The organism is Chitinolyticbacter meiyuanensis (assembly GCF_008033135.1).
In the GTDB taxonomy this organism is placed as follows: domain Bacteria; phylum Pseudomonadota; class Gammaproteobacteria; order Burkholderiales; family Chitinibacteraceae; genus Chitinolyticbacter; species Chitinolyticbacter meiyuanensis.
Window position 1 is genome coordinate 3,445,470 of the sequence record NZ_CP041335.1, and the last position, 109,248, is coordinate 3,554,717.

A 109,248-nucleotide genomic window follows, 5' to 3' on the forward strand; every position below is an offset into this window, starting at 1 on the left:
ATGGCGATCGGCGCCACCAGCATCAGCGCAAACCACACCAGCGCCGGCAGCACCGGCGCGAGGATGGGCACCGCACCTGCCACCATGCCGGCATACACCAGCGCGATCAGGTAACGGACGACCTCGGGCGAATCGAACATGAAATACATGCCGCCGCAGCCCCACCAGAGGCCGGCGAACACCGTGCCGACCAGGTAGTGCCGGCGCCACATCGGCGCGGTCTCGACGGTGACGCGCTCGCGCTCGAAGCGCTTGGCAACGATGTAGCGGTACGACGAGATCACGAAGACCGTGCTCCACCACACCAGCACCGAGAGATGCGGCTCGACCCACCACAGCGCATAACCCAGCAGCGATGCATTGGCGATCGACGCCGCCTGGCCGAGCGCGGCGTTGCGGTACAGCAGCTTGGTGGTGTGCAGGATGACCTGCGGATCGTTCTTCAGACGCTTCATTGATTTGTCATGGCGGCGTAGCTCAGCGCCAAGTATAGCGAGCCCATCGCCTTGCCAGCGTACGCGCGTAGCGGTTATGGTTGCCGTGTCGCCAAACCGCGGCATCGGCGAACTTTCCCGCCGGATCGCACTCTGTGTTCACCATGCCTGTCCTGCGCCGCTACCTGCTGTTGTTGCTGATGGCCCTACTCCCGTTGCAGGGTTGGGCAGCGGCTGCGCGCATGGCGAACATGCCGGCCTCGCCGGTGGTGAGCAGCGCCGAAGCCGGCGAGCATTGCGACAGCGCGCAAGCCGGCAAGGCCAAGCGCACCGCGCATGCCGATTGCCTGGAATGCGGCCAGTGCTCGATCTGCCACCCACCGCTGCTGGGGGTAGCCTTCATCGGCGTGCCGCACCGCTCCACGCCGCCTGCGGCAAACCCGGTCCAGGCCAACTCCCACCCGCCGCAACCCTTGTTCCGCCCTCCCATCTCCGCCTGAGCGTGCCCCGTCGCCCCGCGCGACGTCCTACACACTCGATCCGGAGATCACCATGCATACGTCTTCCCGGATGCGGCCCGTACTGGCCGCATCGGCGGCGTGCATCGCGCTTGTTGCGCCGGTGCATGCCGCACCCTTCCCGACCGGTTACGCGCGGGCCGTGGCCGCCGATTCAGCGCGGCTCGCCGCCACACCGCTGACGCTCGACGCCGCCATCCGCCGCGCCCTGGTCGCCCATCCCACGCTGCACCTGTTGTACATCGCCCGGGGCATCGCGCCCGACGCGCTGGCCGATACGCTCACCAAGCAGCCCAGCACACTCGATGTTGTCCGCGATGTGCTCGGCCCGCTCCCGGCCGGCGACACTTTGATTCCGGCGGTGCTCGCTGCGGTCACCGATGCACAGACCGCCTGGTATACGCTGGCCGCCGCGCAGGGCGGGCACGATGCCGCACAGCAACTGCAACAAGCGGCGCTGGCCAGCGCCGAGCTCGCCGAAGGCCAGTCCGATGCCGGCAACCTCGCCGAGCCCGAACTGCTCGCCGCGCAGCTGGCAGCCAACCATGCCGACGCCGAGCTGGGGGAACGCCTGCTGCAGCTGCAGCAGGCGCGCCGCATGCTCGCCACCGCGCTCGATTTGCCGGTGACGGCAGCACTGGAAACCACCCCAATGCCTGCGTTGCCAGGCAAACCCGCCTGGCTGGGCGACGGCGCCGCGCTGCTGGCACTGGCCCATGCCGGCGCTCCCGCCTTCCGGCTGGCCCGGCAAGCGGAATCGACCGCCGAGGCGCGGCTGAGCCCGCGCATCACCAGCCGTGCCATCACCTTGCCGCTAGCCCGTAGCAACGTATTCACCGCCGACGACGGCGAGCGCGAACGCTGGCCGACCGAGCAAGTCGCGGCCCATGCCGACCTGCGCGCGCTGGAGGATGCGCTGATCGGTGCGCAACAGCAGGCTGCGCAGGACTGGCGACAGGCTGAACTCGCCGCAGCGCGACAACCGCTGCTGGCCGCACGCACACGCGCCACACTCCAGCGCTACAACGGCATGCTGGCCGGGGTCGACGCCCTGCTGCAGGCCAAGCAGGCGCAACTGGCGGGCAAGCAGGATGAACTGCAAGCCCGCCGCGACACCTGGATCGCGCTGGCGCACCTGCAGGCATTGCTCGGCGGACAACTTCCCTCCTCGCAGCCAGACCAAACGGGGGCTCAGCCATGAATCGTCGCAACTTTCTCGGCAGTGCTGGCGCGCTGGCCAGCCTTGCCCTGCCGCTGAGCCAGGCAGCCACCGTCTCGACCACCACAATGCCTGCCACCGCGCCTCGTGCCCGTTCCGGGGCCGGCCGCACGCCGGTCACCACGCTGAACGGCCGCACGCTGGGTTACCGGATGAACGATGGCGTGAAGGAGTTCCACCTGATCGCCGAGGAGATCGAGCAGGAAGTCGCGCCCGGCATGGTCGCCCGCTTCTGGGGCTACAACGGCGGCAGCCCCGGTCCCACCATCGAGGCGATCGAGGGCGACCGAGTGCGGATCTTCGTAACCAACCGCCTGCCCGAGCACACCACCATCCATTGGCACGGCATCCTGCTGCCCGCCGGCATGGACGGTGTCGGTGGTCTGTCGCAACCGCAGATCCGGGCCGGTGAAACCTATGTCTACGAGTTCACGCTGACCAAGTCCGGCACCTTCATGTATCACCCGCACGCCGACGAGATGCTGCAGCTGGCGCAAGGCATGATGGGCATGTTCATCGTGCATCCCAAGCGGCCGGGCGAACGCGCGGTCGAGCGCGATTACGCGCTGATGCTGGCCAGCTACAAGATCGAACCCGGCACCCGGCGGCCCGACTCCTCCGAGATGACCGATTTCAATCTCTGGACCTTCAACAGCCGCACCTTCCCGGCCATCCAGACCCTGGTGGCGCGCACTGGCGAGCGGGTACGCATCCGCGTCGCCAACCTGACGATGACCAACCACCCCATCCACCTGCATGGCGTCGATTTCCGTGTCACCGGCACCGACGGCGGCTGGATACCGGAGGCGGCACAATGGCCGGAGGTGACCACCGATGTGGCAGTCGGCCAGATCCGGGTGATCGAGTTCATTGCCGATGCGCCGGGCGACTGGGCTTTCCATTGCCACAAGTCGCACCACACCATGGGGCCGATGGGGCACGGCCTGCCCAACCTGCTGAGCGTGGACCAGCAGCGCGCCACCGCCCGTATCCAGCAGTTGTTCCCCGACGAACACTACATGGCGATGGGCTCCGACGGCATGGCCGAGATGCAGGACATGGCCGCGATGGGCGACATGATGCCGTTGCCGCCGAACACCTTGCCGATGATGACGGGCGAAGGCCCGTTCGGCCCGATCGAAATGGGTGGCATGTTCACCACGCTCAAGGTGCGCAACGACCTAGCTCCCGGCGATTACCGCGATCCAGGCTGGTACGAGCACCCGCCCGGCACCGTTGCCGCGCGCGTCGACACCGGTCGCGCCGCCGGCCTGCCCCGCTGAATCCCCTTGCACTTTCAAATCAGACAGGAACAACCACGATGAAACGACTGATCCTCAGCGCCGCCCTGCTCTTCACCGCCGCCTATGCCTCGGCCGACGCCGGCCACCATGGCAGCCACGGCAAGGGCTACAGCTTCGGCCAGCCCGGCAAGCCCGGCGATGTGACCCGCACCATCGACGTCACCGCGGGCGACGACATGCGCTTCACCTTCAAGCCGCCGCTCAAGGACATCCGGCGCGGCGAAACCATCCGCTTTCGCATCCACAACACCGGCAAGCTGGCGCACGAGTTCTCGATCGGCGATGCGGCCAGCCAGCGCGCCCATGCCACGATGATGAAGAAGATGCCGGACATGAAGCACGAGGCCGATCCCAGCGCGCTGTCGCTGGAAGGTGGCCAGCAGGGTGAATTGATCTGGACCTTCGCCGGCAACGCCGACCTGGTGTTCGCCTGCCAGATCCCGGGCCATTTCGATGCCGGGATGAAGCAGACCGTGAAGCTCGCCAAGTAAGCCCCCCAACCAGCACGGAGCCGGCCGCATCCGGTCGGCTCCCGGGAGATTCCCATGCAACATCGCCTACGCCTCATCGCCGCCGCCAGCCTCGCCTTCTTCACCGCGCTCGCTCAGGCTGCGCCCGCCAAGCTCTACAAGAGTGCCAGCTGCGGCTGCTGCGGCGAGTACGTCAACTATCTCAACGCCAATGGCATCCGCCCCGCCGTGGAAAACCGCGAGGACATGGATGCGATCAAGCGCCAGCACGGCAGCGATGTCGCCGCCAGCTGCCATACGCTGCTGATCGGCGGCTATACCGTCGAAGGCCACGTGCCGGTGACGGCGATCCGCAAATTGTTGAAGGAAAAGCCAGCGATCCGCGGTATCTCGGCGCCGGGCATGCCGCTCGATTCGCCCGGCATGGGCGAGCACAAGTCCGGCACGCTACCGGTGGTTGCGATCGGCCGTGACGGCAAAGTCAGCGATTGGGGCAAGTACTGAGCGTGCTTACTGCGCGCCAGCGCCGCCCTCGGCCGGCAGTACCGCAACGTCGTCGCGGTTGTCGGCGAGGATATTGAGCGTGACGCGCCGGTTGCGGGTGCGCTGGTCCGGGCTGTCGTTGGGCTCGACCGGGCGGTACTCGCCGTAGCCGATCGCCACCATGCGCTGCGGCGCAACGCCCTCGCCAGCGAACAGGCGCACCACCGACGCGGCACGCGCCGCGGAAAGCTCCCAGTTGGACGGAAACTGTGGCGAAGCGATCGGCTGGTTGTCGGTATGCCCCTCGACCTGCACCAGGTTGTCGGTATCGCGAATCAGCTTGGCCACTGCCGACAGCGCATTGATCGAGTTGGGCTGCAGCTCGGCCTTGGCGGTCTGGAACAGCACCGAATCGCTGATTTCCACCGCGATGCCGCGCTTTGACTGGGTGACCCGCACCTTGCCGTCCTCGATCATCGGCCCCAGCGTGGCGCGCAGGTTGCCGGCCATGCCACGCATCCGCTTCGCTTCCTCTTCCAGGGCCGGGCTGGCTGGCGCCGGCGTCACCCTCAGCGTGGCGATCGGCTTCTTCGGCGAGTTGTCGGCGTGGTCGTATTTGATGGTGGCGATGTCGGCCGCTGGATCGTTGCGGAAGGCATTGACCAGCGAATCGGACAGCACGCGGTACTTGCCCTCGTTGATCGACGAGATCGCGTACATCACCACGAAAAACGCAAACAACAGCGTGATGAAGTCGGCGTAGGACACCAGCCAACGCTCGTGATTCTCGTGCTCTTCCTCGCGCCTGCGCCGTGCCATCGCCGTTGCTCCTAGCGCAGCTGGGCTTCCAGCCGCGCGCCCAGCGAGGAAGCGGCCGCCACACCGACGCGCTTGGCCAGGCGATCGAGGTAATCGGGTTGCGGCGTGAAATCGACCACGTCCTCGGCCTTGATCACGTCGCGCGCCACGCTGTCCACCGAGCCCAGGCCATCGATGAGGCCCAGCTTCACGCTGCGCTCGCCGCTCCAGACAAGGCCGGAGAACAGGTCCGGATCATTGGCCAGCCGCTTGCCGCGACCGGTCTTGACCACGTTGATGAACTGCTGATGGATCTCGCCCAGCATTTCCTGCGCCTTGGCCCGCTGCGCCTCGTTCATCGGCGAGAACGGATCGAGGAAGCCCTTGTTCTCGCCCGCGGTGAGCAACCGGCGCTCGACGCCGAGCTTCTCCATGGCGCCGGTGAAGCCAAAGCTGTCCATCAATACGCCGATCGAGCCGACGATGGACGCCTTGTCGGCATAGATCTTGTCGGCAGCAACAGCGGTGTAATAGCAGCCGGATGCGCAGATGTCCTCGACCACCACGTAGAGCGGGATCTTGGGATTTTCCTTGCGCAGCCGCAGGATCTCGTCATGCAGCTGGCCCGATTGCACCGGGCTGCCGCCGGGGCTGTTCACCCGCAGGATCACGCCACGGGTGCGGCTATCCTCGAAGGCATCGCGCAGGCCCTGCGCAATCACGCCGATGTCGGCCTCGCCGCCAACGGCGATCACGCCATCCATGTTGACGAGCGCGGTATGCGGACCGCGATTCACGTCCTCGCTGGTGCGCTGGCCGATCCAGCCCATCACCAGCGCCAGCACCACGAACAGGTAGCCGAAACCCAGCAGCTTGAAGAAGATGCCCCAGCGGCGGGAGCGGCGTTGCTCCTTGATGCCAGCCTGCAGCAGTTGATTGAGGGCTTCGCGTTCCCAGTTGTCTTGCATGGAATGTCCTGGCAGATGAATCGAATGGGTCAATCGAATGGCATGGGGTCGTCGGCAAGGCAGACCAAGCCGTCACGCTCGGTCAGTTGTACTGCCGACAGGCTGCGCCCCGGGCAGGGCCCGCCCAGGCACAGCCCGCTATCCGGGGCATAGTAGGCGCCGTGTGTGGCACAGACAAGATAGTTGCCGGAAAGATCGAAAAAGTCGCCCGGGCGGTAGTCGAGCTCGATGGGAATGTGCGCGCAACGATTGAGGAAGGCCCGCGGCCGCCCCTGGAACTGCACCACGAAGGCCGGCGCTACTTCGCCTGCCAGTTCCAGCGAAAAACGCACGCCAAGGCCATGCTCGGCCAGCGTCTCCGCCGGACAGATCGAAGCGCCTGGCGCGACGAGGCCGACGTCGTCCCCCGCCTTGATCATGCGCGCGCCTCCAGCAGCCAACGCGCCAGCAAGCCGAAATGATCGAAATGCGCCAGCGGTGACAGCGGCAGCAGGTCGTCGAGCGGGTGGGCGCCATAGCTCATCGCCGCGCTGTGGGTGCCGGCATTGATCGCCATCTGCAGATCGTGCGTGGTATCGCCGATCATCAGCGTGGCCGCCGCATCGGCAGCGGCAAAATCGACGATGTATTCCAGCATGGCCGGATGCGGCTTGGAGAAGGCCTCGTCGGCAGTGCGCGTGACCAGGAATTCGCCACCCAGGCCGGTGCTGGCCAGCGCGCGATCGAGCCCGACCCGGGACTTGCCGGTCGCCACCGCCAGCGTGTAGCCGGCATCGCGCAGCTGCGGCAGGTAATCGCGCACGCCATCGAACAGCACCAGCGCCTGATCCTGCGCCAGGTAGTGGACGCGGTAGGCATCAACGATGCGGGTGATGCTGGCCTCATCGGCCCCCGGCGCAAGGTAGGCCATCGCTTCCTTCAGCCCGTAGCCAATGACGAAGCGCGCATCACGCTCGCTTGGCACCGGCAAGCCGACATCGTCGAACGCGCGCTGGATGGCGTAGGCGATGGTGCCGGTCGAATCCATCAGCGTGCCGTCCCAGTCGAAGACCAAGAGTGAGAGTGGCGGCATCACGGCACCTCCTGTTGTTTGAGTTGCTCGACGTAAGCCGCCAGTTCGGGCGGCAGCGCAGCCTCCAGCTGCAGCGGCGCCTGGGTGAGCGGATGGCGGAAAGCCAGCTTCCAGGCATGCAGGAACATGCGCTTGAGCCCCTGGCGCACCAATGCCTTGTTCAGCGCGAAATCACCGTACTTCTCGTCACCGAGGATGGGATAGCCGGCAGTGGCAAGGTGCACGCGGATCTGGTGCGTGCGGCCGGTCTTGAGCTCGCACTCGACCAGCGCGGCATCCGCCCAGCGTTCGCGCCGGTAGATCACCGTGTGTGCATCCTGACCGTCCGGCGCAACCCGCACGCGGCGCTCGCCGTCCGGCGTGGTGTACTTGAACAGCTTGTATTTGAGATTGCGCTTCTCGTCGGGCCAGGCGCCTTTCACCAGCGCCAGGTAACGCTTGTCGATATCGTGGCCATCGCGCAGCAAATCGTGCATCGCCGTCAGCGCACTGCGCTTCTTGGCGACGATCAACAGGCCGGAGGTCTCGCGATCGAGCCGGTGTACCAATTCGAGGAAACGCGCCTGCGGGCGCTGCGCGCGCAACAGCTCGATCACGCCGAAGCTTACGCCCGAGCCGCCATGCACGGCGATGCCGGCCGGCTTGTCGATCACCAGCAATGCCTCATCCTCGAACACCACGGGCAGCACAATGCGCTCGCTTGCTGCGGCGGCCGGCGCCACATCGGGCTTGTCGGCCACGCGCACCGGCGGGATGCGCACCACATCACCAGCCTCCAGCCGCTGCATTGCATCGGCGCGGCCCTTGTTCACCCGCACCTCGCCGCCGCGGATCAGCTTGTAGACGCGGCTCTTGGGCACGCCCTTGAGCTCACGCAGCAGGAAATTATCGAGCCGCTGCCCGGCGCCTTCGCTATCGATGGTGACGAAGGTGACCGACGCTTTGCTAGTCTGTGACATTGACTTATACTCTGTGGCAGGTTGCAACATGACCGGAACGGGTTCGCCAATTCGAACTACGCCGCAGCTTTCGATGTTGCAATGCTTTTCCTGTTCTTTGGCCCTTCCGGCCGTTCACACCTGCGATTACTTTCCCGCCGTACCACAGTGTGCCTCTCCCCCGCCGATCCGGCGTCTTTATCTTTCGGGGATTGCTAGCGCGGGTACCGCAGGTAGACCGGCCGGTCAGCTCAAGCCCAGGAGGCGGTTAACCTTGCTCACCGCAAAAAAGTAGCGATGGTAATTGATTTGTACATGTAACGCACTCACACGGTTTTGGTCCGCGCGATGGTTTCCCGAGGGAAATCGCCGGGTGGACACAGACGTGGATGCCAGCGCTGAAGCACCCGCCGCACACTGCGTGCCGCAGCCAGCCCTGGACACCCCGGCCCCAGTCTGCGCTTGTTGCGCAACCACAGAGGAAAGCCCCACCCGATCCCGCGACCGCCTGATTTGATGTCATGGAAACGGCCTGCCCCGCCTGCGTTTGCGCAATCGGAGTGCGCCTGTCTCCCCGGGTTCCGGTGCCGCCAGCCGGGGCTCCCGCCGTAGCGAGTGCGTGCAGGAGCCTTGAATGAAACGCATGCTGTTCAATGCGACGCAAGCCGAAGAGCTGCGCGTTGCCATTGTCGACGGTCAGAAGCTGATCGACCTCGACATCGAGACCGTTGGCAAGGAACAACGGAAATCGAATATCTACAAGGGTGTCATCACCCGCATCGAGCCCTCGCTCGAGGCCTGCTTCGTCGACTACGGTTGCGAACGCCACGGCTTTCTCCCCTTCAAGGAAATCTCCCGCGCCTACCTCACCGAGGGTGATGGCGGCCGCGGCCGCGTTGCCGACCAGCTGCGCGAAGGCCAGGAAGTCATTGTTCAGGTCGAGAAGGACGAGCGTGGCAACAAGGGCGCGGCGCTGACCACCTACATCAGCCTGGCCGGCCGCTATCTGGTGCTGATGCCGAACAACCCGCGTGGCGGTGGCGTTTCGCGCCGCATCGAGGGTGAGGAGCGCAACGAGCTGCGCGCGGTGATGGACCAGCTGGTCACGCCGCCCGGCATGAGCCTGATCGCCCGTACCGCCGCCATCGGCCGCACGGTGGAAGAGCTGCAGTGGGATCTGAACAACTACCTGCTGGAGTTGTGGAACGCCATCGACGGCGCAGCCCGCGCGCAGAAGGGTGCCTTCCTGATCTACCAGGAATCGAGCCTCGTCATCCGCGCGATCCGCGATTACTTCCAGCCGGACATCGGCGAAATCCTGATCGACAAGGCGGACATCTTCGAACAGGCTCGGCAGTTCATGAGCCACGTGATGCCGGCCAACACCGCGCGCGTGAAGTTCTACCAGGACGACGTGCCGCTGTTCTCGCGTTTCCAGATCGAACACCAGATCGAATCGGCCTATGCCCGCGAAGTGACACTGCCGTCCGGTGGCGCCATCGTCATCGACAAGACCGAAGCGCTCTATTCCGTCGACGTCAACTCGGCACGCGCCACCAAGGGCAGCGATATTGAGGAAACCGCGCTCAAGACCAACCTGGAAGCGGCTGATGAAATTGCCCGCCAGATGCGTCTGCGCGATATCGGCGGCCTGATCGTCGTCGACTTCATCGACATGGAAAACCCGAAGAACCAGCGCGAGGTGGAAAACCGCCTGCGCGAAGCGCTGCACCATGATCGCGCCCGGGTCCAGACTGGCAAGATCTCGCGCTTCGGCCTGATGGAGCTTTCCCGCCAGCGCCTGCAGCCGTCGCTCGAGGAAACCAGCCACATCACCTGCCCGCGCTGCCATGGCAATGGCGTGATCCGCGGCATCGAATCGTCGGCACTGCACATCCTGCGCATCATGCAGGAGGAGGCGATGAAGGAGAACACCGGCGCCGTGCACGCACAGGTCCCGGTCGACGTCGCCACTTTCCTGCTGAACGAGAAGCGCGCCGAGATCCACGCGATCGAAGCCCGCCTCAAGGTTGCGGTGGTGCTGATCCCCAACATCCACCTCGAAACGCCGAACTACACCATCCAGCGCCTGCGTCACGACGAACTGAACCAGGTCGAAGAAATCCTGCCGTCGTACAAGATGATGGAAACGCCGGCCGAGGAAGGCTACCAGCCGGGCCGCGCCAAGGAAGAACAAGCCAAGCGCCCCGAAGCCGCGGTCAAGGGCATCACGCCGATCCAGCCGGCCCCTGTGTCGGCCCGTGATATCCAGATCGAGCAGCCGAGCATCGCACCGGCAGGCCCGTCGCTGTGGGCCCGTCTCACCGGCTGGTTCCGCAGCCTGACCGAAGCGCCGCCCGCGCCGGTCGCCGAGCAACCGAAGCGCCAGCAAGGCCAGGGCAACCGCAATGGTCGCCGTGACCGTAACGAGCGCGGTGGTGAGCGTGGTGAGCGCAATGACCGTGGTCAGCGCAATAATCGTGGCGAACGTACCGAGCGCGGCGAGCGTTCCGGTGAGGAGCGTCAGAACGAGCGTCGCGCCGGCGGCAAGCCGCGGATCGAGGAAGATCAGCGCAACAACCGCCGCAACGAGCGTCCGGCCCAGCCGGAACGCGCCGAGCGCAACGATGCCCGCGGTGAGCGCCAGGAGCAGCGCAACGAGCAACGCAACGAAGCGCGCAGCGAGCAGCCCCGTGCCGAGCAGGGCGAACGCCGCCAGCGCGCACCGCGCAACGAGCGCACGCCCAAGCCTGAGCAGGTCGTCGCCCCGGCAGCGGCCGACGAAGTGATCACCAACGCGGCCACCGCCGAAGTGATTGCCCCGGCCGACGGCCAGGCACCTGCCGCCCAGGAAGGTCAGGGCGAAGGCCGCAGCCGTCGCCGTCGCGGTCGTCGCGGTGGCGAGCGCCGCGAGCGCGATGCCGAGGGCGTAGCAAATGCAGAAGCCGAAGGTAGCGATGCCGCCGTGGATGCAGCAGACGACGTCGCTTCGACCAGCACTGCGCTGGCCGTGGTCGAACCCGCCGTACCGGTACCCCCGGTTGCAACCGAGACCGCCGCAGCACCAGTAGTCGAAGCCGTCGAGCCGGCACCGGTCGTGGTTGAAGCGCCAGCGAGCGAAGCCGTCGTTGAAGCTGCCCCTGCCGTTGTCGAGGCACAACCGGTGGTGACCGCGGTCGTGGCAGCGGAACCTGCACCGGTTACCGCACCGGCCGTCGAGGAAGCCATTGTGGAGGAACCAGCCGCAGAAGAAGCGGCAGCCACAGCACCGACGCAGACCGCACTGGCATTCGAAGCGCCTGCCGCCCCCAAGATCGAGGTTGCCGCGCCGGAAGACGTCGGCCTCGTGATGGTGGCGACGCGCAACGACGCCGCGCCGGCCCCGGCCGTAGAGGCCACCTCCGCACCATCCCGCCGTCGCCGCAGCGATGTGAAGCGTGGCGCAGGTGCCGATACCGCGGCAGCCGAGCTGCAACTGGTGGAAACCCGCAACGATGCGACACCGGAAGCGCAAATCGAAGTGCCGAGCGCGGCACCCGCACCACGCCGCCGCCGCAGTGCCGCCGCCCCGGCACCGCAGGCCAGCGAGCCACTGACCCAGGTCGAGACCAAGGATCAGTAAGCCCACCTCGATGAAAAAGCCGCCGACCCACGGCGGCTTTTTCATGGGCGACGGCTGGCTGCATGCGCCCGGCATGAATTAGCATGCGAAAGCAAAAGGACAAGGAGAGCAAATGCGTATCGACGAGGTGTTCGAGCAGACCCACAAGCTGCCGACTGTGCCCCGCGTGGTTCAGGAGCTGATCAGCAGCTTCGGCCAGGAGGACATCAACGTCAGCGAGATCGCCGATCGCATCGCGCTCGACCAGGTGATCACCGCCAAGCTGTTGCGGCTCGCCAACTCGGCCCATTTCGGCGCCAGCCGCAAGATCGGCTCGGCCCATGAAGCCATCATCGTGCTCGGCTTCAACACCGTACGCACGCTGGTGGTTGCCTCCGGCGTGACTGGCGCGTTCGTCGCCACGCCGGGTTTCGATCGCCAGCAGTTCTGGCGCAAGGGCCTGCATGTGGCGCTGGCTGCCCGCGGCATTGCCCAACGCTCGCGCGACAATCGCGAGATCGCCTTCACCTGCGGCTTGCTGCACAGCATCGGCGAGCTATTGATCCATGTGGTGGAGCCGGAACTCGCGGCCAAGATCGACCGATCGGTCGCCACCGGCAGTGATCGCATCAAGCTGGAATCGAGCAACCTCGGTTTCACCTATCTGGAGCTGGGCGCCGAACTGGCCCGGCGCTGGAATTTCCCGGAAACCATCCAGCAGGCCATCGCCGAACAACAGGACGCAGCACCGAGCTCGCGGCTGTCGGCACTGCTGCAGCTGGCTCTTGCCGCCACTGCCGCGGAAGGCGGAGATGCCCCGGTCTGGCCCACGGCGGCGCTCGAGCTGCTGCAGCTGCCGGCCGCCGAGCTCGACGCCCTGCTGCCCACGCTCGAGCTGCACGATCCAGAGCTCGAAGAGATGTTGCTGTAATCCCGGCGCGCCGGCCGGCGGCGCTAGGGTTATGCCTAATTGTTGCACCGCACGGTGCTGCCTAGTCTGCGACCATACTTACAACGGCGGCCCTTGCCGCCCACTTCCATCAGGAGACAGCGCCATGCGCAAGATGAATCGCCTTCTCGCCGGCATCGCCGGCCTGGTACTGGTTGCCGGTACCGCCGCTGCCGCTGGCAAGACCTACCAGGTGGCGTCCGATGCGGCCTATGCGCCGTTCGAGTCGCTGAACAGCAAGCAGGAAGTGGTCGGTTTCGACGTTGACGTGCTGACCGCCGTCGCGGCCAAGGGCGGCTTCGCGGTGAAGTTCCACAACACCCCGTGGGAAGGCATCTTCGCCACGCTCGGCACCGGTGATCGCGACATCGTCTCCTCGGCCGTCACCATCACCGAAGAGCGCAAGCAGACCATGGATTTCTCCGACCCCTACTTCGAGGCCAAGCAGCTGATCGCTGTGCCGGCCGCCAGCAAGATCGCCAAGTTCGCCGATCTGAAGGGCAAGAAGGTCGGCGTGCAGACCGGCACCACCGGCGACGAAGTGGTGCAGAAGCTGCTGGGCAAGACCAATCCCAACATCAAGCGCTTCGAATCGACCCCGCTCGCACTGCAGGAACTGCTGTCCGGCGGCGTCGACGCCGTGGTCGCCGACAATGGCGTGGTGGTGAACTTCATCGCCAACAACAAGGGCGCCAAGATGAAGACGCTGGACGACGCCAGCTTCGCCAAGGAGTACTACGGCTTCGCGGTGAAGAAGGGCAACAAGGATCTGCTGACCAAGATCAACAAGGGCCTCGCCACCATCAAGGCCGACGGCACCTACGACAAGATCTACAAGAAGTACTTCGGCAACTGATGTAACGCGGTCATCGCCGCCCGGAAGCGCAACCTATAACGAGGTTGCGCTTCTTGTTTTTGCACTGGCTTACTTACAAAAAAAGACATGGATTTCATTCAATTCTGGCAGGGTGTCCAACAGAACGTGCCGCTGTTCGAGCATTTCCAGCTGCAGATGATCTGGGAATACCGCGAGCTGTTCTGGCAGGGCATCAAAATGACCTTGCTGATCACCGTGGTCGCGGTGGTACTGGGCACGCTGATCGGCCTGGTGATGGGCATGGCGCGGCTCGCCGACGTGCGCCACGGCCCGTGGAAATATCCGCTGATCGTGCTGGTGCGCTGGCCGGCCACCGCCTACGTCACCTTTTTTCGCGGCACGCCGCTGTTCGTGCAAATCCTGCTGATCCATTTCGCGCTGATGCCGCTGCTGGTGCATCCCACCGATGGCCTGCTGATCAGTGGGGAACTCGCCGGCACGCTGCGCCAGGAATACGGTGCGTTCATGTCCGGCCTGATGGCGCTGACGCTGAACGCTGGCGCCTACATCACCGAGATCTTCCGCGCCGGCATCCAGTCCATCGCCAAGGGCCAGTTCGAGGCCAGCCGCTCGCTGGGCATGAACTACTGGCAGACGATGCGCTTCATCATCGTGCCGCAGGCCTTCCGCCGCATGCTGCCGCCGCTCGGCAACGAGGCCATCATGCTGCTGAAGGACAGCTCGCTGGTCTCCGCCATCGGCCTGACCGAGCTCGCTTACGCGGCACGTACCGTGGCTGGCGCCTATTCGCGCTACTGGGAGCCCTACCTCACCATCTCCTTCCTCTACCTGGGGCTGACGCTGTTGATGGCCTGGGGCGTGCACGCGATGGAGAAACACTTTAAGGCCAGTGGCGGTATCCATTGAGCGATTGAATACTCGCGAGTTGAACAAAAACGGGTAGGCAACGCCTTCCCGTTTTTGTTTGTTGCGCCGCTGTCAGCGCCTGCGGATGTACTGGTTCACCGCGCGGTTGTGCTCACCAAGCGTCTCGGAGAAGTGCGAACTGCCGTCGCCACGGGCCACAAAATACAGCGCCTTCGATGGCGCCGGCTGCGCGGCCGCCATCAACGCGGCGTTGCCCGGCATGGCGATGGGGGTGGGTGGCAGGCCAGCGCGGGTATAAGTGTTGTACGGCGTATCGGTCTGCAGATCCTTCTTGCGCAGGTTGCCATCGAACTGCTCGCCCAGGCCGTAGATCACGGTGGGGTCGGTCTGCAACCGCATGCCGATGCGCAACCGGTTCTCGAATACGCTGGCGACCATGGGTCGGTCCGCCTCGGCACCGGTTTCCTTCTCGACGATGGAGGCCATGATCAGCAACTCGTACGGCGTTTTCAGCGGCGTATCCTCGCGTCGCAGCTTCCAGGCGAGCGCCAGCTGATCATTGAGCCGTGTGTGCGCGCGCCGCAGCAGCTCCAGGTCCGAGCCACCGACGGCGATGAAATAGGTGTCCGGGAAGAACTGCCCCTCCAGGCCCGGCGCGGCGATATCCAGCGCTACGCGCAGCTCGTCGTCGCTCATCAGCGCGGCATCGGCCCTGAGCTTGGCCTGCGCGGCCAGCGCCGCCCGCAGCTGCCGCCAGTTCCAGCCCTCGATCACCGTGAATGCGATCTGGCTGGCCTCGCCACGGGCGATCTTGCCCAGGAGCTCCAACAGCGAGGTCGGTTGCTTCAGCTCGTAGATGCCGGCCTTCAGGCGGGTGTCCTCACCGGTAGCCCGCGCCAGCAGGCGGAACACCGCCGGATATTCGATCACGCTTTGTTGCGCCAGCTGCGCCGCGGTGGCGCGCACCGAGCCCGGGCCCACGGTCAAGGTGACCGGGTAGCTCAATGGCAGCGGTCGGTTGACATACCACCAGGCCGCGGCCGCAGCGGCCATGAGGCCGAGCAGCACCAGCAACAACAGGTTGCGCAGGGTGCGCAGCAAGCCGCCCTTACTCGGCTTCGTCGCCCGACGTGACGGGCGGGAGGGGGTCTTGGTCTTCACCGGAGTCTTGCGGGCGGCCACGTTTTACCTCGAAAAAGCGTTTGACGGTGTCGAGTTCGCGCGAGCGGAACATCGGTGGCAGGCTCTTCCACAAGAGCTTGCCATAGGGTTTGTCGACCAGACGGGTGTCGGCAATCATCAGGATGCCGGTATCGTGCTCGTCGCGGATCAGCCGGCCGGCACCCTGCTTCAGCGTGATCGCGGCATGCGGCAGCTGGAAATCGACAAAGGCGTTACGCCCGCTCTTGCTCATTTGCTCGATGCGGGCGGCCAGCACCGGATCATCCGGTGGCGAGAACGGCAGCTTGTCGATCACCACCAGCGACAGCTGCTCGCCCTTCACATCGATGCCTTCCCAGAAGGTCTGGCTCGCAACGAGGATGGCATTGGGCGAGCGGCGGAATTTGTCCAGGAGTTCGGTGCGGCTACCCTGCCCCTGCAGCAACACCGGCCAGTCGAGCTTGGCATCCTTCAACCGTTGGGTGACAAGCTCGTGTGCTTCGCGCATCGCACGCAAGGACGTGAACAGCAGGAAGGCATGGCCGTGGGTCAGCTGCAGCAGCGGCCAGGCGCGCTCGACTACCTTACCCGTAAAGCCGGGCGAATTCGCCTCCGGCATGTCGCGCGGCACATAAAGCACCGCCTGTTGCTTGTAGTCGAACGGGCTGTCCCAGGTGGCGGTCTCCGCCTCCCACAGCCCCAGTTCATGCTGGAAATGTTTGAACTGACCGTTGACGGCCAGCGTGGCCGAGGCAAATACCCAGGCGCGCTGGCCGCTGTTGAGCTGCTTGCGAAACAGCTCCGCGATATTGAGCGGTGTGGCATGCAGCATGAAGCCATGCGGCGTGATGTCGATCCAGTGTACCGCCTCGTCGCTGTCGCCCTCCTGCCAGTGCTGCACGATCTGCCGTAACGCCGTGGCACGTTCGCCGCATTTCTGCAGCTCCTCGGCCCGCTCGGCCTGGGCGATCAGCTGGCCTTCCAGCTCGCCGAGCTTGGTTACCAGTTCAGCGAGCCGCGCTTCGAATTCGGCAAAGCGTCCGGCGAGCTCGTGCTGCGGCAGCCGTGCCGGCTCCGGGCGGAAGGCGAGGCGGAAGTCGCGCACGGCCTTTTCCAGCGCCTCGGCCGCCTGCGGCAGGTGCACGTAGTCCTTGGCGATGACCAGCGCTTCGGAGCGGGCATCGCGCGCGAGTTCGACCAACTGGCCCGACGTCACCGTCTCGCCGAAAAACAGGCTGGCGACCTCGGGCAGCTGGTGCGCCTCGTCGAAGATCACGGTGTTGCAGGCCGGCAGCAGCTCGCCTGCGCCTTCGTCGCGCAGCCAGACATCGGCAAAGAACAAGTGGTGATTGACCACGACCACATCAGCTTCCTGCGCGTCCTTGCGCGCCTTCAGCACGAAGCAGTCCTTGTAGTTCGGGCAGTCGGCACCCAGGCAGTTGTCGCGGGTGCTGGTGACGTGCGCCCAGATTGGTGCATCCTCGGGCACGCCGGTACAGCCAGCCTTGTCGCCGGACTGGGTGAGCTTGGCGTAGCGCTCGACCTTCTGCAGATCGGCGATGTCCTCGCGCCGCAGGAAGCGGCCCTCGTGCCGCGCCCGCTCCAGGTGATAGTGGCAAACGTAATTCGCCCGCCCCTTCAACAAGGCGATCGTTACCGGCACGCCAAGAAGCTCGCGCACCATCGGCAGATCACGCGCGTAGAGCTGGTCCTGCAGCGTCTTGGTGCCGGTCGAAACGATGACCTTGCCGCCGCACAGCAGCGCCGGCATCAGGTAGGCGAAGGTCTTGCCGGTGCCGGTGCCGGCCTCGGCGATCAGCTTGCCACGCTCGCGGATGGCCTTTTCCACCGCCTGCGCCATTTCCACCTGCTGGCTGCGAACCTTGTATCCGGGAAAGGCGCGGGCCAGCGGGCCGTCTGCGGCAAAGAGTTCGGTCAGCGTCATGGTCGCGGGAAATCGGATGAGACGGCCATTGTACCAGTACGATCGTTCGGCCAAAAAAGAGCCCCGCACGCAGCGGGGCCAGCAACAGGGAGATGGAGACACTACGAAGGTTGGCGTGCTCTGGTCACGCTACCTACCCCAGTGGGAGTCTCCCCTTGCTGTTTTGGTTTCCGGTGAATTTAACCGGGAACCTGCGCGTTGTAGATCACCGTCTCGCCGCTGCGACCATGGCTGGCCGCGCCCATCCAGTACATCAGTGCCGGCACGATGCTGTCGGTGGCAGGCAAGCTGTCCTTGGGTTCGGCCGGATGGGTTTTGGTGCGGAACGGCGACTGGATCGGGCCCGGTACCAGCAGGTTGACGCGCAGATGCGGCCAGCGATCCCATTCGCTCGCAGCGATCTCCACCCAGGTCTTCTGCGCCGATTTGGCCGAGCTGTAGCCGCCCCAGAACGCCTTGGGCGCCAGCGCATGGCTCTCGCCCAGCACCAGCACCGAGGCATCCGGCGCCTTTTCCAGCAGCGGCAACAGCGCGCGGGTCATCGCGAAGGGTGCGGCGACATTCACGCGATACTGCTCGACCCACTCGTCGAGCTTCTGGTTGGTCAGGGGTGACAGGTGGGCAAAGCCGTTGGCCGCGTGCAGGACGCCATCGAGTCGGCCGAACTCGCGCTGGATCAGCACGCCCATCTGGCCAAGCTCGGCCTCGTTCACCTTCGCAAGATCCATCGGGATGGCTGCGGGCTTGGGGCCACCTACCGCTTCGATCGCGTCATAGACGCGGGCAAGCTTTTTCTCGTTGCGCCCGAGCAGGATCACCGTGGCACCATGGCGCGCATAGGCCAGTGCCGCCGCCTCGCCCAGCCCCTGCCCGGCGCCGGTCACCAGGATCACGCGGTCTTTCAGTTCATCGGCCGAAGCCTGGTAGGTTTTCCAGTCACTCATCGCTGCACCGTGGAAGGTTGAATGCGGCCATTATCCCACGCGCAGCCTTCAATCCGCTCTGCACTGCACCTTCCAGCGTAGCCGGGTAATCGCCGGCGGTGTAGTCGCCGGCCAGCCACAGCGTGGCATAGGGCGTCGCATTGTCCGGGCGCGCAAGCCCGGGCACACAGGCGAAGGTGGCCCGTTTCTCGGCAATGCTGCGCAGCCAGCTCGGCAGCCCCCAGCCGAACGCAGCATCGAGCTCGGCGACGATGGACGTTTCCATCTCGGCGCGCGGCAGCTGTGAATGCGCGCCTTCGGCCGACAGCACCACGGCGATGCGATTCGGTTGACCGTGGGTGTGGGCATGGTCGAACACCCACTGCACCAATCCGCCAGAGAGCCCGACCATGGCTTGCGGCAGCGATGCCCGCGGGTATTCGAGGTAAAGCGTGACGATGGGCTGAAAATCCCAAGCCTCAACCGCCATGGCCAGTTCGGGCGCCACACTCGCCAGCGCCATGGACAGCCGGTGTGGTGGCAGTGCGCAGATCACGCCGTCGAAGCGACGCGCCTCGTCATTCACCTGCCAGCCCGCCACATCGCTTCGCAGGGTCTTCACCGTTACGCCAAGCTCAACCGCGCCCCCTTGTCGGGCCAACCAGTCCGCTGCCGCATCAGGCAGCAACGCGGAGAAATCGATACGCGGGAACAGGAAATCGGAATCGGCACTGGTGCCCCCCAGGCTGTCGCGCAGCACGTTGAACAGCACCTGCGTTGACGCCTGCTCCAGTGGCGTATTGAGCGCGGCCACCGTCAGCGGCTGCCAGAACCGCGCGATCAGCGCCGCAGACTGACCGCTCTTGGTCAGCCAGTCGGCCACCGGCAGGTCGGGATCGCAACGCCAGTTGTGACGCTGCGCGGACAGTACGACTCGCGTCAGCGCCCAGCGCTCGGCCAACGACAAACCGCGTGCAGTGACCAGGGCAGCAGCGAGATGCAGCGGCGCCGGCCAAGCTGGGCAACGCATCCGGAAGCCAGGATGGACTGCAAGATCGAGCGGGGTGCGCAGGAATGCCGACTCGGGCGCAACGCCCACCTTGTGCATCAACCCCAACAGCTCGCGATATGCGCCGATCAGCAGATGCTGGCCATTGTCGAGCACGCGCCCGTCGAGCTCCACCCGCCGCGCTCTGCCGCCAAGCACCTTGCCCGCCTCGAGTACGGTGACACTTGCCCCAAGGCTGGCCGCCTCCACCGCTGCCGCCATGCCGGCATAGCCACCGCCAAGCACGGCCAGGTGAGGCATCGCGCCATACGGCTTCATGATTGCAGCTCCGGGCGCAGTTCGTAACGCGTAGACATCTCGCCATCGAGCAGCCGGCTACGCGTTGCGCCAAAGCCCAGGCTTTGCAGCAACCGCACACTGCGCCGGTTGTGATCAAAGGTATAAGCAGTCATCAAGCTCAGGCCGGCACGCAGAAAGGCATGCGCCAGCAAGGCCTCGCACGCTTCGCGCATATAGCCGCGCCCCCAGTGATCCGGGTGCTGCAGCCAGCCGATCTGGAATTCATCGAGCGTGTTGTAGATCAGCTCGATCTGGCCGATCAGCGTGTCGCCCCGCCACAGGCCGACACTGCCCACACCCCAGCGTTGCCAGCCGGCGCGACCGAGCGCCAGCGCATCACGCGGCGCAGGGTAGCCGGAGCTGCGCACCACGACAGAATCGGACGCGATGGCAAACGCCGCATCGAAATCCTCATCGCGCAATGGTTGCAGCAGCAAACGCGCGGTTGCGAGCATCGTCACCGGCTCAGCCAAACCACCAGGTGCGCCAGGCCAGCCACAGCTTGCGGATCGGCGTGAGCGACAGCCGCTGATTCAGCACTTTTTCGGGGCCATCACGCTTGATTTCATCGAGCGTGGCGCGATAAATCGCCGCCATCACGAGGCCGGTGCGCTGGCGCTTACGGTCAACGCGCGGCAGCTGGGCGATGGCCTTGTCGTAATACTGCTCAGCGCGTTCGATCTGGAACAGCATCAGCGCCTTGAACTCGGGCGTTTCGCGGTAGTTGAGCAGATCGGCCGCCGGCACGTTGAAGCGCTGCAATTCCTCGACCGGCAGATAGATGCGGCCGCGGCGCGCATCCTCGCCCACATCGCGGATGATGTTGGTCAGCTGAAACGCGATGCCAAGGTCGTGCGCATACTTCTGCGTGTCCTTGTCTTCATAACCGAAGATGCGCGCGGCCATCAACCCGACCACGGAGGCGACGCGGTAGCAATAGAGCTGCAGATCCTTGAAGCTGTTGTAGCGCGCCTGCTCCAGATCCATCTGCATGCCATCGATGATCTCGAGGAAATGCTCGCGCTGCAGCTCGAACGTTTGCACCGGCCCCACCAGTGCGCGGGTCACCGGATGTTCAGGCGCACCGGCATACAGTTTGTCGATCTCGGCCCGCCACCAAGCGAGCTTGGTGCGGGCAACGTTCTCGTCGTGGCACTCGTCGACCACGTCGTCGACCTCGCGGCAGAAGGCGTAGAGCGCGGTGATCGCCAGTCGTTGCGCTTGCGGCAGGAAACGGAAGCTGTAGTAGAAGCTGGAGCCGCTCTGGGCAGCCTTGTCTTCACAGTATTGGTCTGGCGTCACGATGTGATCCGGCGATGTGCTGGGGGCGCATTGTACCAGTGCCGGCTAATCTGGCATTCAGCGCTGCGGCAGATCGAAGCGCACTTCGCGGGTCGTCCCGGAAAAGCCAGGAAAGAATTGGAACAGCGCCTGAGTGAGCCACGGCAGGGCCGGATCGAACTGCGGGTTATCGGCCTGGTTACGCGCCCTGCCCTCATAGCGCTTGGCAAAGCCACCATCCTGCAAGCGCAAACGATCAAGGATGTCCACCGCGAGGTGGCGGGTGTAAACGGTGTCGGTCACTGGCACGCTGCCGACGATCCCGGTTTCCGGGAAGTAGCTCGGCACCAGTACCACGCCATTGCCAGTACTAATGCGCTGGTAGTAGATGCTGTAGCCCACCGTGCCCCACACCGGCTGCTGCGTGACCACGGTCTTGCCGTCGTCGACGCCATAATCCAGTGCCACCAGCCAGTCCGCATCCGTATCTCGCTCGACCTGAATCAGGCCTTGTGCCGCAAGCGCATCACCGACTCGCACTTCTACTTCACGTTGCAACAGGCTCTGCGATTGGCCCGCTCCACGCTGGAAAGCAAAACGCTTGCCGGCAAAGGGCTCGTTCAGGTCGTGCCGCACGTTGACCTCGGCAACGAACTGCGGCGTGGCACAAGCGGTGAGCAGCACGGCAAGCAACACAACCAGACCACGCAACATGCCGGACTCCTAGCGGGCGAGCTTCCCCGGAATGCGCGGGGTATCGACCACCACGTCGCCACATTGTGCGCGATGGCGCAGCGCGTGGTCGATCAGTGTCAGGGCGAGCATGGCCTCGGCAATCGGCGTCGCCCGGATACCGACGCACGGGTCGTGGCGGCCGGTAGTTGCCATCAGCACCGGATTGCCCTGCTTGTCGATCGAGCGCCGCTCCTGGGCGATGCTGGATGTGGGTTTAACGGCGATATTGACGACGATATCCTGGCCGGTAGAAATCCCACCAAGAATGCCGCCGGCCTCATTGGCCGCGAAGCCATCCGGCGTCAGCTCATCGCAGTGCTGCGAGCCGCGCTGTGCCACTGACTTGAAGCCGGCGCCGATTTCCACGCCTTTCACCGCGTTGATGTTCATCATGTTGAAGGCGATCTCGGCATCAAGCCGATCATAGACCGGTTCACCCCAGCCCACTGGCACGTGCTCTGCCACCACCGTGATCTTGGCACCGACCGAGTCACGCTCTTTGCGGATCGCATCCATGTAGTCTTCCAACTGCTGGATGATGCCTGCGTTCGGCGAGAAGAACGGATTGTTGCCCACTTCTTCCCAGCTCTGGAATGGAATCTCGATCTCGCCCAACTGGCTCATGTAGCCGCGGATCACGATGCCATATTTTTCCAGCAGCCACTTCTTGGCAATGGCACCGGCGGCAACCCGCACTGCGGTTTCGCGCGCCGAGGAGCGGCCACCACCGCGATAGTCGCGGATGCCGTACTTGTGCCAGTAGGTGTAGTCGGCGTGACCGGGGCGGAAGGTCTCGGCGATCTTGCCGTAGTCCTGACTACGCTGGTCGGTATTGCGAATCAGCAGCGCGATGGGGTGCCCGGTGGTCTTGCCTTCGAATACACCGGAGAGAATTTCGACGGCATCCGCTTCCTTGCGCTGTGTCACGTGGCGGCTGGTACCAGGCTTGCGACGATCCAGCTCCAGCTGGATGTCCTCAACCGACAATGTCATGCCGGGAGGGCAACCATCGACCACGCAACCAATGCCGGGGCCGTGGCTTTCGCCGAACGAGGTGACGGTAAACAACAGGCCTAGCGTACTGCCGGACATCGCGATTCCCCTGCGGCGCAACCGCGCCCTATCGATTCGAATCCGGATATTTTAACACGCCAGGTCAAGCAGTCTGGCGAGCCGCCATAACGTCCCAGTTCGGCCTATATGCGCTTCTTCACCTCTGCTGGCTTCAGCAAGCAACCCCAGTTGCGGCACGGCAGTGAACATCGCAGTCCCTATTGCGGAACGCCTCCAAGACCTCCCCCATAAGACCAAACAAAAACCCCCTGATGCGCGGCATCAGGGGGTTCGATGGGGAGTCTGGCGATGACCTACTTTCACACGGGAATCCGCACTATCATCGGCGCTAAGTCGTTTCACGGTCCTGTTCGGGATGGGAAGGCGTGGGGCCAACTCGCTATGGTCGCCAGACGTAACTGGTTGCGTTACGACTGTTATCGTTTCGCTGAATTCGATAGAAGAAGCACTACTTCATGGCCTGGCTTGTGTCCGCATTCGCGTCCCTCACCACACCACACTCAAATTTGTTCAGGGTTTGTATCGAGTCTCGTCACAACACCCGAACCATCGCGGCTCAGGTTATAGGATCAAGCCTCACGGGCAATTAGTATCAGTTAGCTTAACGCATTACTGCGCTTCCACACCTGACCTATCAACGTCCTGGTCTCGAACGACCCTTCAGGGGAATCAAGTTCCCAGGGAAGTCTCATCTTGGGGCAAGTTTCGCGCTTAGATGCTTTCAGCGCTTATCTCTTCCGCACTTAGCTACCCGGCGATACCACTGGCGTGATAACCGGTACACCAGAGGTGCGTCCACTCCGGTCCTCTCGTACTAGGAGCAGCCCCCCTCAAACTTCCAACGCCCACTGCAGATAGGGACCAAACTGTCTCACGACGTTTTGAACCCAGCTCACGTACCACTTTAAATGGCGAACAGCCATACCCTTGGGACCGGCTACAGCCCCAGGATGTGATGAGCCGACATCGAGGTGCCAAACTCCGCCGTCGATGTGAACTCTTGGGCGGAATCAGCCTGTTATCCCCGGAGTACCTTTTATCCGTTGAGCGATGGCCCTTCCATACAGAACCACCGGATCACTATGTCCTGCTTTCGCACCTGCTCGACTTGTCGGTCTCGCAGTCAAGCCACCTTGTGCCATTACACTATCAGTACGATGTCCGACCGTACCTAGGTGACCTTCGAGCTCCTCCGTTACACTTTGGGAGGAGACCGCCCCAGTCAAACTGCCTACCATGCACGGTCCCCGATCCAGATGATGGACCTAGGTTAGAACCTCAAACGCACCAGGGTGGTATTTCAAGGACGGCTCCATGGCAACTAGCGTCACCACTTCAAAGCCTCCCACCTATCCTACACAAGTCCGTTCAAAGTCCAATGCAAAGCTACAGTAAAGGTTCACGGGGTCTTTCCGTCTAGCAGCGGGGAGATTGCATCTTCACAAACATTTCAACTTCGCTGAGTCTCAGGAGGAGACAGTGTGGCCATCGTTACGCCATTCGTGCGGGTCGGAACTTACCCGACAAGGAATTTCGCTACCTTAGGACCGTTATAGTTACGGCCGCCGTTTACCGGGGCTTCGATCAAGAGCTTGCACCCCATCACTTAACCTTCCGGCACCGGGCAGGCGTCACACCCTATACGTCCACTTTCGTGTTAGCAGAGTGCTGTGTTTTTGATAAACAGTCGCAGCCACCTTTTCACTGCAACCACTTCGAGCTCCACGAGCAAGTCGCTTCACCCTACAGTGGCACACCTTCTCCCGAAGTTACGGTGTCAATTTGCCGAGTTCCTTCTCCTGAGTTCTCTCAAGCGCCTTAGAATTCTCATCCTGCCCACCAGTGTCGGTTTGCGGTACGGTCAATTCTGAGCTGAAGCTTAGTGGCTTTTCCTGGAAGCATAGGATCAATCACTTCGGTCTCAATGAGACCTCGTCATCACGCCTCAGTGTTAACAGGGATCCGGATTTGCCTAAATCCCCCACCTACACGCTTAAACCGGGACATCCAACACCCGGCTGACCTACCTTTCTCCGTCCCCACATCGCACTCAGAATCGGTACAGGAATATTAACCTGTTTCCCATCGACTACGCTTTTCAGCCTCGCCTTAGGGGCCGACTCACCCTACGCCGATTAACGTTGCGTAGGAAACCTTGGGCTTTCGGCGAACGGGCTTTTCACCCGTTTTAACGCTACTCATGTCAGCATTCGCACTTCCGATACCTCCAGCAGCCTTTACAAGCCACCTTCACAGGCCTACGGAACGCTCCCCTACCATGTATCAAAGATACATCCGCGTCTTCGGTTCTAGATTTGAGCCCCGTTACATCTTCCGCGCAGGACGACTCGACCAGTGAGCTATTACGCTTTCTTTAAATGATGGCTGCTTCTAAGCCAACATCCTGGCTGTCTATGCCTTCCCACCTCGTTTTCCACTTAATCTAGCATTTGGGACCTTAGACGGCGGTCTGGGTTGTTTCCCTCTTGACACCGGACGTTAGCACCCGATGTCTGTCTCCCAAGCTCGCACTTAACGGTATTCAGAGTTTGCCATGGTTTGGTAAGTCGCGATGACCCCCTAGCCATAACAGTGCTTTACCCCCGTTAGTGATACTTGAGGCACTACCTAAATAGTTTTCGGGGAGAACCAGCTATTTCCAGGTTTGTTTAGCCTTTCACCCCTATCCACAGCTCATCCCCTAGTTTTGCAACACTAGTGGGTTCGGACCTCCAGTGCGTGTTACCGCACCTTCATCCTGGCCATGGATAGATCACCTGGTTTCGGGTCTACGCCCAGCAACTAAACGCCCTATTCGGACTCGGTTTCCCTACGCCTCCCCTATTCGGTTAAGCTCGCTACTGAACGTAAGTCGCTGACCCATTATACAAAAGGTACGCAGTCACCCCACGAGGGGGCTCCCACTGTTTGTATGCATCCGGTTTCAGGTTCTATTTCACTCCCCTCCCGGGGTTCTTTTCGCCTTTCCCTCACGGTACTGGTTCACTATCGGTCGATCACGAGTATTTAGCCTTGGAGGATGGTCCCCCCATCTTCGGACAGGATTTCGCGTGTCCCGCCTTACTTGTCGTATGCTCAGTACCACCATTGTCTTTTCGTGTACGGGGCTATCACCCACTATCGCTGGCCTTTCCATACCATTCCACTAAAACAATGACTATCACATACAGGCTCTTCCCATTTCGCTCGCCACTACTTTGGGAATCTCGGTTGATTTCTTTTCCTCAGGGTACTTAGATGTTTCAGTTCCCCTGGTTCGCTTCACATGACCTATGTATTCAGTCATGGATACCTCAAAAGAGGTGGGTTTCCCCATTCGGACATCTGCGGATCAAAGCTCGTTTGCCAGCTCCCCGCAGCTTTTCGCAGGCTGCCGCGTCCTTCATCGCCTGTGATCGCCAAGGCATCCACCAGATGCACTTATTCGCTTGATCCTATAACCTCAAACACGATGTGTTCTTGATTACAGTGTTTGCGACGTCTGAATCCTTCGACTTGTCGAATTCAGAACTCGATACAATCAAACCCAATTAAAACAAATTTGAGTCTTGCTTCTTCTATCTTGTTAAAGATCAGATACAGAGTTTAATACTCGTCCAACTGAAGCAGTCAGAAGCAAACCCACTGCATCTTGCAATGACTTTGCTTCTGAATCCTTCCAGACATTCGGTGTTGGTGGAGGCAGACGGGATCGAACCGACGACCCCCTGCTTGCAAAGCAGGTGCTCTCCCAACTGAGCTATGCCCCCATCGGATCAAACTGTCTTCCCATCCACCAAGCGGTAAATGGTGGGTCAGATAGGAATCGAACCTATGACCCCCGCCTTATCAAGACGGTGCTCTAACCGACTGAGCTACTGACCCAGTTTTCTTCCACCAGACCATTCACGCCACCCGCGCCATCATCATTTAGATAATCTACGCCGGCTGAGCGACTGACCCAGTTTCTTCCCCGGGTCATCTACATGACCCAGTTCTCCGTATCTTCAACTTACAGCCGATGAGTGTGAGTACTTGGCAAGAGAACCTTGCTCTTGAAAGGAGGTGATCCAGCCGCAGGTTCCCCTACGGCTACCTTGTTACGACTTCACCCCAGTCATGAATCCTACCGTGGTAACCGGCCTCCTTGCGGTTAGCCTAGCTACTTCTGGTAGAACCCACTCCCATGGTGTGACGGGCGGTGTGTACAAGGCCCGGGAACGTATTCACCGCGACATGCTGATCCGCGATTACTAGCGATTCCGACTTCATGCACTCGAGTTGCAGAGTGCAATCCGGACTACGATCGGTTTTATGAGATTGGCTCCCCCTCGCGGGTTGGCGACCCTCTGTACCGACCATTGTATGACGTGTGAAGCCCTGGTCATAAGGGCCATGAGGACTTGACGTCATCCCCACCTTCCTCCGGTTTGTCACCGGCAGTCTCCTTAAAGTGCTCAACTGAATGGTAGCAACTAAGGACAAGGGTTGCGCTCGTTGCGGGACTTAACCCAACATCTCACGACACGAGCTGACGACAGCCATGCAGCACCTGTGTTACGGCTCCCGAAGGCACCCCTCTATCTCTAAAGGGTTCCGTACATGTCAAGACCAGGTAAGGTTTTTCGCGTTGCATCGAATTAATCCACATCATCCACCGCTTGTGCGGGCCCCCGTCAATTCCTTTGAGTTTTAATCTTGCGACCGTACTCCCCAGGCGGTCTACTTCACGCGTTAGCTGCGTTACTAAGGATCGAAATCCCCAACAACTAGTAGACATCGTTTAGGGCGTGGACTACCAGGGTATCTAATCCTGTTTGCTCCCCACGCTTTCGTGCATGAGTGTCAGTGTCAGCCCAGGGGGTTGCCTTCGCCATCGGTGTTCCTCCACATCTCTACGCATTTCACTGCTACACGTGGAATTCCACCCCCCTCTGCCGCACTCTAGCGAGCCAGTCAGCAATGCAGTTCCCAGGTTGAGCCCGGGGATTTCACATCGCTCTTAACAAGCCACCTGCGCACGCTTTACGCCCAGTAATTCCGATTAACGCTTGGACCCTACGTATTACCGCGGCTGCTGGCACGTAGTTAGCCGGTCCTTATTCTTCAGGTACTCTCATCCCCGGGAGATATTAGCTCCAAGGATTTGCTCCCTGACAAAAGGGCTTTACAACCCGAAGGCCTTCTTCACCCACGCGGCATTGCTGGATCAGGCTTGCGCCCATTGTCCAAGATTCCCCACTGCTGCCTCCCGTAGGAGTCTGGGCCGTGTCTCAGTCCCAGTGTGGCGGGTCGTCCTCTCAGACCCGCTACTGATCGTCGCCTTGGTAGGCCTTTACCCTACCAACTAGCTAATCAGCCATCGGCCGCTCTAATAGCGTGAGGTCTTGCGATCCCCCACTTTCCCCCTCAGGGCGTATGCGGTATTAATCCGGCTTTCGCCGGGCTATCCCCCACTAATAGGCACGTTCCGATGTATTACTCACCCGTTCGCCACTCGTCAGCGGACCGAAGTCCCTGTTACCGTTCGACTTGCATGTGTAAAGCATGCCGCCAGCGTTCAATCTGAGCCAGGATCAAACTCTTTTGTTTAATCACTTAGCTTTAGTACTTTGGCTCGTACTTAACTCAAGGAATCATCCGAAGATGATTTTCTTTCGTCTCGTGCGAGCACTTGTTGGTTTCCCACCAAGCACTCACACGCATCGGCTGTATTTTGTTAAAGATCAGAACCGCTGCACCGCCGAAACCTGCTAAACTCTTCGTTTCGCTTGTTTCGTTGCTGTGTCAGCAGCGAAGAAGCCGAACTATACGGCCCTCCCACACACCCGTCAACACCTCCCCGCAAAATTCTTCCGCCCAATCCGCTAAACCCCTGAACCGCAACGGAACATGGCAATAGCATCGGCGTGGAAGCAGTGGGGGGCTCGATCAGACGACCTAAAAGAGATGGGCTTGAGCTCGCCACATCGCGCTTTAAGCCAGCATCCCCCCTCAAAGACAACAATGACAAAGCCGCCCCGAAGGGCGGCTTTGTTCATCACTAGGCCGCGCAACGCGGCCTGGTCCTGCGTCAGTGACTCGATCAGACCCCGAGCACGCCGCCGTCTTCCTTCCAGATCACCACGGTAGCCGAACGTGGGCGACCGGCGTTGCCGGTGATGCCCGGCTCGCCCTGCGGCCAATGGCTGAATACCGTGGCGTCGGCGTTGATCAGGTCCTGCATGGTCTGGCCCACCGGAACGGTCGGCGCATTCGGGCCGCTGACTTCGCCCGGATGCTGGACGTTGATGAAGACCGTCTTCACGTCCGGCGTAAAGGTTAGGCCGGTGATTTCGCAACCGTCCGGACCGACCAGGAAGCGGCGGATCTCTTTGGTCACCGGATCGGCCACCAGCAGCTGGTTGTTGCCTTGGCCAGCGTAGTCACCAGTGTTGGCGTTGCTGCCGTCGGTTTCGATCCACAGCAGGCCGTTCGGTGCGAAGGCAAGGCCGTCCGGGCTGTTGAAGGTGTTGTTGGTGGTGACATTGGCCGAGCCGGACTTGAGATTGGTGCGATCCGGATAGGCGTTGGGGTTGCCTGCCAGCACGAACAGATCCCATTCGAAGGTCAGTGCAGCGGCGTCGCTGCCGGATTCGCGCCAGCGGATGATCTGGCCGTAGCGGTTCTGCGCGCGCGGGTTGGCTTCGTCGGTGACGGCACGGCCACTGTTGTTGGTCAACGTCAGATAAGCCTCGCCAGTGGTCGGGTGCACGGTGACCCACTCCGGACGGTCCATCTTGGTGGCGCCGACGGCATCGGCGGCCCAACGCGTCTTGATCAACACCTCGGCCTGATCAGCGAAGCGGGCGTCCGCGGCCAGCGTTGCATTGGCGGTCTTGTCGAGCAGCACCCACTCGCCATCACCCATCATGTCCCCGGCGACCGTGCCGGCCTTGAATTTGGCAACGTATAGCTTGCCAGTCTCGAGCAGGTTGCGATTGGCTTGCGGGTTACTGGCATTGTAGACGCCACTCGAGACGAACTTGTAGACATAGTCGTCGGCCTGGTCATCGCCCATGTAGACCACCACGTGGCCATCCTTGGATAACGTCATCGCGCAGTTTTCGTGCTTGATGCGACCAAGGGCGGTGCGCTTCTTCGGGATCGAGTTCACATCCCACGGATCGATTTCGACGATCCAGCCGAAGCGGTTGGATTCGTTCGGCTCTTTTACATAGTCGAAGCGGTTGTCGAGTTCTTCCCAGCGATAGCTGGTGCCACGGGCGGTCACGCCATAGCGCTTCATCAGGTCGGAGCGGGTATCGGCGCCGGCTGTGGTGCCGAAGTAGTTGTTGAAGTTTTCTTCACAGGTGAGGTAGGTGCCCCACAGCGTCCAGCCGTTGCCGCAGTTGTTGATGGTGCCGAGCGCCACGGTACCGGACGGATCGCCGCTGGTCTGCATCAGTGCATGGCCGGCGGCCGGGCCGGTGAGCTGCATCGGGGTATTGGCGGTGATGCGACGGTTGTAGGACGAGCCTACCTGCACCTTCCACACGCCGCTTTCGCGCTTGATGTGGATGACCGAAACGCCGTGGGCATTCTGCGCCTTGCGCACCTTGTCGATATTCCAGACGTTCGGGTAGGTCTGGCCGGCTTCCGGCTTATAGAAGTATTCACCGTTGATGTACTCGTGGTTCATCACCAGCAGGCCTTCATCGCTCTTTTCCTTGCCGGCAGCATCGGTGAACGGGAAGAAGTGCATGCCGTCGTGGTTGTCCCCCACCTGCAGCAGCTGGTCGGCCGCGGTTTCCGAGCCGTCGCCCTTCCAGGCCGGCGAATTGTTGAATAGCGGCGACCCCCACGGTGCCAGCACTTGATACTTGTAGCCGGTCGGCACCACGATATTACTGCCGCTACCTGCCGGCACGGCGGTGAAGCCCAGGCTGGCGCGCGGTACGGGCGTCGGTACCGGGGTGGGCGTGCCGGGCACCGGCGTCGGGGTGGGCGACGGCGAGCTGCCGCCATCGCCGCCACAGGCCGCCAGCGAGCCACCGAGGAACATGGCCGCCGACAGGCCCAGGCCGCTCTTGAGGATGTTGCGACGCGAGACGACGCGGTCCACCACCTCGTTGAAGTGTTCGTTGTTGCTGAGGTTGGACGGGATATCGTCCTGGTCGTAAGCACTCATGGTATCGCTCCTGGGTTGGTCGGCCCGGCGTACAAGCCGGTTCGAAAATCCGGGCGATTATCTGGAGCGCTGTTTACAGCGACGTGTCTTGGAGGTGACTTCTTGAAGTCGTTTTCATGACGCAACGACGAACCACTGTGGATAGAGCTCACGCAGCCGCGCCAGATACTGGCGCCGCACCGGGATGGCCTGCTTGCCGATCAGTAGCTCGTATTGCCCCTTGCCAACATGCTGCGCACGCGTCACCCGGCGTGGATTGACCAGATAGGAGCGGTGTACCTGAAGCAACACCTCTTCGGGGAAGTAGAGGCGGATCGCGCGCAGGCGCAACGTCACGTACAACGGCATGCCGCCGTCGGCGGTATGGATGCCGCTATAACCCTTGTCGGCGCGGATGAACAGCAGCTTGTCGCGCCGCGAAGCGATCTCGTAGAGCTCCGACAATACATGCGGCTGGCGCGTAAGCTCCGTCAGATGCTGACGCACCAGCCGGATCTGCTGCGCCAAATGCAAGAGCAGCGCCTCGTCCTCGCCATCGGCGGGCGCAATAAACGCCAGTGCCAGCTGGAAATCCGAGCCGTCATCGGCATTGAGCCAGGCCCGAGTGCGATCGGCATTGAAATGCACGCCGGGCGGCAGTACCGGATCGCCGGCGAGCTGACCATCCCCGAGCTGCTGCACCGGCTCACCATCCTGCAGCAGTGCCACCGCCGCCACCGCATCCTGATTGGCGAGGAACTGCATCACCACTTCCAGCATGCGCTCTGCGCTGCGCTGCTCGCCCAGCTCGGCCAGCAGTGCGTTGAGCGCTGCCAACCTGCCCAGGCTCTCGGCCGGGGCATCCGTATATTCATTGGCAACGACGATATCCGACACCGCGTATTCGGGGACGATGGCCGCGCTGGCCTGGGTCAGGATCGGTCGCGGCGGAGCCAGCACACGTAGATGTGTTTCCACCCGCAACGCCTGCTGCTGCCAGCGCAACCAGTCCGGCGAAGCGTTTGCATCGATCCGGCGCAACCAGGCCTGCTCACGCAATGCTCGCAGCAGTGGCAACAAGGCCCACAACTGCGCCCGCTGATCGCGTACCGCCAGTACCTGTCGACGCTCGGTGCGCCACTCGCGCAACCAATGCCCCCCCAGCAGCATCAACAGCGCGGTCACGACACCACCGGCAAATGGATCGAACCAGGCGGGGCGCTCCCGCCAGGCGTCGAGCACGCTTTGCCAATGCCCGGCCCATGGCGTGTAGTGGGTATGAATCTGCCGCAGCAGGCTGCCGTCGCCATTGAATTCGCCGGAAAGCTCCCACAGCGCCGCTCCCGCATAGCCACGCCGATCGGCCTCGGCGAGCTTGGCCGACAGCGCACGCGGACTCTCGAAACTGACGAACACGCTCTGGGCCGGCACGTACAGCGTCTCCGCTTGGGCAGCGTCGTCCCAGTGGCTTTGCGTACCCGGTGCCGCCTGCAGCGCCAGCACTTCATCAAGATCCATACGCCCGCTAGGCCCGCTGTCCTCGTCATCCCAACTGCCGAGCAGCGCGCCCTGCGCCTGCTGGCCCAGGCCGTGCACCGAATTCGGCACACCAGTCCAGCCATCGCCCTGATTGTCTATGCCCAGTACCAGCCGCGAACCGGGCACGCCGCGCAGCGCCAGCGTGCGCATCGCGGCCGAGACACTGTCGCCATCGCCGGATAGCGGCGCGTTGTGCCCGGTACGGCGATCCCAGGCACCGTGGTAATCGAAAGCGAGCACGATGGCGAAATCGGCGGCAAGCACCAGTTGCGGCAAGGCAAGCGCGCTCAACTGATCCTGCTTGCCACCGACAGTCACCGCCAGCAACGGACGCGGCTGTTGCTCGGCAAATTCGGCGCGTACCGCCTCGACCAGCGCCAGCTGGTTTGCCCCATCGACAGTACTTGCGGCCATACCTGCGATGCCACCGGTGCCGGGGTAGCGCCAGTCGATGACCGCACCGTCGAAACCATGCTGTGCAATAAAGGCCCGCAGTTGCCTGGCGAAGCGTTGTCGCTTGGCTGGATCGGCCGCCACAGTCGGCCAATGGCGCGAGCCCTCCCAGCCGCCAACGGAAATCAGCAGCTTCAGCGCCGGGTAGTGCGCGCCGATCTGCCGCAGCCGTGCGAAGTTGCCACGCGCCGCGGGCCAGCCACGTTCAGCCGGATAGGCGTGATTGAAATCGGCGACGAAATCGGTCGACACCACATCGCCATCGGCGGTGGGGGCTGCCTGGGCATAGATCAGGTGGGAGAGCCGGGCAAACGGGATGCGCTCGAAGGGTGCGGGCCGGTGGTAGGTGGCCCAGGAGGCGAAATAGCCGGCCACGATGGGTTCGGCCCATGCACCCACCGTGGCGAGTACGAACGCCAGCAGCGCGATGCCCTTCAGGATGTATGCCCCAGACCTCATTGGTTCTCATGCCGCCGCGCGGCTGTTCTGCAACAGCGGCAAAAATCGCATGAAACACCGCTGCAATCACCCGTCAGCGACACGCGGTTGCGGGAATGGCACAGCAGCAGCGTGCACCGGGGCAAATCCGACGTTGCCCATGAAACGGCGCGCCGAACAAACAACAATCAACCTGTTGATTTTATTAATCATAACAAGGGACCCCGTGAAAACACTCTTGGGGCGGGCTAGGCATGAGCAACGGAAACCGCGATGCTGCCGCAGGCGGTGCGACGTAAGAAAACGGATGGAATTCGGTCCTAAGCAGCGGAGAGCTGTCGCACCCGCCCCCTTCCCCAGGGCCCATCCTGCTTAGATGGGCTGCACCGGCAGCGCGACATAGCGCCCGACGAATTCGCCGACCACCGCGCCATCCACCCCCTGTACCCGCACCCGAACCTCGAGCCGTGCAGGGCGCTGGCGCGCTACCGCCCGGGTGAATTGCGATGCAGCCTGGGTCGGCACCGGCAGGGCAGTCGCGACCAGATCCCCGGTGAGTGGGGCGGTGTAGTCATGATGCGCGGACTGGATCACCACTTCGCAATCCGGGTCGGCGAGCAGCGACGCCGCCATCCAGCCGGTAATGATGGCGAGCGTGGCCAGGCTGCCACCAAAGGCAGTGCCGTGATTGTTGCGATTAGGGGAGAACGGCGCCCGTAGCTGCCAATGCCCGGCATCGCCGACCACCTGCAGCTGCATCGCCGCCAGCAATGGAAAGCCGTCGTGCAGACGATCTTGCCAACGGGCAGCGAAGGTGGCGGTCATTGATTACTGGGGATCGAGCCGTGGCCTGGGAGGCAGGAACAGCGCCGCAACCTGGTTCAGCGGCTTCTCGCGCAGCTTGGGCATGGTGGGGATGTTGGGTTCGAGCGCCGCGTGGGTGGCGCGCGCCGTGCTGCGTTCGCGCCCGCGGTACGTTTCCTGGCGTGGCTCTTCACGCCGTGGCGACTCGGGCCGCGTAGTGCCCGGCGAATAGCCCGGCACCGGCGTGAGCGGCAGTTCCTTCTTGATCAGCTTCTGGATCAAGGCATAGGCCTTGTCCTCGCCCGGATCGACCAGCGAGATCGCCACGCCCTTGGCGCCGGCACGGCCGGTGCGGCCAATGCGGTGCACATAGTCTTCCGGATTGTTCGGCAATTCGAAGTTCACGACGAAGGGCAGCTCGGAAATATCGAGACCACGCGCGGCGACATCGGTCGCCACCAGCACCTGCAGCGTGCCTTCCTTGAAGCGTGCCAGCGTTTCCAGACGCGCCTTCTGGTCGCGATCACCGTGGATGGCCTCGCAGTTGAAGCCGTCGCGCTTGAGGTCACGCGCCACCTGATCGGCACCCTGCTTGGTGCGGTTGAACACGATGACCTGGCTCATCTGGTGGGTACGGATCAGGTGCGCCAGCAGGGCACGCTTGCGGTACGTCTCGCACGGGTGCAGCAACTGCTCGACGTTGTCGTTGGTCGCATTCTGCCGCGCCACTTCGATGACGACCGGATCCTTGAGGAACTCGCCGGCCAGTTTCTTGATCTCGGGCGAGAACGTCGCCGAGAACAGCAGGGTCTGCTTGCGGTTGGTCAGCAAGCCGACGATCTTCTTGATGTCGAGGATGAAGCCCATGTCCAGCATGCGGTCGGCTTCATCCAGCACCAGGATCTCGACCTGCGACAGGTTCACCGATTTCTGCTGCACGTGATCGAGCAACCGGCCTGGCGTGGCAACCAGCACCTCGACGCCGGCGCGCAGCTGCGGCGTCTGGCCGTTGATGTCGACGCCGCCGAATACCACGTGGCTGCGCAACGGCAGATGCTTGCCGTAGGTCTTGGCGCTTTCGTATACCTGGTCGGCCAGTTCCCGCGTCGGGGTGAGGATCAGTGCACGGGTCGGGTGGCGGGCGGGTGAGACGCTGGTGTTGGCGTGCGGGGCGAGCCGGGTGAGGATGGGCAGCGTGAACGCCGCCGTCTTGCCGGTACCCGTCTGCGCCGCGCCCAGCATGTCGCGCCCGGCCAGCACCGAGGGAATCGCCTGCGCCTGGATCGGGGTGGGGTTCTCGTAGCCCTGCTCTTCGACTGCCTTGAGCACTTCGGGCGCCAGCCCCAATGATGCAAACGTCATGCCTGATTTACCCTTCCGCTTCCCGCGTCGCGGCGCCAAACTGCGCCAAGTGTTTGAAGAAAAGCGGGAAATGGTACACCAAGCCTCACGCGCTGCATACTGCGCTTACAGGCCACCCGCTGCGCCGGTGGCAGATCGTCACGCTGCGGTGCGACACGATGGGCTACACTGCGGCAGATTTGAACGCGTCCCGCCCTGCGTTCCACGGAGCCCGCCATGTACGACCTCGCCCGCGACCAGTTCCAGACCCTGCGCGACTGCCTGCGCTTTGCCGTCTCGCGCTTCGCCGAGGCCGAGCTCGTGTTCGGCCACGGCACCGACAACGCCTACGACGAGGCCGCCTACCTGCTGCTGGCAACGCTCAAGCTGCCGCTCGACACGTTGGAGCCGTTCCTCGACGCCCGCCTGCTGCCGCAGGAGGTCGATGCCGCCATCACCGCGATCGAGCGGCGTGCGGTCGAACGCATTCCGGCGGCCTACATCACGCGCGAAGCCTTTCTCGGCGACCACCGGTTCTACGTGGACGAGCGCGTGATCGTGCCGCGCTCCTTCATTGCCGAGCTGCTGCGCGACGACGCGTTCTCGCCGTGGATCGAGCACCCGGAGCTGGTACACCGTGCCGTCGACCTCTGCACCGGTTCGGGCTGCCTCGCCATCCTGCTGGCCCACGCCTACCCGGATGCATTGATCGACGCGGTCGATCTCTCGCCGGACGCGCTCGACGTCGCCGAGATCAATGTTGCCAACTACAACCTGGGTGAGCAGATCGATCTCATCGATGGCGATCTGTTCGAGCCGCTGGAGGGCGAGGTCTACGATCTGATCGTCTCCAACCCACCGTATGTCGACGCCGAATCGGTAGCCGAACTGCCGGCCGAATACCTGCATGAGCCGGAGCTGGCGCTGGGTAGCGGCGACGACGGCCTCGACGTGACCCGCCGGCTGATCCAGACCGCCAGCGGCCATCTCAATCCGCAGGGCGTGCTCGTGGTCGAGATTGGCCACAACCGCGAAGCGCTGGAAGCCGCCTATCCGCAGCTGCCCTTCGTCTGGCTCGATACCTCGGGCGGTGATGGTTTTGTGTTCCTCCTCACCCGCGAGATGCTGGTCGAAGCCGGCTTCTGAGCGTCGGCGCTGATCGCCCCGGCGTGGTGCGCGATGCACCACGCCCCTTGCTCCAACCCCTCTCGTTTCCGCAAATCCCGCAACGAACTCCGTTCGTGCCGGATGTGATTGACATCACAAAATGAAAGCCCTTTCATATCGGCGTTGCCCACACAAGGCAGCGCCCGATGGTTCGCCTCGGGTCCACACCGCCAGGAGCGATAAAAATGATACAGAGATGGAGAGTGTGGCTGACCCTGCTGGTCGGCCTGTTGTGCTTTGCGCGTGCGGCACTTGCCGCCGACTACACCCAGGGCGTGAGCGTCAGCGGCTCCGTTGCCACCGTCTGGTTCAAATCCAGCGTCAACACCAGCTGGGCGGACATCCACTACAAGGTCAACAACGGGGCGCAGCAGAACGTGCGCATGGCCTTCAGCAGTGCCAACGCCCGCTATGAACAGAAGGTCGACGTTGCCAGTGGCAACGTGATCAATTATTCATTCACCTACAACAACGGCACGCCGGCCTTCGACACCGGCAGCTTCAGCTACACCGTCGGCAGCGGCACCTCGCAGCCGACCGCCACGCCGGTGCCGCCCACCGCCGCCCCGACCACGCCGCCGGCCTCCGGCAGCTGCGCCGTCTGGGCCGAAGGCAACACCTACGCCGCAGGCAGCGTGGTCAGCTACAACGGCGCGAGCTACACCGCCCTTGTCACGCATACCGCCTATGTCGGTGCCAATTGGAATCCCGCCGCCACGCCGACCCTGTGGAAAACCGGTGGCAGCTGCGGCGGCACCGCCACGCCGACCCCGCGCCCCACAGCCACCCCGACCCCCAAGCCAGCGGTCACCCCCACTCCACAACCGACCGCCACGCCAGTGCCGCAACCGGGTGCAGCCGTGCCAGGAAAGCTCGAGGCCGAAGCCTGGACTGCGATGAGCGGTGTGCAGACCGAAGCCACCACCGATACCGGAGCCGGCCTCAACGTGGGCTGGGTGGAAACCGGTGACTGGCTCGATTACCGCGTCAACGTCGCCACCGCCCGCAGCTACACCGTGCAGTTCCGCGTTGCCGCCACCGCGGCCGGCGGCAGCATCCAGCTGCGTAACGCATCCGGCACCGTGCTAGGCAGCGTAGCCGTGCCGAATACCGGCAACTGGCAGGGCTGGACCACCGTATCGACCAGTGTCACGCTGCCGGCCGGCAACCAGGTACTGCGCGTGCATGCGGCCAGCGGCGGCTGGAACCTGAACTGGATCAACTTCAGCACCGGCACCACGCCGACCCCGACGCCCGTTCCCGGCGTAACCCCGACCCCGATCCCCGGCGACATCCCAGTCGGCCCGAACGTGATGACGCTGAAGCTGCAGAACGAGACCAACGGCGCCTATCGCGATGACCAGGTGTATTGGTCGGTGATCGGCTACAACCCGGCCACCAAGATGCTGTCGTGGGTGGACAAGAACGGCAACCTGATCCCGGCCTCGGTCTCCGACAACGACGCACCGAACCGCCTGGTGAAGAACGGTCAGAACTACTCCAACTACTTCTACAAGCTGTCGGAAGCCAATTGGGTATCGCTGCCGCGGATCGATTCCGGCCGCATGTTCGTCAGCGTCGGCTCGCCGCTTTACATCAAGATCAATACCGCAGGTGATGGCCGTACCGGCTTCGCCGGGCCTGATCTGGGCAACCCGACCGATCCGAACCAGGACGTGTACTTCGAGTGGGTGGAATTCACCGTCGACCAGTACGGCTATCACGGCAACTCGACCCGCGTCGACCAGTTCGGCTTCCCGATCCGTACCCGCCTGATCGGCAAGGATGGCTTCGATCGCACGCTGGGCGAGACCCAGTCCCGCGCCGCGATCTTCGCCGCCTTCAAGGCCGAGATGCCGGCCGAGTTCCAGAAGCTGGTGAAAGAGCCGTACCGCATCGTTGCACCAGGCAAGGCCGGCTTCGGCCACGGCGGCGCGTCGAGCAACTACTTCGACAACTACGTGAACCAGGTGTGGGACTACTACCGCACACGTGATCTGGTGTTCACGGCCGAGGCCGGTACCTTCCGCGGCCGCGTGATCGGCAACGACTTCGTGTTCAGCAAGGATGGTGGCCCGCAAAACCTGTACATCAAGGGCAAGCCGATCACCCAGGACATCCTGGAAGGCTCCGGCAATCTGGCCACGCCGACCTCCAGCGATGGTGTCACCGCCTCGCAGGAACTGGTGGTGCAGGCGCAGATCACCGCCGCCTTCAACCGCCACCTCTTGATCACGGTCGACCCGGCCAACTGGAGCAACGCCAGCTACTACTACCTGCAAGGACCGGCGAACTTCTTCGCCAAGTTCTGGCACGACCACAGCATCGACGGTCTGGCCTACGGCTTCTGCTATGACGATGTCCGCGGTCACAGCAGCCTGCTGGAGCATGGCTCGCCCAAGGCCCTGGTGGTGAGCGTGGGCTGGTAATCCGCTTCACCGCAAACGACAAGCCCGCCATCCGGCGGGCTTGCTTTTGTAGGCAACGGCTGACACGACTAGCGGCAGCACGCGGATATCTGGCTGTCACATCGTTCCGGCACACTGCGCCCCTGTATGTTGAGGTCCGCATGAACCACGATTTTGCCCCCTTCGCCGCTCCCCACTTGGCTCCAGGCACCTGCGCCTGGCTGCAGCACCGGCTCAACCGCATCCGCGAACTCGCCCCGCCCCCTGCATCCGCACGCCTCTACGACGAGGCCGAAGAGCTGTTCGATCTCGATGACGAGCGCTGATTCAGCTTGCAGCTAACACGGGCAATACTGCGTCTTCTAATAGCGGTGCCAACGGCAGCTCAGGCGCCTGCAGATCCAGCCAATCGACGGCCTCGATTTCCGCTGCCGCGGCAATTTCCCCGACCAGCTCGCCGGTAAAGATATCCGCCAGCACCCTGTGGGCCGCTTCGTTGGCGGCGGGTGCGGCGAAGCGGCCGAGTGGATCGAGCCCGGTGACGCCACAACCCAGCTCCTCTTCAATCTCCCGCGCCAGCGCAACCAACGAGGTTTCGCCGGGTTCCGGCTTACCACCGGGCAGCATGAAACGGCTGGTGCCACGCTTGCGCACCACCAGCAGGCGGCCGTTGCGCACGCAAGCAAGCGCCACCACTACGATCCAGGGCTGATCACTCGCGACCAAGCCCAGCACCGGATAAGGCCGGCCAGCGTCGTCATGCTCGCGCCGGCTGACCACGCTGTAGCCCATGCGCTCATAGAACGCCCGCGCACCAAGGTTCTGCTCGTTCACGTCGACCAGCAACCCACCACCTGTTTGACGCACGCTGCGCAGCAAGCGGCTGCCAATGCCTTGGCCATGCGCGACGGGATCGACGAACAAGGCATCGATCTGGCTGCCGGTGCAACCGATGAAACCCAACGGCACATCCGCGGCATCCACCGCCACGGTGAGGTGGGCCTGTGGCAGGTACACGTCACGAACCAGGCTCTCGTAGAAGGCGAAGTCGTCGGCGGACAGGAACTGGTGGGTCGCCAGCACGGCATTGCGCCATACAGCAAACAGCGCGGGCAGATCGTCGGGACGCGCAGGGCGCAGCGTTGCGGTCATTCGGTCAATCGCGGGTGAGGAAGGCGCCCCAGTGTTGCGCAATTGCACGGGGTGCGACAATCCGGAATGACCACGATCCGGATACAGCATGGTTGTGCCAGTGCCAGGGCAAGAAGCAGCTGCGGGTATGCGGATATCTCAAACCGAACACCGAAGCCGCCGAACCTGGCTCTTCTGTTGCCGCACACTCGCGCACCGCGAGCACGGGCAGAAGCCGGAAAACAACAAGCCCGCCTGGGCGGCGGGCTTGTGCTGGCAGCAGCGGCGGAGGCCGCACGGGCTCAGTGATGGTGGCCGTGGGCGCCGTGCACATGGCCGTGGGCAATTTCCTCGGCGGTGGCGGCACGCACTTCCTGCACCTTGCCAACGAAGCGGATCTTCATGCCAGCGAACGGATGGTTGGCGTCGACGGTGACCTGGGTGCCTTCGATCTCGGTGACGCGGAACAGCAGCACGTCGCCGGTTTCCGGATCATCGGCCTCGAACATCATGCCGACCTCGACCTCCATTGGGAACACGCTCTTTTCCTCAGTGCGCACGAGCTCGGGCTCGAACTCGCCGAAGGCGTCGTCGGCTTCCATGGTGACGTCGATGCTGTCGCCCACGCCCTTACCGTGCAGCGCTTCCTCAACCAGCGGCAGGATGTTGTCGTAACCGCCATGCAGATAGGCGATCGGCTCCTCGGTCTTGTCGATCAGCTTGCCTTCGGCATCGTACATCTCGTATTCGATGGTGACGGCGGTGTCTTTGGCGATTTGCATCAAGGTCATCCTAGGGTTTGAACAAGTGAGAGGATTTGTGCCGCGTGGCCCTTGGGCGACACATGATAGAAAGCATGGCGGATCAGCCCACCCTGCTCGATCACGAAGGTCGAGCGCTCGATGCCGTATCTTATCACGCCGTTCGCGGACCACTCCCGCAGCGCATGGTAGCTGCGGCTGACCTCCCCCTCGGCGTCGGAGAGCAGGTCGAACTCGATGCCCTGCTCCTCGCGGAAGACCTCATGCTCCAGGCAATCGTCCATGCTCACACCCAGGATGCGGGCATTGTGGCCGGCGAAGGCGGACACCCGGTCGCTGAATTCCACCGCTTCGGCGATGCCGCCAGGCGTGTGATCCTTGTTGAAGAAGTAGAGCACCACATGGTGCTCGCGCAGCAGCTCGGACAGCTGAAGCAGCTCCATGCTGGCCGTCGGCAGCGCAAAATCGGGGGCGTGTTCTCCAGGGTTCAGCATGCGGCCTCGTGGTATTGGATGCCCGCGGCGAGCGCGGATGAGATAATTGCCGTCATCTGTCACCGTTATAGCCACCACTGCCATGAGCACAACACTGCTGGGCGGCATCACCCCGCAACAATTCCTCACCGAGTACTGGCAAAAGAAGCCGCTGCTGGTCCGTGGCGCCGTCACCGACTTTCCGGAGCTGATGGATTTCCCCCGGCTCAAGGCGCTGGCGCAGCGCGACGACGTGGAATCGCGGCTGATCGAATTCAAGCGCGACCGCTGGCACATGGAGCACGGCCCGTTCGAGGCGCGGCGCTTCGCCAAGCTCGGTGAAACCGACTGGACCATCCTGGTGCAGAACGTGAACCAGCATGTGCCGCACATCGCCGAGCTGCTCTACCGCTTCAACTTCCTGCCCTACTACCGGCTGGACGACCTGATGATTTCCTACGCACCGCCCGGCGGCTCGGTCGGCCCGCACTACGATTCCTACGATGTCTTTCTGCTGCAGGTGGGCGGCAGGAAGCGCTGGCAGATCTCCAGCGATGATGCGGCCAACTTCATCGAGGATGCGCCGATCCGCGTGCTCAAGGATTTCTCGCCGCAACAGGAATGGGTGCTGGAGCACGGCGACATGCTGTACCTGCCGCCCAAGTACGCCCATCACGGCGTGGCGCTCGATCCAGGCATGACCTACAGCATCGGCTTTCGCGCGCCCACCCAGCAGGAGATCGCCAACCGCTTTCTCGAATTCCTGCAGGATGAGTTGCAGGCCGATGGCATGTATGCCGATCCACAACGCCAGCCGACCGCCACACCAGGCCTGATCGATACCGGCTTCACCGCCGACATCGGCGGCATGCTCGGCGCCATCCGCTGGGATGACGAGATGGTGGCCCGCTTCACTGGCCGCTATTTCACCGAGCCCAAGGCCCATGTGTTCTTCGAGCCGCCCGAAGCCGCGCTCGACTTTGACGAATTCGCCGAGCAAGTGGCCGAACACGGCGTGGCGCTCGATCTGAAATCGCAGATGCTCTACGACGCCGATCACATCTACTTGAATGGCGACGAACTGGACGCCGAGCCCGCCGCCCGGCCGGACCTGCTCCGCCTAGCCGACGCGCGCGGATTGCCACCCGGCGACTATGATGAAGCCACTCTGGAAGCACTCTATACCTGCTATGACTACGGCTACCTTTACCCCGCACACGTTTGATCGCAACGCCGAATACGAGGCTGCGCTGCTAGCGCTGATTGCCAGCGCCCGGCGTGAGCTGAGGCTGTTCGAAAAGAACTTCGCCGAAACCGGCCTTTCCAGCCGCGCGTTCGCCGAAGCACTAGCACGCGGCTTTGCCGAGCACGATGAACTGAAGGTGACGCTGCTCGCGCTGGAGCCCGATCATATCGCCGCACATTGCCCGCGCATCCTCGACCTGCGCGAAACCTGGTCGCACCGCTTCACCATGCTGCGTATCACTCAGGCGCCTGAGTTGTGGCACGCCGGCTTCGCCATCGCGGACAACACCCGCTATGTAAAGCGCCATCACTTCGACTGGCCGCGCGGCGAAACCAGCGACGACGGCCGGGTCATCGCCGGCCTCAACGAGGTTTGGGACAACCTGCTGCAGTACGCCGAAGTCGAGATCGCCTGGCAGCGACTGCGGCTGTGATCAACGCATCGATGCCCTCAACCACAAACAGCGACGCCTCGGCGTCGCTGTTTGTTTTACTGCTATCCGGCCTCACTACGCCGCAAGCTCGTCATCTCAGCCGCAGACTGCGGCACCACTGCCGGCGCCGGTTGCGCCGGCTTCAGCCGCGATACCCCAAACATCACCAACGCCAGCCCGGCAATCTGGTAAAGCGACAACACTTCACCCAGCAGCAGCCAGGACGCGAGCAGGGTGAGCACCGGGCCGAGGCTGCCGATCGCGGCGGCCTGCGACGCGCCCATGCGCTGGATCGCCAGCGCCATCCAGTACACCGGCAAGGCAGTGGACAGCAACGCCATCAAGCCAGCGTTCCACCAGACTGCCGGCGGCAGCACCGTGAGCTGCGCCGGGGAACCGGCTACCGCGTAGTGCCCCAGCACCAACACCGACGACACCGCGCCGGCCAGCCCGGCCAGCCGCATCGAGCCCAAGCGCTTCAGCATGGCGCCGGTGCCGAGGTAGTAAAGTGCATAGGTCACCGCACTGACAAACACCCAGGCCGCGCCGGTCAACACCTGAGCGCCATGGCCCGCCAGGCTGATGTCGTGCACGAACGCCACGCCCAGGCCCAGGTAGCAGATCGCCATCGCCTGCACCACGCGCCTGCCCGGCCGCTGCCGGGTGAGCGCGGCATGGAGCAGCAGCACCAGCGTGGGATAGACATAGAGGATCAGGCGTTCCAACCCGGCGCTGATGTACTCCAGGCCGTAGAAATCGAACAGGCTGGAGAGGTAGTAGCCAAAGGTGCCCAAGAGCACCACACGCAACCAGTCGAGGCGTGACAGCGGTTCGGCGTGACCTTCGCGGCGACTGAGCCAGATCAGCCAGCCGAACAGCGGCAAGGCCAACGCCATGCGCATGGCAAGCAGAGTGAGCGCATCGACTGGCCCGGCGGCATAGCCCAGCTTCACGAACACCGCCTTCAGGCTGAAGCCGGCCGCTGAGAGCACCGCGTACAGGCGACCATCTGTGTGCCAGCGCCGGAGCGCCTGGTGCCAAGGGTTCATCGCATCCAATCCGGGAGGTGAGGAACCCTTATTCTGAAGTGAAGCTAACTTTGCTTAGAATTAGTATTTCGCAAAGCCAGCGTTCACTATTGGATAAACCATGCACTTCGATCTGATCGACCTGCGCTTGCTGCTCGCCATCGAGGACAGCGGCAGCCTGAGCAAGGCGGCAGCCACCTTCCCCATTGCCGTCTCCGCCGCCAGCAACCGCCTGCGCAACTTCGAGGCCCGTAGTGGACTGACACTGTTCGCCCGCAGCAGCGATGGCATGAGCGCCACCCCGGCAGGCCGCCTGGTGCTCGATCGCGCACGACAGGTGCTCGCCGAAACCGCCAAACTGAACGATACGCTGCGCGATCTTGCCGGCCAGCGTCGCATCACGCTGCGGCTGGCCGCCACCACGGTGGCCAACAGCACCTTCCTGCCTGCGGCGCTCGGCCCCTTTCTTGCCGATTACCCGGAGGTGGACCTGCAGTTGGTGGAGCGCAACAGCGTGGATGTGCTGAGCGCAGTGCAGGCCGGCGAGATGGAGCTAGGCGTGTTCGACGGCAATCTGCCTACCCAAGGCATGCTGTCGCTGCCATTCCGCCAGGACAAGCTGGTGCTGCTGGTGCCACGCGGTCATGCGCTAGCCAACGCCACCGCGGTGCGGCTGCAGGCCGCGCTCGACCTCCCCTTCGTCTGCCTGCCTCCGGAACGCGCCATGCAGCGCTTCATCGAAGACATGGCCGCCCGCAACGCCCGCCCGCTGAAGATCCGCGTGCGTGCGCCGAGCTTCGGCGCCATTGCGCAGCTGGTGGCGCAGCAGGTCGGCATCGCCATGCTCCCCGAAGCCGCCGCGGCGCGCTACGCGCTGGAACAGCCGGTGCAGATCATCCCGCTCGACGACGCCTGGGCCACGCGGGAGCTGCGCATCTGCCTGCAGAGCTGGGAAGGTCTGTCGGTACACGCGCGGCAGTTGGTAACGTATCTGGCGCCGGAGGGATAGGCAGGCCATAGCGGACCGCACATTGCTCGACGTTTTACCCGGCACCGCTTGAAGCATCGGGGTTGCATATCTGTGCGCCAGTCTGGAAGCAATTGCCTCTTACGCCGATGAGCACGCAGATGCAGAAGAGCCAGGCTGCTGAAGCCCTTCGCTCTGCGAGAGGCGGCGTGACGTTGCCGGCGAATCACAGCGCCAACTCAAGCCCCATGCGCTATGCAGTCGCTACCGTGACCATATGCTTTGGAATGTATGTGCAGGGAAGGCTGTCAATTCAAACCATACCGCCAGTCGGCAGCACGCAATATGCTTGCGTACGGACTAACACTGCTGTCGATTTCGGAAACGACTCACCCGGAAAGGAAAAACAAATGAACGCGGATATGGTCCTGAACATGGCAGCAGCAACGCTCGCAGGCGAGATGCCCTTCCCTGAAATCGTTGGCAATCTCGTCCACGAAGGCGTGGAGTACTATCACGTGGACTACCTGACACTCTCTTTCTCCTTCTACAGCACAACTGGCGGCGTCGTGGTTGCGCCCCTGCTGTTCGAAGGCTTGCCGAAGGTGGCCAGTGACTTCAATGTCGCCGAGCTTCGCGCTGCGATTCTGGACAGTCAGCAAAATGGGCAGAAATTTCGGCAGTTCTGCACCCGGGCGATGAATGCAGGAGTGCAATCGTACTTCGCTTTCCTGCGAGGCCAACGCGTTCTATATCTTGGCCGCCAAGGTGATCAACATGTTGAATGGTTTCCGGGCGCGCAGCGTGAAGACGTGTGACCCGGCAGCCCCGCGCGTGCACCAACGTTGAGCCGCCGATGTGCCAACCATACTCCGTGCTATTCAATCCGACATAACAACGCTTCAGGTGGACGCAATCGTCAACGCGGCAAATTCGTCTTTGCTTGGTGGTGGCGGCGTTGATGGTGCAATCCATCGGGCAGCAGGCCCGGACCTGTTGCATGAATGTCGGCTCCTCGGAGGTTGCAAGACGGGTGATGCAAAAGTCACCAAGGGCTATCGCCTGCATGCGAAATACGTCATTCACACCGTTGGCCCGGTTTGGCGCGGCGGCGGCCACGGCGAGCCGAAGGCGCTTGCCCGTTGCTATCGCCGCGCCATGGCACTGGCAATTGAAAAAGGCCTCTCTTCGATTGCCTTTCCGAGTATCAGCACCGGGATCTACGGGTATCCCATCGGCTTGGCAGCGCGGGTTGCGATTGAAGCAGTGAAAGAGAGCTTGTCGAACAGCTCACCCATTCAAGAAGTGATCTTCTGCTGCTTTTCGCCAGAAGATCTGGCGCATTACGAAGGCCTCCTCAGCGGAACAGCGGCGTAGATCTTCCACCGGCAAGCGGCAGCCCGATGCGGATGGCAAGCGCCATCCCAAACGCGGAGGTCCATATGCCCCCGCTCCATGAAATGGCTTGCTTCGCGCAGCACCCAGCAGCGGGCTGCATGCATCTACGCCAAGAAAGGCATCAGGGCATTTCCTGTAGCGGCCAGACTTCGACGACACCTTGGGCAACCGCGCATGGCGTCTTTGAAACCAACGCGATGGCTTCCTGCAGGTCCTTCGCCTCGATGACCGCAAATCCTGCAATTGGCAGGCCGCTTTGCAAGAAGGAACCTGGGATCGTTTGAACACCCGCACCATCGTGGTTTCTCACCTGCACCGGCTTGCCCGCGATGCCGATCAACGCCCCGTCGGCAAGCAATTGCGCGTCGTGCGCGTGCGCGGCTTCGCGCACCGATGCATCCGTATGTTCGTAGCCCCTCTCGTCGCCATACCCAATCGTGATGAACTTTGCCATGCCGTCTCTCCTCGCCAGCGAACCATGGTTCGTTGGTAGCAAATGGCGCTCCCGCTGCTTGGCAACCTGGGGTGAGCACAAGCTTCCAGCACAACTTTTGACGCTTGGCAGCGCGAGGGTTTTCTACGGCCGAAGCCCGTTTTCCAATGCCCACTGCGCAAATCAACCCCATCCATGGCAAATCGCATGCAACTGGCTTGACTGCGTAGGTCAGCCGTCCTAATAATATGTAGGACAGCCGACCTACACATCGCCATGAGCACCACCCAGACCACACGCGACCAAATCGTTGAAGCCGCCGATGCACTGTTCTACCAACGCGGCTACGAGAAGACCTCATTCGCCGATATCGCCAGCCTGGTGAGCATTTCGCGCGGCAATTTCTATTACCACTTCAAAACCAAGGACGACATCCTGGCCGCAGTGATTGCGCTGCGTGCGGCGAAGACGCAGGCGATGCTGCAGTCATGGTTCGACCAGGAGGCAACACCGCTCGCGCGACTGGGCCGTTTCGCTGAGATGCTCATTCAAAACCGCCAAGCCATTCAGCGCTTCGGCTGCCCGGTGGGCACACTCTGCACCGAGCTGGCCAAGGTAGATCATCCATCGCGGGGCGATGCCAACATGATCTTCGGCCAATTCCGCGATTGGTTGCGGGAACAGTTCAAGGCGCTGGGCCGGGCGGACAACGCGGACCATTTGGCGATGCATTTGTTGGCCCGCAGTCAGGGCGTTGCGGCACTTGCCAACGCCTTCAACGATGAAGCATTCATCCGCTACGAAGTCGGCCTGATCGAAGACTGGCTGCAAGCCCTCGTCCCCAAGCGATCGCAGTAGTAGGCCCCCAACCGCCCAGCTGTGCTGACGCCGCTTTTCAGTTCTCAACCGCCACCGGGAGCAACCGTGTACGTCATCTTTCTCAAGTTCGGCCCGAACCGTGCGCAAGTAGCTCAATGGTCCACAGCGCACAAGCAGTGGATTCAGGCAGGTATCGACGACGGCATTTTCCTCGCCGCAGGATCGCTGGAAGACGCGCAAGGCGGCGCCATCATCGCCACTGGCGTGGACAAGCGCGCGCTGGTCGCCCGTGTAACACAGGATCCCTTCGTGGCGCACGGCGTTGTGACTGCCGAGGTGCATGCCATTGCCCCTTCGGTGATGTCCAGTGGCTTCGCCGAACTGTTGTCGAGCAACAAGCCATGAGCGCGCCAACGACCATTCCAGGTACCGACGGCCTGCCCCGCTGCCGTTGGTGCGGCATCGCGCCGGAGTTCGAGGCCTATCACGACCATGAATGGGGATTTCCCGTCGCGGACGATATCCGCCTGTTCGAAAAGCTCTGCCTGGAAGGCTTTCAATCGGGGCTGAGCTGGCGAACGATCCTGGCCAAGCGAGAGAACTTCAGGCGGGCCTTCAACAATTTCGATTTCCATCAGCTGGCACAGTTTGGAGAAGCGCAGGTGGCCCAGCTGCTGCTCGACCAAGGCATCGTGCGCCACCGCGGCAAGATCGAAGCGGTGATCAACAACGCACAATGCGCAGTACGCCTTCAAGCGGAATACGGCAGCCTCGCCGCCTACTTCTGGCGGTACGAAGCCCGCATCGCTAGCCAACCGCAAACGATTTCCACCTCGCCGGAATCCACTGCCCTATCCAAGGATCTGAAGCAACGTGGCTGGAAGTTCGTGGGCCCAACGACCGTGTACGCCTTTATGCAGGCAATGGGCTTGGTGAACGATCACGTGGCGGAGTGCGTGATTGCCAAGCAAGTGGATCGCGCGCGCGAAGCATTTACGGCTCCCCGAGCACTTGCAGCGCTCGCCGAACCGAATGCCTGAAGCCGGATAAGAAGCCCTTGGGCAGCGCTGCCAGCGGTGGCCTTGGGGTTTGCATCCACGCGCCGTAGCCCATCGCTGCCCGCTATAAAACGAGTACCGCTGAAACACCGGCCAGCAACACGGCAGCTAAACTGCCCAAAAAGAAGTTGCTGGCATACTTGGTCTTCCGATAGTTGAGCAGGCAAACAATCGGCACCAGCACCGGAACCAGAATACAGACCATCCCCAGCTTTTCGTTGATGGTGGGCACCGCCATCAAGCCAAACACCAAACCAACCACGCTCAGCGTCAACGCCACCAAACCGAACACCAGCGGAATCCAAACCCAATACGCCATACGCTTCACCCCATGTGGAAAACGTGCTCACGACTTCGGTTCAATATTTTGCGGCGGCCCGCACCTTGCAAACGAGTACCCACGAAGAATGGCATCCGCAATGGACTGCACAACCAGTTCAAGATCGTCCTGATTGCACCCAAAGGTGCGGTACTGAGAGACATTGAATCCATCCTCAATATCGTTCAACCACACCACCAGACTACCGATCAGTCCAACTACCCAGAAGCCACCACCCGCATCCCCATACGGGTGTTGCTGCCATTTCATCGGCATCACCTTCAATAATTCCCACAGCCGGGATTGCTCTGCATCCATGCGTGTTTCCGCCTGGATGATCTTGTCCCATAGTTCTGTTTCTGTTGTTGGCTCCCAGTTCATGAAACCGCTCCATATTAGGGTTGCAGGACAACTGCCGGCTCGGGAAGCCACTCCATCGGCAAGGCGGCCATATAAGTCTGCTTGCTTGGGGCAAGCGCACCAGTGAGATCCGCAGCCGGATTGCTCTCGATCAGATCGGTTTGCACCGCCTAACGCATGATTCCGGTCACGAGCTGCCGTAGGCCGCTGGCAAGGTCGAATGCCCCTCGCATCTCTACCTTGCGCAGCAGCATCGGTAGATCACGGGTTTTCAGGGTATCGACGGCACGCGGGCCGAGGTTGGGGAAGATATCGGCCTCCAGGCGCTGCAGCACACGCCTGGCGTGATCCGGCGTCCACCGAACCAAGCTCTTGGTATGCCACTCCTCGGCCACATGCTCGAAGCTGTTGGGAATGGTCAGCGCGGCCTGCTCTCGACGGCGCTGCTTCTACTCGACCGGATCAATCCCCTCGGCTAGCCATTTACGTATACGGGCTTGCTCGGACCGAGCGTATACCTGCCGGTATCCCTAAAATCACCGGTCATTGCCGAACTTCCCCGAACTACCCCGGAAACAAAAAACCCCCGAAAGCTAGGCTTTTCAGGGGTTTACGCACTTCTACGAACTTCTTAGAACTCTATTCTGGTGCCCGGGGTCGGACTCGAACCGACACGCCTTGCGGCGGGGGATTTTGAATCTTTGATTGTTCGCTTTTCGATCAACCGCTTAGATAGCTTTTGCAACGGGCCGTAAGCCCTCGATTGGCTCGGAACGCCGCGCCGATGCTGGTGTTTAATCCAGCAAATTGCAGCAAAAATAGCCGACGGTTCGGGCAGGTGGTCTGCTTGTTCATGCGGTTTCTCGCTTTGGATGTCAGAAGACAATTCGAACTCCTGCACCGTTTTGCGCTGTGCGCCTACATGCCGGGATTGGGGTGAGGCGTAGTCTTCGTTCAGGCCCCTTTGGCCTCAAACGAAGGCGTTGTGCCTCTGGCCCGCGCCTGCTGCGATAGGAGTGTTTCCATGGCACACGGTGACTACGAAAAGCGCGAGGATCGGGATGCAAACCGCGACCCGATCACGGACGAGCCCGGCTCCCACCCGGTTGGTACTGGCATCGGCGCGGCTGTAGGCGGTGCTGCCGGCATTGGTGCAGCTGCGGCGGCTGGAGCTGCAGCGGGTTCTACAGTGGGCCCTGTGGGTACCGCTGTTGGTGCTGCAGTGGGTGCGATCGCCGGCGGCTTGATCGGCTCCGCCGCGGGGGAAGCAGTGAACCCGACTGAAGAGGATGAGTACTGGCGGAACAACTTCCAGAACGAGCCGTATGTGGAACAAGGTAGCGATTTCGAGCGCTACGCACCTGCCTACCGCACGGGCTATCTGGGCCGCACCCGATATCCGGACCGCAGCTTTGAGGCTTCTGTGACCGAGCTGCGCGATGACTATTACGTCAACCGTGGCGATTCGACGCTGGAATGGGACGATGCACGCGAGGCCGCCCGCGCTTCGTGGTCACGGATTGATCAGCGCTCCAAGCTTTAAAGCATCAGCACCAGACTTCGTTCTGATCAGCATCAGGGAGCACTTTTGTGCTCCCTGATGCATTGGGCGAGCACATGTAGTGCATATGCGATTGTTCCAGCACTGAAATTAGCCTGCAAAGCGCTTGCTGATATTGAATTTCCAATTTGCCAGATGCAGGTCGATCAGCTCCAGGAATGTGGTTACGCTGCCAACGTTTGGAAGGAAGCGATCAACCAGCTCTGACGGGAACGGTTGGTATAGAAAATCACGCTCATCAAACGGTTCTGGCTTATCGATTTGCCACAGCTCGGCTTCGGCACCGCTATGAATTACCGTTGCAGCCAAGTGGGGATGAGCGGTGTTCTGAGGCTGTACATCGTTGATCACCACGTTTTCCGCACCTTGAGCCTTGATTCGCTTGTAAAGCTTGGTTAGGAAATGAACCTCGTCCTGGCTTGTACGCCATGCGCACCACATGGCCATGATCCAAGTGGGAGAGCGCGCAAGCTCTAGGGTGTGGAGTGAGCTCTGGTCCTTCGTCAAAGCTCCGCGGTTCAGTTCGTGCTGCAGCACCCACGTCACAAACTTTTCGTTGTTGCAGCGTCGCAGGCAAAGATAACGGCTTGGCAAAATAGAGCCCGTGGCATTGTCGAAAACGCGCTGCGGAACTACCCAGCAATGGCAAATCTCTTGTACTGCGATGCTTTGGAAGCTCATTGCAGTGAAACCGTGGTGCTTGATCAGATGATTAGTGGCAGTGAGGCGGCCGGCGCCTTTCGGGCCAGTCAAACCAAGAAGAACTGGTGACATGGTCTACTCCTTGGGCACCGTCCAAAGTACCCATGCCGCGCGATGAGCCGAAACACTGGCGGGTTGCGCAGTGCTGCCACCGTGCGATGAAGAATCGCAGCCCTGAATAACGTGGGCACGAAGGGCACAAGGTGCCAGGCGGAGGCAGATACCTAGCCGAGGAGAGTGGCCAGCGCTGTGCGCGCACCTCAAAGGGAAAAAGGGCGTTTGAGCGCATCGAGTATGACCAGGCTGCTAGCATACGCTCAAAAAAATACCAATCAAGTAAGAAAATAATTGGCATTAAGTCAGAAACTCATCGATACCAAACTGCATCCCGGCGTCCCAAGTGCATCAGAACCACAGCGCAGGCGATCGTGCAGCTACGCCTAAACCGAGCCAGCGGTCGCCTCACCGGAACACCAGCCTCTCGCTAAGCTCCTTTGGAAGAAGGCTCAGCGAGACCGATTTAGCGGGCAACTGGTGCCAGCGCCCGCACTATCGCAGTGGATCAACCTTGATCGCCTTCCGGTAGTGCTTCGTCATCGTCACCGTCGAGTGCCCTAGCCTTTCGTTTGCCACGGCAAGGTCCAGCTCGTCGGTGGCGCTCTTCGAGCGCAGGTCTCGCAGCTGGAAGATCACACCCGAGGCCTTGCGAGCGCGGTCGAACATGCCGCGCAGCTTGGCGTAGGTCAGGCCCTGCCCTTTCGCGTCCCGAATCAGATGGTTTGATGCAACGTGGCCGGGCTCAACTTCGCGAGCCAGGATGCGCTCGATCACCTTTTCCAGTTCACCGGTGATCGCCATCCCCACCAGCTTCTTGGTTTTGTTTTGCCGGGTCCACAGACGGCGATCCTTGATGTCGGTACGCATCAGGCGGATCACATCGGTTACGCGCTGGCCAATCAGCAGATACAGATCCATCGCGTCCTGCAGCGGCGGCTCGGCCACGGCATAGACAGCGCGGTAGTCCTCATCGAACACGTACACCTGCCGGCCGGTTTCCTTGTGGCCGGTGATGCCGGAGCATGGGTTCTGCGCCTCGGTGATGCCCCATTCACGCGCCTTATTGAACAGGTGAGAGAGCAACGCCTTCTCGCGGTTGGCGCGCACCGGCGCGGTCTTACCGCGGAGGTCGAGGTATTTGCGTACATGAACCGGCTTGATGGCGTCGATCGGCATAGCGCCGAATACGGCCTCGATGTGCTTGAACTCCTGATCGTTCTTGCGTTGGGTTTCTGCGGCCTTGGTCGGGTATACCTCGCGCTGGTAGCGCTTGATCAGCTCTGAAACGATGTTCGACGGCGCTCGGGTGTCCGTACCGGAATCGAGCCGCCCGTATTCAGCAAAAGCTGCAGCGCGATCCTTGCCCAGGTTCACCCAATCACTGCCGCTGCCATCAGGCCGCGCAGCAAGGTAGTAATAGGTGGTGCCCTTCTTCCCTTTCCGCGCAAACATGCGCGCCGGTAGATCGCTGTTCTTACTGCGCGGACGGCCCATTAACCCAGCGCACCAAAGTTCGGTTGAAATCCCTGCTCCTGGCTGTCGCCGGCCAGCTGCTCGCCCAATGCTTCGCGTACCTTGGCGCGGCTCACTTGGGGCCAGCCATTGAGCGCGAGCAGGAACGGGATCTGGTTTTTCTTCAGCCAATGGCGCACTCGCGCCGCTTTGTCGTCTCCCACAAGGTCGACCAGCTCCTGGCGGGATAGCCACGGGCTCGGCGTGATCACCATCAACGGCTGCGGGCCAGCGGGCGTGATCATGGCTCAGGCCTCCCCACCATCGGACTCGACCAGATCGGCCGGATAGCGCGAGGCCAGTGGCCAAGGCTCTTCAAACGCATCCGCTGCCGGCGCCGCTTGGCGCGGCATGACGTGGAAATCGTCGTATTCGCGGTAGTCCATCACTTTGCTCCGTTGATACGGGCAGCGCGGCTCACCCTGGCGTGGTGTTCCTGCCAGTCGCTGGCGCACTCGGCGGCGCAGAAGGTCGCGCCGGCCGGCGCCGGCTCCTCGCACCACGGGCAGGTGCCAGACGGCGCCGGCGTTTCGCGCTTGGCGCCAGTGCGGGCGGCCTCGATGGCGTGCTCGCGGCTCAGCTGTTCAAGGTCGCTGGCCAGGTCAAATTGTCGGGACACGGTTTCCCCCTTGTTCGTCGTTGTGTTTGCGGGCAATGGATTCGGCGGCGATCCACGCGCCGGCGCGGCTGGCGCACCAGTGGCGCCAGCGCAGCCAGAGCAGGACGTGGGCGTTGTGGCTGATCACGGCGCGTCGGCCTCGGGATAGAGCGCGGCATCGAGGCGGCAGTAGGCGTGAGCCGCCGGTACCAGGCAGGCCAGCGCCACCACGGCGCCGACCGTGCCGCCGAGGAACAGCAGCGCTCCCGTCATGGCGGAGAGCGTGGCCACAGCAATGGCCAGCCCGCCGAGGAAGTAGGCGAAGGCTTTCAGGGCAGCTCGCATCACTGGCCCTCCGTCGCGCAGTCCTCATGCACCAGGCACTTCGCGCCGGCGGCTGTGCCAATGGCGGCCGGTTCGTAGTCCATGACCGGCTGATCGCAGAGCGGGCACAGCGGCATGCACTCGTGATCGACGTCGCTGCTGGTGAGGTCAAAAACCTTGAGGGTGATCATGCGGCCACCCCGTACGGCACGTTTTTCGAGGCGCGGTAGCTGTCGATATCAATGGCCACCACGCGATAGCCCATGCCGCGGAACAGCCGCACTATGTCGAACAGCTCGGTCGCGTCGATGAACTCGACGATGCGGATATGGCTACGCATTGGCCACCTCTTGCGGGTGGTCGGATTCCGCCGCTTGCGCCTGCTGCTCGGCCTCCTTCTCGCGGCGTTCGGCGCTGCGGCCGATGTCGTAGCCCGACAGCACGCCCACGCGGCAATCCGCGATCCGCAGGCTGCCGTCAGCGCCCTGTTCCAAACGCAGCAGCGCAGTGCCTTCACCGCGAAAGTTCGGCACGGAAACGAACTCGCCTTGAAACAAGCCCTGATCGCGCGCGGCGGCCAGCAGCTGGCACAGCGCGCCGCCTGCTTCGCTCTCCTTCGCTTCGGCTTCACGCAGCGCGCCTTCCGCATCGAGCAGGCGGCTCAACGCCCAACCGTAGTCATGGAACGCGTTTTCGATGGTGGCGGACGTAACTGTGTCTTGATGGTTCTGATCCATGGTCTGTTTCCTCAGTGCAGGGATGGCCGCGGGCGGTCCGGCGGTGCGGGCGGCGGGGAGAATCCGGGCGAGGTGGCGATCGCCGGCCCGGATGCCGGTGCAGGGTTCCAGCGGCCGGCCCGATCCCAGGTGCCGCCGGTGATGGCGAGGTCCAGATCCCGGCGCCACGCGGCGGCGGAATCGGCGTTTTGGCGTTCCAGCCGGGCCACTTCGCGGGCGGTGGCTTCGGGCTGGTTACAGTTATTCACACAGGTCCAAGTGCTCGCGGCTGCGCCGCTGCGCTCAAACACATCCACCTGCTGGCGTTCGCTGTCTTTGATCAGCTCTTGGCGGCGGCCCCACTCGATGGACCAGCTGTGCAGCTTGGTCTGCACCCGCTCGATCACCTCGCCACAGACCAGGCGCCGGCCACGCATCACCACCTCGCGCACCACCACGGCGGCACGGCGCAGCACGGGCTCGCCGAAGCGGTTGGACGGGAGCTGCTGCTCACCGGTATCCGGGCAAGCTTCCTGCTCGTGCTCGAACATCACCTTGTAGCCGGCGCTGATCGTGCGCCACGCCTGCATGAACATGGCCCAATCGCCCAGGTCCGCGGCACGGTGCAGCTCGCGCAGCATCATTTCGTTTTCGCTGGCGAAGAGATCGGCCTTGCGCAGCTCGCGCCAGACCGTGACCGGCGGCGTGCCCAAGGTCTGAAACTGGCGGATGCGGTGATTGCTGGCCCACTTGGCCACACGATCGGCGCCATCCTCGGCGGATAGGCCCGATTCATCGTCGGTATCCATGCGGTGGCCATCGATGTTCTTGGCCAGGTATTTCGAGATGTACCCAACCGCGCTGCCCTTGCTCGGGTCGATGGCTTCCACCTTCATGCGGTGGTCGGCAGCACCGGCCTCGGTACCATCCTCTTCCAGCGCCTTGGCGCGCAGGATGGCCAGCATCTTGGTAGCGCGATCCTTGGCCACCCACAGCAACAGGTGCCAGTGTGGGCAGCCGTCGTGATGTGGCTCCACCACCCGGATGCCGAACGGTGCGATGGCGTGCTTCTTGAACTGGGCGCGTGCCCTGGCCCACAGCGCGCACAGGTAGTCCTGCACATCGCGCGCGGTGAAGCGCGGTCGGCCGGCCATGCCGTATTTGTCGCTACTGGGGTGGTATTTGCTTGGCGCAGTGAGCGTAACGAACCAGGCCGAAAGGCCGGCCGCCTTGGCCACCTCTTCCATGCCACGGGCACGCACCATCAGCTCGGTGCGGCGGATGGCTGGATTGCTCACGCTCTTCTGGCTCAGCTCATCAAGCGTGGCGGTATAACCGCTTTCGTTGGTGGCTTCGGCCGCGGATAGCATCAGCCGGTTCCGGCGGGCACGGGCACGCAGGCGCCGATAGGTGGGCTCGGAAAGGTAGGCCGAGCGCGTACGCTTCACTTCGCCGAGGCAGACATAGGCATGCTCCAGCGCGCCGGTAACGCGGCGCTTGAGCCGGCCGCGCCAGAACTTCTCATCGCCCAGGCGGCGCACCACGTAGGCGCGTTGCTTTTCGGAAAGCTCGTGCAGCGGCGCCACGATGCCGGCCTCTTCTGCCTTGAACCAGGCTTCGAACACATAGCGTGGGCGGCGCACGAAGCGATCGCCGTCGCGCACCTTGAAGACCTCGCCGGTTTCCGCCTGGGCCAGGATGCGGGCGCACTCATCCGCCGCCACACGGGCCATGCTGACCAGCTCGTCGTCATCCTTTTGCAGCGGCAGGCCGGTGGCACGCAGCTCGGCACCGAATTCCCGCGCCCAGCGATTGGCATCCACCAGGCGGCGATTGGATTCCGCACCGTCCACGTGATCCGCATTCGGCTGCAGCTCTACCTTGCCGCGGCGCCTGATCCACGCGCCCATGGCGGCATAGACCAGCTCTTCCGGCAGGCCATACAGCAGGCCACGGGCAGCGGCACGCTCCTGCCGGCGCACGCGCTCGCGCAGCGTGGTGATGGTGCGCGGCAGGGGCACCGGGATATGTACGTGTGTCATACCCGGCCCCCGCCCGAGAGGCGGTAGTTCCCGGTGCTAGAATCGGCCGCGCATCCCCCGATGACACAACCATATTCAGGCAAGGGAACCACCATGGAACAACCCGACCACTTCCGCGACCAGCAGCTACCGAAACCGGTGCCGCCCGATCCCAAAGGGAAATAGCCATGTCTGAAATCCGCACGCCGTTCGAAACCGACTTCACCTTGCGCTACGCACTCGCGCTGAACGCACGGCACCGGCACCTGTATTCCAAGATGCGGATGATCTTCACCGGGCTGAATCTGCTGGCAGGCATGGCTGCTGTCGTGACGTTGATCACACTGTGGCCATGGATGGCCGGATTCATCGGCCTGCTGGTCTGCTTTGTCTCCGTGTTGGATCTGCTGATCGCCCCGGGCGACAAGGTGTACACCTTCAGCGATATGCAGCGGCGCTGGAGCGAACTGCAGAGCAACCTTCACGCGCTCGACGCCGCAGAGCGCGAACGCCAGATCAATCAGCTGTTGAACGAGCCCCACCCCATCATCGATGGCTTGCGTGCCGTGGCCTACAACGATGCCTGCCAGCAAACCGGCGTGGCTGCGGAGCACCACAGCACCACCAATCGCTGGGCGCGAATGCTGGCCACGATTTCCTGATCTCAACCGATTCACGCTGCAGCCCTCTCATCCAATGCCGGCTCGGCGCGGGTGAGTGGGGAATGCACCATGCCGCGGGAGCGGGCGCATTCGTCTTGGTCCAGGCGGCGATCCAGAGCAGCCACCAGCAGGCCGATCGAGACCAGCACGCCGCGCAGCTGGTGCAGCTCCAGCCCGGCCACGTTCGCCAGGGCCAGTGCCTGCAGGCGGGGCTGCACGTCTTCGGCAAAGCTGTAGAGCTCCCCGGCCAGATCATGGATGGCGTCGCGCTGGCGCTTGGTGAGCGGGCGCTCGATCGAGCGGCGCGGGGCTTCATAGGCGGCGGGCAGCTGCCACGCTTGTTCGCGGCGGCGATCCAGCGCCAGGCCGCGGGCGATGATGTCCTCCGGCAATGGCAGCACATCCGGCACGATGTGCCGGCCGGGCATAGCGTGCACCGTAGCCAGCAGATCGGCGCGGGCGGTGGCGGCCTGGGGCGTGGTGGGCGCGTGCATGGTGGCGGGCCGGTTACAGCTGCACCAGGCGGGCGCGGGGCATCACCTCGGCATCGCCCAGGTGCAGGCAGGCCTGAAAGTACTTGGCCACGTACCTCGCCACCTCCGATGCCGGCGTGAAGGCAAAGGCCTTGATGCGATCGATCTGCGCATCGCAAAAGGCATCGGCCAGCAGCAGCTGCACCTGCTCTACCTTTTCCGGGGTGATCCACAGCATCAGGTTGCGGTGCGGCGTGCCGCAGCGGGCATAGGTTTCGCGGATGCTGCAGCCATACACGCTGAGCCCCGCGCGGGACATCATGATCCGCGCCTGGCGCCATTCCGCCTCCAGCGCCATATCGGCCAGCGCCGGCGGCATGGGCACACTGGGCGGGGTGATGGTGGCGAACAGGCCCACCAGCCCCTGATCGGCCGCGGTTTGCTCCATGCCGAGCAAGGTCCAGCGGAAGCGTTCGAAGCGCGTTGCGGCGTGCGGATGCGACATGGTGCGATTTCCTTGGGCGTAGTTCGCCCCTCACGGCCCGGCGGGCATGATGGAGCGAGGGGTTGGCAGAGGTGGGAAGCGAGGGCGGCCAGGCCGCCGGGGTATCAGCTGGGGCTGAAGTTCAAGCCCGGCTGACTGTCATCGTTGGCGGCGCCCTGCCGCTCGCCATGCATGAACACGGCGCGGTTGGGCGCGAAGCTCGCCTCGAGGAATTCGGTGACCTGGCAATCGATGTTCAGCCGGCTGCCACAGCTCTTGCACTGGTTGGTGGCGCGCTTCACGGTGGGCGACACATAGCAGCTGGTGCGCGTTACCGTGTGGCCGCCGCACTTGGGGCACAGGAACTGGGTATTGCCGGTGTCTTTGGTGGTGGTTGCAGTCATGGGATATCCCCGTTTCACTCGATGTCGTTACCCAATACACCGGCGGGTGTAGGCATCTTCTGGTGCCTGCCGCTCTTCTGTTCTTTCCGACAAACTGTCGTTGAACTGAAAGACATTTGTTTTTTTCTTGCGCTAAATTTATCTACTCGCACGGCATTACCTGCCCGCTGACGAACTTCTTTAACAGCGCCTCGCCCCGGCGATTCCGCCCAGCCACGAGGCCCTTGCAAGGAACGCTAGCCGACATGAGCGAAGCACCCCTCAGCCTGACGCTGGTGTACACACCAGACACCAAAGACGTCCTGCCCATTGAATTGCGCCCGCCCTCTCTGGTTTGGGAGTTCCCCTTCCTGCCCAGCACAGGCGATTCCCTGCAGCTGGAAAACATTGCTTTCCGCATCGAGAGCCGCACCTTTGTGCCCATGGCCCCGGGCCTGCCCGCGCAGGTACAGCTCGCGCTGCGCTACGACGGGTTGCGTTCGCACTAGGGGTAGCGCAGCGTCGCCATGCAGTGTTTGCCCGGCTGCCGCCGCAGGGCGCCTCCTGTCGGCGTAGGCCAATTGAAGGGTGCCGACGGGTACAGTGCTTGCCCCGCTATACACGAACCCGGACAACCCACGGCTGCACGTGGGGGAGTACTCATGGCGGAACTGAAACTCCGGCTCATCTACACGATGGAAGCGGAAGCTGGGCTCGGCCCCCATCCGCTGAAGCACATCAATTGGAAAGGGCTGCTGCCCCAATCCGGCGACTGGGTGCGCGTGGATGGATTTAACCTGCCTGTGCTGGGCAGATTGTTCATCGCACCCAGTGAGCGCGGACAGGATGTGGCCTTGCTGCTGGGGGCGCCCGAGCAGGCCCACGACACCCGGCTGCTGTCGCTGTACGTGAAATCGTACTGACGTAGCCACAGCGCCCGGCGCTGCCAACTTCACCCGTAAAGCGGGTGTGACGCCCCGCACACCCTCGGCAGTCGTCAGCCACGGCGTGGTCCGCTTCACTTGGAACCGACAGGCTTTACGATTAGCTTTCATAGCAAGCGATCCAGTAAGTCTGCCCGGCCGCTTTCCTCGGCCTCGGCGCGCAAACCTTTCACCAGCATTTGCCGGCCGAACTCGCCATTGGTGTAACCCGCTTCGGCATTCAGGGCATCGAAGCAAGCACGCTCGCCGGCGCGCATGCGCACCCAGACGGGCTTGCCAGTTTCGACACCATTGGGCGCACGCCGCCTGGCACGAGGAAGCTGTCCATTTGCTGACATGGTTGCTATGATCAACCGTAGTTATTGAGCACAACTGCATGCTAGGTCAAAAAAACTTGACCTGCAATGGGTACAGGTAAAATTTTTATGACCTTTGGCCACCGGCTGCGTGCCGAGCGGGAGCGAGTAGGGCTGAATCAAAAGGAATTCGGGGCCATTGGGGGCGTCTCAAAGACGACTCAGCTCAACTACGAAGCCGACGAACGGCACCCTGATACCAAATACTTGGATGCAATAGCAGCGCTAGGGGTCGATCTTGTGTTTCTGCTTACCGGCCGACCTGACCCCTATCTCCACGCTACCGAGCACCAGAAGCTGGTCGCGGCCTATGACGCCGCACCGCCACCGGTGCGCGCCGCCGCCCTGGCCGGCCTGCTCGCCGGCGCCGCGCCCGCCTCGATCCAAGTCGCCGGCGACCTCGGCCAGAACGTGGCCGGCAACGTCACGATCGAAGGCGGCTTCAATATGGGCGGGAAGAAAAAGTGAGCACCCCCATCATCGCCGCGCCTGTTGGCGAACCCCATGTCATGGCATTTACGGCGGATGTTGCCCCTGACAGCAAAGCCATCGCCATCCCATGCGACCTCGTTGAGGGCGCCGAAGTGGGGCAATGCATCCAGGTGGTTTCAGATCACTGCGCCGCCCATGGCGGCCACATGGTGCTGGGCTGGGCGATATGGGAATGGCCGGGGGCATTTATTGAGGCGGAATACCACGCAGCCTGGGCCAACCCAACCGGTGAGCTGATCGACATCGCGCCACGACGGGACGGGGCGTACCGCACGATCACTTTTTTGCCTGATGCCCGCCTGACCGATACCGGCAAGAAGATCGACAACATCCGCCGCCCGCTTGTGAACGACCGAGACGTGAAGCAGTTTCTTTTTCTGGCGCAGCGCCAAACGGAAATTTTCAACCACCCAAGCGTTACCGAGCAGCGCGACGATTTCGATCCATCGCGCCTGCCCAAAGCACTGATCAAAGAGCTGCTGGATCTCTTTAAGAAGCAGGACCGGCTTCAGCAACGGCTGCTGCAGCGTTACCCGGGAGGGTGAACTGATTGGCAGGTAGAAAGTTGGCCCGACTGATCTGGTATTGCAAATGACCCAACGTGTTGCTGACCTCGACATCACGAACCCCGCGCACATGAACAACCGGATCATTGTTCGAGCGCAGCAACAACGCAGTAGCCAGAAGGCGTGCCAGATGCTGGCACAGCACTTGGCGGCAGCACGATTAAAGGTGGGATAAGGCATGAACCTGACCGGTCAGCGCATCCGCGACGAGCGCCTTCGCCTTGGATTGAACCAGGAAGCCTTTGCGGAAGCCTGCGGCATCGCCCGGCGGACCTTTGCGAATTACGAAGCAGGTGAGCAGTCTCCCAATGCGGTCTGCCTGAAACAGTGGGCGGCGATAGGCGTGGATGTGCTCTATGTGGTGACCGGAGAACGGACGCCAGTGGCGCTGAGCATGGACGAACAGCATTTGATTGCTGCTTACCGGAGCTCTCCATTGCAAGCGCGCTCGGCCGCACTGGTGGCCTTGCTCGCGAGCAGTTCGTTTGCGTAGGTGGACTGAACAGAAAGAGCACACGCAATAGCAATTAGCGGAGAAAGGCAAGCCAGCTACAGATCAACAAGAATGGTGCCCAACAAAAGATCAAGGTGAGTACAGCTTGGGCAACAGGGTGGACATACCAGGTAATGCGACGATGAATGCGTTGCCTTTCCTGCAGCGTGCCACCCAGTGGCTGTATCCGGATACGACCGGGCGTAGGTGCAAGCAGAAGAACCAGAGCAACGAAGATTTCCAACCGGAACCGCTGCCAGAGCGAGAGCCGGCCAAGGTGATATTCAATGACGGTAAAAAACATGCAAGCCCCTTTTCGAATTGAGCTGTACAGCAACGATTACGAATCGCTCACGAACGATTTCAAATCTGCGGGTATTGAGCTCAGAACGGTTCATCGATTTTCTGCGAATGTTGCACCGGTGGTGATCGATGTGCTCACGGTACTTGCTGTGCCAGCGACTGTGACAGCAGTTGCGACCACTGTGAGGGCGTGGTTACGCCGGCATGACGGCCGCCGCGTGACCGCCAAGCTCTCCGCCGAGGGTGCGATCGATGTTGATGTGTCCGGTTTCGATGATGAAACGGCGGCCAAGTTGCTTCGCACTGCATGCATTGAACTACGCGAAGCTGCGCGCGCGCCCGAATCCAAAATGGAACAACAGATGTAATTGAGCGCCAGCGCCGTCAATAGTGCGTATCGGGGGGATACAAACATGATCGTCAGTACAAGAAAGTGGATTACCTGCTGTTCGCTTTGCTTGGCGCCGCTGGCCAGCGCCGGGCTGGATGGCTACGGCTTGGCCGTGGTTTCCCTTGGCGAGGTCACGCGCGCCGAAAGCACCCTGGATGATCTGGTGCCGTTTGGCGATGAAGCCACCTACCGCGAGCGCATCTCGCCGCAAGTGGACAGCATGCGCGACCGCTGGAAGCGGGTGGGCGATTCCCTCGATCACCAAGCCTATGCCGCGTGCGCCCGCACGCTGGACCGCTTTCAGGTTTACGCCTCTGCCAGCCTGCACGCCAAGCAACTGCTGCCCAATTCGCCCGAGGGCCGCGCCTATACCCGCTCCAGGGTGCAGTGCGAAAAGCTGCTGACCTCCTAGCCCAACAACCGCCATCCCTCGCCACGCGCTTAGCCAGCGCGTTTTTATGGCAAATAAATATAAGGATGCCCTACTATGGAACATTCATATCTTAGCCCGCAGCGCCCGAACTATGACGGCGCCGTGAGCGAAGCCATCAAAGCCGCAGCCGATTTTTGGGGCGGCGGCGCCAAGCGCATGGACGTGGGCATCGCCGACGAGCAAGGCATGGTCTACCGCCGCGTGCGCGCTTGGGGCGCGGCCGAATACACCCGCCTGACCAACCAACTGAAGAACCGTGGCTTCGCCAACGAAGGCGCCGGCCGTGGCTTCGACGACGTATTCCGGTTTGTGGGTGAGGAAGTGCCAGCATGAACCAAGGGCAACGGATCGCCGGCGACGTGGGTTTGGTGGCCCATGGCTCGGTGACCATCCACGGCGGCCTGAAGATGGAGCGCGCCGCCAACCAAGACCAAGCCGGCGGCCTGATTGGCGCGCAACGCGAGCGGCTGCATCAGCTGGTGACCGAGATCCAGGAACTGAAGGGCAGCGTGTGCGAGCAGGAAGCGCGGCGCGCGTGGAAGCTGGTGCACCGTGCCACCGGCCGCAGCCTGCAGCAGCTCACCACGGCCCTCTTCCCGCAGGCCGAGGCAGCACTGCTGCAAGAGATCGATTCGCTGAAGGGCGACAAGAAGCGCGGCCGGCTACTGCGCCTGATCCTGACCCGTACCAGCGAAGACGGCGGCCTACGCCAGCGCGTGAACGACTTCGCACTGCGGCAATGCGGCAGCAGCTTTTTGAAGGATCTGACCTTCGAACAACTGCAGGGCGTGCTGGCCCACCTCGACACCCTGACCGGCACCACCACCGTGGAAGCCGAATGCCCCGAATGCGCCGAGAACCGCGCGCAGATGATGAAGCTGATGCGCGAAGGCCAGGCATTGAAGACGGCAGCGCGGAATATCCAGGACAAGCGGGATCGGGCACATGCGGAGGAGCTGGCCAAGGTGCGCGGTGAACTCGATACCTACCGCGCGGCAACCCGCAGTGTGCAAGGCAAACAGGACAGCGAAAGGCAGGCAACGATTACCTGGCTGCGCGAAGAGCGGGATCAGCTGAAGAAGTTGGTGGAAACAGCACGCGGGCGGGAGACGCAGCAGGATGTGGATCACGCCGTGGCGCTGCACAAGCTGCGCGGGCGGTGGATGGCTGTGGCTGCGATGGCTGCGTTTGGCGGAGTGTTGTTTGGGGCTTGGGTGCTATAACGCTGCAAGAAAGCCAACACTTAGAAGTGGAGAACCGAATGTTTATTAAAAGATTTCTAATCTTATTTTTGCTTTGCTTCGCGAGCAATGCTTACGCAGTATGCATGGCAAAAAACCAGTTCACCGGGCAAATTGTACAAGCTTATGAAGTACACGGAACAACAGGATTTTACGAGGCCCTAGCACAATATACGCCTGACGGGCACCCCATAATTACGTACGGCCCACAATTCTGGAGTAACCCCCCTCTCCTCCAAGAATTTATCAAAATACATGAATGTGCGCATCTGGCAATCCCCACCTCGAATGAGGTGGCCGCCAATTGTTTCGCCCTAGTAAAACTTCGGAAGCAAGGGCTATCACATACAGACGAAGCATTCATAGCAAACACTACAGTGGCAAAAGGCTTGCTGCCCCCTCAATATGGAGGGTCTGGCACGGTGTTTTGGCACAACACGATTAGCTGCGCCAATGGCCCCAACCCCTATTAGGCACGTCAATCTTCAGTTTTCACAGCATCATCGACGCGATGGCGGGCTTTTCATTGCTGAGTAACACAACATATGAAAATAAAACATTTCTCGAAAATCATTGTGGGCACAGCACTGTGCAGTGCATGCATCTCACAACGGACACTGGCAGACATACCTGTCCGCTATTACTATGAATTCAAAAAAAGCCAAAGCTCATTTAATGACTACTTGGTTGGCGTCGGCAGAGGTGTCTTCTGGGCTAACATCGTACTGCAAGCCAACAAACAGAAACCATTGTTTTGCATGCCGAACAATTTGGCGCTTGATCAAGAAATAATTCTTTCAGTGATAGACCAAGAAGTAAGGAGTCCCTCTTCAGGAAAAAAATGGAAAGAAGACACTTCGATAGAGCTTATCACAACTATTGCTTTCAGTAGGCGCTTCCCATGCGAATAAACTTCCATTCAAAATCCCAAGCAATATTCCGCTTGAAATCTATAAATTCACGCAGTAATTTTATCAAAGAGCAATACATGGAAAAAACATTCAAGCCAACCTGGGTCATGCTTGTTGCATCCAGCGTTTTCTGGATAATGCCTACCTGGGCACAAGGTTTAACTGGCCCCCAACAGAATGCGGTTAGATCTGCAAAGCAATACCTCAGCATTTCTGGATTCTCACGAAACGGGCTTATCCAGCAGCTCTCAGCAGATGCGGGCGACGGCTATAAAGTTGCCGATGCTACCGTGGCGGTGGATAGCCTGAAAGTTGATTGGAATCAGCAGGCAGTGAGGTCTGCAAAGCAATACCTCAGCATCTCCGGGTTCTCGTGCAAAGGCCTCATTGAGCAGCTTTCATCCAGTGCCGGAGATGGATACACAAAGAGCCAAGCCACCTACGGGGCGCAACAGGCTGGCGCTTGCTGACAGCAGGTCAGCAGGCGGACCGAAAAGCGCCTGGTAGACACCGCGCGTGGCAGAGGCGCGCTCAGGGCGAGCGCTATCGCTTACAAAACCGTCTGAGCACGCATTCGCAGTTCTGGGGCAACTTCATCGACATGCCCCTGGCATGCCGTTCGGAAGCCCGAAGACACCTTCTGCCCGAAAAAGTGTATTCATAGGTGGTAGACAAACGGAAAAAACGTCCTACTCTGGGGAAAAATAAAAAAATGACTACGAACGTGTTTGACTATGCAACCAAGCGGATGTCTGCAGACTCCCGTTGGTCGAAAGAGCTTGATGAGCGATTGGTTTACATAGATGATTCTGGGTTTGACAAGATTTTGCTTTTGCCTCATTTGCAGGCCTGTGCCTTGTTCGCTGGGAATGGTCAGCTGATTCAAGAGTGGCAAGATTGGTTGCGCACAGACCTTCAGGGACCGCATCCAGCTGTGGAAGCAGACGGAACGTCTATCGTTATGAGGCTGTTTAGCGCTCCTGATGGAGAATGCTTGAACAAGCAGGGATCCGGCCATGAGCTGCCCGAAGGCTACTTCGCAGGTTCTGGTGCCATCCATGCGATCCCTTGCTTCAAGCAAAACAAATGTGTAATAAAAGCAGTAGAAACTGCTAAGGAAAGAGACGTAATGACAGGGGGTGAGGTAAAATTCACGGACCTTGTCAACGGTAGTAACAATCTAAAAGATAGTGCTCGCATCGAGCACGTTGTTACTTCTTTGGTCGATCGGGGATATGTTATGTACATACGGGACAGGAAAGTTGTGCCTTTCCAAGAGGCGGCGGCGAACGATGCCAAGGTTCATCGCATGAAGCGTAAGCTTTTAGACGGCGCGCTTAGCGTTGATGCACCCTGCTCTGAGATGTACGTCCCGTGGAACGACGAGCAGAAGCAATCTCTTGAACATGCGATCGATGTGCTTCGTGGCAGACTTCGCAAGGCCTAGCGTTAATCGTACTGTACACTTGAAAAAAGCCCGCGATCGCGGGCTTTTTTGTTTCTGGCGGTCTACCCTCCATCGGTTGTACTTCGTGTTCAATGTGCGCAGCATCCGTCTGCATCTGCAGATGGCCAACACCGCCCAGCGCCGGTTGGGGATCTAGCTACCGCAAGATTCATCGCTCTCCCGTTTGCACAATCCACCCTCCAACCATCGCTTCCGTTGGCCAAAATAGAACGTTCGTTCTATATTTGAGCTTTTAGGAGCGCAATGCCATGTACACCAAGGAAGTCTTCAGCTTTCGCTACTTCGACCACGCCCGCGGGAAATGGGTGACCAGCACCCACAAGCTCACCGTCGAAGAGATCCGCCTGCAGTATGTGGATGCGATCCCGCTGAGTGGGTCCAGAGAGGTGTGGACCGTGTACGACACCGCAGCGGAAGCGCTGGCCGCGACCAGCAGCAGCCACTATCCGGCGAACCAGAACTGGCAGGCACGCGGGTGCGGGGAATAGGCGGTGCAGCGCTTTGCGCAGTTTTCGGCTGGGATGCGTTCCGCGTTTCCGCTGGCTGGCACTCGAAAAAGCGCGAGGGCCGGTGGCCGGCCCGCTACAAGTGACCGGGCAGCGGTCCACCTCTGTTGATGGGCGTGCTGCACCACGATTGCGCGTATTCTGGCCGAGGGGCACTGACTGGAGACGCACTGTGGACGCAGGCGACAGGCGAAGTATCTCGCTACTCTTGATGATGCAGACCAACGCCGAAGTGCTGGATGCAATTGGCAGTACCGCCGGGGTCAACGAAGCACTGGCTGAGCTGGTGAGCTGGATGCAGCTGACCAAGCACCTCACGGAGGATGACCTGGCTGTGCTGGGGCAGATTGGCGCGATCCTTTACCGGGAAGGGCTACGGCGCCAAACCGACATGGGGCCGGTTCAACAAAGCAGGCTACAGCCCAGGTAACAACCAGGCGCCAACAGGCGAGGCTTCATAGGTGCAGCGGCCACCGCTCGTCTGACCAATGCCCTTCTGGGCGATAGTGATGTCCTTTTGCTGAAAAGGGGCGCACACTGTTTTCGTGCTTTCTTATGCACGCAAGCTGCGCTGGCTACCCGTGGGACTTCGGTAGCCTGCCCCCTCCCTTCTGTGGCGCAGCCTGTAGCTCTTCCCGATATCCCGCCCTTTTGATCCGGCCATGCTCAGCCGGGAATGCGTGCGCCCCATGGCGCTTTCAAGCCTTACCTGCGCAGCTCGAGCCCCGGACAAGGCACTACCCCCAGCAGAAGCCACCTATGCGCGTGATCGCGCACCCAAGCCTTCGCTGATAGGCCACCCCGCAAGGTGGGGCCTATGCCTGAACAACACACACTGCTGGCCGCGCCGCCGCTGGCGGTGATCTCCCCGACACTGACATTGAGATACAAAAATGAAACCTACCAACATCCTGGTGCTGAATGTAAAGCGACCAGTAAAAGCCGAAACCAAGGCAAGAAAGCTGATCCTACCCCCGGCGCCCGAGCAACGCGCTGCGCGCCGGCCGATTGTTGGCCGACCCTACGACTGGTCTCAGCATCGCTTGTGAGCGACGCCCGCCAGACGTTTTGTGGAGAAAACCATGGTGCTTCTCGATTGTGTCCTTGTTGGCTTGGCCGTCGCTGCGGGCGCGCACCTGTTGGTTTATCGCCGGCTGGATTTTGCACGCCTTGAGCTCATGCAAGAGCTGGTTATCGGCGCTTCGGGGGCCGTGGTGATGAGCGCCCTGTTTTATGGCTACGACATGCAAGATCCTTCCGCCATTAGCGTTCCCGGCTTACTGGCGGCATTTCTCGGTGCAGCGACGCTATTAACGCTGATCCATCTGTTGGACAGGGATGCGCCGCGTTAGCGCTGCACGTTCTCAGCACAATTCAACGTTGCTGGGATTGACCTTCGCGAATCGATCAAATCATTTGAAAGACTCGCCCCTTCATCTGCTTATTGGTTCTCATCGACTACTAAGCTGCGTTGTACAAACTTTGGCTGGCTGGAAGCCAGTTCATGGTTCAGGAGATCCATATGGAAACGCTTAGGCAGGAGAACCAGCGGCTACGCCGACGGGTGACTCAACTGGAAGAACTACTGCGTGTTTTACAGTACGACGCGCATCACGACCCACTGACTGGGCTGGCGAACAGAGCATTGTTACTCGACCGCCTTACCATTGCGCTCGGCATGGCAGATCGGATGCACCACCTCATCGGCATCCTGGCGATTGATCTGGATGGCTTCAAACTGGTGAACGATGAATTGGGCCACCAAGCCGGTGACCAGATCCTTAAAATCGTATCTGCTCGGCTTATGCTGTGCGTACGCACGACGGATACCGTGGCCCGCATGGGCGGGGATGAATTCATCATCATTCTGCCGGATACCACCGGCAAGGCCGTCGCCATTGTTCGCGACAAAATCAATCGCTCCCTCGCCCAGCCTTATCTGCTGGATAAACGCGAAGTCGTTTTAGGTGCCAGCATTGGCAAATTCATGCAGACCGACTTGCCGATGATGCCCGAAGACATGCTGGCAGAAGCAGATGAGGATATGTACAAGGTGAAACTGATACGCCGCCATGGCTTGGAATTGCCAGTCATGTGGAAGGACATCGCGGCGACCGGTTTATATGCTCCCCCTGGGGTTCCGCAGCACTAGCTTGCCGATGCCCTACCGCTCAGCACGCATGGTGGCACCTATGGCGCCAGCTCAAGCTCAATCGCGCTCGTGAGCCCACCCCCACCCAGGGCGTGGGCCACTCTCACCACCAGCCACCCCTCCCCATCGATTTCCGACTTGAAGCCGGACACCGTGACCGGCGTTTCCGGGTAGAGGTCTGGCCGACCGTGGGCCAAGGTGAGCGAGAACTGCGCGACGCCGCGCTGCAGCCGCTCCCATTCCGCTTTTGCTGCCCGCGTGGCGGTGGCTTTGGTGGCGTAGGTGTGGCGCAGCACGCGTACGTTGTCCGCGCTGGGATCTGTGCCTCGCCCTGACTTCACTCCTTTTCCATCCACCGACACGCTCTGTTTCTTCGCTGCCTTGGCATCGTGGTAGTAGGCGCGCACGGCCGAGAATGCATCCCGATCGGCGAAGGTGAAGCGGTGGCTATCGCCGCTGGCGCGGGTGATGGTGACCGTGGGGATGGGCTGCCCACCCGCTGTTTGCGCCTGGCCGGCACGGCAGAACAGCAGGCGATCTGCCTTGACCGTGGCAATGGCATCGCACTGCTGGGCAAGGCGCGTGAGCAGGTTGGCATCTGATTCGTTGGTCTGGTCGATGTGCTCGATCAGCTCATCGGCCAGGCCCTTGCCCAGCACAGCCTGCAGCTGGTTCCGTGCGGCGATGCTGCGCACGATGGCACCCACGGTCTGGCGGTGATAGCTCTGTTCGCGCTGGGTGGTGAGGCCGGCGCGCAGATCCGCACTGCGGGCACGCAGGGTGAGCTTGTCCGGGCTGCCGCTGTGCTCCACCTCATCGACGATATAGGTGCCCTTGTCGACCAGGCCGGTATCCGACCAGCCCAGCGCGAGCGACAACTTCACGCCGCGGCGCGGGATGGCGAGCTGGCCGTCGTGGTCGAGCAGCGTGACATCCAGCTGATCCGCTTCGAAGCCGCGGTTGTCAGTGAGGGTGAGCGATTCGAGGCGATCTTCCAGCCGGCGGGTGATGTCCTGCCCATTCAGCGCCAGGCGGAACAGTGGGCGAGCAACGCGGTTGTTGCGGCTGTCCGTCATGCGACTTCCTTGGCGAGCGGTGGTGTGCCCATCTGATCGATCGCATCGTCGTCGATGCGTTTCAGCACCAGGCTGAACTCGATGCGGCGGGCGGCGCCGTCGCTGAAAAACAGGCTGGCTGTGGTCTGCAGCGATTCGATCACGTAGAGACCATAGATACGGCCCTCGCCATCCAGCAGCGGCCAGGCAGCGCCCTCATCCCCCATCGCTTCGAGCTCCGCCAGCGACGAGGGGCCACCGGTGAGCTGCGGCAGCAGCACGCCGGAGAGCGTGATGGTTTCATCATCCTTGCCCAGGTATTGCCGGGCCGGGCGCAGCCCGACGCGGGCGGTGCTGGCGTGCCGCCAAGCGAGCTGCCGCTGCAGCTCCTGATAGGGCACGGTGCGCAGCCCGAACACGAACATCCCAAGCGCCATCATCATGCTGGCCACCCTCAATCGCGATCCGACAACATCGAGCGCAGACGTGCCGCCTTGCCGCGCTCGCGCTCATCCAGCAACTGCGCCAGCATCTGCCGTAGCTCGCCCATGTCCTGCCCCGGCCCTACCTTGATTTCGATGGTGATCTGATCGCCGCCCACCTGAATGCCGCCGCCAACGCGGGCAGCGAGTGGCGGACGGGTATCGATGCGCAGCGGATCGGCACCGGCTTGACCCGGCAAGGTGCCCAGGGCGATGCCGCTGCCGGCGATGGCCAGGCGCCGCGCGGTTTCCAATACCGCGGACAACGGGCCTTGCTGGTTGCGCTCCAGGCCCTGGGCGAGGCCAGCCATGGTCCAGCCACCAATTGCCGCGAACACCCGCGATGGCGAGCGAATGCCGAGCGCATCTTTCACCGAGCCGCTGATGCTGTCGCCCAGCGCGGACAGCCGAGCCTTGAGGGCTTCCCACTTCTGGTTGATGCCCGCGATCAGGCCATCGATCAGCATGCGGCCGAAGTCAGTGAACTTGGCCGGGATATCGATCCCGAACCAGGACAGCACAGCCGCCATGGCGCGGTGGAACAGGCCCAGCGGTGACCAGTTGATGATCAGCGCGGCGATGCCGGACAGGCCACCGGCGGCGGCGCCCTGCAGCTCGGCCCACACGGCACGGAAGAAGCCGGACACCTGCCCCCAGTTGTTGATCAGCGCGCGGGCTGCGCCGATCACGGGGAACACGTAGTTCAGGATGGGGTACTGCCGGAAGGCGGCATCCACCTGGCCCCAGTAGCGCCACAGCAGATACACCGCGCCAGCGATCACGGCAATAGCCAGCCCGATCGGGTTCAGCATCAAGGCGCGGCCAAGCCAGAGCATGCCCTGGCCGACGATGCTGATCAGCCGCCAGGCATTGCCCAGTACACCGGGCAGTGCCGCCACGACCCGCTGCGCGAGGGACAGCCCAGCGGTAGCCGCCCGGGCGCCGCCGCCCAGGCCAAACAGCGCGAGACCGGCGCGCGCCAGGATGAAGCGCGACAGCAACATGGGGCCCAGCACCGAAGCGGCTGCCACCGCGATGCCGCCCAGGGCCGTGATCAGCAGCGCGGCGAAGCCCAGCACCTTCATCAGCGTGCCGGCGAGGCGCGGGTTTTCCGATGCCCAGTTGCGCACGGCGCCGGCTGTCTCGGTGATCCATTCGGTGAGGGCCTTGAGCTCCGGGGCGATGGCTTCGCCGAAGGCGGCTAGCATGTTGGTGGCGGTGCCGCTGGCTGCCTCCCACAGGTTCTTGAGCGTGCCGAGCTGTTCGTTCACGCGCTGCTGCAGGCTGGCCTGATCGCGCATGCGCTGCAGCACGTCGTCGTAACCGGCTTGGCCTTTCTCGATGATCTTGGAGAGGACTTCGTTGGTTTCCTTGTCGTCGCCGTAGATGTCCTTGAGTACCTGCAGCCGCGTGACGGTATCGAGGCCGCGCAGCTTGGTGAGCTCCTGCATCAACTTGTCGAAGCCGCCGAACTCACCCTTGCCATCGGTGAAGTCCAGATTCAGCCGCACACCGGTGGTGGCGAGCAGATCGGCCTGGGCCTTGGCAATCTTGCCGACGTTGAGCGAGCCGGCCACGACCTTGCGGATGGCGTTGCCCGCCGATTCGCCGCGCATGCCGGCCTGATCCATCATCACCACGAACGGGGCCATGGCATTGGCGCCTTCCAGCCCCTTCTGCCTGATCATGTCCATCACCGGGCCGAGGCCCTTGTAGGCTTCGAGCATGTTGCCGGGATCAACGCCCAGGTAGAACGCACGCTGGATGGTGTCGGTCAGCGCCAGCATGTCGCCGTTGGCGGTGCGGGTGGCGTCCTGCAGCTTGGCGGTGAACTCGGCGGCCTGATCCGGCGCCATCTTGAGCTGCACGCCGAGCAGCGCCGTGGCTTCGCCGACGCCGCCGAGGATGTTCCGTGCGGGAATGCCCTGGCGCACCAGCATCGTCATCATGTTCTGGAAATCGGCTGTGGTGCCGGGCAGGCGATCGCCCAGCCGGGTGGCCAGGGCATCGATCCGGGCGAACTCGGCGGAGGCCCTGCCATCTGCGCCCATCAGCGACACGCGCAGCTGGGTGCGTGCATCCTCGGCTTCGGCATAGGCGCCGATCGGCTTCATCATGGCGCGCTGCCCGGCCTGGCCAGCGGCGAGCATGGCGTAGCCGGCACCCGCTGCGACGCCGGTCGCCATCATGGCTTTGCCGTGGGCGGCCTTGAGCTTGGCCAGGTGCTGCATCTCGGCATTGAGCTGGCCGAGCTTGCCCTTCTGCACGGTGATGGCGGCGCTAGCTTCGTCGATGCGCTGCTGCAGCTGGCCTTGATGGCGCGACAGTGCCTTGGTTTCAATGCCGGCGGCGGCGAGCGCATCACGCGATTGGCGCATACGCTCGATGTTGCGGGTTTGGGCTGTGCGCAGCGCGCTGTATTCCCCTTGGGCTACCTTGAGTGTGCGCAGCATGGCAGCGCTGGGGCGCTCTGTGGCTTCCATCTCCCGGCGCAGCTGGGCAACGATATCCCGCTGCTGGCGCAGCCTGCCGGCCACCACACCGACAGCGCGCGAGGCCTGCCGGTAGCTATCGATATTACCCTGCACCTTCTGCAGGTCCGCCAGCTTGCTGCGCAGGCTGTTCAGCTCTTTGGCGGCGCCACTGCTGCCGCTGCTGATGCGCCGGAGTGGCGCGGTGACGCGATCAATCGCGCTCAGTACCACCTGCAGGCGAAGCTCGCGATTCACTGCGCGCACCTCGCGCACTGATCAGCCGCGCGGTGAAACGGCTGGCCCACCGCAGCAGCTTGCCCAGCAGCAGCGCGGTGCGGAGCAGCAGATCCAGGCAGAGCGTAACCAGGGCAATGGCGAGGTCGGACATGGGCAACGGGCGGCACGAGACACCTGCAGGATAAGGGAAAGAAAAACGGCAGTGCGTGGCGCGGATCACGCCTCGTCACTGCCGCAGCGGACGCGGGCACGCTCGCGCCAGGCCATCAGCTCGGACACCGCCATCCCATCCATGGCCTGGGGCGGCCAGTGGAAGACGGTGGCGATGTCCGCCATGGCGTCCTCTACTCGATCTGGTATTCCGCTTTCACCGCTTTCGGCAGCAAAAAACTGGAAATCTCCGTACCGCACTGCAGGAGGTCGGCCGGATCCATCTGCCGCACTTCCTCGGGCAGCAAGGTGGGCTGCGAGATGCGCGGCAGTACCGTCATCAGCGCGCCGACTTCCAGGCGGGAGAGCTCCACCAGGGAAACGCCGCGCAGCTCGCCGGCGCCCGGCTTGCGCAGGGTGATTTCGGTGATGGTGGTGGATTCACCGCGCTGGATGGGCGTATCGAGGGTGACAACGGCGGTAGCGGTTTGAGTCATGGGGTGGCTTCCTGATCAGTTCAACGGAGTTACAGGCCGAGGGCGCGGCGGTGCTCGGCCTGGCGGTCGACGCCGCCGTAGGCCTCCACCATGTTCAGCACGTCGATCTCGACGTCCGTGATGCCGTTGAAGGTTTCCTTGTAGTAGGCGCAGCGCGTCTTGATCTTGGTGCTGGTGTCCTCACCGCGCTTGGCCTCGCCGCGGTCGATTTCCTCGTGACGGCCGCGCATGATGATTTCCACCGAATCGACGGCACCGGTGTCTTCCCGCTGCAGCGAGCCGGTGAAGCGGATCAGCACGCCATCGAGGCGGGCCGTGCCGAGCGCGCGGGTTTCTTCCCGCGCCCAGCCGCCGCGCTCCCATTCCACAATCAGCGCATCGTCGTCGAGGCCGTGGTCGATGCCGACCGCGCCGGCCATGCCGCCGGCGGAGTAGGCTTCCGTCTTGCGGGTGAGCTTGGGCAAGGTGACGCTTGGGACTTGGCCGGCGTACTCGACGCCATCCACGAACATCATCAGATTCTTGAGCTTGCGTGGCAGTGCCATGGGGGTTCCTTGTCATGGCAGGCCGGCGTGCCGGCCCGCATCGGTGGTTAACCGTTGATCTGGGCGGCGAAATCCGCGAAGTAGCGATCGGTGATGCGCTGCCGGAACATGATGTTTTCGGCGGGTGGCACCGGGGTGTAGTCGTAATCGATGGTGACCTTGCCTTCCTTCAACGTAGCCGGCGTGTTCACGTCTTCGTCGTACCAGGCGCGGCCGTCGATGATGTAGCCGTTGGCCTTGAGCTCGCGCATCTTGGCGTTGATGGTCTCGACGATGTCCTTGATCAGCGTGGGCGTAAGCGGCTTGTCGTTCGCCCACATCATGGCGTCGCCGATGCTGTCGGCCAGTACCTGGGCGGTGCGGGTGGCCGTCTCGAAGGCGAACAGCGGTTCATCCGAGCAGGTGCGGTTGCCCCAGAAGCGATAGCCGTTCTTGTTGATGAGGCAGGTCACCTCATTGGCGTTGAGGTAGCCCGCATCCGTGGCCGGGTTCTGCAGATCCCAGTACACATCCCGCGTAACGCCGGAGACGCCATTCACGGCGACGTTGGACAGCGACTTGTGCCAGCCCTGTTCCTCGTCGATCGCTGCGCGCAGGCCCACTGCCCGTGCCGTGGCCCAGGTGGTGCCGACGGCATCCGTCTCGGTATCCCACGCGGTGAAGTCCGGCCAGAGCAGCATGATCTCGCGGGCGCCGAAGTTCTCGCGGTAAAGGACCGCCGCTTCCTTGGTGGCGCAATCCCAGCAGCTGGCATAGACCATGGCCCGCATTTCCTTGGCCACGCTGACCAGCTCGGTAGCCACGTCCACGGTATCCAGGCCGGGCGCGGCCAGAATGCGCGGCGTGACGCCGAGCGCGGTCTGGGCGGCCAGTAGCGCCTTAATGCCGGTCTTCTTGCCCTCTGCCGTGGTAGTGCCGATGACGTTGCTGGTGGTTTCAGCGGCGGTCTGGCCCTCCGCCACGCGCACAACCACGATGAATGGGGATGCCTGATCGGCGATGGCTTCCAGCGACTTGGCCAGCGTGCCCTGGGTGCCGGCATTGCCGATGGCCTGACGCACATTGGTGATCAGGACAGGGGTATTGAGCGGGAAGGCCGCGGCATCGGCATCGGTGGCGATGACCACTAGGCCGATGATGGCGGTGCTGATGGTGCGGATGGTGCGCACGCCTTCGTTGATTTCGATGACGCGCACGCCATGGTGAAAGTCTGCCGGCATGGGGCTGATCCTGTGCGGGGTTGATCAGCCCTCAGGATGCCGAGCCGCTGTGCGAAGCGCCGCCGCCGGGTACTGTGCCGGCGGCGCGCACACGGGCCAGCCGCTATGCAGCAGCGGTGCCTGGCCAATCCGGGCGGAAACTGGCCAGCTCTTCGGCGTTGGCGGCGTCCACCTGGCGCTTGAGCTCGCGCTGGCGCGCGTGGATCTGCCAGCCGCGGGCGAAGATGGCGCGCTCGTGCGCTTCGGCCAGCGCCTGCAGTTCCAGCTGCGTCATGGGCACGTCGATGTTATCCGCATCCGTCCAGAAGAAGCCGGCCGGCAGGCCGTACGCATTGAGGCTGCCGAGCGTGGCATTCAGGCGATCGCGCACCTGCAAGCTGGCATCCCAGCGGTGGCCGGCGTGATCGAACACGATGGCGGCGCGCTCCTGCGTGTCGCGCCAGTAGTTGATCTGTGCCCTGGCGGTGGCACGCGTCATTGCGAGGGCGGCCTCAGGGCTGATGCTTGGCACCGGTGCCACAAAACTCTCACCGGTTTCGCGCCAACCCTCTGCAATGCCCGGCACGGTCGACACATCCCGCCAGTTCAACAATGGATGGAATTCTGGCAGCTGCTCGGCTTGCAGCAGTTCTACCACGACGCCCTGCTCAATACGTGCATAGGTTCTCATGCTTGCCCCTTACCAGTACACCACGACCATACCTGGGCCGCCCGCAGCTCCCGGCGTGTAGCTGTTGCCTCCATCGCGGCCAGCTGCTCCGCCCCCGCCGCTACCGATGCCACCCGCCCTGGCCTGGCCTGAAACGCCGCTCGGGCTGCCACCGCCTCCGCCGCATCCCGCGCCGCCGGCAGGACCACCTCCGCTGCCGCCGGAAACCGAATACCCCGACGCCGTTATGATCGGCCCGGACGAATAAACACCGGACGTTCCGTTTTGGCCGCTCCAGCCACCTGCGTTGTGGCCAACCGGAGTGCCGCCAGGACCGCCGTTTGCCCCTGAGTAATGACTTACCCCACCGCCGCCCCCCGTGCAGGAGAGCATCGACCCAAAACTAGACGTTCCACCCACGCCGGCACCCGCGGTTGATCCTGCCGCTGCACCGAAGCCACCACTACCGATCGTCACAGCGATAACTTGCCCCGGCGTAACGGCGTATAGGCCCCGGCCATAACCTCCCGCACCGCCGCCGCCACCGCTTCCTGAGACGACATCAGTAGCACCGCCACCGCCACCGCCGCCCCAGCACTCGACCATGACCCTTGTTACACCGGCCGGCACGGTGAACGAGCCGCTGGCTGTGAACACCTGCGCATTGCCCGGAATAGTGTTGGCCGGTAACGCATCCAGCACCACCATGTCTGCACCGTCGTATTCGACATCGGCGAGCTGAGCTGCCTTGATCGTGGCCGCAACCTTGTTGCCGTTGGCGTCGTACTGCATCAGAGACTTGGTGCCCAACCCGCTGATGTTGAGCAGGTTGCTACCCGTGGTGCCGGCGGCATGAAACTTGACCCGAAAGCGTTGCCCGGCAGCATATGCGGCCAGGCCCGGTGCCGGCGTGAGCGCGAAGCTGGGCGCGGCGCCCGTGGTGGCAAACGCGGAATAGGCTTGCGTCTGGATGCCGGTGATCGCGGACTTCCCAGCCAAAGCGTTCAGGATCGTGGTCGAAAAGTTCGGATCATTGCCCAGCGCTGTGGCCAGCTCGGCCAGCGTATCGAGCGTGGATGGAGAGGCTGCCACCAACGCCGCGATGGCAGCGGCTATCTTGGCGTCGCCTCGGGTGTTGTTCCAGTAGGCAGGATGCGGATCATCCGCGGTAGCGTGTGCCACGAGTGCAGCATCGCCCGCGTCGGCGCGCTGCTTGAGGTGCGCAGTGCGCTCGACCAACTGCTCGGCTTGGCGGTTGGCGGTGCCGCCGGCGCCGCCCTTCACGCGGTCGGTCAGTTCCAGCTGGTAGACGCCGGGGAAGCCAGGAACGGGCGGTTCGTTGAGGTTGGCCATTTAGGCGACTCCGTAGGTGTAGCTGCCGTCGAAGGCGGCGAGGTTGTTGTAGAGCAGTTCGGCGCCGGTAAAGTCGAGGCCCCAGAGGTGGCAGCGCACCGGGGCGACATCGGTGAGGATGTCGCGGGCCAAGGCGGCCTGCTCGACCGAAAGCAGCTTGTCGACATGGACGCGGTACTCGGCCCAGCCGCCGACATCGTCATAGTTGGCAAAGCCATCGAAACTGGTGCTGCCGTCGTAGCTGTGCCCGTTGGCGCCTTCGTCGATGGTGACTTCACCGAGCCCAAGATCCCTGAACACCTGGCGTACCGCGGCGACCGTGCCCTTGCGCCGATGCACGCTGATCGAGGAGGCGATCACGGCGCGCTGCTGCTCTTCGGTGGTGGCGGCCTCGAAGCGATCCACCGAGCGCGCCCAGGCCAGCCAGGGCAGAAGCTGCGCCGGGCAGCGTGCGGCATCGCTCAGGTGGCGCAATGCCGAAGGATCCGCCGCTGGCCGACGGGACAGCGCCAGCGCGTTCTCGATGGCGGTCTGGTTGGGCGGCAGCAGGCTGCGTGGCGTCATGCCCAGCGCTCCAGGGTGATCGCTGCGGCGCGCGGGAATTCGTTGAGCGCACATACCACATCGGCGGTCGGAGCGAGCACGCGCACCCGCCGCACACCATCGGTATGCAGGGCCGCGTCGATCGCCGACACGGGCAGCACCTGGCCCAGCGCGCGGCGCTGCTGCAGCAGCGCATCGAGCCGGGCGCGGGCGCCAGACAGGCTGCCGGACAGGGCTTCGCCGTCGGGCTCGAATTCGATGATGGCGCTGATATCGACGTTGATCGGCACGCTGGCCAGCGTCGTGACCTTGTCGCACAGGGGGCGGACCGTTTCCGCGCTCAGGGCGGCTTGCACGTCGGCCAGTAGCTGGGCATCCGGTACGCCGCCGCCGCGCGCATCCAGCACGTGGACATGCACTACCCCATCACTGGCCGGGCTATGCACGGCCACATCGGCGACGTTCGCCGATACCGACAGCGCATGAAACACGTAGGCGGCACGCGGGCCGGCGACAGACAGCCCTTCCAGCGCCATCTGCGCGCGTAGCCGCAGGCGATCGTCGGACTCCCACACCGCAGCAATCGGTGGCACGGCGGCAGGGTCGGCCGGGGTGATCAGCAAGCGGCTGACGCCATAGTCTGCAGCGCGGTTGTCGAGGTCGGCGCCCTGGGCAGTGGCCAGCATGCTGCCGAGCGCGGCCTCGTTGACCCGCTGTTCGAACAGCAGCTCGGCATAGGCCGCTTCCTGCAGCAGGATGGCCATGGGCTCCGATTCAAGCGTGAGCGTGCGCTCGACGTTGGCGCGCTGATCAGCTGGTACCAGCTTGAGCAGGTCCGCCTTGCGCCGGGCGAGGATGGCCTCGAAATCGGAGCGGACTATGAGGTCCGGCGGTGGCAGGCGGGAGAAATCAAAACTCATGCAGCCCCCAAGGCAAGCGGCACGGACAGGGCGACGCCGGTGCGACGCGGGCCGTCAATGGACTGGCCTTCGATGTCCACCATCAGGCTGCCGCCGACTCCAACGGACACGCTGATGCGATCGATCTGCAGCCGCGGCTCCCAGCGCATCAGCGCCATGGCCGAGGCTGCCAGTATGCGCAGCACCGTGGCACCGACGAGGGGCTGGTCGATCAGCTCGGGCAGCAGGCTGCCGAACTCGCGGCGCATGACGCGCGAGCCGATCGGCGTGGAGAGGATGCAACGCACCGACTGCTGCAGGTGCGCGTTGTCGGCCAGGTAGCGGCCGGTGTTGGCGTCCATGCCGATCATTGCGGCACCCCGGTGATGTCGCCGATGGATTCGGGGTGACGGTGCGCGCCGAACGCGATGCCATTGCTGGTGAGCGGCCCATCGGATTGCGTCAACGGGCCGGTGATGACCGATCCGGCACCGCCACCCTCGCCGACCAGCCCGGCCAGATAGATGAGCAGCCCCTCAATGGTGTGCTGACCGGTCGAGGTGGTTTGCGGTGCATCGAGCACCACCTGGCTGCCGGCACGCAGGGTGATGCTGTCCGAGGCATTGACCACCAGCGAGGCGATACCGTCGATCGTCATGGCGTGAGTGGCGTGGTTGTAGCGCAGCGTGGCGCCATCCGGGAATACGGTCAGGGTTTCGTCGGGATTGCTCGACGGCGCCGGGCCACCATCGCTGAAGAGGCCGACCAGCACCAGGCCGCCGGCCAGCTCGCCGGATGGCGCCAGCACGGCGCATTGTTCGCCCGCGGTGGGTGGGTTCCAGCAACGGGTGCGACCGGCGCGCAGCGCGAGCCAGGGCAGCCACTCGGTGGTGATGCCGCCGGTAGTGACGGTGCAGCGGGCGTGGGCGTGATCCACTTGGGCGATGGTGCCAAAGCGCAGCAGGCTTTCCAGGCGGCGGGCGAGATCAGGAATGGGGTTCATGGGCGGAGCATGCCGCGGCAGTTGCGCGCCCGCGCGGCGCGGCTACTGTGCGAGCGCGGTGCACAGCGTCAGCCGCCGAGGTGAGCGAGCACGAGATCCAGCACCATGCGTTCTTCGGCCTCGGTGAAGCCCAGCAATTGCCGCTGCGGGTAATCCGCCTCTGGGCCATTGCGGCGAACGCGATCGCGCAGGCCGAACTGGTGGACGCGAGCCACGCGCAGCACGCGGCCAGTGAATTCGATGACGGCGCCGTCGGCGTCTGCCCGTTGCTTCAGGTAACGGGCAGTGCGCAGGCGGGCAAACATGGCGCGACGGATGCGGCCGCCCTTCTCGCGCAGCTGCGGCTTGCGCGCGGCATAGGCGCTGCCATCTGGATTGCGCTGCTGGGCGATGCGCTGGGCTTGGCTGCGGCGCAGGGTGATGGCCACCTCGCGTGCGAGCCGGCGCCGGGCCGGGGCATCCACCTGGGTGAGCAGGCCAGCGACCTGGGCCTGCAGATCGAGCAGGTTGTTCACTGCGGCTCTTCGCAATGCTCGGCGATCAGGCTGCCGTCGGTGCCCTCGCGCACCACCACTCGCTCGGTCAGCTGAATTTTGAGGGAGAGATCGACACCACCATGGCTGAGTAGATCGGCCTCGAAGGTGAAGCCGTCGCGGCGCTTGTCCGGGTTGTCGAGCAGGTCGGGCTGGTTGAGGCGCAACCATTGCAGCACCGGCACCACGATCGCGTCGGCGTGGCCGGCGTATTCGGTGACGATGGCGTTGAGCGTGTAGGCGTACTCAAAGGAGTGCGAGCGCGTACCGGTGGCGATGATCCGCCCCTCGTCGAGAAAGATCTGCAATCGGTCTGGATCGACACTGAGGCCCGGCACGCTGGCCAGCAGCGTAGCACGCAGGCTATTGGGCTTGAGCACGGGACGCCTCGCGGTCGCTATCGACGATGGCTTGGCAGGCGGTGAGCTGCCGCACTACGGTGTCGGCATCAAAGGCGAGCCCGACAAGAAATCCTGCAGCCGCGTCTGAAAGCTCGGCTCGCGCTTCACCATCACCGCGGCCGGTGCCGGCGGCAGCTGCGGGCACAGGACAAGCGTCGACGGTACGGACGGGGACTGACAGGCGGACAGCGCCGCGGCGAGCATCAGCCAGCAGGCGATCGTGACGGGCTTTTTCATGGGTCAGGGACTCCTGGTAGGTTCGTTCGGCGGCAGCCTCGCGGGTGGCGGCATCTCGCTCGATGCGGCGGGCCTTGTCGTGGGCAGTGACCAGCGCCTGGGCATCCTGCAGATCGCGCCGCAGGTCGGCGCGCTCCCAGTCGTCACGCACCGAGGCTGCGCCGCGCAACCAGCCGTAGCCGAGCAAGGCAGCGGCCAGGCCAGCCAGCAGCAGCCAGCGCAGGCCGACGGTACGCAGCAGCGCCCAGGTCATGCCGGCACCTTGGCGTAGCGGTCGTAGGCGCGGGCAAGCTTCACGTCGTAGAGGTTTTCCTTGTAGGCCGGGCCGTTGTAGCCGCGGGCGAAGTCGGCCCACTTCCTGGCCTTGAGCGCTTTGTGCTGGGCGGTATCAGCCAGGATGAAGCGCACGAAGGCCTGCAGCTGGTGGCCTTCGGATTCGCGCATGTCGCTCGCGAAATCCTGCACGCTGCCGTAGCCCAGCGATGCCCAGTGAAAGCCCATGATCTGGAAGGCGCCCCAACTGGCCGACGCCAGCGCGCAATCCACGTCGATGCCAGACGCCTGGCCAAGCCGCATGTGCTCGGTAGCGCCGCCGGCATAGCCACCACGGGCAGGATTGATGATTGCCGGGTAGCGCTGGGCCAGCGCGTCGGCATCGCGACCGGCTGCGCGCAGCTGCCGGTACATGATGTGGCGCTCGAACAGGATCACCGGGCGGCTATCGGGCAGGAAGCCTTTGCCGCGGCTTTCCACTTCGTTGACGGCCTGTACGCTGGCCAGCGGCACGCCGAGGGCGTCGGCGGCGATCTGCAGATCCTGCATGGTCAACAGCTTGGGTGGGCGCTGACCCGCCTTGAGCGCGTCGAAGGTCTTGGGGCCGGCGATGCCGTCGACCACCAGGCCATAACGCTGCTGCGCGGCCCGGACGGCGAGCTCGGTTGCTTCACCGAACCAGCCGTCGACCTTGCCCTGCCAGCCGGCTCGCGCGAGCAGTTGCTGCAGCTCGCGCACCTCGATACCGGTATCACCGAGACGCAGGACGCGCATGACGCCGGCCCTCCAGCAGTTGGCAGATCAGGCTGTGCGCGTCGGCGCGGAACAGCGCCATCAGGTTGCCGCGCACCGAGAACAGCGCGAGGCAGACCAGGCCATTGATCAGCACCGTCGACACATCGACCGGCACCGGCACGCCGAACAGCACACGGATCGGCACCGAGCCGGCAGCGACGACAATGACGTAGGCCAGCCAGGACACCCAAGGGCGATACGTGGCGCCGTCACGGCGGAACGCCACCAGCCGGCCGGCGATCAGCAGGCACAGCAGCGCATTGATCCAGACGAGGTAAGTCATTGCTTGCGCCCCCTGAGCAGATCGAGCCACGCGGCGGGATCGTCGGCGCGACGGATCAGCCACAGTAGCAACTTGACGGCAATGGTTGCGGCGATCAGCGCGCCGACCGGTTTATCGACGCTGACCTGCCCGAACAGCAGCAGCCCGAGTAGCGCGGCGGCGAACGGGGCGGCCATGCAGCCGGCGATCAGCGATACGATCAGGTAGAGCAATTTGGCCCAGCCACCCAGTTCGGGCGAGGTGGCGACGAACAGTACAGCTCCGCCGAAGGCGGCAAGGACCACGCCGGCATCGACGCCGGGGAACAGGCTGACGAGTACGGCGCCGAAGAAAGCGAAGCCGCCGAGGCCGCTGGTGGTAATGGGTTCTGGCATGGTCAATCCCATAGTTGCACCTGCTGGCGCGCGGCCATCGGTGCGGGTTGGTCGGGTAGTTCAACGAGATGGCCTTGCGGCAGGACTGGGCCGAGGTCCGCCAAGCCGGGATTGGCCTGCAGCACTTGCTCGGTGACGCCGCCGGTGCGGCCGTAGTGGCGCCAGCACAACTGGTCAACGGTATCGCCCTGACGCGCGCGGACTTTCATACGAGCTCGACCGTGCAGCGCGGGCGCTGCTGGATGTCGGCGACGGCCCAAGCAGCATCCCGGCGCAGATCGTCGATCGGTTCGTCGAGCTCTTCGGCCTTGTCCTTGCCGGTATGGGTCAGGTCGTAATCGCGGTAGCGCTCGACCAGGTTCGCCTTGGCGATGCAGTACACCGCGCGCACGTAGCGCTGCACCTTCTCGCTCTGGCCGTCGACCACTTCTGCCGGCACCGCAGCAAGGGTGGCACTGCCGCCGGCCTGCTGCTGCAGGCGCCATGGCGCCAACTGGCCGTTGACCGCAGCGATGGCCTCGATCAGTGCGCCGCGGACCCGGTTGGCGGTGATGGCGCTGTCTGCGCGCATCGCCAAGCGGAAATCCGTCGGCGAGATGGCGGGCCAGAACGCGCCGCTGACGATGGCATCGCCGGCGGGCTCGGTGGCGTTGGGGCCGATTGCGACGAACATCGGTGATCCTCATGCAGGAGGCGGTGGGCGGGGCTTTGATCGGCCGTCCGGTCAGGGTTGGGCCATCGCCACCCCGCGCCGCCTGTCGCGCGGGGTACGCTCGGTCAGCTGGCGCCAGCGGCGCCGGCCAGGTTCTTCAGCTCGCGTTCGAGCCGTTCGATGTCTTTCTTCACGCCAACCTTGTCGTGCAGCTCCAGCGCGCGGCGCAGGTACTGCAGTGCCTGCTCGCGCAGGGCCACATCGTCGGGCAGTGCATCGGCGGCGAGGCCCAGGCCAATGGCCTTGCGCAGGCGGGCGCGTACCTCGTCGGGCATGTCCTTGTCGGCCGTGAGCTCGTCCGCGCGGATCAGGCTGGCGTGGTCGATCAGGCCGCCGGCGGCGTGAGCCCGCAGAGCCATGTCGGCAAACTCTTCAGCGATCCAGTTCGCGGCGGTGCGTTGGTACTGATCCGGCATGGCCAAGCCGTAGCGGATGGCGTACTCGGCGATGGCCAGCGCGCCGGCGAAATCGGCCACGTCGATGCGCCAGGCCATCACCGTCATCAGCACATCGTCCTGAGCGCCGGTGCCGGCGGAGAGCACGCCGGCCACGTAGTCGGCGTACTCAGGCAGGATCTGGCGCTTGAGTGCGGCCTTGCCTTCCATCGACATGACGCCCTTCAGGCGGCGGCGATGTTCGGCGAGTTGCAGCAGCTGCAGCTGGTAATTGGTGGCGTCGGCGCGCGACATGGGATCGGCCCCGGCAGCCGCGGCTTCCTTGGCCGCGACGGCGCGCGCGAAGTGGCGGCGGGATGGGCTGCTCACGATCAGCCCTCGCCGAACTCGATGTTCTCGACCAGGCAGCCGGCCTCGAAGCGCTCGATCACATAGCCTTCGTTCACCGATTCGAAGTTCTCGATCCGGTCGTATTCCGGCGCCTCGCGGAGGGTGCGGCGGCGGGATTCCTTCTGGTAGTAAATCGAGAGGTTCTTGAGCTTGGTGATGAGCAGCGTGCCATCCGGGAAGCTGGTGGGCGCGATGGCCTGCAAGCCACCCATGCGCTTCTGGCTGATGATGATGTCGCTCGCCAGCACTTCGGAGGCCGGTTGGTCGCGGTTGATCAGCGGGAAGTACTTGTCGGCCAGCGTGTTGGTACTGCAGAGCACGACCAGATCCGTGGCGCCGCGGAAATTGGGGTGGATCAGGCCGTTCACGGCGTCGTAGACCAGGGCGTCGATGTTCTTGAAGTCCGCGCCGGCGCCGCCAACCTTGACCTTGTTCGACGCCTCGACCACTTCGCTCATGACGCGTTCGGGTGCGTTGTTGCGGTACTGCTGCAGCCAGCCGATGTTCATGTCCTGCAGCAGCGGGAACGCCACCGGATCGCTGTTGGCCGCGACGTGCGTGCCGTGGAAGCCGATCATGAGGCGGTCCGCGGCCTGCTGTTCGAGGATGGCATCGCGCAGCATGGTCTGGAACTCGGGGAATTCCGACCACTGATCGATCATTTCGTAGGTGATGTGGGTATCGAAATCGGTCTTGTGCAGCTCGTACATCAGATCGTCGAGCGCGGCGACGTCCTTGGTCTTGCGCGGGTTGATCTTGGTATTGGTGCGGCTGGCAATGGAGCCGGACACGCCCATGCCGATGCGCTTGCCCTTGAGATCACGCACGCCGTACGCGTTGATGCGCGAGAGAAAGTCGCTCGATTCACGGATCTTCTTCTCGATGGTCTGGCCGACGCTGGGCGTCGGGGTGAAGCGCTTGGACAAGTCTTCGACGTCGATGCCATTGAGCTTGGCCAGCTGCATCTGGTACTGCTTGAAGGCAAGGCGGGATTCGTTGCGCATGGTGCGGTTTCTCTCTTTTCGGTATCGGGGGCCGCTGGCAATCAGCAGTCGGTTGCGTGGTTGACCTCGCCGCCCTTGGCGGCCGGCCGCTGGCCGCCACCGTCTTGCTGGCTGAGTGCTTCACGCAGGGCAGCAAAAGCTTCACGGTCCTTGTCCCGGTCCGCCTTCAGGCTGTCGACCTCGGTGCGCAGCGCGTTCACATCCCGTGAGTAGGCCTCGCGCAGGCTGGCTTGATCGCTGGCGACGAGCTCGATGGCCTCGTCGGTTTCCTTGTTGCGGCCGGCCTGGGCTTGGGCGCTGCGGCTGAAGAGCTGCTTCACCTTGTCGAGGATGCCGGGACCGGTGTCTTCGTCGGACTCGAGCTCCAGCTCGATGGCGAAGTCGGCGGCGGAGAAGAGGTTTTCCGGGCGCAGCTTGCGGGAGGCGAACGGGTTGACCTTGGCGCCAGCGGCGAAGGCGAGCATGTCGGTGCCGAGGCTGGCCGGGGTGTCGGTGAAGGCCAGGCCTACCAGGTAGGCCTCGCCACTGTCGGCGAACTCGGTGTCGATCTCGATCGAGGGGTAGACCTTCTTGCGCTTGCGGTTCAGCGCGATGGCTTCGTCGGTGGGGTCGATCTGGGCATAGAGGCCCAGCTTGCCGCCCTCTTCCTGCACCGCTTCGGCCTTGAGGGCGAGCACGTCGCCGTAGGCGCAAAATGGGCTATCGGGCGAAATGCCCTTGATGTGTTCGAGGTTGCAGCGAGCGCCATAGCGAGACGGTCGGTAGTTCCTGGCCATCTGCTCGATCCATGAGCGCTGGATCACGCGGCCGTCGGTGGTGGCGCCTTCGAGCGCTACGCGGAAAAACTTCGTCTTGCCTGCCATCTCGGCTCCCTGTTCGGTGGCTCGCCCCAGTGGGCGCTGGTTACAGGTGCCATGTTGGTGACGGCGGGACAGGGGCGGCAATCAAGGGCCGGTGTGCCACCGCGGGGCACATTGGCGGTAGCGGGATGGGCGGGAATCGGCGCGACATCCTTGCGCCATGGATGACCTGACCTACAACCCCGATCCGCGCCGCCGCGCCCAGCTGCTCTACTGGCAGGGGCTGCGCGTGGCCCGCATCGCCGAGCTGATCGGCGAGAAGCCGGTGACGATCCACAGCTGGAAGCGCCGCGACCAATGGGACCAAGCCACGCCGGCAGATCGCGTCGACGCGACGTTCGAGGCGCGACTGATCGAGCTGACGCTGAAGCCGGCCAAGGAAGGCCGCGACTTCAAGGAAATCGATCTACTGAACCGGCAGCTGCAGCGCTCGGAAGAGCGCAAGGCGCGCGTGGGCCGCTACCAGAATGGCGGTACTGAAGCCGACTTGAACCCCAAGGTGGCCAACCGCAACGCGAAGCCGAAGAAGGCGCCGACGCGCAACGCGATCAGCGAGGCTGAGCAGGAGGCGCTGGTCGAGGCCTTCAAGGCGAGCCAGTTCGAATACAACAAGCACTGGTATCGCGCGGGCCTGAAGCACCGGATCCGCACCATCCTGAAAAGCCGGCAGATCGGGGCAACGTTCTACTTTGCGCGCGAGGCGCTGATCGATGCGCTGCTGACCGGGCGGAATCAGATTTTCATCTCGGCCAGTAAATCCCAGGCGTACCAGTTCCGGCTGTACATGCAGGACTTCGTGCGCGAGACGATCGGCATCGAGCTCAAGGGCGATCCGATCCAGCTGCCCAACGGGGCCAAGCTCTACTTCCTGGGCACGAACTTCCGCTCGACGCAGAGCTATTCGGGCAACGTCTACATCGACGAAATTTTCTGGATTCCGCGGTTCGCGCAGCTGCGCAACGTGGCTTCCGGCATGGCCAGCCATGAGCGGTTCCGGCAGACGTATTTCTCGACGCCCTCGGCGATCAGCCATGAAGCTTACCCGTTCTGGTCTGGCGAGCTGTTTAACGAGGGGCGGCCGAAGGACCAGCACATCAGCGTGGACATCAGCCACGCGGCGCTGCAGCGCGGCGTGCTATGCGGAGATGCGCAGTGGCGCCAGATCGTGACCGTGATGGACGCGATCGCAGCAGGATGCAGCTTCCTGAACATGGAGACGCTGGAGCGCGAGCGCAATCCGCTTGAGTTCCGGCAGCTCTACATGTGCGAGTTCGCGGACGACGCGACCAGCGTGTTCCCGCTGTCGATGCTGCAGCCGTGCATGGTGGACAGCTGGGCCGAATGGGCGGACGTGAAGCAGCTGGCGCTGCGCCCGTATGGCTATGAGCCGGTGTGGATCGGCTATGACCCGGCTGGCTCGAACACCGGCGGTGATAGCGCGGGTTGTGTAGTGCTGGCGCCGCCCAAGGTGCCGGGCGGGCCGTTCCGCGTGCTGGAGCGGCACCAGTGGAAGGGCCTGGACTTCGCGGCCCAGGCCGAGGCAATCCGCCTGATGACCCAGTGCTACAACGTGCAGTACGTCGGAATGGACATCACCGGCATCGGTGCCGGCGTGTACCAGCTGGTGAAGCAGTTCTATCCGGGCGTGCGCGGCTTCAACTACTCGGCCGACTTGAAGAACTACATGGTGCTGAAGGCGTACGACGTGATCAGCAAGCGCCGCCTGCAGTGGGAACACGGCTGGACCGAGATTCCCGCGGCCTTCATGGCGATCAAGAAAACGATGACCGATTCCGGCCGGCAGGCGACCTACAAGGCCGGCCGCAGCAAGACCACCAGCCACGCCGATCTGGCGTGGTCGATCATGCACGCCCTTTGCCATGAGCCATTGGAAGGGGAAAGCGCACACAGCCAGAGCTTCATGGAGATTTTTGAATGACCCAGCAGACCCAACACATCGAGGCGTTCACCTTCGGCGATGCGGTGCCGGTGATGGACCGCCGCGAGCTGATCGACTACTTGGAGTGCGCACGCTTCGGCAAATGGTACGAGCCGCCGATCCCGTGGGATGCGCTGGCCAAGTCGTTCCGGGCCGCGGTGCACCATAGCTCGCCGATCTATGTGAAGCGCAACATCCTGGTGAGCACCTTCAAGCCGCACCGAATGCTGTCGCGCTCGGACTTCGGCCGGCTGGTGCTGGAATACGCGATCTTCGGGAACTGCTACGCCGAGGTGCGCCGCTCGCGCCTGGGCTCACGCTTCAAGCTGCAGCCGGCGCTGGCCAAGTACACGCGGCGCGGTGTGGATCTGGATCGCTATTTCTTCGTGACCGAGGTCGGCCAGGCGCACGAGTTCGAGGCGGGCAGCGTCTGGCACCTGAGCGAGCCGGATATCAATCAGGAGGTGTACGGGCTGCCGGAGTACCTGGCCAGCATGCAGGCGACCTGGCTGAACGAGTCGGCCACGCTGTTCCGCCGGCGCTACTACACCAACGGCGCGCACGCCGGCTTCATCCTCTACATGACCGACACCGCGCAGCAGCAGGGCGACATCGATCGGCTGCGCGAGGCACTGAAGAACGCCAAGGGACCGGGCAACTTCAAGAACCTGTTCATCCACGCGCCGGGCGGCAAGGAGAAAGGAATCCAGATCATCCCGGTATCGGAAGTGGCAGCCAAGGATGAGTTCTGGAACATCAAGAACGTGACCCGCGACGACCAGCTTGCGGCTCACCGCGTGCCGCCGCAGCTCATGGGCATCATCCCCAACAACACCGGCGGCTTCGGGGATGCGACCAAGGCGGCCCAGGTGTTCGAGGCCAACGAAGTGAAGCCGCTGCAGATGCGGTTTGCGGAACTGAACGACTGGCTTGGGGAGGAGGTGGTACGGTTCGAGCCCTATTCGCTGTCGGTGGAGGCAGTGCGAGACGCTAGGCAGTCGCAGCCGTGATTGAGCTGTGTCTGCCGCTCAGTTGCTCTGGTGGGTTTCGATGAATTCAGCCCACACAGCAGGTGCTGACTGCAGGTATTGCAGCCGTCTCGCAGCAGATAGCGAGCGCCAGAACGGCGCCCAAAAGTGTGACCACCAAAATTCAATGTTCCCCTGCAAGCTTCCAACGCCTTCCGGATCAAACCCTGGGAAGGCAAGCCAGGGCTGCAGCGGTTGCAGCTGCAGCGCATCCAACGTGTGAAGCAGGTCCACACTGTTGGTGAGCATTTCCACGACGGCGCCGTTGAACTCGGGACGGACCGCTCCGTGAATCGAGTATCCGCGAGAATTGGTGACTTCGACGATGAAATATCTCCCAACGGATGGGATCAGGAACTGAGTCGCGATAGCACTTCGCACTCGGTCTGCATCGTCGTTCGAAACCATGAACGTGAGTCGGTACGCATAAAGGTCCTCGCCAACCAGCAAGTCCTTTTGGGGGAACGTCGCAGCATCGACAGTGCGCCCAGCCAGATGATCGACGCGATATGCATCCAGGGGGTCCTTCTTGCGTCCGAACATTGAAGCAATCTTCTTCAGCACCCCAGCCCCTTAGTTCTCGTAGATGTGATCGGCAACCCAGTCCGCCCCGAAATAGCCCGCGGCGCCGAAGATGATGCCACCAACCAGCCCTGTGATCACGGCGCCGGGCCCGGTCTCGATACCGACTGCAGCGCCTGCCACACCGCCCACCTTGAAGCCCGCATAGGCAGCGCCCCATCCACCAGCCTGTCGCACCACCTCGGCCGTAATCGGTTTCACACTCTTGGCCTTGAACGACTGTCCAGTTGCGTGCCCCAGATCGTATGCGGTGAACGCAATGCCCACTACCTGAACAACACGTGCTGCGCGAACCAGTGTCGCGGATGTTTTCAGTGACCCTGGTGTGAAGATTGCGCCGGCCGGGACGCGCCTCCCCTCGATCAAGACTTCTTTATCGATTTCACGCACGTAGCTCGCGATCTGGTCGACGCGCCGTGCCAGGTGAGGATTTGCGACCTTGTAGTCGGCGAGCGACTTCAAGATTTCATCTGTCGATACCAGCCTGGCACCCGAGGCAATCGCCTTGTTGATGTCGATAAAGATGTCTTTGCCGACAAAGCGCGGCGAGCCTTCGGGAAAAATCGAGCTTGTGGACACGTAGCGCGACTTGTTGTTGCCCATGACGTGTTCGGCGATCGACGTCGTGCTGTTCCATTCCTTTGGGATCAGGCCATAGCGCTCCGGGTAGAGCTCTGACAGGTTGCCCAGTGGAGATAGGTTCATTTTGGCCAGGTACGGGCTATCGGCAGCCGCGTATATCCGCCGAACGAGAAAGCCATCCTTGCCAACCTCATCCACCACCACGAAGAAGAATGCGCGCGCGGGCATCAGGTGTGCCGTGATGTCGTAGGTGGACTGCGGCTTCGTGTTTGTCGTTACCGTTTGAGCAACTGCACCCATTACCATTTCTCCAGCGCGGCCACGCCAACGAAAACCGTCAGATCCTGCGCGCCATCAGTAAACACGCGCTCGCAGCAGCCAAGCTCGTCGGAAACGCCCTTGTAGCTGGTTCCTGCCGCATCGGTGATGTGGTAGGGCACGTTGGCAAGTGCGCGGCCATCTTCGTCGACCAGGCGGATTTGCTCGTCGTGCTGTTCCTGCATCGCCTGCTTGTCCATTGCCGCGGCAGCGCTCACCACAGCTGCTGCAGCTGCCGCCGCACCACTCGACGTCATCGCTGCAGCGCCGCCGCCAGGTTCATGCGTACCGCGCGATTGGCCCGCAGGGATGAGCGTTGCGCCGCATGCCGTTTTGTCACCTGCTCGCGCGAGCTGCCGCCCCATCAGCGCGATATTGTCGCCGCCCTGCACGATGGCAAAGCTGCCCTTGCACAGCGGGCAGACCGTCATGTCGCCCACTGTGGCGATGGGTTTTCCATCAAACGTCATGGGGCTTTGCGCGGACACGACCGTGCCGCCGTGGCTAGTCTTGTCACCCAGCACGATGAAGAGCTTTCCAGCCATGCTTACATGAACCGCATATTTATTCGGTCGTCATGGTAAGACGCAGCAACCTAGGGGGCAACTGGCAGGCCGCCCGAAGGTGACCTGGCCCACGACATACGGTGGGCCGTTGCGCCCCGGCGCGCGCCCTCGTGCCCCCGCCACGCCTGCGCGCTTAAGAGGTCTGTTTTTATGCAGCTGCAGAAATGCCCAGGAAGCCAGCCAGAATGCGTGCTGCTGCGCTGCTGACAGCGGCGACAAAAACTTGCGGATTTATGCGGTCAAGCGCATGCGGTTTAATCGGGCGGCTGCAGCGGCCGTCACAGGCACACCGGTGGCAGACGGATAACACGGGCGAGACGACGGGAAGCTTGGCCTGCCGAGCCACTTGGAATCGCGAAGTGGTATTGAAATCACCACTGGACCAGAAGGGCGAAGCGGACCGAGTTTTTGCAATTTGCAAAAACCCAAGCTCTAGGAAAGGAGCGCTGAAAGCAAAAACGCGGCTGGAAGCCGCGTTTTTATTACTGGTGCCCGGGGTCGGACTCGAACCGACACGCCTTGCGGCGGGGGATTTTGAATCCCCTGCGTCTACCGATTTCGCCACCCGGGCAGGGAAGAGCGCGATCATAAACGCGTGGCTCGGTGCTGGCAAGCGCGCGCTCAGTCGCCGTCGTCCTGCTGCTTGAGGGTAAGTGCACGCTGATATAGCGCATTGCGCGGCGCACCGGTGATGGCCTGGGCCAGCGCAACAGCCTGCTTCACCGGCAGCTCGGCCACCAACGGCGCCAGCACCACATCGTGTGCGCCTTCGTCGCCAACGGCATCCTGCTCGGGGGCCGCGTCGATCAGCAGCACGAATTCACCGCGCTGCTGGTTGTTGTCCGCTTCGACAAATCCTGCCAGCTCGCCCAGTGGAGCGCGGCGTATCGTTTCGAAGGTCTTGGTCAGTTCGCGCGCCATCACCGCCGTGCGCTCGGCGCCGAAGGCCGCCACCAGGTCTGCCAGCGTATCGAGGATGCGGTGCGGTGCTTCATAGAACACCGTCACATGCGGCTGCTGTGCCAGCGGTGCCAGCGCATCCTGGCGCTGCTTGGCTTTGGGCGGCAGAAAGCCGTAGAACAGCGTGTGGGGACAGGTGAAACCGGCGGCGGAAAGTGCCGTGGTCAGCGCACTGGCGCCGGGCACCGGCACCACCGGGTAACCGGCGGCGTGCACGGCCGCCACCAGTACGGCGCCTGGATCGGAAATGGCTGGGGTGCCGGCATCCGATACCTGCGCCACCGCTTCGCCAGCAGCTAGGCGGGCCACGATGCGCTCCGCCATGGCGCGTTCATTGTGCTCACGCACGCTGATCATCGGCGTGCCGATGCCGAAGTGCTTCAGCAACTGGCCGGTTACCCGCGTATCCTCGGCGGCGATCACGTCAACCTGGGCCAGAACTTCGCGTGCGCGCGACGAAAAATCCCGCAGGTTACCGATGGGCGTGGCCACCACATATAATGCAGGCCTTGTAATGATAAAGGGCTCGCTATGCACGCTCTCGGTCTCCTTGCCCGGCCATGGCGCCGGCTGATCGCGCCCGTACTATACGGTGCCGTCCTGGTGGCGGCCAGCGGCTGCGCCAGCCCGCAACCGGCCCAGCGCGAAACCCCGCTGGTGCTGCAGCCCTCCCCGGTGCCGATGCCTACCCCGGTAGTCGAATTGCAGCCGCTCCAGCCGGAGCCGGCTATCAGCAGCAGCGCTCCCGCTCCGGCGACAGCCGCGCCCGCCGAGCAGCCGATCACGCGTGGTCCGGACTATATCGCGCTGCTGCTGCCGACCAAGGCCAAGCAATGGCGCGTGGCGGCCGAGACCATCCAATCCGGCGTGCTGGCAGCCGAGCGCACGCTGGCCGATGCCCGCACGCCGCGTGTGCGGCTGATCGCCACCGAGGACAACGAGCAGGACATCCTCGCCGCATTCGATCGCGCCAGCCAGGACGGGGCGGTCGCGGTGATCGGCCCGTTGTCGAAAACGGCGATCGGCTTGATTGGTGACGGTGCCGACATCCAGATGCCGGTGGTGGCGCTCAATGCCTTTGCCGAGGAGACGCTGCGCCGCCGCAATCTCTACAGCTTCAGCCTCGCCATCGAAGGCGAGGCCCAGCAGGCCGCGCGGCTGGTGGCCGACCGCGGCGTGCAACGCCCGGCGGTGATCGTCGCCGATGGCAGCCTCACCCAGCGCATGGCGCAGGGTTTCAGCAGTGCCTGGAGGGCCGAGCGCAATGCACTGCCTGCCGTATTGCCGATCTCCGCCGCCAGCAATTTCAACGACCTGCGCGCCCGCATCGATGCCACTGGCGCCGATGGCGTGTTCCTCGCCACCGACAGCCGCACCGCGCGCAGGCTGCGCCCCTTCATCGGCAACGATCTGCCGGTGTTCGCCACCAGCCAGATTGATCCGGGCAACCTCGGCGCTACCGCTCTTGTCGACCTCGCCGGCATCAGCTTCTACGACATCCCGTGGCTCGCTACGCCGGATGATCCCACCTACGACTTCTACGCTCGCAAACGCACCCGCACCAATGATCTGGAACGACTGTTTGCCCAAGGCGTCGATGCCTACCGGCTGGTGCAGGCGCTGCGCAGCAGCGAACCCGGCAATGTCCGCATTCCGGATGGCCTGACTGGCAAGCTGACCATCGACGGCAACGGCGTGGTGCAGCGCGGACTCTCGGTGCGCACGCTCAAGGCCAACCCGGCCGAGCTGCCGCCGGAGCCGGTGGTCGAACCGCTGCCTGTGGTGCAATGAGCGATCGCGGCGCGGCGGCCGAGGCCCGCGCGGCCGCCTACCTGCAGCGTCAGGGTCTGCGCATCGTCGAGCGCAACTGGCGTTGTCGCCGCGGCGAGATCGACCTGATTGCCCGCGACGGCAACACCCTGGTGTTCGTCGAGGTGCGCGCCCGCGCCAGCCGCAGCTTCGGTGGTGCGGCCGCCAGCATCACCGCCACCAAGCGGGCCCGCATCATCGCTGCCGCCGAACATTATCTGCTCGGCGTGCGCCCCACCCCGCCCTGTCGCTTCGACGCTGTCTGCATCGACGGCGACGCGCTCGATTGGTTGAAGAACTGTTTTGACGCGGGCTGAATCCCGCCAAGGAAGACGATGGATTTGAACGAACGTGTGCAGCAGCATTTCCTCGACAGCATCGCCGCGCAGCAAGCCACGGCCGCGTTGATGAGCCCGGCCATTGCCGATGCCGCCGAGAAGCTGATGCAGACCTTGATCGCCGACGGCAAGATCCTGGCTTGCGGCAACGGTGGCTCGGCTGCCGATTCGCAGCACTTCGCGGCGCAGATGGTGGGCAGGTTCGAGCGCGAACGGCCGGGCCTCGCGGCGCTGGCGCTGACCACCGACAGCTCCGTGCTCACCGCGCTTGGCAGCCACGACGATTTCGACCTGGTGTTTTCCAAGCAGATCTATGCGCTGGGCCGCGCCGGCGATGTGCTGCTGGCGATCTCGCCCTCGGGCAATGCCGCCAATGTGATCTCCGCCGTGCATGCGGCGCACGACCGGCACATGAGCATCATCGCCCTCACCGGCCGCGACGGCGGCCAGATCGGGGAACTGCTCGGCGGCGATGACGTTCATATCTGCGTGCCGGCCACCCGTACGGCCCACATCCACGAAGCACACATCACCGTGCTGCACGCGCTCTCCGACGCCGTGGATTACCTGCTCCTGGGAGGAGAATAAGTTGTTGAAGAAGCCCCTGCTCATCACCACCCTCGTGACCGCCCTGGGCCTGACCGCCTGCGTGCCGGCGGTATTCGTGGCCGGCGCCGCCGTTGGCGCACTGGTCGGCTCCGATCCGCGCCCGACGCAGACCCAGACCAGCGACATGAAAATCGCCGCCGAGATCAGCGCCCGCATCATCGATGCCTACAAGGAGCGCGCCCACGTCAACGTGAACGTGTTCAATGGCCGCGTACTGCTCACCGGTGAAGTGCCGGACGATGCCGCCCGGCAGAACGCGGCACAGCTCGCCTCCAGCTATCCGGGCGCCAAGGTAGTGCACAACGAGACGGTGGTCGCCCCCCCCTCCCCCGCCACGGACCGGTTGAACGACACCCAGATCACTGCGCGGGTGAAGACCGCCATCCTGACCGATGCCGGCGATGCCCAAGCCATCCACTTCGTGGTGACCACCGAACGCAAGGTGGTCTATCTGATGGGCCAATCGAGCTCGTCGCTGGCCGATGTCGCCGCTCGGGCCGCCAGCTACATCAGCGGCGTGGAACGCGTGGTGAAGTACATCGACATCAAACCATAACAAAACGAGCCAGGTCGGCTACAACAACGGCTTGAGATCGCGCGCGATCATCTGCATCAGCATCGGTTGTGCCTCGGCCGTCGGGTGCAGTTGGTCCGGCTGGAACAGGGTGGGCTTGGTGATCACCGGCGCCAGCAGGAACGGCGTGAGGCCGATCTTGTATTCGCCGGCGATTGCCGGATACATGGCGGCGAAGGCGGCGGTATAGTCGGGACCATAGTTCGGTGGCATCTGCATGCCAACGAGGTGGACCTTGGCGCCGGCCTTTTGCGCGGTCTTCACCATGTTGGCAAGGTTGGACTTGGCGTCCTTCACCGGCAACCCGCGCAAGCCATCGTTGGCACCAAGCTCGAGGATGACGAGGCGCGGCCGATGCAACTTGAGCGCCTGCGGGAACCGGGTGACGCCGCCAGCGGTCGTTTCACCGGAGACGCTGGCGTTCACCACGCGGTAAGGCTTGCCCTGGCGCTTCAACTCCGCCTCCAGCAGCGTTGGCCACGCCGATTTTGCGGCGATGCCGTAGCCGGCAGACAAAGAATCACCGAACACCAGCAGCACCGGATCGGCGGCCGTTGCCGCCATGGCCCACAACAACATGCATGCGCCCAGCACAACGCGACGCGCCATTCCGCAAAGGCCCTTCATCGTGACCCACTCTCCCATACTCGAAGCCGAAGCACTCGGCAAACACGTGGCGGCCGCCACTGAAGAGCTCGACATCCTCTCCGGTGTTTCGTTCTCGCTGGCCGCAGGCGCCAGTTTAGCCATCGTCGGCGCCAGCGGCTCGGGCAAATCGACGTTGCTGTCACTGCTGGCCGGGCTCGATACACCTACCCGCGGCAAGGTGCGCATGGCAGGCGAGGATCTCGGCGCCATGGATGAGGACGGCCGCGCCCGCCTGCGTGGCCGGGTTGCCGGGTTCGTGTTCCAGTCGTTCCAGCTGCTGCCCGAGCTCACGGCATTGGAAAACGCCATGCTGCCGCTGGAGCTGGCCGGCCGGGCCGACGCAGAGGCAGTCGCCGGCGACTGGCTGGCACGGGTCGGCCTCGCTGCTCGGCGCTCGCATACACCGCGCACGCTCTCCGGGGGCGAGCAGCAGCGGGTGGCGCTGGCACGCGCCTTCGCGCCGGGACCGCAGATTCTGTTCGCCGACGAGCCCACAGGCAGTCTCGACACCCACACCGGCGAGCGGATCGCTGACCTGCTGTTCGAGCTCAATGCCTCCACCGGCACCACGCTGGTACTGGTCACCCACGATGAAAAACTGGCAGCGCGCTGCAGCGCACGCCTGCGCCTGGCCGCAGGCCAGGTCACCGAACAGGTGGGCGTATGAGGGCGCTGGCCCTGCTGGCCTGGCGCCAGTTCCTGCGCGGCTTGCGTGCCGGCGAACATCGCACGCTGATCGCCGCGCTTGCCGTCACCATCGCCGCGCTGACTGCCGTCGGCCTGTTTGCCGGGCGAGTGAACAGCCTGCTGAACCACGAGGCCAACAACCTGCTGGCTGCCGACGCGGTCGCCTCGGCCGACCATCCGCTGCCGGCGGCGTTCGAGGCTTCGGCCCGCCAAGGCAAGCTCGCCGTTTCGCAGACGCAGAGCTTCACCTCGATGGCCGGCGCCGGTGACGACGCGGTGCTGACCAGCGTGAAGGCCATCGCCGGCCCCTACCCGCTGCGTGGCAAGCTGCAACTGCAAACCACCGCTGGGGCACGCGATGCCACCCATCCGCCTGCCCGCGGCGAGGTCTGGATCGACGAGCGCCTGGCCAGCCGGCTCAAGCTCCGGTTGGGCGATACGTTGCGCCTCGGTACGCTGCAGCAGCGCGTCACCGCGCTGATCATCCGCGAGCCGGATGTGGCACTCGATTTTGCCGGGCTGCAGCCGCGCCTGATCATGAACGCGAGCGACCTGCCGCAATCGGGCCTGATCGGCTTCGGCAGCCGCATCCGGTACCGGCTGCTGGTAGCCGGCGACGAAGCCGCGGTGGGCCGCTGGCGCACAGCCACCGAAGCCAAGCTGGGCCGCGGCGAGCGGCTGGAAAATGTACGCGAATCACAACCGCAGGTACGCCGCGCGCTGGAGCGGGCGGAAACCTTCCTGCGCCTCGTCACCCTGCTCGCTGCCACGCTGGCTGGTACCGCGGTGCTGCTGTCGGCACGTCGCTACAGCACCCGCCAGGCCGACGGCGTGGCGCTGTTCGTCACGCTGGGCGCCACCCGCGCCCGCATCCGCGGCCTGCTGTTCATCGAGCTGGCGCTGATCTTCGTGCTCGCCGCAGTCGTCGGCGGCGCCATCGGCTGGATCACGCAGGAAGCCTTGTCCTGGCTGATCCGCGACAGCCTGCCACGCGCCCTGCCCGCGCCGACACCGCTGCCGTGGCTGGCTGCGTGCGCGCTGGGGCTGACGCTGCTCGCCGGCGTGGCCGGCCCCACCCTCATGCAGCTGGCGCGCACGCCGCCAGCGCGAGTGCTGCGGCGTGAGCTGACCGCGCCACCACGGCTGTGGCTCAGCCTGTCCGCGACGCTGGCCGCGGCCTGCGCGGTGTTCTACTGGGTGGCGGGCAGCGCCAAGCTGGCGCTGCTGGTTGCCGCTGGCATCGTCGGAGCACTGGTGGTGGCCGGGCTGCTGGGCTGGCTGCTGCTCAAGCTGGTATCACGCTTCGCCCGTGGCTTTGCCGCGCGGATCGCGCTGCGGCAACTGGCGCGGCGCAGCTGGCTGTCCGCAGCACAGCTGGGCGCGCTCGCAGTGGGGCTGTTGGGCTTGTGGCTGCTCACTGCGGTGGAGCGGGATTTGCTCTCCGCGTGGGAGCGCAGGCTGCCAGCCGATGCGCCCAATGTGTTTGCGTTCAATATCCAGCCGGACCAGGCCGAGGCCTTCCAGGCCAGCATCGCCAGTGATGGCGTCAAGGATGCCGTACTGCAGCCGATGATCCGTGCGCGTTGGCAGACGTTGAACGGCAAGCCGGTCGATCCCAAGCGCTATGGCGACGACCGCGCGCGGCGCCTGTCCGAGCGCGAGTTCAATCTGTCCTGGGGCGAGATGCTGCGGGCGGACAACCGCATCACCGCCGGCACGCCACTGTCTGGCAGCGGCTGGTCGGTGGAGGCCGGGCTCGCCGAGACGCTGGGGATCAAGGTCGGCGATACGCTCGGCTTCGATGTGGCCGGCACGCCGATCTCGGCCAGGGTGGCGAACCTGCGCACGGTCGAGTGGGATTCGTTCCGGGTGAACTTCTTCGTGGTCGGCACCGGGCCGATGTTTGCCGATGCACCCACCAGCCTGATCACCAGTTTCCACCTGCCGCCGGGCCACAGCAATGCGCTGGCCAACTGGTCGCGCGCCTACCCCAGCGTGACCTTCATCGACGTCGGCCAGGTGCTGGGCGAGGTGCGCCGGGTGCTGGGCCTGTCGGCCAGCGTACTGCGGCTGGTGTTCGTGTTCTGCCTCGCCGCCGGCATCGTGGTACTGCTCGCCGCACTGGAAACCTCGGCGCCCGAGCGGCGGCGCGAGGCGGCCATCCTGCGGGCGCTGGGCGCACACAGCCGGCAGATTGCCGCCATCCAGTGGTGGGAAGGCGCGCTGATCGGCGCCACCGCCGGCCTCGTCGCCGGCCTGGCCGCTGCGCTCACCGGCTGGGCGGTCGGCACCGAGGTGCTGGGCTTGAGCTTGGGTGTGAACTGGTGGTTGCCGCTCTACAGCACCGTGGCCGGCCTTGCGCTCGCCGCCGTCGTCACAGCCTGGGAGCGGCGCCAGCTGGCACGCTCCACTGCCCTGGCGTTGATCCGAGATCCGGGCTGACTTATCCGCCATGCGAGGCATGCTTGTCCCGCATGGCGCAGTTGCAACCCCGGCATTCCCCGTGCCGCCCTGCATTGGTTATGCTGCTAGCAATAACGGGGGAAACAACAGATGGCGAATACCTGGTTTGTGGAAGTCGCCGTACCGGCGCTGATCGTGACCAGCATCGTCTGCCTGGTCAGCTATGCCTTGCTGGCACGGATGATCTACGACTACATCTCGCGCAACTACGGCGACCTGCTGCCGCAACGCGATACCTGGGTGCAGGGCGACGATATCGCGATGGGTTTCGTCACCACGCTGAGCCATATCAATCGTACCGGGGGCTGGCGCCGTATCGAGAGCGCGTTCTGGCGGCGGCTCTACGTGCTGAATCGTGCGCTGGGCTGGATCGGCTCGATCGCACTAGTCATCTTCCTTGGCGGCTTCTTCGTATAAGCACCGATCCGGCGCTGCACCGGATGTTTCTCGACTACGGCCTGCCGGCACTGCTCATCACCAGCCCGGTCGGCTCGCTGTTCTAGGTGAGCCTGGCGCGCCTGTTGTACGACCATGTCGAGCGGCACTATCGCGACATGCTGCCCGAGGGCACCCGCAATCCGCTGCTGGCCGACGATGACGCGCTCTTGGGTATCGTGCGCGCCATCGGCAATTGGCGGCGCGCCGGTCAGTATCGTCTTATCGAGGCGCGCTGGTGGTAGCGCACGATGTCGTCGGCCTGCGTCACAGGCTGGATGGCGGCAGCGAGCCTGCTGATCCTGGCCCTGGGTTTTGTCGGCATCCTGCCGCTGTAGCCGCGAGCGACACACCGCTCAGGGCCTGTTCCACGCAAAAAAAGCCCCGCATCGCGCGGGGCACAAGCCGTACTCGTTGAAACTGGCGATCAGGCCAGCCGTTGTTCCGTTTGCGGATCGAACAGCACCACCTTGCTGGTGTCGAGCTTGAGCCGCATGGTCTCGCCCGGATGGCGCGCGGCGCGCGGGTGCACGCGGGCGACCACTTCCTTGCCGTTCACCTGGGTGAAGATCATGGTATCCGGGCCGGTCGGCTCGGTCAGGTGCACCCTGCAGGCCAAACCCGCTTCGCCCTCTTCAGCAACCTCGATCTGCTCCGGGCGGGCACCCAGGATCACTTTCTGGCCGATGCGATCGGCGAAGCGAGCGCCGTTCTGCAGCGCCACGAAGCGCGCATCGCCCTCGCTCTGCAGGCTGACGCCGTATTCGCCGCCCTGCTCGGCCAGATGGCATTCGATGAAGTTCATCGATGGCGAGCCGATGAAACCGGCAACGAACAGGTTGGCCGGGCGCTCGTAGATTTCCTCGGGACTGCCGAACTGCTGGATCACGCCATCCTTCATCACCGCGATCTTGTCGCCCAACGTCATCGCCTCGATCTGGTCGTGCGTCACGTACACGATGGTGGTCTTCAGGCGGTGATGCAGCTGCTTGATCTCGGTACGCATCTCCACGCGCAGCTTGGCGTCGAGGTTGGACAGCGGCTCATCGAACAGGAACAGCTTGGGATCGCGTGCCAGGGCACGGCCCATGGCCACGCGCTGGCGCTGACCACCGGAGAGCTGGCCAGGCTTGCGATCGAGCAGATGATCGATCTGCAGCATCTTGGAGACACGGCTGATGATCTCCTCCTGCTGCTTTTTCGGTACGCCACGGGTTTCCATGCCAAAGGCGATGTTCTGCCGCACGTTCATCGTCGGGTAGAGCGCGTAGCTCTGGAACACCATGGCGATGTCGCGGTCCTTGGGTGCCACGTTGTTGACCACGCGCTCACCGATGTGGACCTCACCCGAGGTGGGGGCTTCCAGCCCGGCGATGATGTTCATCAGCGTGGATTTGCCGCAGCCGGATGGGCCGACCAGGATCAGGAATTCGCCGGCCTCGATATGGATATCGATGCCTTTGAGGATGTGGGTGTCGCCAAAGCTCTTGGTGACGTTCTTGATGGCGAGTGCGCCCATGTGTTTCTCCGTTTTTTGGCCCGGGCAGCGCAAGCGGTGCGGCCCGGTTCCGGTGTTGTTCGATCAGCCTTTCACGGCGCCGGCAGTCAGGCCGCGCACGAAGTACTTGCCCGCCAGCACGTAGACGATGATGGTCGGCAAGGCGGCGATGATGGCTGCGGCCATGTCGACGTTGTATTCCTTGACGCTGGTCGAGGTATTGGCGAGGTTGTTGAGGCCCACGGTGATCGGCTGGCTGTCGCCCGAGGAGAACACTACTCCGAACAGGAAGTCGTTCCAGATCTGGGTGAATTGCCAGATCAGCACCACCATCACGATCGGCGTCGACATCGGCAGCACGATCTTGAGGAAGATGCGCCAGAAGCCCGCGCCATCGAGGCGTGCCGCCTTGATCAGCTCGTCCGGAATACTCACGTAGTAGTTGCGGAAGAACAGCGTGGTCGATGCGATGCCGAACACCACATGCACGAACACGAGGCCGCCCACCGAGCGTGCGAGCCCGAACCAGCCCAGCGTTTGCGCCATCGGCAGCAACACCACCTGAAACGGGATGAACACGCCGAACAGGATCAGCGCGAAGGTGAGCTCGGAACCACGGAACCGCCACTTCGACAGCACGTAGCCATTGAGCGCACCGAGCGTGGTGGAAATCAGCACGGCCGGGATCACCATCTGCACCGAATTCCAGAAGTAGCGCGACAAGCCGCCACACTCCACGCCGGTACACGCTGTGGACCATGCCTTGGTCCAGGCATCGAAGGTGATGCTCATCGGCAGCGCGATCAGGTTGCCAGCCCGGATCTCGTCCATGCTCTTCACCGAGGTGGTGGCCATGACGTAGAGCGGCAGCAGGTAATAGACGGCGGCGTACAGCAGTACCGCGTAGAGCGCAAAGCGCCAAGCCTTGTTTTGATTATCCATTGCGGCTGCCTCGCAGTTCCGAATACAGGTAAGGCACCACGATGGCGGCGACGGTCATCAGCATCATCATCGCGCTGGCTGCGCCAACGCCCATCTGGCCACGGGTGAATGCCATCGAATACATGAAAGTGGCCGGCACATCCGACGAGAAGCCGGGGCCGCCGCCGGTGAGCGCCATCACCAGATCGAAGCTCTTGATCGCGATGTGCGCGAGGATCATCAGCGTAGAAAAGAACACCGGGCGTAGTGCCGGCAGCACGATCTTCCAGTAGATGCGCGGCAGGCTGGCGCCATCGATCTGCGCCGCCTTGATGATGGAATCGTCGATGCCGCGCAGACCAGCCAGGAACAGCGCCATCACGAAGCCGGACGATTGCCAGATACCGGCGATCACCACGGTGTAGATCGACATGTCCGGGTTCACCAGCCAATCGAAGGTGAAGTTGGTGAAGCCCCAGTCATGCACCAGCTTTTCCAGGCCGAGGCCCGGGTTGAGCATCCATTTCCAGGCGGTACCGGTCACGATGAACGACAACGCCATCGGGTACAGGTAGATGGTGCGCAGTGCGCCTTCCTGGCGCACCTTCTGGTCGAGCAGCACGGCGAGCAGGATGCCGATGGCCATTGCGCCACCGATGAACAACCCGCCGAAGATGAACAGGTTCTTCACCGCCACCCACCAACGCTCGTTCTCGAACAGCGTGACGTACTGGGCCAGCCCGGCCCATTCGTAGTTGGGCAGCAGGCGCGATGTGGTGAACGACAGGTAGCCGTTCCACAGGATGAAGCCGTAGACGAACACCAGCGTCAGCAGGAAAGACGGGGCCAGCACCAGCCGCGGCAGCCAGCGCTCCGCAAAGCCGTACTGCGCCGGTCCGTTGTAGGAACTCATGATTGTTTCTCCAGGCACCCCGGTTGGGGTCGCGGCCGCGCGCTTGTATCGATCACGGCTGGACCGCGGGAAACCAGCCACCTGGTCGGGTGGCCGGCGGGCTTGCTGTTACTTGACCTTGGCTGCGTTGGCGAGCTTGTCGGCCGCTTGCTTGGCAGTCATCTTGTCGTCGTTCCAGAACTGCGACACGACGTCGTAGATGGCGCCTTGCGTGGCCGAGTGGACTGCCATGCCGTGGGCCATCGACGGCACCAGCGAACCCTTCTTGCTGGTGGCGGCGAAGTCCTTGGCCGATTCCTGGCCGCAGGCGTCGAACTTGCTCATGTCGAGGCCGGAACGGACCGGGATCGAACCCTTGTTCAGGTTGAACACTTCCTGGAATTGCGGGCTCATCACGGCCGAGGCGAAGTCCTTCTCGCCCTTCTCGGCATCCTTGTTCGGCAACTTGAACATGGCGAAGCTGTCGATGTTGAAGGTGTAGGCAGCAGCGGTACCTGGGGCCGGCACACACAGGAAGTCCTTGCCCGGTACCTTGCCGGCGGCGAGGAACTCGCCCTTGGCCCAGTCACCCATGAACTGCATCGCGGCCTTGCCGTTGATGACCATGGCGGTCGCCAGGTTCCATTCGCGGCCCGGGGCGTTTTTGTCGGTGTACGGCTTGATGCGCTTGTACGTTTCCAGCGCCTTCACCATGGTCGGGCTCTTCAGGCTGTTCTGGTCGAGCTGCACCAGCGACTTCTTGTAGAAGTCCGCACCGCCCACACCCAGCACCACCGATTCGAACACCGTGGCGTCCTGCCACGGCTGGCCACCATAGGCCACCGGCTGGATGCCGGCCTTCTTCAGCGCTTCAGCGGCGGCGAAGAATTCGTCCAGCGTGGTAGGCACCTTGGCATTGGCTTTCTTCAGCAGCTCCGGGTTCACCCACAGCCAGTTCACGCGGTGCACGTTGACCGGCACGGCCACGTAGCTGCCCTTGTACTTCATTACATTGGAGACCACCGGCGGCAGCAGCTTGTCCCAGCCTTCCTTCTTTGCCACATCGTCGATCGACGCCAGCACGCCCTCTTCGCCCCATTCCTGGATCGCCGGGCCCTTGATCTGCGCGGCGGTCGGCGGATTGCCGGACACCACGCGCGTTTTCAGCGCAGTCATCGCGTTCTCGCCGGCGCCGCCCGCAACCGCGAAGTCCTTCCACTTGTGGCCCTTGGCTTCGAGCATCTTCTTCAGCTCGGCAGCGGCCTTGGCCTCGCCGCCAGACGTCCACCAGTGCAGCACTTCCACTTCCGCGGCATTGGCCGCAAACGCTACCGCCATGGTCGCGGCGCACAGCGTCATACGCAAAGCTTGCATTTGTTGTGTCTCCTAGGCACGAGCCGCCCCACGGCGGTGCTCGATGCACCAACTGTAGTCACAACGAAAGGGCTACGGAATGAGGTGTGCCATGTAAGGCGATTGCCGTATTGGCGACTGGAATATGCAAAGAAGGCAGAAAACGATCAGATAGCGAAAAGAAATACGCGTTTAAGAAACGAAAAAAAGGGCAGCCGAAGCTGCCCTTTTTACTGCACCTACTAATCTGCTCAGATGAACTGATTAGAAGCCGGTCCAGGTACCAACCAGGATACGGGTCGCGTTATCCTTGCTAGCGGCCTTGCCGTCAGCGTTTTGCCAGATAACCGAGTTGGCATCCCAGTTGTTGCCAACCATGTTGTGGCGGATTTGCAGGAACGCGCCGGTGTTCTTCGACAGACCGTAATCCCATTGGAAACCGATGGTTTGGAAGTCGTTGTCGTCTTGAGCAACGTTGTCGCGCTCAGCTTCTTGCCAGAAGTAGCCCAGGCTCAGAGCGTTCTTGCCGAACGAGTAGGTACCACCGATCAGGTAACCGATTTGGTCAGCATCAGCACCTTGGGTGTCGATGTTTGCACCACGCACAGCAGCGCGCAGAGCGAAGTCACCGAAGGTTGCACGGCCACCGACGATCCAGTTGGCGAAGTCGGTACCGATTTCTTGGGTCAGACCGTTCGGGCGGGTGCTCGACGGGCCGCCGGCCCAGTCACGACCAGCAGGAACCGGAGTGCCGTCGGTAGCTTGATAATAGCCAGCGTCGAGGTTGAAGTTGCCAGCAGCGAAGTGACCAGCGACTTCCCAGGCTTGAACGTCGCCACCATAGTTGTCGCCGCTATCCCAAGTAGCCGAGAAGTTGAAACCACCGAAGTTCGGCGAAGCGTAGGTGATACCTTGGCCGAAACCAACGTTCGAGGTTTCACCGACGGTACCCGAGAAGCCCTTCGAGCCATACGGCCAGTCTTGGATCAGGTAGGTGTCGGACCATTGGTTACCGAACTTCACAGTACCCCACGAACCACCGTAAGCGATCCAAGCTTCGCGGATGCCCCACGAATCAAAGCGATCCGGAGTAGCAACCTTTTGAGCCAGGCGCCACGACAGAACGTCGCCCGAATCCAGCTTGTCCTTGCCATCGACGTTCACGACGATAGCGATTTCTTGCAGCAGCTTGCCGCCAGTTTCGCCATTGCCTTTGTCGTTGTTGGTGCGATAGAACAGGTCCATTTCGGCGGAGCCGCTGATCGAAACATCAGCGAAAGCCGGGGCAGCGAAAACTGCTGCGACGGAAGCAGCAACCAGAGCACGCTTGAACATTTATAGGTCTCCTGATTTAAGAAGATGGTGGTTAACACCAGCTTGTAGCGGTGAAGCCATTGTTACCTCCGGCTTAACCCTGAGGCAGAGGATAAAAGAACCGACAGGACAGCCGCAAACCGGGAACGGTCTTACGCCGGACTTTGTCGCTTGTACGCAACAAACCACCGCTCATCCGGCGCGCGAACAAAACAAAACCGCCGGCTAAGCGGCGGTTTTGCTGGATTAGCGAGGCCAAGACTCAGCGGCTTGCCATCACGCGGACCATTTCGAGCACCTTGCTCGAATAGCCCCATTCGTTGTCATACCACGACACCAGTTTGACGAAGGTCTTGTCCAGCGAGATACCGGCGGTGGCGTCGAAGACAGAGGTGCACGATTCGCCGCGGAAGTCGGTGGAGACCACCTTCTCGTCGGTGTAGCCGAGCACGCCCTTCAACTCGCCTTCCGAAGCGGCCTTGAGCGCGGCGCAGATTTCCTCGTAGCTCGCTTCCCTGTTCAGCTCGACCGTCAGGTCGACCACCGAGACGTCGGACGTCGGCACGCGGAACGACATGCCGGTCAGTTTACCCTTCACTTCCGGGATCACTACGCCTACAGCCTTGGCCGCACCGGTCGACGACGGAATGATGTTTTCCAGAATGCCACGACCACCACGCCAATCCTTGTTGGACGGGCCATCCACTGTCTTCTGCGTTGCCGTGGTGGCGTGCACGGTGGTCATCAGGCCGCGCTTGATGCCGAAGGTGTCGTTGACGACCTTGGCCAGCGGCGCAAGACAATTGGTGGTGCACGAAGCATTGGAGATGATCGCTTCGCCGGCATAGGTCTTGTGGTTCACGCCATAGACGAACATCGGGGTGTCGTCCTTGGACGGCGCGGACAGGATCACCTTCTTGGCGCCCGCGGCGATGTGCTTCTCGGCGGTTTCCTTGGTCAGGAACAGGCCGGTCGACTCAACCACCACATCGGCACCGACTTCGTTCCACTTCAGTTCGGCCGGATCCTTCACAGCGGTCAGGCGGATGGTCTTGCCGTTGACCACGAGGTGACCGTTCTCGACCTTCACGTCGCCCTTGAACTTGCCATGCACGGAGTCGTGCTTGAGCATGTACGCGAGGTAGTCCGGCTCCAGTAGATCGTTGATGCCGACGATTTCGATGTCGTCCGCAAAGTTGTAAACAGCGGCACGGAATACCATGCGGCCGATCCGGCCGAAGCCGTTGATGCCTACCTTGATCGCCATGAATCTTCTCCGAGAGAGTAGTGGGACCGAGCGAGCCCGGGATGATTGAATGCTGCCGCAGCGCCGCCACGCGATTCTTGTGTCAGGACAAGATCGCGCAGACGAAGCGAAGCAACTGATCCAGCACTCGCTGCATCCAGCCTTGCAGCGAGTTTACGTATGTCATGTTACAGCATGCCCGATGGCGAGATCGGGCGGGAATGCCCTAATCCGGCGGCCCATCAGGAGCGCAGCGCAGCGGCCTCGCGCGCCAGCGCGGTGATCGCAGCCCAATCGCCGGCGTTGACCTTGTCCTTGGGCGCAAGCCAGGAACCGCCGACGCAACCGACATTGGGCAGGGCCAGCAACTTGGTTGCCGATTCCGGCGTAACCCCCCCGGTGGGACAGAACAACGCCTGCGGCAGTGGGCCACCCAGTGCTTTGAGCATGCCAAGGCTGCCTGCCTGCTCGGCCGGGAACAGCTTGAGCGCATCGAACCCCAGCTCCAGCGCGGCAATCACCTCGGACGGCGTCATTACGCCCGGCAGCAACGGCATGCCGGCGGCCTTGGCCGCAGCGGCCAGCTTCTCGGTCAGGCCCGGGGTCACGGCAAACTTGGCACCGGCTGCCTTGGCCTCGGCAAATTGCTCCGGACGCACCACGGTGCCAACGCCGACGATCGCATCAGGCACCGCTTCGGCAATTGCCTTCACCGAAGCCAGCGCGGCCTCGGTGCGCAGCGTCACTTCCAGCACCTTGATCCCGCCATCGACCAGTGCCTGCGCCAACGGCACGGCGTGCTCGACCTTCTCGATCACCAGCACCGGCATCACCGGGCAGGAACGCATGATTTCGCGGATGTTCATTGTTTGAGCTCTATCCATATGGAGTTGAACAGTACGGTCGGACGAACCGGCCACGCCAGATGCCGGCAGCCCGGCTGAACTGCATATCAATAATCAGTGGGCCAACCCGAGCGACACAGCGCCCTCTTCAGCTGCGGTCGCAGCAGCGCGGAACGTGGCGAACAGCTCGCGCCCCATGCCATGGCCGTTGCGCGCCAGGTCCGCCGTCGCCACTTCGCGGGCAGCCCATTCCGCGGCATCGACCTTGGCTTCAATCACGCCAGCCTCGGCGTCGAGCCGCATCAGGTCGCCGGTCCGCACCTTGGCCAGCGCGCCGCCACAGACCGCTTCAGGCGTCATGTGGATGGCCGACGGTACCTTGCCCGACGCACCGGACATTCGGCCATCGGTCACCAACGCCACCTTGAAGCCGCGATCCTGCAGCACGCTCAACGCCGGGGTGAGCTGGTGCAGCTCGGGCATGCCATTGGCACGCGGTCCTTGAAAGCGCAGCACCGCGATGAAATCTCGCTCAAGTTCGCCGCGCTTGAAGGCGGCCAGCACATCTTCCTGATCGTCGAACACGATGGCCGGTGCCTCGACCAAGCGATGCTCGGGTGCTACCGCGGAAATTTTGATCACCGCGCGGCCGACATTCCCCAGTAGCAAGCGCAAACCGCCGTCCGGGCTGAACGCCTTGGCCACTGGGGCCAGCACATCGGCATCCCCGCTGATGGCGGGTGCATCGCGCCACTCGACCTGGCCCTCGATCAGGAATGGCTCCTGCGCATAGCGGCGCAGGCCCGGTCCGGCATTGGTCAGCACGTCGTCGTGCAGCAGGCCCGCATCCAGCAGCTCGCGGATCAGGAAACCCATG

126 protein-coding genes, 3 tRNA genes, 3 rRNA genes and 1 pseudogene (2 of these 133 running past the window's edge) are annotated in these 109,248 nt (G+C 63.1%); 47 read left to right on the forward strand and 86 right to left on the reverse strand.

The features are described from left to right. Positions 1-455, reverse strand: partial view of an ATP-binding protein gene (locus FLM21_RS16455; protein ID WP_187359948.1) — the 5' end (the start) only. Its footprint begins 1,300 nt before the window's first position; the window shows 455 of its 1,755 coding nt (coding positions 1-455); its start codon is at positions 453-455; its stop codon lies off the left edge, out of view. A 143-nt stretch (positions 456-598) separates the two neighbouring features. Here FLM21_RS16455 and FLM21_RS16460 point away from each other — a divergent pair, with 143 nt between their 5' ends. Genes FLM21_RS16460 through FLM21_RS16480 form a run of 5 tightly spaced genes read left to right on the forward strand, consistent with a single transcriptional unit; the run spans position 599 to position 4,449 of the window. Beyond that, positions 599-934: a hypothetical protein gene (locus FLM21_RS16460; protein ID WP_148716608.1), complete on the forward strand. Its 336-nt coding sequence runs from the start codon at positions 599-601 to the stop codon at positions 932-934. 52 nt (positions 935-986) lie between these two features. Next, positions 987-2,153, forward strand: coding sequence for a TolC family protein (locus FLM21_RS16465; RefSeq protein ID WP_148716609.1), 1,167 nt, complete (start codon positions 987-989; stop codon positions 2,151-2,153). Further along, positions 2,150-3,454, forward strand: a complete 1,305-nt coding sequence (locus FLM21_RS16470; RefSeq protein WP_148716610.1) for a multicopper oxidase family protein — start codon at positions 2,150-2,152, stop codon at positions 3,452-3,454. Before FLM21_RS16465 ends, FLM21_RS16470 begins: the two co-directional genes overlap by 4 nt. Positions 3,455-3,492: 38 nt before the next feature. Continuing rightward, the gene (locus FLM21_RS16475) at positions 3,493-3,966 is read left to right on the forward strand and encodes a cupredoxin domain-containing protein (RefSeq protein WP_148716611.1); all 474 of its coding nucleotides are present in this window, start codon (positions 3,493-3,495) and stop codon (positions 3,964-3,966) included. Between the two features lie 54 nt (positions 3,967-4,020). Next, positions 4,021-4,449, forward strand: a complete 429-nt coding sequence (locus tag FLM21_RS16480) for a DUF411 domain-containing protein (protein WP_148716612.1) — start codon at positions 4,021-4,023, stop codon at positions 4,447-4,449. Between the two features lie 6 nt (positions 4,450-4,455). On the opposite strand, the gene motD is transcribed toward FLM21_RS16480, so the two are convergent. Genes motD through FLM21_RS16505 form a run of 5 tightly spaced genes read right to left on the reverse strand, consistent with a single transcriptional unit; the run spans position 4,456 to position 8,225 of the window. Next, the gene (gene motD, locus FLM21_RS16485) at positions 4,456-5,247 is read right to left on the reverse strand and encodes a flagellar motor protein MotD (RefSeq protein ID WP_148716613.1); all 792 of its coding nucleotides are present in this window, start codon (positions 5,245-5,247) and stop codon (positions 4,456-4,458) included. A gap of 11 nt (positions 5,248-5,258) precedes the next feature. Further along, positions 5,259-6,194 carry a S49 family peptidase gene (locus tag FLM21_RS16490; protein WP_148716614.1) on the reverse strand — a complete coding sequence of 312 codons (936 nt, stop codon included), beginning with the start codon at positions 6,192-6,194 and terminating at the stop codon, positions 5,259-5,261. A 29-nt stretch (positions 6,195-6,223) separates the two neighbouring features. After that, positions 6,224-6,613: a Rieske (2Fe-2S) protein gene (locus FLM21_RS16495; RefSeq protein ID WP_148716615.1), complete on the reverse strand. Its 390-nt coding sequence runs from the start codon at positions 6,611-6,613 to the stop codon at positions 6,224-6,226. Continuing rightward, complete coding sequence (locus FLM21_RS16500) at positions 6,610-7,266, reverse strand: HAD-IA family hydrolase (RefSeq protein ID WP_148716616.1); 657 nt, start codon at positions 7,264-7,266, stop codon at positions 6,610-6,612. The genes FLM21_RS16495 and FLM21_RS16500 overlap by 4 nt, the downstream gene beginning before the upstream one ends. Beyond that, the gene (locus FLM21_RS16505; protein ID WP_148716617.1) at positions 7,266-8,225 is read right to left on the reverse strand and encodes an RluA family pseudouridine synthase; all 960 of its coding nucleotides are present in this window, start codon (positions 8,223-8,225) and stop codon (positions 7,266-7,268) included. The genes FLM21_RS16500 and FLM21_RS16505 overlap by 1 nt, the downstream gene beginning before the upstream one ends. Before the next feature lie 613 nt (positions 8,226-8,838). On the opposite strand from FLM21_RS16505, the gene FLM21_RS16510 reads away from it, so the two are divergent. The 4 genes from FLM21_RS16510 (at position 8,839) to FLM21_RS16525 (ending at position 14,498) form a co-directional block, all read left to right on the forward strand. Next, positions 8,839-11,826, forward strand: coding sequence for an Rne/Rng family ribonuclease (locus FLM21_RS16510; protein ID WP_148716618.1), 2,988 nt, complete (start codon positions 8,839-8,841; stop codon positions 11,824-11,826). Between the two features lie 112 nt (positions 11,827-11,938). Further along, on the forward strand, positions 11,939-12,736 hold the full coding sequence (locus FLM21_RS16515; RefSeq protein ID WP_148716619.1) for an HDOD domain-containing protein: 798 nt from the start codon (positions 11,939-11,941) through the stop codon (positions 12,734-12,736). Positions 12,737-12,860: 124 nt separating this feature from the next. Further along, positions 12,861-13,610 (forward strand): basic amino acid ABC transporter substrate-binding protein, encoded by a 750-nt coding sequence (locus FLM21_RS16520; RefSeq protein ID WP_148716620.1) that lies wholly within the window; start codon positions 12,861-12,863, stop codon positions 13,608-13,610. An 87-nt stretch (positions 13,611-13,697) separates the two neighbouring features. Further along, a complete protein-coding gene (locus FLM21_RS16525) occupies positions 13,698-14,498 on the forward strand; it encodes an amino acid ABC transporter permease (RefSeq protein ID WP_148716621.1) in 801 nt (266 codons plus the stop codon). Between the two features lie 72 nt (positions 14,499-14,570). Here FLM21_RS16525 and mltG read toward each other — a convergent pair whose 3' ends face one another. The 17 genes from mltG to FLM21_RS16610 all read right to left on the reverse strand — a co-directional run bounded on the left by mltG (position 14,571) and on the right by FLM21_RS16610 (position 35,671). Further along, positions 14,571-15,560, reverse strand: a complete 990-nt coding sequence (gene mltG, locus FLM21_RS16530; RefSeq protein WP_246120744.1) for an endolytic transglycosylase MltG — start codon at positions 15,558-15,560, stop codon at positions 14,571-14,573. Between the two features lie 7 nt (positions 15,561-15,567). Further along, complete coding sequence (gene yoaA / locus FLM21_RS16535) at positions 15,568-17,565, reverse strand: DNA repair helicase YoaA (protein ID WP_148716622.1); 1,998 nt, start codon at positions 17,563-17,565, stop codon at positions 15,568-15,570. Between the two features lie 179 nt (positions 17,566-17,744). Continuing rightward, the gene (locus tag FLM21_RS16540) at positions 17,745-18,509 is read right to left on the reverse strand and encodes an SDR family NAD(P)-dependent oxidoreductase (protein ID WP_148716623.1); all 765 of its coding nucleotides are present in this window, start codon (positions 18,507-18,509) and stop codon (positions 17,745-17,747) included. After that, positions 18,502-19,815, reverse strand: coding sequence for a hydroxysqualene dehydroxylase HpnE (hpnE, locus tag FLM21_RS16545; RefSeq protein WP_148716624.1), 1,314 nt, complete (start codon positions 19,813-19,815; stop codon positions 18,502-18,504). The genes FLM21_RS16540 and hpnE overlap by 8 nt, the downstream gene beginning before the upstream one ends. Beyond that, a complete protein-coding gene (locus tag FLM21_RS16550) occupies positions 19,812-20,291 on the reverse strand; it encodes a GNAT family N-acetyltransferase (protein ID WP_246120906.1) in 480 nt (159 codons plus the stop codon). The genes hpnE and FLM21_RS16550 overlap by 4 nt, the downstream gene beginning before the upstream one ends. Before the next feature lie 10 nt (positions 20,292-20,301). After that, positions 20,302-21,138, reverse strand: a complete 837-nt coding sequence (hpnD, locus tag FLM21_RS16555) for a presqualene diphosphate synthase HpnD (RefSeq protein WP_148716626.1) — start codon at positions 21,136-21,138, stop codon at positions 20,302-20,304. A gap of 57 nt (positions 21,139-21,195) precedes the next feature. Continuing rightward, positions 21,196-21,831 carry a DUF4136 domain-containing protein gene (locus FLM21_RS16560; protein WP_148716627.1) on the reverse strand — a complete coding sequence of 212 codons (636 nt, stop codon included), beginning with the start codon at positions 21,829-21,831 and terminating at the stop codon, positions 21,196-21,198. 9 nt (positions 21,832-21,840) lie between these two features. Beyond that, positions 21,841-22,944, reverse strand: a complete 1,104-nt coding sequence (gene aroC / locus FLM21_RS16565) for a chorismate synthase (protein ID WP_148716628.1) — start codon at positions 22,942-22,944, stop codon at positions 21,841-21,843. Positions 22,945-23,206: 262 nt separating this feature from the next. Next, a 5S ribosomal RNA gene (rrf, locus tag FLM21_RS16570) occupies positions 23,207-23,319 on the reverse strand. Between the two features lie 172 nt (positions 23,320-23,491). Next, a 23S ribosomal RNA gene (locus tag FLM21_RS16575) occupies positions 23,492-26,381 on the reverse strand. 239 nt (positions 26,382-26,620) lie between these two features. Continuing rightward, positions 26,621-26,696, reverse strand: a tRNA-Ala gene (locus FLM21_RS16580). A 38-nt stretch (positions 26,697-26,734) separates the two neighbouring features. Next, positions 26,735-26,811 (reverse strand) — tRNA-Ile (locus FLM21_RS16585). Positions 26,812-26,984: 173 nt separating this feature from the next. Next, a 16S ribosomal RNA gene (locus tag FLM21_RS16590) occupies positions 26,985-28,518 on the reverse strand. The 16S, 23S and 5S rRNA genes sit together here with 2 tRNA genes alongside, the layout of an rRNA operon. Before the next feature lie 493 nt (positions 28,519-29,011). After that, on the reverse strand, positions 29,012-31,096 hold the full coding sequence (locus FLM21_RS16595) for a PhoX family protein (RefSeq protein WP_148716629.1): 2,085 nt from the start codon (positions 31,094-31,096) through the stop codon (positions 29,012-29,014). 114 nt (positions 31,097-31,210) lie between these two features. After that, positions 31,211-33,526, reverse strand: coding sequence for a glycosyl hydrolase family 18 protein (locus FLM21_RS16600; RefSeq protein ID WP_148716630.1), 2,316 nt, complete (start codon positions 33,524-33,526; stop codon positions 31,211-31,213). Between the two features lie 351 nt (positions 33,527-33,877). Further along, the gene (locus FLM21_RS16605; RefSeq protein ID WP_148716631.1) at positions 33,878-34,330 is read right to left on the reverse strand and encodes a YiiD C-terminal domain-containing protein; all 453 of its coding nucleotides are present in this window, start codon (positions 34,328-34,330) and stop codon (positions 33,878-33,880) included. A 3-nt stretch (positions 34,331-34,333) separates the two neighbouring features. Beyond that, entirely contained in the window at positions 34,334-35,671 is a 1,338-nt protein-coding gene (locus FLM21_RS16610; RefSeq protein WP_148716632.1) for a DEAD/DEAH box helicase, read from the reverse strand. Positions 35,672-35,887: 216 nt separating this feature from the next. Here FLM21_RS16610 and prmB point away from each other — a divergent pair, with 216 nt between their 5' ends. From prmB to FLM21_RS20900, 3 genes are all read left to right on the forward strand, one after another. Next, positions 35,888-36,796, forward strand: coding sequence for a 50S ribosomal protein L3 N(5)-glutamine methyltransferase (gene prmB, locus FLM21_RS16615; protein ID WP_148716633.1), 909 nt, complete (start codon positions 35,888-35,890; stop codon positions 36,794-36,796). A gap of 206 nt (positions 36,797-37,002) precedes the next feature. Continuing rightward, positions 37,003-39,246: a beta-1,3-glucanase family protein gene (locus FLM21_RS16620; protein ID WP_148716634.1), complete on the forward strand. Its 2,244-nt coding sequence runs from the start codon at positions 37,003-37,005 to the stop codon at positions 39,244-39,246. A 140-nt stretch (positions 39,247-39,386) separates the two neighbouring features. Further along, positions 39,387-39,551: a hypothetical protein gene (locus FLM21_RS20900; protein ID WP_187359949.1), complete on the forward strand. Its 165-nt coding sequence runs from the start codon at positions 39,387-39,389 to the stop codon at positions 39,549-39,551. A gap of 1 nt (position 39,552) precedes the next feature. Here the strand turns inward: FLM21_RS20900 and FLM21_RS21410 are convergent, their stop codons facing one another. The 3 genes from FLM21_RS21410 to FLM21_RS16635 form a co-directional block, all read right to left on the reverse strand. Continuing rightward, positions 39,553-40,377, reverse strand: coding sequence for an acetyltransferase (locus FLM21_RS21410; RefSeq protein WP_246120746.1), 825 nt, complete (start codon positions 40,375-40,377; stop codon positions 39,553-39,555). A 281-nt stretch (positions 40,378-40,658) separates the two neighbouring features. Next, positions 40,659-41,138, reverse strand: a complete 480-nt coding sequence (locus FLM21_RS16630; protein ID WP_148716635.1) for an FKBP-type peptidyl-prolyl cis-trans isomerase — start codon at positions 41,136-41,138, stop codon at positions 40,659-40,661. A 5-nt stretch (positions 41,139-41,143) separates the two neighbouring features. After that, positions 41,144-41,611, reverse strand: a complete 468-nt coding sequence (locus tag FLM21_RS16635) for a peroxiredoxin (RefSeq protein ID WP_148716636.1) — start codon at positions 41,609-41,611, stop codon at positions 41,144-41,146. A gap of 82 nt (positions 41,612-41,693) precedes the next feature. On the opposite strand from FLM21_RS16635, the gene FLM21_RS16640 reads away from it, so the two are divergent. Both FLM21_RS16640 and FLM21_RS16645 read left to right on the forward strand, forming a co-directional pair. Continuing rightward, on the forward strand, positions 41,694-42,815 hold the full coding sequence (locus FLM21_RS16640; RefSeq protein WP_148716637.1) for a cupin domain-containing protein: 1,122 nt from the start codon (positions 41,694-41,696) through the stop codon (positions 42,813-42,815). Then, positions 42,781-43,269 (forward strand): DUF7931 domain-containing protein, encoded by a 489-nt coding sequence (locus FLM21_RS16645; protein WP_148716638.1) that lies wholly within the window; start codon positions 42,781-42,783, stop codon positions 43,267-43,269. Before FLM21_RS16640 ends, FLM21_RS16645 begins: the two co-directional genes overlap by 35 nt. Positions 43,270-43,331: 62 nt before the next feature. On the opposite strand, the gene FLM21_RS16650 is transcribed toward FLM21_RS16645, so the two are convergent. Beyond that, entirely contained in the window at positions 43,332-44,318 is a 987-nt protein-coding gene (locus tag FLM21_RS16650) for a DMT family transporter (RefSeq protein WP_148716639.1), read from the reverse strand. Between the two features lie 100 nt (positions 44,319-44,418). Here FLM21_RS16650 and FLM21_RS16655 point away from each other — a divergent pair, with 100 nt between their 5' ends. From FLM21_RS16655 to FLM21_RS16665, 3 genes are all read left to right on the forward strand, one after another. Then, positions 44,419-45,306, forward strand: a complete 888-nt coding sequence (locus FLM21_RS16655) for a LysR family transcriptional regulator (protein WP_148716640.1) — start codon at positions 44,419-44,421, stop codon at positions 45,304-45,306. Positions 45,307-45,425: 119 nt separating this feature from the next. Next, on the forward strand, positions 45,426-46,082 hold the full coding sequence (locus tag FLM21_RS21135) for a DUF1398 family protein (RefSeq protein ID WP_222846717.1): 657 nt from the start codon (positions 45,426-45,428) through the stop codon (positions 46,080-46,082). A gap of 40 nt (positions 46,083-46,122) precedes the next feature. Beyond that, complete coding sequence (locus FLM21_RS16665; RefSeq protein WP_148716641.1) at positions 46,123-46,641, forward strand: O-acetyl-ADP-ribose deacetylase; 519 nt, start codon at positions 46,123-46,125, stop codon at positions 46,639-46,641. A 142-nt stretch (positions 46,642-46,783) separates the two neighbouring features. Here the strand turns inward: FLM21_RS16665 and FLM21_RS16670 are convergent, their stop codons facing one another. Beyond that, positions 46,784-47,116, reverse strand: a complete 333-nt coding sequence (locus tag FLM21_RS16670; protein WP_148716642.1) for a YciI family protein — start codon at positions 47,114-47,116, stop codon at positions 46,784-46,786. Positions 47,117-47,371: 255 nt separating this feature from the next. On the opposite strand from FLM21_RS16670, the gene FLM21_RS16675 reads away from it, so the two are divergent. The 3 genes from FLM21_RS16675 to FLM21_RS16685 all read left to right on the forward strand — a co-directional run bounded on the left by FLM21_RS16675 (position 47,372) and on the right by FLM21_RS16685 (position 48,954). Next, positions 47,372-47,953 carry a TetR/AcrR family transcriptional regulator gene (locus FLM21_RS16675; protein ID WP_148716643.1) on the forward strand — a complete coding sequence of 194 codons (582 nt, stop codon included), beginning with the start codon at positions 47,372-47,374 and terminating at the stop codon, positions 47,951-47,953. A gap of 66 nt (positions 47,954-48,019) precedes the next feature. After that, positions 48,020-48,319, forward strand: coding sequence for a YciI family protein (locus tag FLM21_RS16680; RefSeq protein WP_148716644.1), 300 nt, complete (start codon positions 48,020-48,022; stop codon positions 48,317-48,319). Further along, positions 48,316-48,954, forward strand: coding sequence for a DNA-3-methyladenine glycosylase I (locus FLM21_RS16685; protein WP_148716645.1), 639 nt, complete (start codon positions 48,316-48,318; stop codon positions 48,952-48,954). The genes FLM21_RS16680 and FLM21_RS16685 overlap by 4 nt, the downstream gene beginning before the upstream one ends. Before the next feature lie 82 nt (positions 48,955-49,036). On the opposite strand, the gene FLM21_RS16690 is transcribed toward FLM21_RS16685, so the two are convergent. From FLM21_RS16690 to FLM21_RS20905, 3 genes are all read right to left on the reverse strand, one after another. Next, the gene (locus tag FLM21_RS16690) at positions 49,037-49,291 is read right to left on the reverse strand and encodes a hypothetical protein (RefSeq protein WP_148716646.1); all 255 of its coding nucleotides are present in this window, start codon (positions 49,289-49,291) and stop codon (positions 49,037-49,039) included. Between the two features lie 27 nt (positions 49,292-49,318). Further along, a complete protein-coding gene (locus tag FLM21_RS16695; protein WP_148716647.1) occupies positions 49,319-49,672 on the reverse strand; it encodes a hypothetical protein in 354 nt (117 codons plus the stop codon). A gap of 149 nt (positions 49,673-49,821) precedes the next feature. Continuing rightward, positions 49,822-50,046 (reverse strand): phage integrase central domain-containing protein, encoded by a 225-nt coding sequence (locus FLM21_RS20905; protein WP_373281774.1) that lies wholly within the window; start codon positions 50,044-50,046, stop codon positions 49,822-49,824. Between the two features lie 629 nt (positions 50,047-50,675). On the opposite strand from FLM21_RS20905, the gene FLM21_RS16700 reads away from it, so the two are divergent. Further along, positions 50,676-51,194, forward strand: a complete 519-nt coding sequence (locus FLM21_RS16700; protein ID WP_148716648.1) for a hypothetical protein — start codon at positions 50,676-50,678, stop codon at positions 51,192-51,194. A gap of 108 nt (positions 51,195-51,302) precedes the next feature. Here the strand turns inward: FLM21_RS16700 and FLM21_RS16705 are convergent, their stop codons facing one another. From FLM21_RS16705 to FLM21_RS16735, 11 genes are all read right to left on the reverse strand, one after another. After that, a complete protein-coding gene (locus FLM21_RS16705; RefSeq protein WP_148716649.1) occupies positions 51,303-51,986 on the reverse strand; it encodes a glycosyltransferase family protein in 684 nt (227 codons plus the stop codon). 477 nt (positions 51,987-52,463) lie between these two features. Further along, complete coding sequence (locus tag FLM21_RS16710; RefSeq protein WP_148716650.1) at positions 52,464-53,465, reverse strand: tyrosine-type recombinase/integrase; 1,002 nt, start codon at positions 53,463-53,465, stop codon at positions 52,464-52,466. Continuing rightward, positions 53,465-53,728: a DUF4224 domain-containing protein gene (locus FLM21_RS16715; RefSeq protein ID WP_148716651.1), complete on the reverse strand. Its 264-nt coding sequence runs from the start codon at positions 53,726-53,728 to the stop codon at positions 53,465-53,467. Before FLM21_RS16715 ends, FLM21_RS16710 begins: the two co-directional genes overlap by 1 nt. A gap of 3 nt (positions 53,729-53,731) precedes the next feature. Further along, on the reverse strand, positions 53,732-53,869 hold the full coding sequence (locus FLM21_RS20910; RefSeq protein ID WP_187359951.1) for a hypothetical protein: 138 nt from the start codon (positions 53,867-53,869) through the stop codon (positions 53,732-53,734). Next, on the reverse strand, positions 53,869-54,102 hold the full coding sequence (locus FLM21_RS16720) for a hypothetical protein (protein ID WP_148716652.1): 234 nt from the start codon (positions 54,100-54,102) through the stop codon (positions 53,869-53,871). Before FLM21_RS16720 ends, FLM21_RS20910 begins: the two co-directional genes overlap by 1 nt. Then, positions 54,086-54,229 (reverse strand): hypothetical protein, encoded by a 144-nt coding sequence (locus FLM21_RS20915; RefSeq protein WP_187359952.1) that lies wholly within the window; start codon positions 54,227-54,229, stop codon positions 54,086-54,088. The genes FLM21_RS16720 and FLM21_RS20915 overlap by 17 nt, the downstream gene beginning before the upstream one ends. Further along, the gene (locus FLM21_RS16725; RefSeq protein ID WP_148716653.1) at positions 54,226-54,426 is read right to left on the reverse strand and encodes a hypothetical protein; all 201 of its coding nucleotides are present in this window, start codon (positions 54,424-54,426) and stop codon (positions 54,226-54,228) included. The genes FLM21_RS20915 and FLM21_RS16725 overlap by 4 nt, the downstream gene beginning before the upstream one ends. Continuing rightward, entirely contained in the window at positions 54,426-54,596 is a 171-nt protein-coding gene (locus tag FLM21_RS20920) for a hypothetical protein (RefSeq protein ID WP_187359953.1), read from the reverse strand. Before FLM21_RS20920 ends, FLM21_RS16725 begins: the two co-directional genes overlap by 1 nt. After that, positions 54,593-54,745, reverse strand: a complete 153-nt coding sequence (locus FLM21_RS20925; RefSeq protein ID WP_187359954.1) for a hypothetical protein — start codon at positions 54,743-54,745, stop codon at positions 54,593-54,595. The genes FLM21_RS20920 and FLM21_RS20925 overlap by 4 nt, the downstream gene beginning before the upstream one ends. Next, on the reverse strand, positions 54,738-55,142 hold the full coding sequence (locus FLM21_RS16730) for a hypothetical protein (RefSeq protein WP_148716654.1): 405 nt from the start codon (positions 55,140-55,142) through the stop codon (positions 54,738-54,740). Before FLM21_RS16730 ends, FLM21_RS20925 begins: the two co-directional genes overlap by 8 nt. 11 nt (positions 55,143-55,153) lie before the next feature. Continuing rightward, complete coding sequence (locus FLM21_RS16735; RefSeq protein ID WP_148716655.1) at positions 55,154-57,163, reverse strand: replication endonuclease; 2,010 nt, start codon at positions 57,161-57,163, stop codon at positions 55,154-55,156. Positions 57,164-57,330: 167 nt separating this feature from the next. Here FLM21_RS16735 and FLM21_RS16740 point away from each other — a divergent pair, with 167 nt between their 5' ends. Continuing rightward, positions 57,331-57,804: a hypothetical protein gene (locus tag FLM21_RS16740; RefSeq protein WP_148716656.1), complete on the forward strand. Its 474-nt coding sequence runs from the start codon at positions 57,331-57,333 to the stop codon at positions 57,802-57,804. A gap of 11 nt (positions 57,805-57,815) precedes the next feature. Here the strand turns inward: FLM21_RS16740 and FLM21_RS16745 are convergent, their stop codons facing one another. The 3 genes from FLM21_RS16745 to FLM21_RS16755 all read right to left on the reverse strand — a co-directional run bounded on the left by FLM21_RS16745 (position 57,816) and on the right by FLM21_RS16755 (position 59,165). Further along, entirely contained in the window at positions 57,816-58,298 is a 483-nt protein-coding gene (locus tag FLM21_RS16745; protein ID WP_148716657.1) for a hypothetical protein, read from the reverse strand. Between the two features lie 13 nt (positions 58,299-58,311). Continuing rightward, positions 58,312-58,782: a replication endonuclease gene (locus FLM21_RS16750; protein WP_148716658.1), complete on the reverse strand. Its 471-nt coding sequence runs from the start codon at positions 58,780-58,782 to the stop codon at positions 58,312-58,314. A gap of 104 nt (positions 58,783-58,886) precedes the next feature. Then, complete coding sequence (locus FLM21_RS16755; protein ID WP_148716659.1) at positions 58,887-59,165, reverse strand: ogr/Delta-like zinc finger family protein; 279 nt, start codon at positions 59,163-59,165, stop codon at positions 58,887-58,889. 245 nt (positions 59,166-59,410) lie between these two features. On the opposite strand from FLM21_RS16755, the gene FLM21_RS16760 reads away from it, so the two are divergent. Both FLM21_RS16760 and FLM21_RS16765 read left to right on the forward strand, forming a co-directional pair. Further along, the gene (locus tag FLM21_RS16760; protein WP_148716660.1) at positions 59,411-59,653 is read left to right on the forward strand and encodes a hypothetical protein; all 243 of its coding nucleotides are present in this window, start codon (positions 59,411-59,413) and stop codon (positions 59,651-59,653) included. Positions 59,654-59,806: 153 nt separating this feature from the next. Continuing rightward, positions 59,807-60,067 carry a hypothetical protein gene (locus FLM21_RS16765; protein ID WP_148716661.1) on the forward strand — a complete coding sequence of 87 codons (261 nt, stop codon included), beginning with the start codon at positions 59,807-59,809 and terminating at the stop codon, positions 60,065-60,067. Positions 60,068-60,195: 128 nt separating this feature from the next. Here the strand turns inward: FLM21_RS16765 and FLM21_RS20930 are convergent, their stop codons facing one another. Beyond that, a complete protein-coding gene (locus FLM21_RS20930) occupies positions 60,196-60,345 on the reverse strand; it encodes a hypothetical protein (RefSeq protein ID WP_187359955.1) in 150 nt (49 codons plus the stop codon). A gap of 147 nt (positions 60,346-60,492) precedes the next feature. Between FLM21_RS20930 and FLM21_RS16775 the strand changes: the two genes are divergently transcribed. From FLM21_RS16775 to FLM21_RS16785, 3 genes are all read left to right on the forward strand, one after another. After that, a complete protein-coding gene (locus FLM21_RS16775; RefSeq protein WP_148716663.1) occupies positions 60,493-60,912 on the forward strand; it encodes a helix-turn-helix domain-containing protein in 420 nt (139 codons plus the stop codon). Next, complete coding sequence (locus FLM21_RS16780) at positions 60,909-61,481, forward strand: hypothetical protein (protein ID WP_148716664.1); 573 nt, start codon at positions 60,909-60,911, stop codon at positions 61,479-61,481. Before FLM21_RS16775 ends, FLM21_RS16780 begins: the two co-directional genes overlap by 4 nt. Positions 61,482-61,680: 199 nt before the next feature. Further along, positions 61,681-61,995, forward strand: coding sequence for a helix-turn-helix domain-containing protein (locus tag FLM21_RS16785; protein WP_148716665.1), 315 nt, complete (start codon positions 61,681-61,683; stop codon positions 61,993-61,995). Here the strand turns inward: FLM21_RS16785 and FLM21_RS21735 are convergent. Continuing rightward, positions 61,995-62,051, reverse strand: a pseudogene (locus FLM21_RS21735) (hypothetical protein); the annotation flags it as partial. The gene FLM21_RS16785 and the pseudogene FLM21_RS21735 sit on opposite strands and share 1 nt — an antisense overlap. A 231-nt stretch (positions 62,052-62,282) precedes the next feature. Between FLM21_RS21735 and FLM21_RS16790 the strand changes: the two are divergent. The 10 genes from FLM21_RS16790 to FLM21_RS16835 all read left to right on the forward strand — a co-directional run bounded on the left by FLM21_RS16790 (position 62,283) and on the right by FLM21_RS16835 (position 69,400). After that, positions 62,283-62,666 (forward strand): hypothetical protein, encoded by a 384-nt coding sequence (locus FLM21_RS16790; protein ID WP_148716666.1) that lies wholly within the window; start codon positions 62,283-62,285, stop codon positions 62,664-62,666. A gap of 45 nt (positions 62,667-62,711) precedes the next feature. Further along, positions 62,712-63,101 carry a hypothetical protein gene (locus FLM21_RS16795; protein ID WP_148716667.1) on the forward strand — a complete coding sequence of 130 codons (390 nt, stop codon included), beginning with the start codon at positions 62,712-62,714 and terminating at the stop codon, positions 63,099-63,101. Positions 63,102-63,176: 75 nt separating this feature from the next. After that, complete coding sequence (locus FLM21_RS16800; RefSeq protein WP_148716668.1) at positions 63,177-63,455, forward strand: hypothetical protein; 279 nt, start codon at positions 63,177-63,179, stop codon at positions 63,453-63,455. Beyond that, positions 63,452-64,345 (forward strand): hypothetical protein, encoded by an 894-nt coding sequence (locus tag FLM21_RS16805; RefSeq protein ID WP_148716669.1) that lies wholly within the window; start codon positions 63,452-63,454, stop codon positions 64,343-64,345. The genes FLM21_RS16800 and FLM21_RS16805 overlap by 4 nt, the downstream gene beginning before the upstream one ends. Positions 64,346-65,351: 1,006 nt before the next feature. Continuing rightward, positions 65,352-65,744, forward strand: coding sequence for an Ltp family lipoprotein (locus tag FLM21_RS16810; protein WP_148716670.1), 393 nt, complete (start codon positions 65,352-65,354; stop codon positions 65,742-65,744). Positions 65,745-65,998: 254 nt separating this feature from the next. Further along, complete coding sequence (locus tag FLM21_RS16815; protein ID WP_148716671.1) at positions 65,999-66,721, forward strand: hypothetical protein; 723 nt, start codon at positions 65,999-66,001, stop codon at positions 66,719-66,721. A 269-nt stretch (positions 66,722-66,990) separates the two neighbouring features. Next, entirely contained in the window at positions 66,991-67,230 is a 240-nt protein-coding gene (locus tag FLM21_RS16820; protein ID WP_148716672.1) for a hypothetical protein, read from the forward strand. Positions 67,231-67,459: 229 nt separating this feature from the next. Further along, a complete protein-coding gene (locus tag FLM21_RS16825; protein WP_148716673.1) occupies positions 67,460-67,678 on the forward strand; it encodes a hypothetical protein in 219 nt (72 codons plus the stop codon). A 652-nt stretch (positions 67,679-68,330) separates the two neighbouring features. After that, complete coding sequence (locus FLM21_RS16830; RefSeq protein ID WP_148716674.1) at positions 68,331-68,600, forward strand: hypothetical protein; 270 nt, start codon at positions 68,331-68,333, stop codon at positions 68,598-68,600. A gap of 152 nt (positions 68,601-68,752) precedes the next feature. Next, the gene (locus FLM21_RS16835; RefSeq protein ID WP_148716675.1) at positions 68,753-69,400 is read left to right on the forward strand and encodes a GGDEF domain-containing protein; all 648 of its coding nucleotides are present in this window, start codon (positions 68,753-68,755) and stop codon (positions 69,398-69,400) included. A 38-nt stretch (positions 69,401-69,438) separates the two neighbouring features. Here FLM21_RS16835 and FLM21_RS16840 read toward each other — a convergent pair whose 3' ends face one another. From FLM21_RS16840 to FLM21_RS16955, 25 genes are all read right to left on the reverse strand, one after another. Further along, a complete protein-coding gene (locus tag FLM21_RS16840; protein WP_148716676.1) occupies positions 69,439-70,476 on the reverse strand; it encodes a phage late control D family protein in 1,038 nt (345 codons plus the stop codon). Then, complete coding sequence (locus tag FLM21_RS16845; protein ID WP_148716677.1) at positions 70,473-70,898, reverse strand: phage tail protein; 426 nt, start codon at positions 70,896-70,898, stop codon at positions 70,473-70,475. The genes FLM21_RS16840 and FLM21_RS16845 overlap by 4 nt, the downstream gene beginning before the upstream one ends. An 11-nt stretch (positions 70,899-70,909) precedes the next feature. Further along, on the reverse strand, positions 70,910-73,666 hold the full coding sequence (locus FLM21_RS16850) for a phage tail tape measure protein (RefSeq protein ID WP_148716678.1): 2,757 nt from the start codon (positions 73,664-73,666) through the stop codon (positions 70,910-70,912). Continuing rightward, positions 73,623-73,799: a hypothetical protein gene (locus FLM21_RS20935; RefSeq protein ID WP_187359956.1), complete on the reverse strand. Its 177-nt coding sequence runs from the start codon at positions 73,797-73,799 to the stop codon at positions 73,623-73,625. The genes FLM21_RS16850 and FLM21_RS20935 overlap by 44 nt, the downstream gene beginning before the upstream one ends. 65 nt (positions 73,800-73,864) lie before the next feature. Beyond that, positions 73,865-73,984, reverse strand: a complete 120-nt coding sequence (locus FLM21_RS16855; protein WP_148716679.1) for a GpE family phage tail protein — start codon at positions 73,982-73,984, stop codon at positions 73,865-73,867. 8 nt (positions 73,985-73,992) lie between these two features. After that, positions 73,993-74,295: a phage tail assembly protein gene (locus FLM21_RS16860; protein WP_148716680.1), complete on the reverse strand. Its 303-nt coding sequence runs from the start codon at positions 74,293-74,295 to the stop codon at positions 73,993-73,995. Between the two features lie 29 nt (positions 74,296-74,324). After that, entirely contained in the window at positions 74,325-74,840 is a 516-nt protein-coding gene (locus tag FLM21_RS16865) for a phage major tail tube protein (protein WP_148716681.1), read from the reverse strand. Between the two features lie 47 nt (positions 74,841-74,887). Then, positions 74,888-76,060, reverse strand: coding sequence for a phage tail sheath protein (locus tag FLM21_RS16870; protein WP_148716682.1), 1,173 nt, complete (start codon positions 76,058-76,060; stop codon positions 74,888-74,890). A 103-nt stretch (positions 76,061-76,163) separates the two neighbouring features. After that, positions 76,164-76,730, reverse strand: a complete 567-nt coding sequence (locus FLM21_RS16875; protein WP_148716683.1) for a DUF4376 domain-containing protein — start codon at positions 76,728-76,730, stop codon at positions 76,164-76,166. Between the two features lie 9 nt (positions 76,731-76,739). Further along, on the reverse strand, positions 76,740-78,062 hold the full coding sequence (locus FLM21_RS20940; protein WP_187359957.1) for a glycine-rich domain-containing protein: 1,323 nt from the start codon (positions 78,060-78,062) through the stop codon (positions 76,740-76,742). Beyond that, positions 78,063-78,626, reverse strand: coding sequence for a phage tail protein I (locus FLM21_RS16885; protein ID WP_148716685.1), 564 nt, complete (start codon positions 78,624-78,626; stop codon positions 78,063-78,065). Further along, entirely contained in the window at positions 78,623-79,525 is a 903-nt protein-coding gene (locus tag FLM21_RS16890) for a baseplate assembly protein (protein WP_148716686.1), read from the reverse strand. Before FLM21_RS16890 ends, FLM21_RS16885 begins: the two co-directional genes overlap by 4 nt. After that, complete coding sequence (locus tag FLM21_RS16895; protein ID WP_246120748.1) at positions 79,522-79,866, reverse strand: GPW/gp25 family protein; 345 nt, start codon at positions 79,864-79,866, stop codon at positions 79,522-79,524. Before FLM21_RS16895 ends, FLM21_RS16890 begins: the two co-directional genes overlap by 4 nt. 5 nt (positions 79,867-79,871) lie before the next feature. Next, positions 79,872-80,507: a phage baseplate assembly protein V gene (locus FLM21_RS16900; protein WP_148716688.1), complete on the reverse strand. Its 636-nt coding sequence runs from the start codon at positions 80,505-80,507 to the stop codon at positions 79,872-79,874. Positions 80,508-80,575: 68 nt separating this feature from the next. After that, complete coding sequence (locus FLM21_RS16905) at positions 80,576-81,022, reverse strand: phage virion morphogenesis protein (protein ID WP_148716689.1); 447 nt, start codon at positions 81,020-81,022, stop codon at positions 80,576-80,578. After that, entirely contained in the window at positions 81,019-81,420 is a 402-nt protein-coding gene (locus FLM21_RS16910) for a phage tail protein (RefSeq protein ID WP_148716690.1), read from the reverse strand. Before FLM21_RS16910 ends, FLM21_RS16905 begins: the two co-directional genes overlap by 4 nt. Beyond that, positions 81,404-81,931: a lysis system i-spanin subunit Rz gene (locus tag FLM21_RS16915; protein WP_148716691.1), complete on the reverse strand. Its 528-nt coding sequence runs from the start codon at positions 81,929-81,931 to the stop codon at positions 81,404-81,406. Before FLM21_RS16915 ends, FLM21_RS16910 begins: the two co-directional genes overlap by 17 nt. Further along, positions 81,928-82,725, reverse strand: coding sequence for an N-acetylmuramidase domain-containing protein (locus tag FLM21_RS16920; RefSeq protein ID WP_148716692.1), 798 nt, complete (start codon positions 82,723-82,725; stop codon positions 81,928-81,930). Before FLM21_RS16920 ends, FLM21_RS16915 begins: the two co-directional genes overlap by 4 nt. Next, on the reverse strand, positions 82,703-83,029 hold the full coding sequence (locus tag FLM21_RS16925; protein ID WP_148716693.1) for a phage holin family protein: 327 nt from the start codon (positions 83,027-83,029) through the stop codon (positions 82,703-82,705). Before FLM21_RS16925 ends, FLM21_RS16920 begins: the two co-directional genes overlap by 23 nt. Continuing rightward, a complete protein-coding gene (locus FLM21_RS16930; protein ID WP_187359958.1) occupies positions 83,026-83,403 on the reverse strand; it encodes a putative holin in 378 nt (125 codons plus the stop codon). Before FLM21_RS16930 ends, FLM21_RS16925 begins: the two co-directional genes overlap by 4 nt. A gap of 2 nt (positions 83,404-83,405) precedes the next feature. Beyond that, positions 83,406-83,612, reverse strand: coding sequence for a tail protein X (locus FLM21_RS16935; protein ID WP_148716695.1), 207 nt, complete (start codon positions 83,610-83,612; stop codon positions 83,406-83,408). Further along, a complete protein-coding gene (locus tag FLM21_RS16940; RefSeq protein WP_148716696.1) occupies positions 83,609-84,076 on the reverse strand; it encodes a head completion/stabilization protein in 468 nt (155 codons plus the stop codon). Before FLM21_RS16940 ends, FLM21_RS16935 begins: the two co-directional genes overlap by 4 nt. Before the next feature lie 104 nt (positions 84,077-84,180). Further along, positions 84,181-84,879 carry a phage terminase small subunit gene (gene gpM, locus FLM21_RS16945; RefSeq protein WP_148716697.1) on the reverse strand — a complete coding sequence of 233 codons (699 nt, stop codon included), beginning with the start codon at positions 84,877-84,879 and terminating at the stop codon, positions 84,181-84,183. A 2-nt stretch (positions 84,880-84,881) separates the two neighbouring features. Then, complete coding sequence (locus FLM21_RS16950; RefSeq protein ID WP_148716698.1) at positions 84,882-85,904, reverse strand: phage major capsid protein, P2 family; 1,023 nt, start codon at positions 85,902-85,904, stop codon at positions 84,882-84,884. Between the two features lie 41 nt (positions 85,905-85,945). Then, positions 85,946-86,767 carry a GPO family capsid scaffolding protein gene (locus FLM21_RS16955; protein ID WP_148716699.1) on the reverse strand — a complete coding sequence of 274 codons (822 nt, stop codon included), beginning with the start codon at positions 86,765-86,767 and terminating at the stop codon, positions 85,946-85,948. 157 nt (positions 86,768-86,924) lie between these two features. Here FLM21_RS16955 and FLM21_RS16960 point away from each other — a divergent pair, with 157 nt between their 5' ends. Together FLM21_RS16960 and FLM21_RS16965 are read left to right on the forward strand one after the other, a co-directional pair. Continuing rightward, positions 86,925-88,703: a terminase large subunit domain-containing protein gene (locus FLM21_RS16960; protein ID WP_148716700.1), complete on the forward strand. Its 1,779-nt coding sequence runs from the start codon at positions 86,925-86,927 to the stop codon at positions 88,701-88,703. After that, complete coding sequence (locus tag FLM21_RS16965; protein WP_148716701.1) at positions 88,700-89,713, forward strand: phage portal protein; 1,014 nt, start codon at positions 88,700-88,702, stop codon at positions 89,711-89,713. Before FLM21_RS16960 ends, FLM21_RS16965 begins: the two co-directional genes overlap by 4 nt. Before the next feature lie 18 nt (positions 89,714-89,731). Here FLM21_RS16965 and FLM21_RS16970 read toward each other — a convergent pair whose 3' ends face one another. The 5 genes from FLM21_RS16970 to rsmI all read right to left on the reverse strand — a co-directional run bounded on the left by FLM21_RS16970 (position 89,732) and on the right by rsmI (position 93,234). Further along, complete coding sequence (locus tag FLM21_RS16970; protein ID WP_148716702.1) at positions 89,732-90,295, reverse strand: hypothetical protein; 564 nt, start codon at positions 90,293-90,295, stop codon at positions 89,732-89,734. A gap of 9 nt (positions 90,296-90,304) precedes the next feature. After that, entirely contained in the window at positions 90,305-91,195 is an 891-nt protein-coding gene (locus tag FLM21_RS16975; protein ID WP_148716703.1) for a glycine zipper family protein, read from the reverse strand. After that, entirely contained in the window at positions 91,195-91,758 is a 564-nt protein-coding gene (locus FLM21_RS16980; protein WP_148716704.1) for a PAAR domain-containing protein, read from the reverse strand. Before FLM21_RS16980 ends, FLM21_RS16975 begins: the two co-directional genes overlap by 1 nt. Positions 91,759-92,265: 507 nt before the next feature. Next, a tRNA-Leu gene (locus FLM21_RS16985) sits at positions 92,266-92,350 on the reverse strand. Positions 92,351-92,400: 50 nt separating this feature from the next. Beyond that, positions 92,401-93,234, reverse strand: coding sequence for a 16S rRNA (cytidine(1402)-2'-O)-methyltransferase (gene rsmI, locus FLM21_RS16990; RefSeq protein WP_148717590.1), 834 nt, complete (start codon positions 93,232-93,234; stop codon positions 92,401-92,403). A 36-nt stretch (positions 93,235-93,270) separates the two neighbouring features. Between rsmI and FLM21_RS16995 the strand changes: the two genes are divergently transcribed. From FLM21_RS16995 to FLM21_RS17010, 4 genes are read left to right on the forward strand one after another with little or no spacing between them, the layout of a single operon-like run. Continuing rightward, a complete protein-coding gene (locus FLM21_RS16995) occupies positions 93,271-94,530 on the forward strand; it encodes a penicillin-binding protein activator (protein WP_148716705.1) in 1,260 nt (419 codons plus the stop codon). Beyond that, positions 94,527-94,865: a YraN family protein gene (locus FLM21_RS17000; protein ID WP_148716706.1), complete on the forward strand. Its 339-nt coding sequence runs from the start codon at positions 94,527-94,529 to the stop codon at positions 94,863-94,865. The genes FLM21_RS16995 and FLM21_RS17000 overlap by 4 nt, the downstream gene beginning before the upstream one ends. An 18-nt stretch (positions 94,866-94,883) precedes the next feature. Continuing rightward, positions 94,884-95,474 carry a phosphoheptose isomerase gene (locus tag FLM21_RS17005; RefSeq protein ID WP_148716707.1) on the forward strand — a complete coding sequence of 197 codons (591 nt, stop codon included), beginning with the start codon at positions 94,884-94,886 and terminating at the stop codon, positions 95,472-95,474. Between the two features lie 4 nt (positions 95,475-95,478). Beyond that, positions 95,479-96,051 (forward strand): BON domain-containing protein, encoded by a 573-nt coding sequence (locus FLM21_RS17010; RefSeq protein WP_187359959.1) that lies wholly within the window; start codon positions 95,479-95,481, stop codon positions 96,049-96,051. Positions 96,052-96,069: 18 nt separating this feature from the next. Here the strand turns inward: FLM21_RS17010 and FLM21_RS17015 are convergent, their stop codons facing one another. Beyond that, positions 96,070-96,648: an arylesterase gene (locus FLM21_RS17015; RefSeq protein ID WP_222846718.1), complete on the reverse strand. Its 579-nt coding sequence runs from the start codon at positions 96,646-96,648 to the stop codon at positions 96,070-96,072. Positions 96,649-96,697: 49 nt separating this feature from the next. Between FLM21_RS17015 and FLM21_RS17020 the strand changes: the two genes are divergently transcribed. The 4 genes from FLM21_RS17020 (at position 96,698) to FLM21_RS20945 (ending at position 100,547) form a co-directional block, all read left to right on the forward strand. Beyond that, on the forward strand, positions 96,698-97,384 hold the full coding sequence (locus tag FLM21_RS17020) for an ABC transporter ATP-binding protein (protein ID WP_246120749.1): 687 nt from the start codon (positions 96,698-96,700) through the stop codon (positions 97,382-97,384). Then, positions 97,381-99,846 carry an ABC transporter permease gene (locus FLM21_RS17025; RefSeq protein ID WP_148716711.1) on the forward strand — a complete coding sequence of 822 codons (2,466 nt, stop codon included), beginning with the start codon at positions 97,381-97,383 and terminating at the stop codon, positions 99,844-99,846. The genes FLM21_RS17020 and FLM21_RS17025 overlap by 4 nt, the downstream gene beginning before the upstream one ends. 111 nt (positions 99,847-99,957) lie before the next feature. After that, a complete protein-coding gene (locus tag FLM21_RS17030; protein WP_148716712.1) occupies positions 99,958-100,284 on the forward strand; it encodes a hypothetical protein in 327 nt (108 codons plus the stop codon). 86 nt (positions 100,285-100,370) lie between these two features. Then, positions 100,371-100,547, forward strand: coding sequence for a hypothetical protein (locus FLM21_RS20945; protein WP_187359960.1), 177 nt, complete (start codon positions 100,371-100,373; stop codon positions 100,545-100,547). A 182-nt stretch (positions 100,548-100,729) separates the two neighbouring features. On the opposite strand, the gene FLM21_RS17035 is transcribed toward FLM21_RS20945, so the two are convergent. The 8 genes from FLM21_RS17035 to edd all read right to left on the reverse strand — a co-directional run. After that, positions 100,730-101,821, reverse strand: coding sequence for an ABC transporter ATP-binding protein (locus FLM21_RS17035; RefSeq protein WP_148716713.1), 1,092 nt, complete (start codon positions 101,819-101,821; stop codon positions 100,730-100,732). A 63-nt stretch (positions 101,822-101,884) separates the two neighbouring features. Beyond that, complete coding sequence (locus FLM21_RS17040; RefSeq protein ID WP_148716714.1) at positions 101,885-102,742, reverse strand: carbohydrate ABC transporter permease; 858 nt, start codon at positions 102,740-102,742, stop codon at positions 101,885-101,887. Continuing rightward, positions 102,735-103,634 (reverse strand): carbohydrate ABC transporter permease, encoded by a 900-nt coding sequence (locus FLM21_RS17045; protein ID WP_148716715.1) that lies wholly within the window; start codon positions 103,632-103,634, stop codon positions 102,735-102,737. Before FLM21_RS17045 ends, FLM21_RS17040 begins: the two co-directional genes overlap by 8 nt. A gap of 108 nt (positions 103,635-103,742) precedes the next feature. Then, a complete protein-coding gene (locus FLM21_RS17050) occupies positions 103,743-104,987 on the reverse strand; it encodes an ABC transporter substrate-binding protein (protein ID WP_246120751.1) in 1,245 nt (414 codons plus the stop codon). A gap of 243 nt (positions 104,988-105,230) precedes the next feature. Beyond that, positions 105,231-106,301, reverse strand: coding sequence for a porin (locus FLM21_RS17055; RefSeq protein WP_148716716.1), 1,071 nt, complete (start codon positions 106,299-106,301; stop codon positions 105,231-105,233). A 241-nt stretch (positions 106,302-106,542) separates the two neighbouring features. Further along, a complete protein-coding gene (gene gap, locus FLM21_RS17060; protein WP_148716717.1) occupies positions 106,543-107,547 on the reverse strand; it encodes a type I glyceraldehyde-3-phosphate dehydrogenase in 1,005 nt (334 codons plus the stop codon). 221 nt (positions 107,548-107,768) lie between these two features. After that, on the reverse strand, positions 107,769-108,392 hold the full coding sequence (gene eda, locus FLM21_RS17065; protein WP_148716718.1) for a bifunctional 4-hydroxy-2-oxoglutarate aldolase/2-dehydro-3-deoxy-phosphogluconate aldolase: 624 nt from the start codon (positions 108,390-108,392) through the stop codon (positions 107,769-107,771). A gap of 93 nt (positions 108,393-108,485) precedes the next feature. Continuing rightward, positions 108,486-109,248 carry the final stretch of a phosphogluconate dehydratase gene (gene edd / locus FLM21_RS17070; RefSeq protein WP_148716719.1) on the reverse strand. 1,061 nt of this gene lie beyond the right edge of the window, so the window shows 763 of its 1,824 coding nt (coding positions 1,062-1,824); its start codon lies off the right edge, out of view; its stop codon occupies positions 108,486-108,488.

Excerpts from the sequence above, each read along its gene's own strand:
- FLM21_RS17035 (WP_148716713.1), bottom strand. The coding sequence starts at position 101,821 with ATGGGCGCACTCGCCATCAAGAACGTCACCAAGAGCTTTGGCGACACC.
- FLM21_RS16920 (WP_148716692.1), bottom strand. The coding sequence starts at position 82,725 with ATGCGCGTCCTGCGTCTCGGTGATACCGGTATCGAGGTGCGCGAGCTG.
- FLM21_RS16840 (WP_148716676.1), bottom strand. The coding sequence starts at position 70,476 with ATGACGGACAGCCGCAACAACCGCGTTGCTCGCCCACTGTTCCGCCTG.
- FLM21_RS16500 (WP_148716616.1), bottom strand. The coding sequence starts at position 7,266 with ATGCCGCCACTCTCACTCTTGGTCTTCGACTGGGACGGCACGCTGATG.
- FLM21_RS16735 (WP_148716655.1), bottom strand. The coding sequence starts at position 57,163 with ATGACACACGTACATATCCCGGTGCCCCTGCCGCGCACCATCACCACG.
- FLM21_RS20900 (WP_187359949.1), top strand. The coding sequence starts at position 39,387 with ATGAACCACGATTTTGCCCCCTTCGCCGCTCCCCACTTGGCTCCAGGC.
- FLM21_RS16930 (WP_187359958.1), bottom strand. The coding sequence starts at position 83,403 with ATGCCAGAACCCATTACCACCAGCGGCCTCGGCGGCTTCGCTTTCTTC.
- FLM21_RS16600 (WP_148716630.1), bottom strand. The coding sequence starts at position 33,526 with ATGAGGTCTGGGGCATACATCCTGAAGGGCATCGCGCTGCTGGCGTTC.
- FLM21_RS20940 (WP_187359957.1), bottom strand. The coding sequence starts at position 78,062 with ATGGCCAACCTCAACGAACCGCCCGTTCCTGGCTTCCCCGGCGTCTAC.
- FLM21_RS16675 (WP_148716643.1), top strand. The coding sequence starts at position 47,372 with ATGAGCACCACCCAGACCACACGCGACCAAATCGTTGAAGCCGCCGAT.
- FLM21_RS16725 (WP_148716653.1), bottom strand. The coding sequence starts at position 54,426 with ATGCGAGCTGCCCTGAAAGCCTTCGCCTACTTCCTCGGCGGGCTGGCC.
- FLM21_RS16795 (WP_148716667.1), top strand. The coding sequence starts at position 62,712 with ATGATCGTCAGTACAAGAAAGTGGATTACCTGCTGTTCGCTTTGCTTG.
- FLM21_RS16810 (WP_148716670.1), top strand. The coding sequence starts at position 65,352 with ATGGAAAAAACATTCAAGCCAACCTGGGTCATGCTTGTTGCATCCAGC.
- FLM21_RS16760 (WP_148716660.1), top strand. The coding sequence starts at position 59,411 with ATGAGCGAAGCACCCCTCAGCCTGACGCTGGTGTACACACCAGACACC.
- FLM21_RS16825 (WP_148716673.1), top strand. The coding sequence starts at position 67,460 with ATGATGCAGACCAACGCCGAAGTGCTGGATGCAATTGGCAGTACCGCC.
- FLM21_RS16650 (WP_148716639.1), bottom strand. The coding sequence starts at position 44,318 with ATGAACCCTTGGCACCAGGCGCTCCGGCGCTGGCACACAGATGGTCGC.
- FLM21_RS20910 (WP_187359951.1), bottom strand. The coding sequence starts at position 53,869 with ATGGACTACCGCGAATACGACGATTTCCACGTCATGCCGCGCCAAGCG.
- FLM21_RS16950 (WP_148716698.1), bottom strand. The coding sequence starts at position 85,904 with ATGCGCAACGAATCCCGCCTTGCCTTCAAGCAGTACCAGATGCAGCTG.
- FLM21_RS16605 (WP_148716631.1), bottom strand. The coding sequence starts at position 34,330 with ATGACCGCCACCTTCGCTGCCCGTTGGCAAGATCGTCTGCACGACGGC.
- FLM21_RS16620 (WP_148716634.1), top strand. The coding sequence starts at position 37,003 with ATGATACAGAGATGGAGAGTGTGGCTGACCCTGCTGGTCGGCCTGTTG.
- FLM21_RS16515 (WP_148716619.1), top strand. The coding sequence starts at position 11,939 with ATGCGTATCGACGAGGTGTTCGAGCAGACCCACAAGCTGCCGACTGTG.
- FLM21_RS16520 (WP_148716620.1), top strand. The coding sequence starts at position 12,861 with ATGCGCAAGATGAATCGCCTTCTCGCCGGCATCGCCGGCCTGGTACTG.
- prmB (WP_148716633.1), top strand. The coding sequence starts at position 35,888 with ATGTACGACCTCGCCCGCGACCAGTTCCAGACCCTGCGCGACTGCCTG.
- FLM21_RS16700 (WP_148716648.1), top strand. The coding sequence starts at position 50,676 with ATGGCACACGGTGACTACGAAAAGCGCGAGGATCGGGATGCAAACCGC.
- FLM21_RS16750 (WP_148716658.1), bottom strand. The coding sequence starts at position 58,782 with ATGTCGCATCCGCACGCCGCAACGCGCTTCGAACGCTTCCGCTGGACC.
- FLM21_RS16830 (WP_148716674.1), top strand. The coding sequence starts at position 68,331 with ATGGTGCTTCTCGATTGTGTCCTTGTTGGCTTGGCCGTCGCTGCGGGC.
- FLM21_RS16890 (WP_148716686.1), bottom strand. The coding sequence starts at position 79,525 with ATGAGTTTTGATTTCTCCCGCCTGCCACCGCCGGACCTCATAGTCCGC.
- FLM21_RS16875 (WP_148716683.1), bottom strand. The coding sequence starts at position 76,730 with ATGAGAACCTATGCACGTATTGAGCAGGGCGTCGTGGTAGAACTGCTG.
- FLM21_RS16820 (WP_148716672.1), top strand. The coding sequence starts at position 66,991 with ATGTACACCAAGGAAGTCTTCAGCTTTCGCTACTTCGACCACGCCCGC.
- FLM21_RS16870 (WP_148716682.1), bottom strand. The coding sequence starts at position 76,060 with ATGCCGGCAGACTTTCACCATGGCGTGCGCGTCATCGAAATCAACGAA.
- aroC (WP_148716628.1), bottom strand. The coding sequence starts at position 22,944 with ATGTCCGGCAGTACGCTAGGCCTGTTGTTTACCGTCACCTCGTTCGGC.
- FLM21_RS16710 (WP_148716650.1), bottom strand. The coding sequence starts at position 53,465 with ATGGGCCGTCCGCGCAGTAAGAACAGCGATCTACCGGCGCGCATGTTT.
- FLM21_RS16550 (WP_246120906.1), bottom strand. The coding sequence starts at position 20,291 with ATGCTCGCAACCGCGCGTTTGCTGCTGCAACCATTGCGCGATGAGGAT.
- FLM21_RS20930 (WP_187359955.1), bottom strand. The coding sequence starts at position 60,345 with ATGCGCGCCGGCGAGCGTGCTTGCTTCGATGCCCTGAATGCCGAAGCG.
- FLM21_RS16805 (WP_148716669.1), top strand. The coding sequence starts at position 63,452 with ATGAACCAAGGGCAACGGATCGCCGGCGACGTGGGTTTGGTGGCCCAT.
- FLM21_RS16705 (WP_148716649.1), bottom strand. The coding sequence starts at position 51,986 with ATGTCACCAGTTCTTCTTGGTTTGACTGGCCCGAAAGGCGCCGGCCGC.
- FLM21_RS16640 (WP_148716637.1), top strand. The coding sequence starts at position 41,694 with ATGAGCACAACACTGCTGGGCGGCATCACCCCGCAACAATTCCTCACC.
- FLM21_RS16715 (WP_148716651.1), bottom strand. The coding sequence starts at position 53,728 with ATGATCACGCCCGCTGGCCCGCAGCCGTTGATGGTGATCACGCCGAGC.
- gap (WP_148716717.1), bottom strand. The coding sequence starts at position 107,547 with ATGGCGATCAAGGTAGGCATCAACGGCTTCGGCCGGATCGGCCGCATG.
- FLM21_RS16995 (WP_148716705.1), top strand. The coding sequence starts at position 93,271 with ATGCACGCTCTCGGTCTCCTTGCCCGGCCATGGCGCCGGCTGATCGCG.
- FLM21_RS16595 (WP_148716629.1), bottom strand. The coding sequence starts at position 31,096 with ATGAGTGCTTACGACCAGGACGATATCCCGTCCAACCTCAGCAACAAC.
- FLM21_RS17000 (WP_148716706.1), top strand. The coding sequence starts at position 94,527 with ATGAGCGATCGCGGCGCGGCGGCCGAGGCCCGCGCGGCCGCCTACCTG.
- FLM21_RS16755 (WP_148716659.1), bottom strand. The coding sequence starts at position 59,165 with ATGACTGCAACCACCACCAAAGACACCGGCAATACCCAGTTCCTGTGC.
- FLM21_RS20920 (WP_187359953.1), bottom strand. The coding sequence starts at position 54,596 with ATGATCACCCTCAAGGTTTTTGACCTCACCAGCAGCGACGTCGATCAC.
- FLM21_RS16685 (WP_148716645.1), top strand. The coding sequence starts at position 48,316 with ATGAGCGCGCCAACGACCATTCCAGGTACCGACGGCCTGCCCCGCTGC.
- FLM21_RS16775 (WP_148716663.1), top strand. The coding sequence starts at position 60,493 with ATGGGTACAGGTAAAATTTTTATGACCTTTGGCCACCGGCTGCGTGCC.
- FLM21_RS16690 (WP_148716646.1), bottom strand. The coding sequence starts at position 49,291 with ATGGCGTATTGGGTTTGGATTCCGCTGGTGTTCGGTTTGGTGGCGTTG.
- FLM21_RS16915 (WP_148716691.1), bottom strand. The coding sequence starts at position 81,931 with ATGACCTGGGCGCTGCTGCGTACCGTCGGCCTGCGCTGGCTGCTGCTG.
- FLM21_RS16670 (WP_148716642.1), bottom strand. The coding sequence starts at position 47,116 with ATGGCAAAGTTCATCACGATTGGGTATGGCGACGAGAGGGGCTACGAA.
- FLM21_RS16460 (WP_148716608.1), top strand. The coding sequence starts at position 599 with ATGCCTGTCCTGCGCCGCTACCTGCTGTTGTTGCTGATGGCCCTACTC.
- FLM21_RS16855 (WP_148716679.1), bottom strand. The coding sequence starts at position 73,984 with ATGGCGGACATCGCCACCGTCTTCCACTGGCCGCCCCAGGCCATGGAT.
- FLM21_RS17030 (WP_148716712.1), top strand. The coding sequence starts at position 99,958 with ATGGCGAATACCTGGTTTGTGGAAGTCGCCGTACCGGCGCTGATCGTG.
- FLM21_RS16505 (WP_148716617.1), bottom strand. The coding sequence starts at position 8,225 with ATGTCACAGACTAGCAAAGCGTCGGTCACCTTCGTCACCATCGATAGC.
- motD (WP_148716613.1), bottom strand. The coding sequence starts at position 5,247 with ATGGCACGGCGCAGGCGCGAGGAAGAGCACGAGAATCACGAGCGTTGG.
- FLM21_RS16730 (WP_148716654.1), bottom strand. The coding sequence starts at position 55,142 with ATGGATCAGAACCATCAAGACACAGTTACGTCCGCCACCATCGAAAAC.
- FLM21_RS20925 (WP_187359954.1), bottom strand. The coding sequence starts at position 54,745 with ATGCGTAGCCATATCCGCATCGTCGAGTTCATCGACGCGACCGAGCTG.
- yoaA (WP_148716622.1), bottom strand. The coding sequence starts at position 17,565 with ATGACGCTGACCGAACTCTTTGCCGCAGACGGCCCGCTGGCCCGCGCC.
- FLM21_RS16895 (WP_246120748.1), bottom strand. The coding sequence starts at position 79,866 with ATGGACGCCAACACCGGCCGCTACCTGGCCGACAACGCGCACCTGCAG.
- FLM21_RS16785 (WP_148716665.1), top strand. The coding sequence starts at position 61,681 with ATGAACCTGACCGGTCAGCGCATCCGCGACGAGCGCCTTCGCCTTGGA.
- FLM21_RS17005 (WP_148716707.1), top strand. The coding sequence starts at position 94,884 with ATGGATTTGAACGAACGTGTGCAGCAGCATTTCCTCGACAGCATCGCC.
- FLM21_RS16475 (WP_148716611.1), top strand. The coding sequence starts at position 3,493 with ATGAAACGACTGATCCTCAGCGCCGCCCTGCTCTTCACCGCCGCCTAT.
- FLM21_RS21135 (WP_222846717.1), top strand. The coding sequence starts at position 45,426 with ATGCAGAAGAGCCAGGCTGCTGAAGCCCTTCGCTCTGCGAGAGGCGGC.
- FLM21_RS16630 (WP_148716635.1), bottom strand. The coding sequence starts at position 41,138 with ATGCAAATCGCCAAAGACACCGCCGTCACCATCGAATACGAGATGTAC.
- FLM21_RS17045 (WP_148716715.1), bottom strand. The coding sequence starts at position 103,634 with ATGAGTTCCTACAACGGACCGGCGCAGTACGGCTTTGCGGAGCGCTGG.
- FLM21_RS16975 (WP_148716703.1), bottom strand. The coding sequence starts at position 91,195 with ATGGGTGCAGTTGCTCAAACGGTAACGACAAACACGAAGCCGCAGTCC.
- FLM21_RS16980 (WP_148716704.1), bottom strand. The coding sequence starts at position 91,758 with ATGGCTGGAAAGCTCTTCATCGTGCTGGGTGACAAGACTAGCCACGGC.
- FLM21_RS16940 (WP_148716696.1), bottom strand. The coding sequence starts at position 84,076 with ATGTTCGTCGCAATCGGCCCCAACGCCACCGAGCCCGCCGGCGATGCC.
- FLM21_RS16835 (WP_148716675.1), top strand. The coding sequence starts at position 68,753 with ATGGTTCAGGAGATCCATATGGAAACGCTTAGGCAGGAGAACCAGCGG.
- FLM21_RS16540 (WP_148716623.1), bottom strand. The coding sequence starts at position 18,509 with ATGAGTGACTGGAAAACCTACCAGGCTTCGGCCGATGAACTGAAAGAC.
- FLM21_RS16695 (WP_148716647.1), bottom strand. The coding sequence starts at position 49,672 with ATGAACTGGGAGCCAACAACAGAAACAGAACTATGGGACAAGATCATC.
- FLM21_RS16490 (WP_148716614.1), bottom strand. The coding sequence starts at position 6,194 with ATGCAAGACAACTGGGAACGCGAAGCCCTCAATCAACTGCTGCAGGCT.
- FLM21_RS16960 (WP_148716700.1), top strand. The coding sequence starts at position 86,925 with ATGGATGACCTGACCTACAACCCCGATCCGCGCCGCCGCGCCCAGCTG.
- eda (WP_148716718.1), bottom strand. The coding sequence starts at position 108,392 with ATGAACATCCGCGAAATCATGCGTTCCTGCCCGGTGATGCCGGTGCTG.
- FLM21_RS16465 (WP_148716609.1), top strand. The coding sequence starts at position 987 with ATGCATACGTCTTCCCGGATGCGGCCCGTACTGGCCGCATCGGCGGCG.
- FLM21_RS16955 (WP_148716699.1), bottom strand. The coding sequence starts at position 86,767 with ATGGCAGGCAAGACGAAGTTTTTCCGCGTAGCGCTCGAAGGCGCCACC.
- FLM21_RS16845 (WP_148716677.1), bottom strand. The coding sequence starts at position 70,898 with ATGATGATGGCGCTTGGGATGTTCGTGTTCGGGCTGCGCACCGTGCCC.
- FLM21_RS17055 (WP_148716716.1), bottom strand. The coding sequence starts at position 106,301 with ATGTTCAAGCGTGCTCTGGTTGCTGCTTCCGTCGCAGCAGTTTTCGCT.
- FLM21_RS16635 (WP_148716636.1), bottom strand. The coding sequence starts at position 41,611 with ATGCTGAACCCTGGAGAACACGCCCCCGATTTTGCGCTGCCGACGGCC.
- FLM21_RS16765 (WP_148716661.1), top strand. The coding sequence starts at position 59,807 with ATGGCGGAACTGAAACTCCGGCTCATCTACACGATGGAAGCGGAAGCT.
- FLM21_RS17025 (WP_148716711.1), top strand. The coding sequence starts at position 97,381 with ATGAGGGCGCTGGCCCTGCTGGCCTGGCGCCAGTTCCTGCGCGGCTTG.
- FLM21_RS16610 (WP_148716632.1), bottom strand. The coding sequence starts at position 35,671 with ATGACGTTTGCATCATTGGGGCTGGCGCCCGAAGTGCTCAAGGCAGTC.
- FLM21_RS16790 (WP_148716666.1), top strand. The coding sequence starts at position 62,283 with ATGACGGTAAAAAACATGCAAGCCCCTTTTCGAATTGAGCTGTACAGC.
- FLM21_RS16935 (WP_148716695.1), bottom strand. The coding sequence starts at position 83,612 with ATGAAAGTCCGCGCGCGTCAGGGCGATACCGTTGACCAGTTGTGCTGG.
- FLM21_RS16655 (WP_148716640.1), top strand. The coding sequence starts at position 44,419 with ATGCACTTCGATCTGATCGACCTGCGCTTGCTGCTCGCCATCGAGGAC.
- FLM21_RS20935 (WP_187359956.1), bottom strand. The coding sequence starts at position 73,799 with ATGTCCGACCTCGCCATTGCCCTGGTTACGCTCTGCCTGGATCTGCTG.
- FLM21_RS16470 (WP_148716610.1), top strand. The coding sequence starts at position 2,150 with ATGAATCGTCGCAACTTTCTCGGCAGTGCTGGCGCGCTGGCCAGCCTT.
- FLM21_RS17040 (WP_148716714.1), bottom strand. The coding sequence starts at position 102,742 with ATGGATAATCAAAACAAGGCTTGGCGCTTTGCGCTCTACGCGGTACTG.
- FLM21_RS21410 (WP_246120746.1), bottom strand. The coding sequence starts at position 40,377 with ATGACCGCAACGCTGCGCCCTGCGCGTCCCGACGATCTGCCCGCGCTG.
- FLM21_RS16495 (WP_148716615.1), bottom strand. The coding sequence starts at position 6,613 with ATGATCAAGGCGGGGGACGACGTCGGCCTCGTCGCGCCAGGCGCTTCG.
- FLM21_RS16925 (WP_148716693.1), bottom strand. The coding sequence starts at position 83,029 with ATGACTTACCTCGTCTGGATCAATGCGCTGCTGTGCCTGCTGATCGCC.
- FLM21_RS16560 (WP_148716627.1), bottom strand. The coding sequence starts at position 21,831 with ATGTTGCGTGGTCTGGTTGTGTTGCTTGCCGTGCTGCTCACCGCTTGT.
- FLM21_RS16645 (WP_148716638.1), top strand. The coding sequence starts at position 42,781 with ATGACTACGGCTACCTTTACCCCGCACACGTTTGATCGCAACGCCGAA.
- FLM21_RS16860 (WP_148716680.1), bottom strand. The coding sequence starts at position 74,295 with ATGACTCAAACCGCTACCGCCGTTGTCACCCTCGATACGCCCATCCAG.
- FLM21_RS17015 (WP_222846718.1), bottom strand. The coding sequence starts at position 96,648 with ATGTTGTTGTGGGCCATGGCGGCAACGGCCGCCGATCCGGTGCTGCTG.
- FLM21_RS16965 (WP_148716701.1), top strand. The coding sequence starts at position 88,700 with ATGACCCAGCAGACCCAACACATCGAGGCGTTCACCTTCGGCGATGCG.
- hpnE (WP_148716624.1), bottom strand. The coding sequence starts at position 19,815 with ATGAAGCCGTATGGCGCGATGCCTCACCTGGCCGTGCTTGGCGGTGGC.
- FLM21_RS16865 (WP_148716681.1), bottom strand. The coding sequence starts at position 74,840 with ATGGCACTGCCACGCAAGCTCAAGAATCTGATGATGTTCGTGGATGGC.
- FLM21_RS16510 (WP_148716618.1), top strand. The coding sequence starts at position 8,839 with ATGAAACGCATGCTGTTCAATGCGACGCAAGCCGAAGAGCTGCGCGTT.
- FLM21_RS16745 (WP_148716657.1), bottom strand. The coding sequence starts at position 58,298 with ATGCACGCGCCCACCACGCCCCAGGCCGCCACCGCCCGCGCCGATCTG.
- FLM21_RS16525 (WP_148716621.1), top strand. The coding sequence starts at position 13,698 with ATGGATTTCATTCAATTCTGGCAGGGTGTCCAACAGAACGTGCCGCTG.
- FLM21_RS16900 (WP_148716688.1), bottom strand. The coding sequence starts at position 80,507 with ATGAACCCCATTCCTGATCTCGCCCGCCGCCTGGAAAGCCTGCTGCGC.
- FLM21_RS16740 (WP_148716656.1), top strand. The coding sequence starts at position 57,331 with ATGTCTGAAATCCGCACGCCGTTCGAAACCGACTTCACCTTGCGCTAC.
- FLM21_RS16885 (WP_148716685.1), bottom strand. The coding sequence starts at position 78,626 with ATGACGCCACGCAGCCTGCTGCCGCCCAACCAGACCGCCATCGAGAAC.
- FLM21_RS17050 (WP_246120751.1), bottom strand. The coding sequence starts at position 104,987 with ATGCAAGCTTTGCGTATGACGCTGTGCGCCGCGACCATGGCGGTAGCG.
- FLM21_RS16480 (WP_148716612.1), top strand. The coding sequence starts at position 4,021 with ATGCAACATCGCCTACGCCTCATCGCCGCCGCCAGCCTCGCCTTCTTC.
- FLM21_RS16800 (WP_148716668.1), top strand. The coding sequence starts at position 63,177 with ATGGAACATTCATATCTTAGCCCGCAGCGCCCGAACTATGACGGCGCC.